Raw genomic sequence first — 115,343 nt, forward strand, 5'->3', positions numbered from 1 at the left:
AGGCGCGCGCTATCCAAGTACGCTCTTTGCAGGCTCAGCAAGTGCCGCTGAAAATTGTATGATCGATAGGCAATACCGAGGGCGACCTCGGGGCGGTCCAGCGCTTTTAGTCTGGTACTGGCCTGAACCTGATCCCCGCGCACGTAGTCTATTCTCGCCAGCAGGTAATCCCGATAATCCCTGTCGTTGCGGGTGAGCGCTTCCTCGTCCAGTAACGCTAAAACGGTGGAGGCGGTCATCCAGTCCAGCTGTCGCAGTGCCTCATCAGCCTCAGCAAATTGTGGGTGGAATTGCGACGGCGGCAGCTGCACATTTGTTTCGCTAGTCTGATTCTTAAATGTGCTTTGAGTGGTGGAGGTGCCGGCACTCTTGTCTTGTGGCGGCACAGAACCGCAGCCCTGAAGCAGCAGGGCTATTAATGCCAGGGCGGCCGGGTGAAGAAACTGGGATTGTTTTACTGTCATGCTATGCTGCGTCGCTCAATAAGGTGTGATTCACCATCGGGGTGAGATGCACAGTATAAGGGGAAAACGTGGAGACCGGGCTGTATATTGTGGCCACGCCCATTGGCAATCTGGGAGACATGAGCTCTCGCGCCGTCGAGGTTTTATCCGGGGTTGATCTTATCGCCGCTGAGGACACCAGACACAGTCAACGCCTGTTGCAGCACTACAGTATCGATAACCCATTAATGGCTTATCACGACCACAGTGACCAGCGAGCCCAACAGCGAATTGAAAGTACGCTGGCCCAGGGAGGGAGCGTCGCCCTGATCTCGGATGCGGGAACTCCACTGATATCAGACCCCGGCTACAGATTGGTTCGCGATATGCAGTCCATGGGGTATGCGGTGCGCCCTGTGCCCGGACCCAGTGCAGTGATTGCGGCTCTGAGCGTCTGTGGTCTGCCGACCGACAGCTTTCGTTTTGAAGGTTTCCTGCCCGCCAAGGCGGGCACTCGAGCCAACCAGTTGCAGGATCTGCAAAGCGAGCACGCTACCCTGGTGTTCTATGAAGCCCCTCACCGCATCGTTGCGACTCTCGCTGCCATGTCCGAGGTGTTTGGGCCCGATAGAGAGGTGGTCCTGGCGCGCGAAATTACCAAAACATTCGAAACTGTGCGCAGAGGCACTCTTGAGCAGTTGCTCACTTTTGTGGCAAACGATGCGAATCAGCAGAAGGGTGAAATTGTGCTGGTGGTCGCGGGCAAGCCTCGTGGCGAGGTCGAGCTGGATGAAGCGACACAGCGGTTATTGCGAAGGCTGGCGCAAGAGTTGCCGGCTAAAAAGGCATCGGCGATTGTAGCGGACTGCACCGGGCTGAAAAAAAAGGATCTCTATAATTATTTGCTGTCGGTAAAAGGCGATTGAGTCACTTCGCCAGTGCTGTTAGTCTTGCCGCCGAGTCGGTCAGACGATCGCTTTCCGGTATTTACCGGGGGGAGGAAAGTCCGGGCTCCATAGGGCAGGGTGCCAGGTAACGCCTGGGGGGTGCGAGCCCACGGAAAGTGCAGCAGAAAGTAAACCGCCTTTGCGGTTCTTGTTTTCAAGACCAAAAAGGTAAGGGTGAAATGGTGCGGTAAGAGCGCACCGCGCGGCTGGCAACAGGCGCGGCGATGGTAAACCCCACCCGGAGCAAGACCAAATAGGAATCCTATAGCCGTGGCCCACGGTGGATTCGGGTAGGTCGCTTCAGGCAGCTGGTGACAGCTGTCGCAGATGAATGGTCGTCCACGACAGAACCCGGCTTATCGACTGACTCACCCTATCAGGCCCCTCAACCTTACGGTTGAGGGGCTTTTTTATGCCGTTTTGGACTATAGAGATCGGTTTTAAATAAAAAATCGGCATGTAACTTAAAGTAAAACCTTAGAACTTGGTCTTAGAGGGCTGTTTTGGTGAGCTATTTGCCTCAATTCAGTTCGGCTTTTCCTGCAAAAAAGTCTCGTAACGGCCTGAATTTATTGCGTTTTTTCCTACTTGTCCTTGTTGACGATCTGCTGTTGTGCGCCTATAGTGTCGAAAAGTGGATATAAGTGGGTAAAACTGTCTTTTTGTGGAAGATGAAGACAGGTGAGTGGGGGAATCTAACGTGTTTCGTGGTGTACAGCACATAAATATGGACGCGAAAGGGCGGCTGGCTATGCCAGCACGCCAGCGTGAGCCATTGCTGTCCCGGTGTGATGGCCAGATTGTTGTCACCATAGATACCCAGTCCAAATGCCTCGCGGTGTATCCCCTGCCCGAGTGGGAGCGCATTGAGAAAGATATCCAGGGGTTGCCCGCCCTGAATCCCTCGGTCAAGCGCTTTCAGCGCCTGGTGCTGGGGTATGCCACGGATATTGAATTAGATAGCAGCGGCAGAATGTTGTTGCCTCAATCACAGCGCGAATACGCGCAGCTGGATAAAAGGCTGGTTCTGGTAGGGCAGGGCAATAAGCTTGAGATCTGGTCTGAAGCCCTTTGGATGGCCGAGCAGGAACAAGCGCTGGAGGACTCTGGTCCCGACGCTGTGCTGCCCGACGAACTTCTCTCTCTCAAGCTGTAGGTGGCCAACATGCACCAGACAGTATTACTACGAGAGGCAGTTGAAGCTCTGGTAACGGCGCCCAGTGGTGCTTATGTCGATGGTACCTTTGGTCGCGGCGGTCACAGTCGTTTTCTTCTGGATCAGCTTGATGACAACGGCCATCTTCTTGGTGTGGACAAAGACCCTGTTGCCTGTGAATGCGCGGCCCAGCTTTCGTCCGCTGACAGTCGCTTTAGTTTTTACCATGGTTCCTTTGCCGATCTCCCGCAGCAGTTGCAACTGATGGATATTGACGCGTTCGATGGCATTTTGCTCGATTTGGGTGTCTCCAGTCCGCAGTTGGATGAGGCAGATCGGGGCTTTAGTTTTATGAGTGATGGTCCACTGGATATGCGCATGGATATCTCCTCTGGGGAAACGGCTGCGCAATGGCTGTCCTACGCCGACACGACCGCAATCGCTGAGGTGCTTAAGGAGTATGGCGAGGAGCGTTTTGCCAAGCGTATCGCTGCTGCCATCGTGAAGGCGCGCGAAGTTGAGCCACTGACCACAACTGCACAGCTGGCTAAAGTAGTGAGCGAAGCCAATCCTCGCTGGGAGAGGCACAAGCATCCCGCCACCCGTGCCTTTCAGGCAATTCGCATCAAGGTCAATCGTGAGCTGGAGGATCTGGGTGATCTGTTGGCTTGTTCCCTGGATATGTTGAAAGTCGGCGGTCGCCTGGTAGTTATCAGTTTTCACTCGTTGGAAGATCGCATGGTGAAGCGCTATATGCGCGATATGGCTCGAGGAGAGCAGCTGCCTGCGGGTGTGCCCGTCACAGATGCGGCGCTTAACCGCCGGATGAAGCTGGTGGGCAAGGCGACCAAGGCTTCTGATGCAGAAGTGGATGAAAACGTGCGTTCTCGCAGTGCGGTCATGCGAGTGGCGGAGAAAATCGCATGACTGCCAGGGTCGCAGGAAAAACGATGGTCACGGCCGCGATTGGTGCTGGCGATCCCGCGCAAGGTCGCGCGCTACTGTGGCTGAATGTTGCCGCGTTGCTGCTGGTGCTGTTGTCTTGTTTTGCGGTGATTCATTCCACCCATGCAACGCGCGAGCTTTACACTCAATTGCAGGTGTTGGAATCCCGGCAGTGGCATCTACAGGAAGACTATGGGCGTTTATTACTGGAAGAAAGCACCTGGGCATCACACTACCGGGTAGAAAAGGTGGCCCGCACTGAATTGGGTATGGCGGAGCCGGACCTGGCGCACTACAAGGTGGTGCGGCGATGAAGGCTGTGTCCAGAAAGACGCAACCGAAGAAAACAGCGCTCTGGCGCCTTTATCTTGTCGTGGGTCTGCTGCTCTCGATGCTCTCACTGCTAATCGGTCGTGTGCTTTCTCTGCAGATCCTGGAGACCGAGCGGGGCTATGCGTTTTTGCAAAACCAGGGTGAAGCACGGTCCCTGCGTAGTGCAGAAATCCCCGCCTATCGTGGTGTGATTACCGACAGACGGGGAGAGCCTCTTGCTGTAAGTACGCCCGTCGTCTCCATCTGGGCGGATCCGAGTCGATTGGCCAATAGTGAGAGGGTGCCTGAGTTAGCGCAGTCACTGGGTATGGAGCTGGATGAGCTCAAGGCCAAGTTGGTGCGCTATGAAGGCAAGCGCTTCATGTACCTGCAGCGGCATCGTGTGCCTCACGAGGCTCGGGAGATTCTCGGCAAGCGTTTTCCCGGCGTTTATGGCGAGCGTGAGTACCGTCGTTTTTATCCGGCCGGAGAAGTGGCTGCGCAGTTGGTGGGATTCACCAACGTCGATGACGAGGGTATTGCCGGCGTTGAGCTTGCCTATGACGAGTGGCTTCAAGGCGCGCCCGGTAAAAAGAGATACATCAAGGATCTGCGGGGCAAAATGGTCAGGGATATCGGCGTGGTAAAGCCCGCCAGCCCGGGCAAGGATTTGCGCCTCAGTATTGACCTGCGGCTTCAGCAGTTGCAGCACCGCGAGTTACGCAAGGCTGTCACCGCAGCAAATGCCGAATCCGGCAGTGTCGTCACCCTGGATGCACAAACCGGTGAAATTCTCGCCATGGTCAACTATCCGGTATACAACCCCAATAGTCGCAAGAATATGAAAGCGGCCAATATGCGCAACCGGGCGATTACTGATACGTACGAACCGGGTTCAACCATGAAGACCATGACGCTGGTGGCGGCGCTGGAAAGCGGACGGTACACCACTACTACCATGATCGACACCGCCCCCGGCTGGATCAGGGTCGGTCCGAAAACCTATAAAGATCCTCGCAATTACGGCGAGGTTACGCTGTCCCGCGTGATTGAAAAATCCAGCCAGGTAGGCGTGACCAAAATGGCGGTTGAGCTGGGTCATGAGCCAATATGGGAAGTATTCCAACGCTTTGGGATTGGCGAACCCATGGGCACCGGCTTCCCCGGTGAAAGCAGCGGCGTGCTGCCCAGTCGTCCACGCTGGTACTCCACGGAAAAAATTTCCCTCGCTTTTGGTTACGGTATTACCACGACGCCTTTGCAGTTGGCGCGGGCTTACACAGTTTTCGCCGCAGGTGGACTGCAGCGCCCCGTTTCTTTGTTAGCGCTGGATGATGGCGAGTTACCTCCTGCCGAGCGTGTTATTTCCGAAGATGTTGCCGAGCAGGTGCTAGGTGTGTTGCATGCGGTAACCGGAGAGCATGGCACGGCGCGCAAGGCCAGGGTCGGCGGCTTTCAGGTCGGAGGCAAGACCGGCACCGTGCGCAAGGTAGGCCCAGGCGGTTATATCGAGGATTCTCACGTGGCTTTGTTTGCCGGTCTTGCGCCGGTCAATGACCCGCGTGTGGTCACGGTAGTGGTGATCAATGACCCGCAGGGAGAAAATTATGGTGGCGGTGCGGTAGCAGCGCCCGTGTTCTCCGCAGTGACCCGTGGCGCTTTGCGTTTACTGGGTGTCACGCCCTCTGAGTTTCCCCAGGAGCTTGCAGTGAATCGCTCACAGCTGGGAGGTGCAGCCTGATGACATCTCTGTCGCTGGCAGGTGTTCTTGATATGCCGTCGTGCCCGTCTGCCGAAACCATGATCAGCGGTGTGCAGTTGGACAGTCGCCGGGTGAAGATCGGGGATTTGTTCCTGGCGGTACCGGGTGAGATACACGATGGCCGCCAATTTATCGAGCAAGCGGTGGCCAGTGGTGCCGTCGCCATTGTCGCCGAGCCACCGGTGGCCGGCTTTGTCGAAGCGCTTCAAGTTCCTCTGGTGGAGATGCCAGAACTGCAGCAGGAGTCCGGTTTCATTGCATCTCGTTTTCATAAAGAGCCAAGTGTGAGCCTGCACATGATAGGCGTGACCGGCACTAACGGTAAAACCACCACCAGTCGTCTGGTGGCCCAGTTGATTCGTTTGCAGGGTAAATCCTGTGGAGTGATTGGTACGCTGGGTGCGAGCCTGGGTGAAGATGTGGCGCAAGGCGGCAACACGACTCCTGATGCGGTGTCTTTACAGCAGCAGTTAGCAGACTGGCGTGACCAGGGTGTCTATGCGGCGAGCATGGAAGTTTCCTCGCATGCCATGGTGCAGGGTCGGGTGAACGGGGTGGGTTTTGAGACCGCTGTCTTTACCAACTTGTCTCATGATCACCTGGACTATCACGGCAGCATGGAAGCTTATGGCCGCGCAAAATTAGCGTTGTTTGCGAACGAGGGCCTGAAGCATGCCCTGGTGAATCTGGACGATGAGTTTGGCGCCCGGGTTTGCGATGTTGTCGAACCGGGTGTTCAGCTCATCACCTACTCAGTGTCCAATCCGCAAGCAGATGTATTCGTTGAGCAGGCGGATTTTAGTGCCGGCCGGGTGACAGGTGTGTTGCGCACGCCTTGGGGAACAGGTGAGTTTGTGAGTCCGCTGCCTGGCGATTTCAATCTGGCTAATCTCGCAGCGGCAGTGAGCGCCGTTACTCTGGCAGGCGAACCGCTGGCCGAAGTTCTCAAAAATGTATCTCGTCTGCGTTCTGTGCCGGGTCGTATGCAGTCCCTGCCTAATACGCTGGGACTGCAAGTCATTATTGATTACGCCCACACCCCAGATGCCTTGGAGCAGGTGCTCACCGCGCTAAGGCGCCATGTCGACGGTCAATTGGTAGTGGTGTTTGGGTGTGGTGGCGACAGAGATCGTGAGAAGCGCCAGGTAATGGGCCGAGTCGCCTGTGCGATTGCCGATAAGGTGTTGGTGACCAGTGACAACCCGCGTGGTGAAGACCCTGCGGCGATTCTAGCCGACATTGAGGTGGGCTGCAGTGGCCAGTATCTGTTGGAGGTAGACCGTTCCACTGCAATTCAACGCGCCGTCAACGAGGCGGGCGCTGGTGACTGCGTGGTAATAGCCGGCAAGGGACATGAAGATTACCAGGTGGTAGATGGCGAGTATCTTCATTTTAGTGACGAGGAGCAGGCCCTTGCAGCGTTGGCAGTGAGGGCGGGTAAATGATGCGCCCTATGCGCCTTTCTGAATTGCAGGAACCTCTCCAGGGGCGCATTACCGGAGAGGATGTTTGCTTTACCAATGTCTTTACCGATAGTCGTCAGATTGCGAAGAACGGTTTGTTTGTGGCTTTGGTCGGCGAAAACTTTGATGGCAACGACTATGTTGAAGCGGTTGCAGAAAACGGTGCGGTAGCAGCGCTGGTGAGTTGTTCCAGTTCGTCCGCTTTGCCACAGCTGTGCGTAGGGGACACCCAGACAGCGCTGGGCCGTTTAGGCGCTTTCAATCGCGACTTGTACACCGGTCCATTAGTTGCAATCACCGGAAGCTCCGGTAAAACCACTGCCAAAAATCTTATCAATGGCGTGCTTTCCCAGCGCGGCGCTACGCTGGCCACCAACGGAAATTTCAATAACGAAGTGGGTGTGCCACTCACTTTGTTACGCCTGAGCCAGGAGCATGAGTTTGCTGTGGTTGAAATGGGCGCGGCGCGTCAGGGCGATATCAGTTGGCTGTGTGAGCTTGGTCGGCCTTCTGTTGCGGTATTGCTCAACGCAATGCCTGCGCACATGGAGAGCTTCGGCAGTTTGGAAACCATTGCCCGAACAAAGGGAGAAATTTTCGATGCTCTTGCTGCTGGCGATGTTGCAGTAGTTAATGCTGACCAGCCCTGGGCAGAAGACTGGAAGGCGCGAGCCGGAGCGGCAACGATTCTCGATTTTTCGTTGAACGGTGATGCCGCAGTCGTGGCCACACAAATTGAGTCTCACGGCATTGCGGGTAGTTCATTTGTGGCGGTCACGCCAAAGGGGAGTGTTGACGTTTCCCTACGGCTTCCAGGCGAGCACAACATAGCTAACGCTCTGGCTGCCATCGCCGTAGGCCTTGCCTGTGAGTTGGCTCTGGCTGAAATCGCGGCCGGCCTTGAGTCGGTTGCACCGGTAGCAGGTCGGCTGTCAGTGCAGGTTGCCGCATCAGGAGCGCTGGTGATAGACGATTGCTACAACGCTAATCCGGGTTCGGCGCTAGCCGCCATCGATACGCTGGCTGCGAGTGAAGGCCAGGGGACACTGGTCATGGGCGCAATGCTGGAGCTGGGCGAAAATAGCATTGAGCTGCATCGGCAGCTTGGCGTCCATGCACGGGAAGCAGGCCTGGCTCAATTCTGGGGTGTGGGTGCTGAGCTCAAAGTTGCCGTGGATGCATTCGGTGAGCGTGGTCGCTGGTTTGAACACTGTTATCAAGCGGTCGTGGCCGCCTCGGCGTCGTTTTCACAGGGCGACACTGTCTTGATTAAAGGTTCCCGTGGTGCGCGCATGGAAAGGGTATTGCAAGCCTTGGTCCCCGATCAAACGGAACGGGAGAGCTGACGATGTTGTTGTTGCTAGCGGAATACCTGGCCCAGTATCAAAATGCATTTACTGTTTTCCAGTACCTGACCCTGCGCGGCATCCTCGCTGCAGGTACGGCACTTGCGATTTCCCTCCTGGTGGGTCCCACCATGATTCGCAAGCTGAGCTATCACCAGGTTGGGCAGGCGGTGCGCGATGACGGTCCGCAAAGTCATTTAAGTAAAGCGGGTACACCGACCATGGGCGGCGCGCTGATCCTGGTCGCTATCGCGATTGCGACGCTGCTTTGGGCTGACTTGAGTAATCCGTATGTATGGGTTGTATTGCTTGTCACTGGCGTCTTCGGCGCAGTTGGATGGGTAGATGATTATCGCAAAGTCGTGGAAAAGGACTCCAGAGGCTTGCCCGCTCGTTGGAAATACCTCTGGCAGTCAATAGCAGGCCTGGCAGCTGCCCTTTACCTTTACCTGGCGTTTGACACGCCAGTGACCACGGAACTCTACGTTCCATTTTTGAAAGACTTTTCGCTGACGATGGGGCCGTTGTTCGTAGTGCTGGCTTACTTTGTGATTGTCGGTTCAAGTAATGCGGTAAATCTCACCGACGGGCTGGATGGTCTTGCGATTCTGCCGACCGTCATGGTGGGTGGCGCGCTGGGTATCATTGCCTACCTTACCGGTCACGTCGACTTTGCTCGTTACCTGCAAATCCCCTACGTAGCAGGCAGTGGCGAGCTGGCGGTGTTCTGCGGCGCTATTGCCGGCGCAGGCCTCGGCTTCCTCTGGTTTAACACTTACCCCGCCCAGGTCTTTATGGGTGATGTAGGCGCCCTGGCGTTGGGTGCGGCACTGGGAACGGTAGCGGTGATCACCCGTCACGAAATTGTCTTTTTCATTATGGGCGGCATCTTTGTGCTGGAAACTGTTTCGGTGATCCTGCAGGTGGCCTCGTTCAAGCTCACTGGTAAACGCATATTTCGTATGGCGCCAATTCATCATCACTATGAATTGAAGGGTTGGCCCGAGCCGCGGGTCATTGTGCGCTTTTGGATTATTACTGTGATGTTGGTCCTGTTCGGGCTGGCGACGTTAAAGCTGCGCTAGGGCTGAGGGAGTGATACAGGCAGTGGCATTGGATTTAATAGCAAGCAGTGAACATCGGGTAGTCGTCGGCCTTGGCGTCACCGGTTTGTCCTGCGCGCGCCACCTGTATCGATTGGGCGTTAGCTTCTCGGTTGTCGATACTCGCAGCCAGCCGCCGGGACTGGAACAGCTGCGCCAGGAAATGCCTGAAGTGGCTGTTTATGCTGGCGAATACCCCGATGAACTGATTGCTTCGGCCACTGAGCTGATTGTAAGTCCCGGTATTGCAATCGATGAGCCGGTGGTGGCGGATGCAGCGTTAGCAGGCGTTAAGGTGGTCGGGGACATTGATCTGTTTGTCCGCGAAGCGAAAGCGCCGATCGTTGGCATCACTGGTTCTAACGCCAAGTCTACGGTGACAGAGCTGGTTGGTGATATGGCTCGCCGCGCCAAATTGAATGTTGGTGTAGGCGGCAACCTGGGAACTCCGGCGCTGGATCTTTTGGACGATGAGCGGCAGCTCTATGTGCTCGAGCTTTCCAGTTTCCAGTTGGAAAGGGCGGGGAAATTGGGCCTGGCAGTGGCCGTTGTTTTAAACCTCAGTGCTGATCACCTGGACAGGCATGGCAATATGCCGCGCTACCATCAGGCCAAACACAGAATATTTATGGGCTGTTCTACAGCGGTCGCTCACAGTGACGATCCGCTGACCGTTCCACTGTTGGAAGATTCAGTTCCAGTAGTGGGTTGGCGACTGGGCGAGCCAGCGCTTAATGGTTTTGGCTTGCGACGGGATCAGGGCGTTGAGTGCCTGAGTCATGGCTTCGAACTGTTGATGCCCGTCACTGAGCTTGCCATGGAGGGTCGTCACAACGTGGCCAATGCGCTGGCGGCGTTGGCGCTGGGCCATGCCGCTGGGCTGCCATTGGACGCCATGCTCGATTCCCTGCGTCACTTTGCAGGACTGCCGCACCGCTGTGAACGAGTTGCGGTTATTGAGGCCGTGTGCTTCGTCAATGATTCCAAGGGTACCAATATTGGCGCTACGAATGCAGCGCTTACCGGGATTGGTGGCGAACGCAATATTGTGCTGATCGCCGGGGGCCAGGGTAAAGGGGCCGACTTCAGGGAACTGCGCGGCACCGTTCAAAAGCGTTGCAAGCACGTAGTGTTGATTGGAGAAGATGCGCCGAAAATCGAAGCAGCGCTGGCCGATGTCGTTGAGGTGACGCGAGTTGACACCATGGAGCAGGCCGTGGCTCTGGCGGCAGAACGGGCCTCGGCTGGAGATATTGTATTGCTCTCGCCTGCCTGTGCCAGCTTCGATATGTTTTCTGGTTACGTGGCAAGAGGCGAGTCTTTTGTGGACTCCGTCGGCAGGCTTGGGGGCGATCAATGAATCGAGCCGTGCCCACTCCAGCCGCACTAATGCCAGATCCAGGCATTATCGTGCTTGGCGTGTCACTGGTGCTGGTCGGTTTGATTGCGATTAGCTCCGCGTCTATCGAATACGCGCAGATCAATTACAACAGCACCAGTTTTCACACCAAGCGCCACTTGATCTACATGGTCGTCGCCGGGATTGCCTCGATTGCAGTGTACCGAATTCCCCTGGAGTTCTGGGAGGAGACGGGCTGGATATGGTTGTTCGCAGCGCTGGGCCTGTTAATTCTTGTACTGATTCCGGGAGTTGGTCGTGAGGTTAATGGCAGCCAGCGCTGGCTACCCCTGGGTCCTTTTACCCTGCAGCCGTCTGAGTTTGCCAAGCTGGCAATGATTGTTTACCTGGCCGGTTACATGGTGCGCAGGGAACATGAGGTTCGTCACCAGTGGCAGGGTTTTCTCAAGCCCATGGCCGTGCTGTTCGCCGCCACCTTGTTGCTGATGGTGGAGCCCGATTTCGGGGCTACGGTTATCGTCGCTGGCAGTGCCTTTGGCATGTTGTTCCTTGCCGGGGTAAAGCTCGGCCACTTCCTGGTGGTGCTTGCAGGTGCGCTCGGTGCGCTGTTGGTATTGGTTGTCAGCGAACCCTATAGGGTGAAGCGTTTGACGGCGTATACAGACCCTTGGGCTGATCCTTACGACACTGGCTTTCAGCTAACCCAGTCGTTGATCGCCTTTGGTAGAGGCGAGTGGTTTGGCGTTGGCCTGGGTAACAGTGTGCAGAAGTTGTTTTATCTGCCCGAGGCCCATACTGATTTTGTGTTCTCCATCTGGGCCGAGGAAACCGGTTTTATCGGCGCCCTGACGGTCATTTTGCTGTACGCCGCCCTGATTGGTCGAGTGCTATGGGTGGGCCGCGCAGCACAACTGGCGAATTATCCGTTCGGCGCTTACCTCTGCTATGGCATTGCCCTGGTTTTTTCAGGCCAGGCCTTTGTCAATATGGGCGTGAGTTCAGGCTTGCTCCCTACCAAAGGCTTAACCCTTCCTTTCGTCAGCTACGGTGGCACCAGTCTGATTATCTGCTGTGTCATGTTAGCTTTGGTATTGCGCGTTGATTGTCAGGTGCGCTTATCGGGGGGGCGATCATGAGCAGCGGCCTCAAGGGCAAAGTGCTGGTGATGGCCGGTGGCACTGGAGGTCATGTTTACCCAGCCCTGGCCGTCGCAAGTGAGTTGCGCGTGCGAGGTTACCTGATTGAGTGGGTAGGCACCCGACGGGGGCTGGAGCATCGTGTTGTGCCCGCTGCTGGCTTCCCCATTCATTATCTTTCTGTGCGAGGCGTTCGTGGCAAAGGGGTTATAGATCGCCTGATGGGACTGCTGTTTCTGGCGTGGTCTTCTCTGCAGGCCTTATGGATGATGCTGCGCAGTCGACCGAACTGTGTCGTTGGTATGGGTGGCTACGTGGCGGGTCCTGCGGGAGTTGCCGCGTGGTTGTTTCGCCGTCCGCTGTTAATACACGAACAGAATGCGGTGGCGGGTACCACCAATCGGCTGCTGGCTCCAATGGCTAAGTCTGTGATTGCCGGCTTCCCGGGTGCTTTTCGAGATGATATTGAATTTGAAGTGATTGGAAACCCGGTGAGGGAAGCGCTGGTAGAGGCTGCAGCAGCGCAGTACAACTACAACGGCGAGCGTCCGCTGCGTTTGCTGGTGTTGGGGGGAAGCCTGGGCGCCAAACCAATAAACGATGCATTGCCAGGTGTGGTTCGCCGCTTGTTGCGCGGACGCCGAGTCGACCCGACTGAAGTTTGGCATCAAACCGGCGATGCCCATGCACAGACTGTGATCAAAAGTTATGGCGATTTGATTAGCGATACGGTGCGTGTTGTGCCCTTTATCGAGGATATGGCCGCAGCATACGCCTGGGCGGACGTGGTGATTTGTCGGGCGGGAGCACTGACAGTTTCTGAACTTGCGGTGATGGGGCGGCCTTCCGTGCTCGTGCCGTTACCCCACGCGATCGATGACCATCAGACGGCTAACGCCCACTCCCTGGCTGATCGCGGTGGCGCCATCCTGTTGCCGCAGAGCGACATGACTGAAGACGCTTTGATTATCGCGTTGCGCGCCTACATGGACCACCCCGAGCGTTTGCGCACCATGGCAGAGGCGGCTCGAAAAGCCGCGGCTCCCGAGGCTACACAGCAAGTGGCCGATGAAGTGGAGGCGCTGATCGATGCCGCTCGATAAGAACGTTTACACAGTCCCCGAAATGCGCCGCATTCGCCGCATTCACATGATTGGTGTGGGCGGCACGGGCATGAGTGGCATTGCCGAGGTATTGGTTAATCTGGGGTATCAGGTGGCCGGTTCCGATTTGAGGGAGAGTCCGGTCACTGAGCGCCTGCGTGACAGAGGTGTTGAAGTGTTCATCGGACATCGCGCCGCAAATGTGGGTACTGCTGATGTGGTAGTGAGTTCCAGCGCCGTCGATGAAAGCAACGCGGAGGTGGTCGCCGCAAGAGAAGCCCGCATACCGGTCGTGCCTCGCGCAGAAATGCTCGCGGAACTGATGCGCTATCGCCATGGTATTGCGGTAGCCGGCACACATGGCAAGACCACTACCACCAGCCTGATTGCCAATGTCTTTGGCGAAGCTGGTTTGGACCCAACCTTTGTGATCGGTGGCCTGGTGAACAGTGTTGGCAGCAATGCGCAACTCGGTGCCAGTCGATTCCTGATTGCTGAGGCCGATGAAAGTGATGCCTCGTTTCTTCATCTGCAGCCCATGGTTACCGTGGTAACGAATATCGAAGCTGATCATATGGACACCTATGGCGGTGACTTCGCGGTTTTGCGCAGAACTTTCCTCGAGTTTTTGCACAATCTGCCCTTTTACGGTGTGGCGGTACTTTGCATTGATGACCCGGTTATAAGAGAGCTGCTTCCCGAGGTTAGTCGGCAGGTGGTTACCTACGGATTTGCAGATGATGCCGATTTTCGGATCAGCAATATGCAGCGCGACGGCTTGACCACCGGATTTACTATTAACCGTCCTTCTGGCGAGCCACTGCCAGTCACCCTGAATATGCCGGGTCTGCATAACGTGCTCAACGCTGCTGCAACGGTGGCTGTGGCTTGCGATGAAGGCTTGGAGGACGAAGCGATTCAGTCAGGATTGGCGGGCTTTGCCGGCGTGGGACGACGCTTTACCCGCATGGGTGAGCTGAATTTGCCTGGCGGCACTGCCTTGTTGGTCGATGACTATGGCCATCATCCCACCGAGGTGCGCGCCACGCTGGATTCGGCACGGCAGGCCTGGCCGGAGCAACGGGTTGTGATGGTTTATCAGCCCCATCGCTACTCCCGGACCCGTGACCTGTATGACGATTTTGTATCGGTACTTTCGCGCTGCGATGTGTTGATTTTGTTGGAGGTCTTCGCGGCGGGGGAGGAAGTCGTTCCCGGTGCTGACAGTCGCAGCCTGGCTCGCAGCATTCGTCAACGCGGGCAGCTGGAGCCGATTTTTGTAGAAAACATCGAAGATGTGCCACAAATACTTTGCTCGGTAGTAGAGCAGGGTGATGTTGTTGTTACCCAGGGAGCGGGCAATATTGGCGCACTGTCCAAAGAGCTTGCCGCGATGAGCTTTGAGCAGGGAGCACGGTCATGAGTGGGCAAGACCTGAAGCGCATGACGATCGCGGTTTTGCTGGGCGGCACCTCTGCAGAGCGAGACGTATCCCTGCTAAGCGGACGAACCGTCTCTGATGCTTTGCGTGGGCTAAATTATTCTGTGCGCGATGTGGACCCGGCCGATGAAGATTGGGTCGCACAGCTGCAGGGAGTGGATTATGCCTTTAACGCCCTGCATGGTCCCGGTGGAGAAGACGGCACGATACAAGGTGCACTGGAAGCCCTGGGGATTCGCTATACCGGTTCAGGTGTACTGGGTTCTGCCCTGGCGATGGACAAGCGGCGTAGTAAGCAGCTGTGGCAGGGCATAGGCATTGCAACTGGCGGCTTTGAAATGCTGGACGCCGATACCGACTGGCAGGCGGTGATTGACCGCCTCGGTAAGGTGTTTGTAAAGCCTGCCTGCGAAGGTTCATCCATTGGCATGGCACCGGCAAGCGATGCAGAGTCGCTGCGCACGGCTTATGAAGGTGCCGCGGCCTACAGCGGTGGAGTGATGGCAGAAAAGTTCATTAATGGTCCCGAGTACACGGTCGCCATATTGGGCGATGAGGCATTGCCTTCTATCCGCATGGTGACGGACAACGAGTTTTACGATTACGACGCCAAGTACCTGTCTGACGATACCAGCTACCACTGCCCCAGCGGCTTGAATGCGAGCGAGGAGGCACAAGTGGGGGCAATGGCCCTCGCGGCTTTCCGCTCTCTGGGCTGCGCAGGTTGGGGAAGAGTCGACACCATGCGTGACAGTGATGGACGCTTCTTCGTGCTGGAAGTGAACACCATTCCCGGTATGACCTCGCACAGTCTGGTGCCCATGGCGGCGCGACAGGCAGGTATGGAAGTGCCCGCATTGGTGGAACGGATACTGACACTGGCGTCGGAGGCGAAGCACTGATGGGTCTTGCAATCAAGCTGCCTCAATTACGCTCCCGGCCACAAAAACCCGGGACTGAGCAGCGGACGCGTCGGCCAGACCAGCGGCCCGAACGCAAGCCTAAATCGAGGCAGCCTGCAGCGGAGCAAACGCGCAGGACTCGCAGTGCCCCGGCCAAAGGGGCAACACGCAAGACGACGGCCCCGGCCAAACGGCCGTCTATTCGCTTTAACTGGCTGAATCGCATTTTGATTCTGGTTGCCACAGGGGTGGTGACAGTAGCGGTTCTGCAGGCCTATATCACTCTGCAAAGCATTCCAGTGGAGCGTATCTCGGTGACTGGTGAGCTTGAGCACACCCAGACGACCGCGGTTCAGGACATGGTTTATCCCGCATTGACCGGCGGCTTCCTGGGCGCTGATCTGGCCCAGGTGCAGAAGCAATTAGAGGTCTTACCCTGGATTCACGAAGCCACGGTCCGGCGAGTATGGCCCAACGCTCTGGAAATACATGTAGTAGAGCAGTTGCCTATCGCCAGATGGGGTGACATCGGTTTCCTGAATCACGAGGGCGAGGTGTTTCGCCCCAGTCAAAGGGATGCGTGGCAGGCCCTGCCTACATTAACTGGCCCGGAGAACACAGCGCCAACCCTGATGCGCACCTATCAGCGGTTGGTGGATTCGTTGGCCCCTCTGGGGCTGCGCTTGAGTCAGCTGTCAGTCGATGATCGCGGTGAAATAGCGGCTGTACTGGCGGGTGGTCAACGCATTGCCATTGGTAGGGACGATTTTCTGGAGCGAATGAAGCGGTTCAAAACCGTATTCAGGTCAGAGTTGGCGGCCCGGATGACGCAGGTGTCCAGTATAGATTTGCGCTATGAGCGCGGAGTGGCGGTGTCTTTCAAGACCGCCGTAGAAGTATCGGAAACAAACAGCAATAACAAGAAGGCGTAAAGGGAGACACTGCCATGGGCAGCGCGCAGGACAAGAAAATGATCGTTGGACTCGACATAGGTACCTCCAAGGTGGTGGCGATTGTCGGCGAGGTCGGCATGGATGGTGAGATCGAGGTGGTGGGTATTGGGTCCAATCCGTCCAAGGGCATGAAGAAAGGGGTGGTCGTTAATATCGAATCCACCGTGCAGTCGATTCAGCGGGCAGTGGAAGAAGCTGAGCTGATGGCCGGGTGCCAGATTCACTCCGTTTACGTGGGGATTGCCGGCAGCCATATTCGCAGCCTTAACTCCCATGGCATCGTTGCCATTAAGGATAAGGAGGTGTTCGGGCACGACCTGGAGCGAGTGATTGATGCGGCCCAGGCCGTGGCAATTCCTGCTGACCAGAAAGTGCTGCACATTCTGCCCCAGGAATATGTGATCGATAACCAGGAGGGCATTAAGGAGCCGCTGGGAATGTCCGGCGTGCGCCTGGAGGCCAAAGTGCATCTGGTGACCTGCGCCGTCAATGCGTCGCAGAACATCGAGAAGTGTATTCGCCGCTGTGGTCTTGAGGTAGAAGAAACGATTCTCGAGCAGCTGGCTTCCAGCTATTCCATTCTCACCGAAGACGAGCGGGAACTGGGTGTTTGCCTGGTTGATATTGGAGGCGGTACTACTGATATCGCTATCTTTACCGAGGGCTCTATTCGCCATACTGGGGTGATTCCCATTGCGGGAGACCAGGTGACTAATGATATTGCCATGGCCCTGCGCACACCCACTCAGCACGCTGAAGAAATCAAGATCAAGTACGCCTGTGCCCTGACCCAGCTCGCGGGAGCTGATGAAACCATCAAGGTGCCCAGCGTGGGTGACCGTCCGCCCCGGGATCTGTCGCGGCAATCGCTTGCAGAAGTGGTGGAGCCTAGATACGACGAGTTGTTCACCCTGGTGCAGGCTGAGCTGCGTCGTTCCGGCTATGAGGACATGGTACCGGCGGGCATCGTGCTGACCGGGGGCACTTCCAAGATGGAAGGCGTCGTGGAATTGGCAGAAGAGATATTTCATATGCCGGTGCGGGTGGGTTATCCGCAATCGGTACAGGGGCTAAACGACATTGTGCGCAACCCGATCTACGCCACCAGCGTGGGCCTGTTGCAGTACGGCGTAGACCACATGGAAGAGGGGGGCGCAGGCTCCGTTCGCAACAGTGGTTCAGCTGAGAGTTGGATCAGCCGGGCGAAAGCCTGGATTTCAAGCAATTTTTAAGCGGTAAACCGCCGTGTGAAGACGCGGCATTTTAATAAAAGGGGAAGAACCATGTTTGAGCTAATCGACAACGTACCAACCAATGCGGTGATCAAGGTGATCGGCATAGGCGGAGGCGGCGGCAACGCTGTGAAGCATATGATCGATCACTCGGTCGAAGGCGTAGATTTTATCTGCGCCAACACCGATGCCCAGGCCCTTTCGGATATTGAGTCCAGAACAGTGCTGCAACTGGGCGGCGACATCACCAAAGGCCTGGGAGCAGGCGCCAACCCTGAAATCGGTCGCGCGGCGGCTATGGAGGATCGCGATCGCATCGCCGAGTCCCTGCACGGGGCTGACATGGTGTTTATCACTGCTGGTATGGGTGGCGGCACCGGCACCGGCGGCGCGCCCGTCGTTGCCGAAGTTGCTCGCGAAATGGGCATTTTGACGGTAGCCGTGGTGACTCGTCCTTTCCCCTTCGAGGGTAAGAAACGGCTGAAAATTGCCCATGAAGGTGTAGGAGAACTGCAGCAGCACGTGGATTCTTTGATCACTATTCCCAATGAAAAATTGCTGGAAGTGCTAGGTAAAAATACCAGTCTCCTCGATGCATTTAAGGAGGCAAATGATGTATTGTTGGGCGCTGTTCAGGGGATCGCTGACCTGATTATCCGCCCCGGTATGATTAACGTGGACTTCGCCGATGTGCGAACCGTTATGTCGGAAATGGGTATGGCGATGATGGGCACTGGTAGCTCCAAGGGCGAAAATCGCGCTCGCGAAGCGGCAGAGAGAGCCATAAACAGCCCCTTGTTGGACGACATTGATTTACAGGGTGCTCGCGGAATTCTGGTTAACATCACCGCTGGCCTCGATCTCGCGCTGGGCGAATTCGCCGAAGTGGGCGATACCATCGAGGAATTTGCATCCGAAGAAGCAACAGTTGTAGTCGGTACGGTTATCGATCCTGATATGACCGAGGAGCTTAAAGTGACCGTTGTTGCCACCGGGCTGGGCACTGAGGCGGCGAGAACACCGCTGCAGGTAGTAGACAGCGCACCCAAGCCGGCAGTGGCTTCCACCGAAGCCGATGAGGCGCCCGACTACCGGGATCTGGATCGCCCCGCGGTGCAGCGCAGACAGCGCGCCGCAGGTGGCCAATCTACAGCTGTTGCAGCGGACGCAGACGAGGAGTATTTTGACATTCCTGCGTTTTTGCGTCGGCAGGCTGATTAGCAGGTCGCAACCTGGAGGTGTTCCGGAGCGACCTGGCAGCCGTTAGACAGCAATAGGCTACGGTTAGGGTAATTATGATTCGACAACGTACGTTGAGAAATGCGATCAAGGCGACTGGCGTCGGATTGCATACGGGTGAGAAGGTCTACCTGACTTTAGCACCCGCGCCGGTGAACACCGGTATTGTGTTTCGCAGAGTAGACCTGAATCCGGTGGTGGAAATCCCGGGTCGGGCCGACAACGTTGCCGATACCACTCTCTCCACCGGTCTTCTCGCTAATGGCGAAAAGGTTTCCACGGTAGAACATCTGATGGCGGCTTTGGCTGGCCTGGGTATTGATAATGCCTATGTCGATGTCAGTTCGCCGGAAGTGCCGATTATGGACGGCAGTGCGGGTCCGTTTGTGTTCCTTATACAGTCCGCTGGTATTGAGGAGCAAAACGCACCCAAGAAGTTTATTCGCATTAAACGCAAGGTCACAGTCGAGGATGGCGACAAGGTAGCCAGCTTCCTCCCCTTTGATGGCTTCAAAGTCTCTTTTACCATCGATTTTGACCACCCCGTTTTTCGCGATCGCACTGCCCACGCCGATATCGATTTCTCAACCACCTCCTTTGTGAAAGAAATCAGTCGAGCCCGCACCTTTGGCTTTATGCATGAAATCGAATACCTCCGCTCCAAGGGCCTTGCCCGGGGCGGCAGCGTAGACAATGCTATCGTGGTCGATGAATACCGCATCCTCAACCAGGACGGCCTGCGCTACGACGATGAATTCGTGCGCCACAAAGTGCTGGACGCCATTGGTGACCTGTACCTGCTTGGTAACAGCTTAATTGGTGAGTTTCGTGCTTATAAGTCAGGTCATGCCCTCAACAATGCATCCCTGCGCGCCTTAATTGCCCAGCCCGATGCCTGGGAGGTCGTGACTTTTGAAGATGAGGCCACAGCCCCTATTTGTTACTCATTGAGCCCTGCTGCCGCCATTTAGGCTCAATTCTCGCCGATACCCCCAAATTGGGCATCAGTTCACACCCCGGGTTTCAATTCATAGCGTCAGAGGGGGTTTTGTGGCATAGTCGCCGACCGATTTGCCTCGATTTCGTCTAAATGAAAGTCATTCTCATTAGTCGCAAGCACGGTGGGTCTCGCTCCGTTGAACTGGGGCGTTGGTCCCGTGCGCTGCTCTCCCTTTGCTGCCTGGGTTTACCCTTGGGCATGATTGCGGGCGGCTTTATGCTGGGGCAGGAAAACGAAGCCAATTCCATGCGGGGCATGGCGTTGGATGGCTTGCAGGACGAGCTGGAGCAGCAACAGAAAGAGCTAGCAGCCCTGCAAACCCAGGCTGAGCTTAAAATGCAGGCTATGACCCTGAGCCTGGCGCGGCTGCAGGCGCGAATGACCCGTCTCGACGCGCTGGGCCAGCACTTGACCGCTATGGCCGACCTAGAAGAGGGCGAGTTTGATTTTAGTCAGCCGCCTGCCATTGGTGGTCCCATTGGTGCTGAGTTCAATGTTGAGTACGACACGGGTGACCTGAGCGCGGAGCTGGGCTTGTTCCAGGCGCAATTGTCAGACCGCGAGCAGCAGTTGGAGATTCTTGAGTCTCTGCTAGCCAATCGTAAACTGGAAGAACAGAGCTGGCTTTCAGGCCGGCCTGTAGAGAAGGGCTGGATTTCTTCTCATTATGGCAAGCGCAACGACCCCTTTACCGGTAAGCCTGCTTTTCACCACGGTATCGATTTCGCTGGTAAGGAAGGCACCAATGTTATTGCCGTTGCCTCTGGCGTAGTCACCTACACGGGCAGTAAGTCCGGCTATGGCGAAATGGTGGAAATTTCCCACGGTGACGGCTTTGTCACTCGCTACTCTCATAATAAGGAAGCGTTGGTTAAATCCGGCGATGTCGTTCGCAAGGGCGAGGCCATCGCTCTGATGGGATCTACTGGCCGTTCCACTGGCGCTCACGTACATTACGAAGTCTATAAACACGGCCGTTCGGTCGACCCCTCGAGCTACGTTCGACGCACCAGTCGCTGACGCTCCATTGACAACTTTTTAATCTGCTCCCGCCCATCTGTGTCAGTTGTGCGGTCTGAATCCTATTTATGACAAGTTGAAAGCTGATGATTAGCAATTTTCTGAAAATGATTTTTGGTTCCCGTAATGATCGGGAACTGAAGCGTATGGGTAAGGTAGTCAAGCGAGTGAATGCCCTGACCGATGAGATCACGGCACTGAGCGATGCTGAACTGGCTGCCAAGACTGACGAGTTCAAACAGCGCCTGGCAGACGGCCAGAAGCTCGATGACATTCTGCCCGAAGCGTTTGCCGTAGTTCGGGAAGCGGGCGATCGGGCACTGGGGTTGCGCCACTTTGATGTGCAGCTCATTGGCGGTATGGCTCTGCACGAGGGCAAGATTGCAGAGATGCGCACCGGTGAGGGTAAGACCCTGGTAGCAACGCTGCCTGCTTATCTCAATGCGCTGACCGGCAATGGCGTACATTTGATCACTGTGAATGATTATCTTGCTAATCGCGACGCCCATTGGATGGGACCCTTGTACGAGTTCCTGGGCGTGTCGGTGGGTGTCATTCGTTCTGGTCAAGCGCCTGAACAAAAAGCCGCTGCCTATAGCGCAGACATCATTTATGGCACCAACAACGAATTTGGTTTCGATTATCTGCGTGACAACATGGCCTTTACCATGGAAGACCGCATGCAGGGTCAGTTAGCTTTCGCCATTGTGGATGAAGTGGACTCTATCCTGATTGACGAGGCCCGCACGCCGCTGGTGATTTCTGGTGCCTCCGAGGACAGTTCAGAGCTGTATAAAAAAATCAATCGCCTGATTCCTTCTCTCAAGCCAGATCTTGAAGACGAAGCGGGACACTACACTGTCGATGAGAAGCAGCGGCAGGTGGAGCTGACCGAATCGGGTCATGAGTTCATCGAAGAGATGATGATTCGCGAGAAGTTGCTGGAAGAGGGCGATAGCCTTTACGCGGCAACTAACCTCAACTTGCTGCACCATGTGAATTCGGGGCTTCGGGCCCACGTGCTGTTCCAGCGCGATGTGGAATACATTGTTCAAGATGGCCAGGTAGTGCTGATTGACGAGCACACTGGTCGTACCATGGCTGGGCGGCGTTTGTCCGAAGGTTTGCATCAAGCCATTGAGGCAAAAGAGGGCGTTAATATTCAAAGTGAGAGCCAGACATTGGCTTCCACCACCTTCCAGAATTACTTCAGGATTTACGGCAAGCTCGCTGGTATGACGGGTACCGCTGATACAGAGGCTTTCGAATTCCGCCAGATTTACGGACTGGAAGTGCTGGTGCTGCCTACTAACGTAAAGCAAAAGCGCAACGACATGAACGACTTGGTCTATTTAAGCCGGGAGGAAAAGTTTGGTGCCATTGTTGCTGATGTTAAAGAATGTATGGAGAACCAGGCGCCAGTGCTGGTGGGTACTGCATCGGTCGAAACTTCGGAGGAATTATCCGCGCGTTTCCGTGAGGCCAAAATCCAACACAAGGTGTTGAATGCCAAGTACCACGAACAGGAAGCTGAAATTATTGCTCAGGCGGGCCGGCCAGGGGTCGTTACCATTGCCACCAATATGGCTGGTCGAGGCACTGACATTGTTCTGGGTGGCAATCTGGAGGCGGAGATCACTGCCGCAGGTGAAATCAGTGAAGGTCGCAAGGCTGAATTGACCGAAGCCTGGGGACAGCGCCATTCGCAAGTTCTGGAAGCGGGCGGTTTACACATCCTGGGTACTGAGCGCCACGAGTCTCGTCGTATCGATAATCAGTTGCGTGGCCGTGCAGGTCGCCAGGGTGACCCTGGTGTCTCCCGTTTTTATCTGTCTCTTGAAGACAACTTGATGCGTATTTTTGCCTCCGATAGGGTGAAAAACTTCATGCAGGCCCTTGGTATGGAAAAGGGCGAGGCTATTGAACACCGCATGGTGACTAACGCGATTGAGAAAGCTCAACGCAAGGTTGAGGGACGCAACTTTGATATTCGCAAGCAGTTGCTGGAATACGATGACGTGGCCAACGACCAGCGTCAGATTATTTACCAGCAGCGCAATGATTTATTGGGCGAAGCAGATATCTCTGAAACCATCACCGCCATTCGCGCCGATGTGGTAAATGAGGCTGTCGACAGCTATATCCCACCCATGAGCGTGGAAGAACAATGGGATTTGCCAGGGCTGGAAAAAGCGCTGGAGACTGAGTTTGCAGTGCCACTGCCCGTGCAGCAGTGGCTGGAAGAGGACGACAAACTCCATGAAGAGGCTCTGCGCGAGCGCATTGCTAGCGACGTTCAGGCGGCCTACGATCAAAAGAGCGAGGACGTTGGCCCTGACATGCGCAAGATCGAGAAGCAGATCATGCTTCAGGTTTTGGATACTCTGTGGAAAGAGCACCTGGCCACTATGGACCACCTGCGTCAGGGTATTCATTTGCGAGCTTATGCCCAGAAGAACCCCAAGCAGGAATACAAGCGTGAATCCTTTGCCCTGTTCGAGGAACTACTTAGCAGTTTGAAAATGGAAGTGGTTCGCTTCCTCAGCCATGTGCAGATTCAGCGCCAGGATGAGGCCGCGCTTATTGAGCAACAGCGGCGTAATGCAGCTGATCGAGAGAAGCTGGCATTTCAGCATGCGGAAGCATCAGGGATGCCTCCCGAGACTGTCGAAGGCCAACCCGCTGAGCAAGCGCCTATGCCAGAGACTTATGTTCGCGATCAGCCCAAAGTAGGCCGCAACGACCCATGCCCTTGTGGCAGCGGTAAGAAATACAAACAATGCCACGGCAAGCTCTCCTAGAGGCTTGATGCGATGGCTGTAGGCAACGACAAGCTCCCTGACTTGCTGCCGGTTTCGGGGGTCAGGCTCGCGACCGTATCGGCGGGCATCAAGAGCTCCGGACGCAAGGATCTGGTGTTAATGGAGCTGGCTGCAGCAAGCCGTTGTGTGGGGGTGTTCACTCAAAATGCGTTTTGCGCTGCACCGGTTACCGTCGCTAAAGATCATCTGCAGCTCTCAGATAATCAGCCCGGCTACCTGATCGTTAACACCGGTAACGCTAACGCTGGAACAGGCGAGCAGGGTATTGTCGATGCTCGCAGCTGCTGTGCTGCAGTTGCTCAAATTGCAAATACAGAGGCATCACAGGTGCTGCCTTTTTCTACAGGCGTAATTGGTGAGCCGTTGCCAGTAGAGTTGATTGCTGACGCTATTCCCGCTGCCGTTGCAGGTTTGGCAGATTCCGGTTGGGCTGATGCCGCCGAAGGGATTCTCACTACAGACACGCGGCCCAAGGGTCTTAGCGTTCAATTCAGTTGTGATGGTCAGGATTACGTGGTGACAGGTATCGCTAAAGGTGCCGGAATGATTCGCCCTAATATGGCGACGATGCTGGGTTATGTTGCGACGGACGCAGCAGTCGAAATCGCCATACTCCAGAAAATTTTGTCTGAAGCCACAGCCATGTCGTTCAATCGAGTCACCGTAGACGGCGATACATCGACTAACGACGCCTGTGTATTGGTCGCGACCGGTGCGGCGTGTAATGAGTTTCTGGCGAACGCCGATCAGCCTCTCTATCGAGCGCTGGCCGACGCAGTGCAGGAAGTGTGCGTCTCGCTCGCCCAGGGGCTGGTTCGTGACGGAGAGGGTGCCAGCAAGTTCGTCACCGTAGAGATTAATGGCGGAGTGAACGAGCAGGAATGTCTTGACGTTGCGTTCACTATTGCCCACTCACCGCTGGTGAAAACTGCACTGTTTGCATCTGACCCTAACTGGGGACGATTATTGGCTGCTATTGGCCGTGCTGGACTGGCAGACTTGAATGTAGATCGTGTCGGACTTTATTTGAACGATGTACTGATCGCAGAAAACGGCTGCCGCGCTGTGTCTTACACAGAAGCTCAAGGCGTCAAAGCTATGGCGCCCGAGAATATCGTCATTCGGGTAGAACTCAATCGCGGCGAAGCAACTGCCAGCGTATGGACCACTGACTTTTCCTACGACTACGTGAAAATCAACGCAGAATACCGCACCTGATATGCAAGTCGTGCATGTTGCTGTTGGTGTGATTCTGGATGCAGGAAAAAATATTCTTCTAACCCGTCGACATGATCATTTGCACCAGGGCGGTCTCTGGGAGTTCCCTGGAGGAAAGGTCGAGCAGGGCGAAAGTTTAGATGCCGCCCTCGCCCGTGAATTGCATGAGGAGCTGGCGATCAAACCAGTGAAAACCTCGCCCCTGATAGAAATTCATCATGACTACCCGGACAAATCAGTGTTTCTCGATGTACATGTGGTGTGGGAGTACAGCGGCGAAGCGCGGGGGGTCGAGGGGCAGCCCATGGCGTGGGTGTCTGCTGCTGAATTGTCGGACTATGATTTTCCGGAAGCGAACAAACCCATTGTTGCAGCGATCGTGCTTGAGCTTACATAGGTGTTGTTGAGTTCAGGTTGACGTTCAGGAGCTTTTAATTTCGAGCGGAGCGCTTGCTCTAACCTTCTCCGGGCATGACTGCGAATGACTCAGGTGCCCAGCTCTGCCCTCGCCAAAAACTGTACATGCAGTGCTTCCACCACTGACTCCAGTCGCTCAAGCGACCCTGAATTGTCGATCACAATATCAGCCATTTCTAAGCGTTCGGCGCGCTTCATCTGTGCCGCCATAATCCTTTTCACCTGCCCCTCGTCATTATCATCCCGTGCCATGGTGCGTTCCAGTTGAACGTCTTCAGGAACATCAACTACAGCGACGAGTTCTACCAGCTCCCGCTGACTGGTTTCGAGTAACAAGGGCGAGGCAAATATAGCGTAAGGCGAGGTGACTGCCTCCAGTTGGTCGACGATTTCCTGGCCGATCAAAGGATGTGTTAATTGCTCTAGCCAACTTCGCTCGGCGTCGTTAGAGAATACTCTTTGTCGCAGAGCAGCCCTGTCCAGTGAGCCGTCCGCCAGAAGAATATCCGCGCCAAAGTGATTTGCTATCGCAGCGAGAGCAGGGCGCCCTGGCTCAACCACCACGCGTGCAGCAATGTCTGCGTCAACGACTGTAATTCCCCGGTCCTCAAACTTGCGCGTGACGGCTGATTTGCCGCTACCAATACCGCCGGTGATACCGACTACCAATGACATATCAGTTGAGCCCCGCCGATTTCAGGTAGGCCTCGATGATGAGGTCCCCCCACAACAATGAAATCCATCCGGCGGCGGCCAGGTATGGCCCGAACGGAATGGGTATTTCCTTGCCGCGATTTTTAAGGATCATCAGCCCTATGCCTACAACAGCCCCCACCAGAGATGATAGTAAAATAATTAGTGGCAGTGCCTGCCATCCCATCCAGGCTCCCAGCGCGGCCAACAGCTTAAAGTCGCCATAACCCATGCCTTCCTTGCCGGTGATGAGTTTAAAAACCCAGTAAACGCTCCAAAGAATCAGGTAGCCGGCCATCGCCCCGATCACCGCATCGCCCAGGGTCACGTAGGTGCCATTAAGGTTGAACAGAAGCCCCAGCCACAGCAATGGCAGGGTAATGTCATCTGGCAGCAGTTGGTGATCTACATCGATCATGGCCAGCGCAACCAGAGACCAGGTTAAAAACATCGCGCCAAGTAGTGCCCAAGATGCCGGGAAATACCAAGCCAGCGCCAACGTCAGTAGACCCGTAATAAGTTCCACCGTGGGATAACGCAGGGAGATTGAAATGCTGCAGTTAGCGCATTTTCCTCCAAGGAGCAGATAGCTTAGCACCGGAATGTTCTGCCAAGCCTTGATCGGCGCCTTGCAATTGGGACAGTGCGAGTTGGGCACTGCCAGCGTCAGTGTTTGGTCTTGCTTTTCCCCCTCAAGGTCGAGCAATTCGCAGCAATCACTGCGCCACCGTGACTCCATCATGATGGGTAGGCGGTGAATTACTACATTGAGAAAACTGCCGACCACCAGCCCCAGAGAGAGTAAGGCAAGGTAAAGCAACCAACTGTTCTGGTTGAGTGCGTCTAACATGGAAGCTGTCCCGTCGCTTAGATTACAGATCCCAGCATAAATATTGGCAGGTACATTGCGATCAGCAGGCCACCTACCAATACACCGAGAATGGACATGATCAATGGTTCAAGCAGCGCACTGAGATTATCGACCGCATCGTCTACCGCTTGTTCATAGTGATCAGCGACCTTGCCCAGCATATCGTCAAGCGCGCCAGATTCCTCACCAATGGAGACCATCTGCATTAGCATATTAGGGAACAGCCCTGTGGCTTTGATAGAGTTATACAGCGTTGTTCCTGTGGTCACGTCGTCTTTGATTTGTCTGATTCCTTTCTGGTATACAGAGTTACCAGCGGCTCCTGCGGTTGATTCCAGGGCATCCACCAGAGGTACACCGGCGGCGAAGGTCGTGGCCAGCGTACGGGAGAAGCGTGCGATTACTGCATCGTGCACAATGCCACCTACAATGGGTGTTTTAAGCCACATCTTGTCTAAAAATTCCGAAAACTTGACTGATCTAAATTTGGCTTCCCGGAGTGCAAAGCCTATGGCGGTCATGGCAATTAGCATGATGAACCACCACTCCTGAACCCATTCGGAAAGATGCATGACAAATAGGGTAAATGCGGGTAAATCTGAGCCAAAATTTTGGAAGGTTTGGGCAAAGACTGGAATGACTTTAATCAGTAGGATCAGGGTTACGACAACGGCCACACAGACCACGGCAATCGGATAAGTCATTGCCTTGCGAATTTTGGCTTTGAGTGCCTCTGTTTTTTCTTTATAAGTTGCTACCCGATCCAGCATTACTTCGAGAGTACCCGATTCTTCGCCGGATGCGATCAAGCTGCAGAACAATTCGTCGAAATGCCTGGGATGTTTCGCTAATGAAGGGGCCAGCCCTGTACCTGATGCAACATCGTTCATGATTTCGACGATTAGCGTTTTCATGCGAGGCTTTTCTACACCGTCTGCAACGATCTCAAAGCTTTGCACCAGAGGTACACCGGCTTTCATCATAGTGGCGAGTTGACGCGTAAATATAGCAATATCTGCCGCTTTAATTGCTTTGCCCTGGCCTGAGCCAAAAAGAGGCTTAGGCTTCTTTTTAACGGACTTGGGCTTGATGCCCTGGCGACGTAATTGAGCCTTGGCCATTGCACTGCTGACCGCCGAAATTTCTCCTTTACTGCTGCGGCCGTTCTTATCGGTACCGCTCCAGGTAAAAACGTCACTTCCTGTTGCTGTTGCCATAGTGCTTACCGCCCCTTTCGTATTTCCATATTTCTTATTCAGTCAACCGTTATGCGGTTGGCCTCTTCCAATGTGGTCACTCCCTGTGCCACCTTCTCCAGCGCCGATCTGCGAAGAGTACTAAATCCTTCCTCGGTTGCGGCCTCTTGGATTTGCAGGGAATTGCCTTCTTCCATAATCAGTGTGGCAATTTTCGGGGTTATCCTGACAACCTCGTAGATACCCACGCGGCCCTTGTAACCTTCGTTACAGGCATTGCAGCCTACTGCATGGGTTATGGTCGCGTCCGCTAATTGCTCTTCAGTGAATCCCTCGTTTAGCAGCGTTTCGTGAGGAATTTCAGCGGGTACCGCGCACTCTTTACACAACCGTCGCGCGAGGCGCTGAGCAATAATTAGGTCGACCGAAGTGGCAAGGTTGAATGCGGGCACCCCCATGTTGAGCATTCGAGTGACGGTTTCTGCAGCGCTGTTAGTGTGAAGAGTCGATAGCACAAGGTGGCCCGTTTGAGCAGCCTTGATCGCAATTTCCGCTGTTTCCAGATCTCGAATTTCACCGACCATGATGATATCGGGGTCCTGGCGAAGGAATGAGCGCAGCGCCTCGGCGAAGTTAAGACCGACTTTGGCGTTTACATGAACCTGGTTTATTCCTGTCAGATTAATTTCAACCGGGTCTTCCGCTGTTGAAATATTGCGTTCGGGCGTATTGAGAATATTAAGGCCTGTGTAGAGTGAGACAGTCTTACCGGAACCCGTGGGGCCGGTGACCAGAATCATGCCCTGGGGTTGGTCCAGTGCTTTGAGATACAGCTCTTTTTGATCCGGTTCATAACCTAACGCGTCAATGCCTAGTTGCGCGCTGGTCGGGTCCAGAATACGCAGTACGATTTTTTCCCCAAACAATGTTGGTAGCGTGTTCACACGAAAATCAATAGCTCGATTGCGAGATAGCTTCATCTGGATGCGGCCATCCTGCGGCATTCGACGCTCGGAGATGTCCATTTGCGACATCACTTTAAGGCGAGCTGCCAGGCGACTGGAAAGATTGCGAGGAGGCTTTACCATTTCTCGCAAGATGCCATCGGTACGAAAGCGGACTCGGTAATCGTTCTCATAGGGTTCGAAATGAATATCTGAGGCGCCTTGCTTAATTGCGTCAATTAAGACTTTATTGACGAAGCGAACTATGGGGGTCTCGTCGACCGCATCGTTTCCCTCGTCAGCATCTGTGCCTCCACCACTGGATACATCGATATTATCGAGGTCGTCTGCTTCCAGATCACCAAGCCCATCACTCAGACTGTCCTGGGTTTCGACCCAGGCTTCGATCATCTTGGAGAGTGCTCTTTCCTCGAGCAAGACCGCATCAGTGTTGATGCCCGTGTGAAATTTTATTTCATCCAAAGCGGCCAGGTTGGTGGGATCAGACACGGCGATGAAGAGTCGGTTACCTCTGCGGTAAAGTGGAAGAGCATGATGCTTTAACACCAGGTCCACCTCTACGAGGTCAGCGGGCATGGTAGAACGATCAAAGCAGGTCGTATCGAGTTGCGGTACGCCAAACTCCTGGGCAGCAACTGCTGCGAGCTGCCTACTGTCGACATTTTTCTTCTCGACGAGGTATGTCACCAGCGGTAGTTGCTCCATGGAAGCTTCGCGCTGAGCATTAGAGGCCTCGTCGGCAGAAATTAGCCCCTCGGCGACCAAGCGGCCTGCCAGGCCACTGAGTTGTCCGATTCCTTTGTCATTCATCTGTGCTACATCCCCAAACGAGGTAAAATGCAAGCTAGTTTACTTCAAGCAGCCTTCGCCAGTATAAGCTTTGCCAGCGGACGCTCATAGCATTCAATGACTCTCAAAGTTAGAAAAGTCAACATTCTATGCAATTGCGCAGCTACGGGCTATTTTTGAGTGAACCAATCACGCCAGATCTGACAAAAATTGTCAGTAACAGCCTAATTCGGCTAATGATCTGTGGCGGTTTAGTTTGAAAAACACTGCTACGAAAATATGTAACTCGTTGAATTTAAAGATTAATAAGATTTTTTGAACTGAAGTTGAAGAACATTGGCTTGTTAAATGCATACTGACGACTAAGCCTAAAGGATTAAAAGTTACTCACGGCTGTCTCAAAAAGCACAATTTATCTCTCAACGGAGTAGGGAAATATGAACATTCAAAAGACAACTCAAAAGGGTTTTACCCTTATAGAACTGATGATCGTGATCGCGATCGTTGGTATTTTGGCTGCCATCGCGCTGCCTGCTTATCAAGATTACATCGTGCGTGCGAAGATGTCGGAACCGACTGCGGCACTGGCGGAAGCTAAAACGACGGTCGCAGAATATTACGCAGCCAATGCGGCATTAGCCCCAGCTCCCGGCGACGCTTATGGACTCAACACCGCGGTGCGGAATACTGCTGTTCTGAAAAATATTGATATTAATGCAAATGACGATACTCCAATTATTTATGCTGTTGTGTACGGCTCTACCTGGGGAGCTGACGGTAGTACGTTTGCATTTCAACTGTCAGGAACAACCAACGACGACGGCACAATGACGTGGGTGTGCGAGCCTGGTGATGCGGCTGATCCTGGAACAACAGCTCCTGTTCCAACAAAGTATCTTCCCGCTAACTGCCGTGGCTAGGCAAGTGACTATGGCATAAGTTCGATGCCGTATCTTGAAGCCCGGTTAGCCGGGCTTTTTGTTATCTGACTTTTCACGATATAGTCCTTGAAGTGTATCGCGAGCGCTCTGTATAACTCCTGCATGCTGATAAATACCAATCGTCTTTTGTTTTTAGCCGGTATGCTTACTACGCTGGCTTATTGGCCGGGGCTTCTTGGTCCATTTTTTTTCGATGATTTGCACAACCTCACTGAAAACCAAACCCTCGTCAATCTAGATCTAACCGAGGCTGATAGTTGGCGCACGGCCGCATACAGCTCAACTGCTGGCATGTTTTACAGGCCGCTCAGTATGATCACTTTTGCAGTGAATCTGTCGTTTGCTGGGGAGTTTACTCCGTTTTCACTCAAGGCAACCAACCTTGCTTTCCACCTTCTGACAGCGTTTTGTGTTTATTTTTTCTGTAACTTGGTGCTGCGCAGCCCGGCGCTTGCTTGCAGTAGGCTCTGCGGGTCTGATCGAAAGTTTATTGCCATTCTTGCAGCCGCTATATGGGCTTTACACCCTCTCCATGTGTCGACTGTACTTTATGCTGTCCAGAGAATGGCCCAACTCTCCACGTTAGGGGTATTGGCTGGGCTAATTGTCTTTTTGCGCTATCGCTTGAAGTGGGCAGAATCAGGGTGCACTGGGGGCGAACTCCTCGCGACGGCGCTATGGTTGATCATCATCGCGGTCATGGCTGTATTGTCTAAAGAAAACGGGGCAATACTGATCTGGCTGATTCCCCTGCTGGAGTTGACGCTATTCAAGGGGCAGTGGGGCAGTAAATCGTACCGTTCGTTGGAAGTATCGGCCGGGTTAGTTTTTCTCGCGCCATTGGTGGTAATTACAATTGCTTTGCTGGTGGAGCCCGCTTCAATAGGGGCAGAATTTGGGGGCAGAGAGTTTACCTTGGATGAGCGCCTCTTAACGCAGTCGCGTATCCTTTGGCAGTATCTTGGGTGGTTAAGTTGGCCTGATATCCGAAACATGGGCTTTCATCATGATGACATCATCCTTTCCTCTGGTTTACTGAGCCCCATAACCACCATGGGCAGTCTAATTGCCTGGCTTTGTGCGATCGTTGCTGCGTGGCTCTTTCGGCATCGCTCACCCATGTTTCTCTTTGGGCTGCTGTTTTATTTGGTATCTCACAGCATCGAGTCGAGCTTCCTACCATTGGAAATGGTTTTCGAACACCGCAATTACCTTCCCAGTGTAGGGGTAATAATTGCATTCTCATTCAGTTTTTGGGTGTTTTTCAAGCGACTAACACCCGAGCGAGTCGGCTTTGTTGCGTTGTTATTGACGCTAGGCTTGTTTGCGCTCTGCTCCATGAGGTCGATGGTCTGGTCAGACTTCCAGTCACTCGCATACTTCAATGTTCAAAATCATCCGAACTCTCCGAGGGCAAACTTTGTATTCGGCCAGGTGTTATCTGCCGAGTCAAATGCTTTGTATGCGGCCGCTCCGGAATCCGATCAATCAAAAGTGGGAATCATATCTGCGAGAACTCACTTTGTAAGAACGCATGAACTCTCTCCCAGGGACTTTGCGCCTTTGGTAATGCTCCATCAGATAGATGGGCAGTTTTTCCCAGAATTACCTGAACGTAAAAACTGGCTTCCACGGCTGTTAGATGTGGCGAAATCGCGCCCTTTGCAGGCCTCAGACAGAGCCTCTCTAGATGCGCTGGTTGATTATTCGCTCAATGGGCCTGGCGCGGACGATATTGAACAAGTTGATCGATTGCTTGAAGTTTTGTTGAGGCGTTATCCCAGTGGTTCAAGCTTGGTTCTGATGCGTTATGAATTGCTCGGTAGCATTGGAGAGGACTCAGAGAGACGACGTGTAGAACTGCTTTCCAGTTATTTAAAGCAGTTTCCGCATAGTGTAGCGGTTCAGCTCGCGGCCGCTCAACATCGGCATGCCTCAAACATGGGAGAAGCTTATATTCAATTAGGAGAAGGACTGAAGCAGGACAAGAAGCGCAGGTATCTATCTTTCCTTAAGGGAACCTTCGAGTAATGACCAATTTGTATACCGGCGCCAGTGCTAAAAATAAACGAGTATCTATGCTTTGGTCTGTTTGTTTTGTGGGTTTTATGGCTCTAACAGTTTGGGTATATCTGCCAGGCATTCAAGGCCCAGTGCTGCTCGATGATCATTCCAGCGTCACCAAAATTGGAGATTTAACCGACAGTCCTGAGCTTGCAGTTGATTACATATTTGGAGATCGTTCGGGTGTCATGGGGCGTTCGGTCAGTATGGCCACTTTTGTTCTTGAACGCATGGTTTCTGACCGTGGGATGCCTCTCTCCAAGTCGGTAAACGTAGCTCTTCATTTATTTAATGGTAGCTTGATTATTGCGCTATTGTGGCAGTTGTTCAGGTTTGCCGGCTTTTCTGGCTTTCATTGGCTGTCGCTGATCTTAGGTGCCCTCTGGCTGTTGCACCCGCTTTTAATAAGTACGGTGCTGTATGCAGTCCAAAGGATGGCAATGCTTGCCACTACCTTTATGTTGCTCGGTTGCCTAAGTTACGTTTCATGGCGATTAAAACTAATAGAAGGAAAGTTTTCCTGGTGGCGCCTCGGATTGCTGCCGGTGTTTTTGCTGCTCGGGCTTTTCTCTAAAGAAAATGCGATCCTGTTGATTCCAGTCGTGCTTCTTCTCGAGGTTCTTTGGTTTCAGTTCGCCGGTCCTGACGGCAAAATCATCCCAGTTCTGCGTAATCTTTCGTGCTCTTTGATTGTCATCGGGCTTCTCGGTGCGGTGACAGCTGTTTTGCTCCGCTGGGAGTGGTGGCAGGCGAAATTTAGATGGCGACCATTTACTTTGGAGGAGCGGCTACTGACGGAAAGTCGGATTCTTTGGGATTACGTTGCACAGTGGTACATACCAGACGTGTCAACTATGGGCGTATACCACGATGATATTTTGCTTTCTCGATCGTTCTTCGAACCAATCTCCACATTGTATTCTTCTGTTGCCTGGTTGTTGGTAGTCATTTTTTGTCTGGCGCTCTGTTTTACCCGCTTGGGCCGCTATCTCGCTTTTGCCATCCTTGTTTACCTCGTGGGGCACTCGATAGAATCGACAATTTGGCCGTTAGAGCTTTATTTCGAGCACAGAAATTATTTTCCCTCCCTGGGCCTTTTACTGATTCTGGGCGTGCTTGTAGGTCTTGTTGCTAGAAAAGAGCCAAAAGTTGGCCCTCCTCTAACTGTCGGCTTGGCTTTCTTTGCCATTATGCTTTGTATGCAAACCAGCTCACAGGTGACCATATGGTCTAGTCGGCCATTATTCGTACTTGCAAATGTTAATGGGCATCCCAACTCACCCAGAGCCAACATCGACATGGCTGTGCAATTAGCACGATTTGGAAATTCTAATACGGCGCACGAATATTCCAAGAGAGCGTTTGAGGCCTCGAGTGTAGAGAGAAAAGGAGAGTACTTGCTGAGGAACGTATCACTGAGCTGTATTGCAGGAGAAGCTGTTGATCGTCGTCAGGTCGATCAGATTGGCGGTTTAGGTGAATACCGCCCATTTGATTCAGGCACAAAACTGCTTATTTTTGCAAGGTTGGTGCAAAATGGATTCTGCAAAATAGACGATGCTATGTATACCGCCGATCATTTAGAGCGCTTGTTCTTCGGCGACGATAGTAAGTACACGACGTCAGCGAAAAACTATTCCAATCTGGCGGTCTTGGAGAACGCGCTGGGTAGGTACGAAAATGCACTAATTTATATCCAGAAGTACTTGGAGAAAGCCCCCAATAACTCGCGCGGGCTGCTTATGGAGCTGCATTTCGCGGTATCCCTAGAAAAGGAAGATATCGCCGAAAAGGCAATTCAGAAGCTGAACGAGCTAATGGATCAGGGTAAGCTGTCGGTTCAAGAGCAACAAACATTGGCAATGTATGTAAGGAGTTAACTTTGGATTTTAGTATTATCCTGCCAGCTAAAGATGAGGAGCAGGGCCTAGCTGTTACCCTCCCATCTCTTAAAAAAAAATATCCACGCGCTGAGATTATCGTTGTTGATGATGGATCCAGTGATGGAACTCTAGTTATCTGTGAGCAGCATGATGTAGTGGTGGTTAGTCATCCTTACAGTAAAGGCAATGGCGCGGCCATAAAATCCGGAGCGAGAGCCGCAACGACCGAATACCTTGTTTTTATGGACGCAGATGGGCAGCACGATCCCCGCGATGTCGAGAGGCTTGTAGCCAAGTTGGAGGAGGGCTATGACCTGGTGGTTGGTGCTCGAAGCGGGCGTCATTCTCAGGCCAGTTTCGCTCGCTGGAGTGCAAACAACTTCTACAACAAGTTAGCGAGTTGGATGGTTAACAGAAGGATCGATGATCTGACATCTGGTTTTCGTGCGGTTGATCGTAAAAAATTCCTAAGTTTCCTCTACCTATTACCGAACGGCTTTAGCTATCCTACAACATCTACGATGGCGTTTTTTCGGGCAGGCTATTCGGTGGGTTTTGTTCCAATTGACGTTGCTCAACGTCTTGGAAAGAGCCATGTTAGTCTGTTACGAGACGGTGTCCGGTTTTTCTTGATCATCTTCAAAATAGGCACGCTATATTCCCCGCTCAAGGTATACTTTCCAACTGCTTTTTTTATGGCGGGGCTAGGAATAGCAAATTATGTCGTGGCGAATTTGAGTGCTGGCACGCTCCGCTTCACGAATATGAGCACCTTGTTGATCCTTACTGGAATGATAATTTTTCTCATCGGTCTTCTGTCCGAACAAATAACCAACTTGCAATATAAGGACTCGAAAGACGAATAAAGACTTTTTCGTTTGATTGTTGGCTTTCGCCCAACGGCATGAGGAGACTCGTAATCCTAAACTGCAGGTTGTAATTTTAGTATCTTTCCTTGCTGAGTGGTGTGGCCTCACGCGATAAGCTGCCATAGTTGAGGCAACCTAGACGGAACTAGCACAAGGCAGTGGAAAATAGAAGAAAAACGCTAGTCATTAATAAAAAATTCAGTACTAGTATGGCTTGCTGGCGTTATCGCTCACTGTCCTTGTGGCAAATGTCTTCATTCTGATTGCTATCCTTTTACCCAATTCAACTTCGATTTCTATCGGTGCCGGTCAGGCCCTGGGTATTGGCTTGTTTGAGCTGCTGCTAATTTCGGCAGTTTGGTACGCCAGTATTCGCTTCAGCCTGAAAGTTGCCCGCCCGGTTTATGTCTTCAACCTTCAAATTCAATCGTTTTGTGCCGGCGATTTGGGCTCGAGAGTGAGGCTCAGAAAAAGCGATCTATTTCAGAGTGAAGCTGCCTAAATAAACCGCAGCCTGGCATTGTTAGCAGACCATATTAAACGGATTGATATAGCGGCACAGAGCGTGCTCGACGGATCAGAAGAGGCGGGTCGTGAGAACTTTCTGGCTGAGCTGCGCGGTTTCAGAGAAGTGGAGGACTGATCGATGTTTGTCAGCAATGACGCCAAAGATAAACTAAGAGATTCACCCCCCTAGTCCGGTTTCACCCTGATAGAGCTCATGGCCTTGGTTGCAATTGTCAGCATTCTCGCTGTCATAGCGCTTCCTGCCTATCTCGATTACGTTACACGTTCAAAAGTTAGCGAAGGCTTGGTGTTTGTCTCTGAGGCAAAAACAACTATCGCTGAGTATTACCACACGAATAGGGAGTTCCCACTAGACAATGAGACTGCGGGTCTCACTCAGGCATCAAGCTATGGCCGCTATGACTTTATAAGAAGTCTGAGTGTTGGGCCTGGTGACGGTATCATTACAGTCACATTCAAGCTGCAGGGAACCCAAGGCGACGATAAAGATTTGCAGCTAATTCCGGATACCTCCGGAGTGGAAGTTGTATGGGAGTGCAAAGCACCTGACACGCCAAGAGGGATAGGCAGTAATTTTGTGCCACCCAATTGTCGCGGATGATAATGCCCTTCCCAGAATTTTTTATACGTAATAGCCTAAGCTCGAGCAGATTTAGCGGGCCTTCGCCTCCCTCCTACGCGCATGCAAAACCGGCTCCGTATATCCACTCGGCTGCTCTATCCCCAGAAACACCAGATCACAAGCCGCCTGAAACGCCACATTGTCACCAAAGTTAGGCGCCATATTGTTGTAGGCTGGGTCGCCTGCGTTCTGGTCGTCCACAACAACCGCCATCCGTTCCAGCGTTTCCCTAACCTGCTCTTCAGAGCAAACGCCATGCCGTAGCCAGTTAGCCAGGTGTTGGCTGGAAATGCGCAGCGTTGCCCGATCCTCCATCAACCCTACATGGTTGATATCGGGAACCTTGGAGCAGCCGACACCCTGGTCAATCCAGCGAACCACATAGCCGAGGATGCCCTGAGCATTGTTGTCTAATTCGCGCTGTATATCCTCAGCTGAAAGGCCTTCCGCGCCTTTCAGGGGAATGTTGATGATGTCGTCAACGGAGGCAGGAGTTCGGCCTTTCAGTTCTTTCTGTCGCTCAGCCACATTGACTTTGTGGTAGTGCATGGCGTGCAGGGTGGCTGCGGTGGGCGAGGGAACCCAGGCGGTGCTGGCGCCGGCCATGGGGTGGCCTATCTTGGTTTTGATCATTTCACCCATCAGGTCAGGCATGGCCCACATGCCCTTACCAATCTGTGCTTTGCCGATCAAGCCACAGGCCAGTCCTTTGTCGACGTTCCAGTCTTCGTAGGCGTTAATCCAGGGCTCCTGCTTCATTGCGCCCTTGGGCGTCATCGCGCCGGCTTCCATGCTGGTGTGAATTTCGTCTCCGGTGCGGTCCAGGAATCCGGTGTTGATGAATACCAGGCGATCTTTGGCGACGCGAATGCACTGCTTTAAATTTATCGTGGTGCGGCGCTCTTCATCCATAATGCCGACCTTGAGGGTGTTGCGGGCCATGCCCAGACCATCCTCGATGCGATCGAACAGTTTGCAGGTAAAGGCGACTTCATCGGGGCCGTGCATCTTGGGCTTTACGATGTACACACTGCCTTTGCGGGAGTTGCGCGGCGCGCTGTCGTCTTTCTTGAGGTCGTGCAGGGCGATCATGGCGGTGAACATGCCGTCCATAATGCCTTCGGGGATTTCATTGCCTTGTGCATCGAGAATGGCTTCGTTGGTCATCAGGTGACCCACGTTACGCACGAACAGCAGGCTTCGGCCAGGCAAGGTCAAGGTGGAGCCATCGGTGGCGGTGAATTGACGATCGGGGTTCAGAGTTCGGGTGAGGCTTTTGCCGCCTTTCTGAAACGCTTCTGTGAGATCACCGCGCATCAGGCCAAGCCAGTTGCTGTAAACGACCACTTTGTCTTCGGCGTCAACGGCAGCGACAGAGTCTTCGCAATCCTGGATCGTGGTCAGAGCGGATTCCAGACACACATCTTTAACGCCGGCTTTGTCGGTGGCGCCAATCGGAGTGCTCGGATCGATCTGAATTTCGATGTGCAAACCGTTGTGGTGCAGCAGCACGCCGGAAGGGGCGTCGGCATTGCCGGTAAACGCAACGAGTTGCTCCGGGTCCGCAAGTGCACTGATAACCCCATGATTTAGCTCTACCTGCAGCTTGCCATCGGCTATGGTGTAAGCCACGGCCTGCGTGTGGTCGCTGCTAGTGAGGGGGCAGTGTTCGTTAAGAAAGTCACGAGCATAGGCAATGACCTTGTCGCCGCGAACCGGATTGTAAGCGCCAGCGCGTTCTGCGCCGCTTTCTTCTGAGATTACGTCGGTGCCGTAAAGCGCATCGTAGAGGCTGCCCCAGCGGGCGTTGGCTGCGTTCAGCGCAAAGCGCGCGTTCATCACCGGTACGACTAGCTGTGGGCCTGCGAGAGTAGCTACTTCCGGATCCACGTTTTCTGTGGTGATAGAGAAATCGCCTCCCTCAGGCAACAGGTAGCCAATTTCCTGCAGAAATGCCTTGTAGGCCGCCTTGTCATAGTCTGCGCCGGAGTTGGCGCAATGCCATTGGTCAATCTTCGCCTGTAGATCCTCGCGAACCTGCAGTAATGCACGATTCTCTGGCGCCAACTCGGTGATCACCGATTCCAGGGCCTGCCAGAAATCGGCAGGTGCAATACCGGTGCCGGGGGCGATGTCGTTTTCTAGCAATTGATGGAGAACGGAAGCTACTTGCAGGCCACCCTGCTGGATACGATCTGTCATGGTGTTGTCCTTGTGATTTCGCCGGTGCAATGGATGTGCCCGATAATGGATGCGATCTTAGGAGTCGGAGTTAAATTTAGCTAATTTATCGTTTCTATCGTGGGCATTCTCAGGGTGAATTTCATATTGTGGGTTCCTGACCATCAAGTTCTCTTGCCGTATCGGCAATCAGCTTGCGCAGCCAGCGATTGGCCGGGTTGTGCTGGAGCAAAGGGCTCCAGGCCATTTTCAGTTCCAGCGGGGGTATGTCCAGGGGCGGATCGCGCAAGACAACTCGTGGGTTGTCGCGTTTGAGGAGCGCCGCGCGGGTGGGCAAGGTGACGATCAGGTCGTTCTGTTCGGCCAGCGTCATTGCCGCCTGGTAGTGACGGGTAAAAACGCGAATTTGGCGCTTTTTCCCCAGCTTGTTGATGGCCAGATCTACCCAACCCAAGCGCTGGACATCATCCGGGTTAACGCCGACGCCCACACCCATGCCGGTTTTACTCACCCAAACGTGATCGCCTGCGAGGTAGTTATCCAGGGTGAAATTTTCCAGCATCGGGTGATCAACGTTGAGGATGCAGGAAAAAGTATCGTCCCACAGGTGGATTTGGTGAAAGGACTGGGGCATGGAGTCAAAGCGGTTAATGACCATGTCTACTTTGCCGCGTTCCACGTCCAGGAAGCTCACGTCTGACGGGGTCATAATGTCCAGAGTGATACCGGGCGCGAGATCGCGAAGCTTGGCGAGCACCGCCGGAAACAGGGTGGCTTCGCCGTAGTCACTGGCCATGATTCGAAATACGCGCTGTGCCTGATCGGGCTCAAAATCACTACGCGGCTGCACAGCCTTGTCGATTTTGCTGAGTACTTCCCGTACAACGGGTTCCAGCTCAAGCGCGCGTTCAGTGGGGGTCATGCCGTCACTGGTGCGAACCAGCAGGGGGTCGTCAAACAGCTCACGTAAACGCCTTAGTCCGTTGCTCATGGCAGGCTGGCTGAGGCTGAGTTGGTTGGCCGCCTGGGTGACGTTGCGTTCGCGCAATAGAGCATCCAGGTAAACCAGCAGGTTCAGGTCGATTCGATTGACGTTCACGTCTTCTCCGTATTCACTTTGTGAATGATGAAAATACTGTCTATAGCTTTGGGGAATTATACCTATAGGGATAAAATTGCCAACGGTTTTGAGACAGCCGTTTCCTTATTGCCTTACCTGTACTACCTTCGCCACCGACATTTAGATCATTTCAGGAGTTACCATGGGCACATATCGCGCACCCATAGAAGATATGAACTTTCTTATTGACGAGGTTCTGGATGCCGAAAACGCACTGGGGACTCTCCCGGATTTTGCCGACTACGGAGTGGGCTCAGAACTGACCACGGTTTTACTGGATGAGGCTGCAAAGCTGGCGGGTGATGAACTGGCGCCGCTGCGCCGGGTGGGTGACGAGCAGCCTGCGATTTGCACCGATGGCGCAGTGACTACTCCGCCCGGGTATGATGCGGCCCTGCGGCAATTGGCAGAGGGCGGTTGGATCGGTATTTCATCGGACCCCAGGTATGGCGGCCAGGGTTTACCGGAGATTTACAACACGGTCGGTCACGAAATGTGGAACGGTGCCAATATGGCTCTCGGGCTGGCCCCCATGTTGAGCAGTGGTGCGGCGCTGGCCATTCATGCCCATGGCACAGAAGCGCAAAAGCAGACCTACCTGGAGAAAATGAACACCGGACAGTGGATGGGCACCATGAACCTGACTGAGTCAGGTGCAGGGTCTGACCTGGGTGTGATGAAGGCCAAAGCAGTGCCAGAAGGCGACCACTACCGCATCAGCGGCCAAAAAATCTACATCACCTGGGGAGATCACCAGTCCACAGAGAATATTATCCACCTGGTGTTGGCCAAACTGCCCGATGCCCCGGAGGGCAGTCGCGGCATTTCATTGTTTATTGTCCCCAAGTTCCTGGTCAATGACGACGGCAGTCTGGGTGAGCGCAACGATGTTTATCCGGTATCTTGCGAGCATAAGCTGGGCATTCACGGCAGTCCCACCTGTGTCATGGCCTTTGGCGATGACGAGGGTGCTATCGGCTATTTACTGGGTGAAGAAAATCGAGGCCTGGCCTGCATGTTCACTATGATGAACGAGGCGCGTCATAAGGTGGGTGTGCAGGCGCTTGGTGCGTCCGAGGGCTCCCTGCAGAAAGCGGCTGCCTATGCTCGCGACCGAGTACAAGGCGGTGTCCCTATTATCGAGCACCCCGATGTAAAGCGCATGCTATTGACTATGAAATCCTTGTGCGAAGCCATGCGCGGGTTGGCTTACACCGAAGCCGTTACTATGGATTTGGCCCATCGCGGCCCCCAGGAAGATCGCCCGCTTCAGCAGTCCCGTATCGACCTGATGATTCCCGTCATCAAGGGTTGGCTTTCCGAAGTGGCGCAGGAAGTAACCTCACTGGGCTTGCAGGTTCACGGTGGTATGGGTTTTGTGGAAGAAACTGGCGCAGCACAGTATTTGCGCGATGTGCGGATTACTCCGATTTATGAAGGCACTAACGGCATTCAGGCGGCGGACCTTGTGTCTCGCAAGTTAGGTCGAGATGGCGGCGCTACAATGGAAGAGATGATGACCGAGGTGAACGCTACGATCACCCGCCTGCAGGCAGCCGGCGATGCTCGCCTGACGGGAATCGCCGAGTCCCTTACACGAGCCATGGCAGATCAGGAAAACGCCACCCGTATTGTGTTGGCAGAGCTCAAGGAGGACCCCAATGTTGCCCTGGGCGCTTCCTTCGAATATATGATGCAGACAGGCTACTTGTTTGGAGGCTGGCACTTGGGTCGATCAGCCCTTGTTGCTTTTGATCGCCTGAAGAGCGGCAGTGATAACCCCTTTTACGAAGCTAAAATTGCTACTGCCCAGTATTATGGTGAGCAAATTCTTCCTCGCTGTGCGGCTCATGCTGGTGCGGTTGCCGGTGCTCGCGGGGCGCTGCAGTCGTTCCAGCAGGAGTGGATCTGATCATGGTGCGTATCAGTACCCCTGATCTCACCGACCAGTGTCCCGCGGCGCGGGCCATTGAACTACAGTTCAACAATTACGGTGCGGTCAGGCAGTTCGCTGGCCCAGCGGTGACGATTAAATGTCACGAGGATAATTCACTGGTGAAAGAACTGGTCGAAGAGGCAGGAAAAGGGCGAGTCATTGTTGTTGATGGAGGCGGTTCACTGCGCCGGGCCTTACTGGGTGACATGCTTGCTGAGAAGGCAGCAAAAAATGGTTGGGCTGGGCTGGTGATCAATGGTGTGATTCGCGACGTGGACGAGATTGGCAGAACAGAACTGGGCGTGCAGGCGTTGGGTACTACACCTCTCAAAACAGAGAAATTAGGCGTGGGACAGCGCGATGTCCCTGTTTCTATTGGTGGTGTGACAGTAAATCCCGGAGAGTATATATACGCCGACAACAACGGCGTCATTGTCAGCGAAACGGCGCTGCTATAGCAGCCTCATTGAAAGATCCAATGCCTTGCAGTTTTTCGTGAGAGCGCCAATCGAAATGTAGTCGACTCCGGTTTCTGCAATAGGACGCAAGGTTTCGTCGGTCACGTTGCCAGATGCCTCAAGCTCGGCCCGTGCCCCGGTTGCAGCAACGGCGGCGCGCATATCTTCAAGTGAAAAATTATCGAGCATGATTCTATCTGCACCGGCGGCGAGCCCTTGCTCTAGTTCATTCAGGCTTTCCACTTCCACTTCTACGGATTTACCGGGAGCATTCTCCCGTGCGGCCAGAACAGCATGAACGATCCCGCCACAAGCGTTGATATGGTTTTCCTTGATCAGGAATGCATCGTAAAGGCCCACGCGATGGTTGTGGCACCCTCCGCAGTGAACCGCGTATTTCTGAGCGATGCGCAGGCCGGGTATGGTCTTGCGGGTGTCCAGTAGCTTGACTCCGGTGCCTTCAACGAGCGAGGCATAGTAGTTGCAAATACTTGCCGTTCCCGACAGTAGCTGGAGAAAGTTCAAGGCTGCCCGTTCTGCTGTCAACAGCCCGCGTGCGGGTCCGGAAACAGTGAATAAGCTGTCGTTTGCCGACAAGCGATCGCCATCATGCGCCAGCCATTCCAGCGAGATCGACGAGTCCACTTCGGCGAAGACTGCATCTACCCAGGCCTGACCACACATTACTCCGGCCTCTCTGGTGATCACCAAGCCATCGGAGCGGGCGTCCGCGGGAATCAATTGTGCGGTGATATCGCCATCGCCAATGTCCTCAGAGAGTGCAGCCAGAATGTTTTCACGTATCTGCTGTGGCGTTGGCGTGACCTTGTGGCTTGTTGTCATGGCTGCTTTGCGCTTCCAAAAAATAGGCGCTGATTGTATCAGGGCTGCCAAATGCTCGCGACAGTTTGCCCGTTGAGAGGGCTGATAGACTCCCTTATGATGGAGCAATGGGGGATGCCAATAATAAGTACACCGTGATAGCAGGCTGGTTAACTAACGCCAGGCGGGTTCCTTCAGATAATTTTGAACCCCGCCCTTCCGGTTTTCAGCCTGAACTGCTGGTTATCCACAATATTTCACTGCCGCCTGGGCAGTTCGGTGGCGACTGCATAGAGCGTTTTTTTTGCAATTGCCTAGATTGGGATGAACATCCTTTTTTTGAGGAAATTCGTGATATGAAGGTATCGTCCCACCTCCTTATCCAGCGAGGCGGTGAGGTTCTGCAATTTGTCAGTTTTGATGATCGGGCCTGGCATGCCGGAGTTTCACAGTATCAGGGTAGAGACAACTGCAACGACTTCAGCATAGGCATTGAGTTGGAGGGCGCTGATGAGCTGCCTTATACCGATTTGCAATACCAAAGCTTGCAGGCGATAAGTCGTGCCCTGTTTGCTACTTACCCCGGCCTGTGCGCTCAGCGCGTCGCTGGTCACTGTGATATTGCTCCCGGCCGTAAAACAGACCCGGGACCTGCGTTCGACTGGCAGCGTTACTTGCAGCCATTGACTGTCAATGACAAAAAGGAGTTTGGTGCATGACTTTTCTCGCCCTGATTATTGCTTTGGTTTTGGAGCGTTTGTCTCCGCTGGAGGATTGGCTGGATGGAGGCGGCTGGTTTGATCGATGGCAGGGGCAACTCGCATCCCTGGGTTTGGGTGGCGGTCTGCAGGCGGTGTTTAGTGTAGGAGTCCCTGTGGTTCTTGCACATCTGGTACTCAATGCACTGCAGCCTCTTCTTTTCGGCCTGGCTTGGATGGCAGCGGCGGTGTTATTGCTGCTTTACAGTTTTGGACGCAGCAACCTTGGAGCGTTTCAAGAACGGTATCGTAGCCAGTGTCGTCGAGAGGACTTTCAAGGGGCGTGGTTGGCGACCTCTTCTGAATTTAAGTGGTTCGAACCAAAGGAGCAACTGGACGCGATATTGATTCATAAGCGTATTCAACAAGGTTTCCTATATGAGAACTATCAGCGCTGGTTTGCTGTTTTATTCTACTTTCTTTTGCTCGGACCACTTGGAGCCCTCGCTTATCGGTTGCTGTATATGACCTGTGAGGGCGAAGCCTCCCGGCAGCATATATTGTTTTACGTCGACTGGGTTCCAGTGCGTTTGTTGGCTGCGGCTTTCACGCTGACGGGTAACTTTGTTGCCAGTGCCGACGAGTTATGGGATGGCTTGCGAGCGCCGGGAATGTCCTCTTCCGAGGTTTTGTTTACCGTTGCCATGGCGGCCACCGGGCAGGATAGGGTGCCGGACGAGGAGGGCGGACTCAGCGGGCAGCGAGCCGCCACCGAAAACGAGATGTTTGCCGCGCTAGTAAGGCGCGCGAGTGTGTGTTGGGTTGCGGTGATAGCGGGCCTGGTTGTGATGTTCTAGTCCGTCGGTTCTCCCCAAGGGGCCAAACAGGCAGAATTTCCGGTAGCTGCTAAGCTCAGGGAAGGACAGCTCATAAAGCGGCCCAGGTCGCTGCCAAGCCCATGCCTGACGACTACAGCGAAATGACGCTGCCGACGTTGCGTGATGCCATCGCTGAGTCGGTTGCGTCTCCTGGTCTGCAGTGCACGATAATCTTTCATCCCTGCGTGGAACGCATCGGGCAATCTGCGTTGCTGAGCTGCGCGCAAAAAGAGCATATCCTCGGTCGTCAGGCCCCGTTATTTTGCGCAAACTCTGGTACCAAGCCCTTACCGTTGGAAGATCCGTACATCAGTCGGCATGCGCTGGCAGTCACTGTCGAGGATGATGGAATCACCCTGTGCCGCTCTGCTGCTGCCAGCCGCTGTCGGGTTGCGGGGGAGGAGCTACTACAGGCTGAACTTTTTATAGGCAATGCGCGGCTTGCGGCAGGCGTGCCATTGGCTTTGTCGCATACGGTGGTGCTTATGCTGCGCCGAACATCTGTCCTTAAGTCGCCTGGCCCTGCTGCGCTTGATAGATCGCTGCTGGGAAGCAGTGCTGTTATGGATCGATTGCGAGAGGAGGTCATGCGCGCCGCCTACAGCGATTCGGATGTCCTGATAATGGGTGAAACCGGCGTGGGTAAAGAACTGGTTGCTCAAGCCATCCACTGCAATAGTCGTCGGTCCGACGAACCGTTGGTGAGTGTCAACATGGCAGCGGTTCCAGCCGGGCTTGCCAGCGCTGTATTGTTTGGCAATACCAAAGGCGCGTTCACCGGTGCAGACAAGGCCCGCGCCGGATACTTTCAGGAAGCCCAGGGAGGAAGTCTGTTTCTGGACGAAGTCGGGGATACACCTGAAGAGGTTCAGCCGCTGTTACTTCGCGCGCTACAGCAACGCGAGATACAGGTTGTTGGCGGCAGTGCGCGCAAGGTAGATGTGCGTGTGATTTCCGCTACAGATGCTGAAATTGATGGAGCGTCGTGTAATTTTAAGTCAGCACTGCGGCACAGGCTGGCCGCGATTGAACTACGGTTACCGGCGTTAGCGGAGCATTCAGAAGACATTGGTGAGCTTCTCATGCACTTCCTTTCCAGGGCATGCGAGCGCGAGGGGCGCAAGGACTTGCTGCCTGCTGCCCACAGTGGCGCTCATTGCTTGGCCCGATGGGCTGACTTGTTTCACCGCTTCAGCTGTTATCACTGGCCGGGCAATATCAGGCAGTTGGAAAATTTCGCCGGACAAGTGGTGGTTGCCAGCGATACTCAATTGCGTATCCCTGCACCCATAATTGCAGAAATCGATGTGAAAAAATCAGCGGTTGGGGCCTTTGGCGAGAAGGGCCCCAGGGTTTCAGCTAAACCGCGCAAGCCAATGGACATCACGGAAGTAGATTTTGTGAAAGCCATGGAGCACAGCCTGTTTGAAGTTGCGGCGGTAGCTGATGAACTGGGTGTCAGTCGTCAGTCAATCTACCGTCGAATTGATGCGTCAGCCAGATTCCGACGGGCTTCGGAAATTCCCATGCAGGATATTCAAACAACACTGGCCAGTTGCGGTGGCAGTCTGGGGAAGGCGGCGTTCAATCTGGAGGTTTCCGCTTCCGCGCTGCGCCAGCGACTGCGCTCCTTGGGGACTCCCGCATGATCAATTTCCGTGTCTGATAATAGTATCGGGCCTTACCATATTGTGCGCCTGATAAAAAGCGGCGGTCAGGGTCAGGTTTACCTCGGTTATGATGGCCGTCTGCAACGTCAGGTGGCTATTAAAATTCATCAGTTGCCGGAGTTACGGGCGGCGCGCAAGCAAGCGCTTGCCGAGGCTCGTAAGGCTTCTCGAATTAACTGTCCCCGCGTTGTACAGGTCTACGATTTAATAGAATCCAGCGATCACCTGGCGATTGTGATGGAGTATGTTCCTGGCTGTGACCTGGAAGAATTACTCAGGCGATGCCGCCTTGAAGTGGCCAGTGCTCTGACGGTTGCCACTGATATCGCGGTGGCGCTTGCTTCTGCGCGTCAGCAGAAAGTCGTTCATGGAGACCTCACTGCAGCCAACGTGCTGGTGAATCGACAGGGCCGGGTAAAGTTGACGGACTTTGGTATTGCTCGTGCGGTGGATGACTCAGGCTTGCCACTTGCAGGTAGCTATAGCGCTTTGACGCCAGAACATCTGCAGGGCGGGCCACTGGATGTGCGCACCGACCTGTTTGCTCTGGGTTGCCTGTTGTTTCGGATGCTAACCGGCGAACAGGCATTTTTCCGGGATGGCCGCTTGGACACACAACTGTTGCTCGCGGAGCACAGGCCGGTATTAACAACCCGCCTCGTCCTTGAGGCAGGTGTTCCCCCTGAGTTAGATGCGCTGGTCAGCCACCTGTTGCAGAAGAGTCCGGTGAATCGGCCCGACAATACCCATACTGTTCGACGCGAGTTACGCAAAGCTCAGCAACAGTTGCCGCTGGCTCAGTGTGATAGTTTGCAGCGACAAGCCAGGCCCTACTTTCGCCAGGAGTCTCCAGAAGACATTCCTTTGGAGATTCCTGTGCAACTGAGGGAGCGGGGTAAGTCTGCTCTTAAGGGCTCCTGGCCTAGAAGCACCGGCAAATGGTTAAAAGCTTTGCGTCCGTCCACTCGGATTGCAATGGGCGCCAGTGCTCTCGTTGCGCTGGTAATCGTGACTGTGTTGGCGATGCAGGTTTATCCAACCCGGGTCCATTTTGAAGCACCGGCCTTGAGTCTGGGGCACCACAGGGAAATACCTAAACCCATTGACCAGCAGTGGCTAATGGACAAAGTGGTTAGCGCGGCTGAAGCGGAACTTGGTTCTATGCAGGTGAGTGGAGCGGTTCGTCCCAGGGCTTATTATGCAGAGCTTGCTGCTGCTGAGCCGGAGCTCGTTCTTAGCGTCAGTCTGCGCTGTAGCGAGGCACTTTGCCTGTATTCGATTTCAGGTGCGCGAGGCGAGGAGTTTGACTATCGCCAGGTCGCCATCGCGCCAAACCTCCCTGAGGAGGTTTGGGCCGGTCTCATCGTCCAGAGCACGCGCTCGTTGCTCGAGTGATTTTTAAAGTTGCCATGCAACGCTGGCGGCGAGAAGCATCTGAGAGCCAAAATAAAGCGGTGTACCCCAAAGACCATTCATTCGGTCAGCGCTGACAAATTGGCGCCTGGCGACAGCCAGATCAGAAAAAGCAAAGCCCCAGGCGCCACACAAAATCAGCAGCGACCCTGCGTTCCCCCAGGTGCCACCTGCGAATACCAGCATAGCGGCGATAACAATGATATAGGCGGGAACCGCCGCTCGCATAAGTCCCTGTAAATACGGTCTCAACCAAAATAAAACCAGCACGATCAGGGCCAGTGCCGGTAGACAGGCGATCGCTATAGCCATGGTGTTCAAAGGCAGTTGGGTAAATGCGACGGCATAAAGCAGATGACCACAGAGGAATGCAACAAGCCCTGCTAGAAAGGCAGCTTCCGCTTCAAACATCAGCAACACATCTCCAGCGGCGCAAAGTACCAGTCCGAAGAGCAGCCACTGTCCGTAGTTCGACTGGGGCGCGTCGAGTAAGACCGCTAGCCAGATAAACGCAGACGCTGCCAGCGGTTTGAGGGCGAATCGGCCTCCCTTGAAATCCTGAAAATCGCTGGCTACCAAGCCGCTCACGCTAAGCAGTGAGAGCAGCAGGACGGGGGCAAGGGTAGCAAGAGATGTGGGTTCAGAGGCCAAGAGCGAGTACCTTGTTAAATACGTTTTTGTTGTGCGGGAGGTCCAGGCTATATTTCTGAGCCGTTCGCAGCAGATAACCTGTGATGAAGTCAATTTCTGTGCTGCGTCCTGCTGCCACGTCTTGCAGCATCGAGGACCGATTATTAGCTGTTCCCGCAATAACAGCCGCCACGTCTTCGTGCAGCGTGGCTGCAGTAGTATCAAACCCTGCTGCAAGGCTGACCTCAGCAATTTCATCACAAAGGTTGCCAACTTCCTGTTTGAGTTGTTTGCGCCTGGCCAGCTCTCCATTAAGGCATTGGTGAATGGCAGTCAGCGGGTTTATTGCGCAATTAATAGCCATCTTGTGCCATAGGGCGGTGGTAATGTCGTCATCCCACTGGCAGTCCAGAGATGTTTTCCTCCAATCTTCATGCCAGCTGGGCAGAGGTAAGCCTTCGGCACTGCCAATACGCGTAATGCCGCGTCCCGCGTGGCGTATGTGCAGAGTGTCGAGCCGGTAAGCGCCCTCGGTACTGGTGGCATAGTAGATTGGGTTATCGGGCATAAAGGCCTTAACTGCAGCGGCATAGCCCATACCGTTGGTGGCAAACAGGATGGACGCCTGCTTGCCAATGCGTGGGGCAATGCTTTTCACCGCGTCTACCGCGTCCTGTGCCTTGGTGGTTATTAACAGATGGTTGATCTCGCCGGTGGACGCGGCATGGTCAAGTTGCACCGTCAGCTCATTGCTAGAGTTTTCCGAATCTACTGTGAGTGAGCTGGAACTCGCCTCTGGCCGGTGGCGCAGAAGCAGAGTGACGCGGCAGCCAGCCTCAACCAGCTGCGAAGCGAATAGGCAGCCCATGGCGCCCGCGCCCAGTATGTGCCAGTGATTGCTGTTCAAAATGCTGACCTGAATCCTTGCGTTGTAAATTGGCCGTGGGCCATTACCATAGGAGTTCCTGAAAGTGCTTACAGTTGAGGAATTGCACTATGCCATCATTTGATGTGGTTTCGGAAGTAGACCTGCACCAGTTGACCAATGCAGTAGACCAGGCGGGTCGTATTATTGCCAATCGCTTTGATTTCAAGGGCGTTGACGCGAGCTTTGAGCGAGATGAGCGCCTGGTGTTGATGACCGCGGAGGCCGAGTTTCAGGTTGCCCAAATGGAAGATATGTTGCGCAGCGCGCTTATCAAGTGTGACATTGACCCAGGAGCAATGGATTGTGGTGAGCCGATTACCACCGGCAAACAGGTTAAGCAATCTGTGCAATTGCGTCACGGTCTGGACAGTGATCAGTGTCGATCAGTGATCAAGAAAATCAAGGAAGCAAAATTGAAAGTGCAAGCCCAGGTGCAGGGTGAGCAGGTTCGCGTGACAGGTAAAAAACGCGATGATCTGCAGCAGGTAATGGCTATTTTGAGAGAGGGTGACTTGGGGTCGCCATTGCAGTTCAATAATTTTCGCGATTAAGCCAGCTTGTCTTCAACTCGCGGCAATCGAGCCTCCAGTACAGCGGGCGCGAGCTCCGTCGTTGCTTGTTCAAGATGCCAAAGTAACTCTATATAGCGATAAATCGTCGCAAATAAGTGAAGTTGGCCAGTCTCCTTCTGGTCGGGTTTTCGCTGCAGGTAATAAAACAAGAATCGTTCAATTTGCCCCTTATCGTATTGCTGCCCCTCGCATGCAACTGCCAGGTCGAACCAGGGACTGCCCATGGCAACATACTCCCAGTCGAGGGCAAACAGTTTCCCTTTACTGACGATCAGGTTGGCCGGCAGCAGATCGTTGTGGCACAGCGAAGCAGGGTTGTTATTGATTTCGCTTCGGTTCAACCGCTTAGCAATCGCCCTGCGGATGGCCTCGGGCGGCAATGGCTTTGCGGTGCGTCCAAGTTGATTCTCGTATTGCTTGATTCTGTTGCCAAGGTCCAGCTTGAGGTGTCTTGCCGGCAGATGGTGAATACCGCGGCAAAGCTGCGCCAGGTCGGCAGGCGTTGGCACTTGCTTGGCATCCGCGGTGAAATAGGCGCACACCATAGCGCCAAGCTCCGGGTTGAAATAGCAGGGCGTCGGTGCCAGTGCGACATTACCGGCTGACTGTTGGGCGAGATATTCCACATTTCTGTTGATCCCGTGTCGAGCAGGGTTTACACCATCAATGCGCACTACATAGTGCCGACTGGCCGAGCTAACCAGGAAGTTATGGTTGCTGAGACCTCCACTCAATGGGCGATCCAGATGAGGCGCTGCTTGCAGCGGCGGCTCGCAGCGCCAGTGCTGCCATTGGGCCAGGGTCTGCTCGAGTTTCAGTTTTACAGCCGCATAGCTATCGAGGGGTTTCACTCGGAAATTTCTAGCTCACCGGGGATAAACTTGCATACCAGTACCTGTTTGCCGAAGCGTTCTGTACTGGCTCGGAGGCATTGGTCGACGAGTTCAATGACAGTAGCCCAATCACCGCAAACCTGAGTGCTCATAGCGTTGGAGACCAGTGTCACTCCAGATTTTTTGGCAGCATCTTCAATAAACGTTCTGATGATGGGAATGTAATTTTCCTGCAGCGGGTACAGGCTCATTTCAGCGGTTAATTTCACGCGAGTAATCTCCCTGGAGGGTGTTGTTCCCACCGACGCTTTAGCGCCAGCCGGGTGAACGGATAACAGTTAACGGTTGCGGCGTTGCATACAGATTGTAGGAAGCATACACTGGAAAGCATATAAAATTTCCTCCGGAAAAGGATTATTCTGGCTGATAAGCGAGATTGACGATGGCGGAAGAAAAAAGTTACAGCGGCGTGCAACGCGAGGAGATCGAGGGTGCACCACCAGCTGCGTGCGACGCGGAGTTGCTCGAACTTCGTCTCGCAGAACGTATTAGCGTCAATCGCTACCTGTATCAACAAACCCAGCAATTGGAACGCATGCTGCTGGACGCTAAAGACCTGCAATGCCTGCTGGAAGTTTTGCTGGTCAGTTTTCCCAGGCACTTTTCCTTTCGCGCTGCCGAACTCTGGCTGTATGACCCTGAAGATGTACTCGCTGGCCTGATTGTTGGTGGCGAGCGCTATGGTCACTACCTGCAACTGCAGCAAGATGCATTCGAGATTCAGGAGCTCTATTCCCTCGAGCCGGGAATTGAAATTATCGACGTTACGGACTCCAGGATGTTCGAGGTACTCAAGTCCGAGCATGGCATTGATTATGTTCTGTTACTGCCACTGATAGAGTCCGGTCGCCTGATCGGCAGTTTGCATCTGGGTTTACAGGAAGACAGTCTGGCTTTCGGAGACGCGGAAAGCGACCTGCTCGCCCACCTGGCTATGATGATTTCGCGCTGCTTTGCCATGTCGGTGACGCATCAGCAGATATCCCTGCTGACGATGCTGGATCCCCTGACCCAAATCAGCAACCTGCGTGGATTTGAGCGCGATATCGCTCGCGAAATCGCCCGGGCACGACGGGCGGATCAGCCTGTAACGGTGCTGATGATCGATATTGATGAGTACGAAGACTTGCACGAACATTACGGTGAGGTGCGAGGTCATTTTGTGCTGAAAAAAGTGGCCGAGCGCATTTCCTCAACTTTGAGAGCTACGGACATGATGGCGCGTCTCTCTCGTTCACGCATGGCTGTTTTGATCCCCGGAATTGGTGAATCCGTGGGAAGCGACATTGCCGAGCGTATGCGCCGTGACATTGAGGAGTTCGCGATTGACGATGGCCGTGGCGCCGTATTACAGGTTACTGTCAGCTTAGGCAGGGTAACCTGGGACCCCAAAGCTTACCCAGCGGTGGATATGGTCCAGTTGGCCAAACAAATGGAGGCAGCCGGGCGAAAAGCACTTGACGATGCACACGTCAAAGGCGGTAATCGACACGTACTTTCACGACTTGCCACCCTACTGGTATAAGGATGCACCTTGGCGAAAAAACTGGAAAATCTTTTTGAGAAAAACCGCGCCTGGGCGGACTCGGTAAAAACAGACGACCCTCAGTTCTTTGAAAAGCTCGCTGCTCAGCAACACCCAGAGTATTTATGGATAGGCTGCTCCGACAGCAGGGTACCTGCAAACCAAATTGTAGGCCTGCTGCCTGGCGAAGTATTCGTTCATCGGAATGTGGCTAATATTGTCGTGCACACTGACTTCAATTGCCTCACGGTGTTGCAGTATGCCGTAGAGGTGCTGAAAGTGAAGCACGTTATTGTGGTCGGGCATTTTGGCTGCGGCGGTATAAAGGCTGCCTATGAAAGTGCTGACAATGGGCTTGCCGACAACTGGTTGCGTCATATCAAGGACGTACAGTTTCGTTATCAGGATGAGCTGGATGCCATCAGCGACAAGGAAGAACGCCTTGCCAGACTGTGTGAATTAAACGTTCAGACTCAGGTCGCCAACGTCTGTCATACGACGATTGCTCAGGGGGCATGGGCCAGGGGGCAGGAATTGTCGGTACATGGCTGGGTCTACAGCCTCCGCGACGGCCTGCTCCAAGACCTGGATTGCTCGGTCAGCAGCTCTGCGCAAATAGCCGAGGCGTACCGCGTTATCAGCTAACCGGTATTAATCGCCCGTGGCTATGATGGCTGCGGATAAAGAGGCGATTCAGTGAACTATGCCCATCTACTGTCTCCCGGCGCCATCGATAGAGAGCGCCATTTGCTGTCCCCGTGTTGTCGCCAGCAGAATCTCAGGAGCGGCACTTGACCCCGAAACGAATTGCCCGCTTGCGTGAGGTCTTGAATCGGCGACAGCCAGATCTCACGGTGGTTACTGATTTTGTTCACAAGCAGCGTAATCTTTCTGCCATCGTTCGCAATTGTGATGCAGTGGGAATACAGCGTATGCACGCAGTGATTGGGACAGAAGACTACAAGACATTTCGCGGTACCGCGATGGGTTCGCACCATTGGGTAGATGTTGACACGCACCAAAATCCAGCGGCGGTCTTGGATGCTTTAAAAGCAAGTGGTTACCAGTTGGTTGCCGCCCACTTTGATGAGCAGGCCACTGATTATCGGCTAGTCGATTACACCCTGCCCACCGGGATTTTGCTGGGCGCTGAGCGTCGCGGTGTCAGTGCGATAGCGCTTGAGCGGGTGGATCGCTGTATTACGATTCCCATGGTGGGTATGGTGGAGTCGTACAATGTGTCGGTGGCGGCAGGCATTATTTTGGCGGAAGCTCAGCGTCAGAGAGAGGCGGCGGGCATGTATGCGCAATGCAGGCTTGAAGCGTCCAGCTGGGAACGACTGTTTTTCGAGTGGGGCCATCCCCGGGTGCGGGATTTTTGCAGGGAGCGTGGTTTGAGTTATCCTCCGTTAGATGCAGAAGGTGAGATCGATAACCCTTCTGGTTGGTATGCCGATGTGCGTGAAGGAAGGGCGCCGATGGAGGACAAAAACAATGACTAACCTGTTTCTACTGTTGCTGGCAATTTTTGGTGGTATTGCTGTGTTATCGTTGGTGTTGCAGCGGTTTGCCAGTCCGATGGAGCCAGACAAAGTCAATCGGATCAGTCGCTGGATATATCCATTGGTGGGTCTGGCACTGGTGCTGGCGACCGCCAGATATTTGTTGCAGGGCTAACGGGCGAAAATCTTCAGGTTTGGCTAATTTTTGCGGGAAAATTTCGCAGCTCACCGCGGTTTTAACTTTGACCGCTGACCCCTATAATCAACCCTACACCTTAATTCCGGGCATTGGCTCGGTCAGTTTATTTCCTCTAACCAAGTGAGTGCCAATTGCCAGCTCAGTGGCTTAATAGTTCCAGCGATTTCGGGACGCGATTAAACAACTCGCTGGAGTCCATTGCACGTTTCGTGACCGAGCCGGCCATCGCTCGCCGCCTGCGGCAGTTGATTATGCTGCTGTTGTGCCTGTGGTTGGCATTATCTGTGGTTAAACTATTCTGGACGCTGTATCCCTCGGCGGATGTCACTCCACTTGAAACCCTGGATGTGGTTAACCCGGTAAGCCAGATTCCTACAGGTGCTGCGCCTGCGCCTGTGGACATTGCGCAGTTGCAATCCCGACACCTGTTTGGCGAGGTCAGTGCAGATGCTCCGGCAGCGCCTGTTTTAGAAGAGTTAACAGCAGTCCAGGAGTCTCGAGACGGTATTGAAAAGGGCGCCCGGGAAACGCGATTACAATTGGTTTTGCGCGGTGTTATGGCGTCAACACAAGACGGTTTGGGCCACGCCATTATCGAGTTCAAAAAAAAGCAGGCTGTCTATGCCGTTGAAGATGAGTTGCCGGTGGGTAGTAAAGTCGTCTTAGCCAAAGTGATGCGGCGCCAGGTGGTGCTTGATAATGGTGGTACCTATGAGTTGCTGACCTTGTCGGAGGAAAATGAGCTGGACACCTTGATTCAGCCTTCGCCAAAGGACCGGGTCGCGGTCAACCGCGGAGCCCCCGCTGTTGTCGACAAGCGCAAGGATCGGGGAGCTGCCCAGTTGGCCCAGGAATATCGGGATCGCCTTTATCAGAATCCACAGTCTCTGGCGGAGGTTGTTTCGGTGAATGCGGTGCGTCAGAACGGAGATTTGCTGGGTTATCGTATTTCACCGGGAAAAGACAGGGCGCAGTTTTCTCAATTGGGGTTTAAATCCGGGGACTTGGTGACCGGCGTCAATGGAATCGACCTCAATGATCCTGCCAATACCATGCGGCTATACCAGACCATGCGTACCGCCAGTGAGGCGGTATTTGACCTTCAGCGCGGAGAAGAATCGGTTTCTCTGAGCGTCAGCCTGCAGTCGAGCCAATAGAACGTGATTAAAGCAAACACAAAGATAGGACGACCATACGTGAACTCAACCCTGCGCCGGATTCGCTTTGCACTTCTTGCCCTGCTGCTCAGCCTGGCTTTGCCTTCGGGTCATCTGCTGGCACAGGATTTTACGGTCAACCTGAAAGAGACAGATATTCAGGAACTGATCAAATTCGTCGCAGAAGTCACAGGCACCACAATCGTGGTGGACCCGGCGGTGAAGGGCAAGGTCAAAGTGGTGTCCAGCAAGCCGGTCTCCAAGGATGAACTGTACGATTTGTTCCTCTCCATTCTGGAAGTGCATGGCTACACTGCTGTGCGCTCGGGCGGAGTGGTGCGGGTAATTCAGAGTAAGGATGCGCGTTCATCACCCGTTTCAGTGGCCGATGACGGCCCTCGCGGTAGCGATGAGTATATGACTCAGGTTATCAGGCTGGATAATATTTCAGCGGCCAAGTTGATTCCCGTGTTGCGCCCACTGGTGCCGCAGCAGGCGCATATGGCAGCTTATGCACCCAGTAACGCCATTATCATTTCTGACGTATCTGCCAATATTGATCGCATAAAAGACATTATCCAGCGTATGGACCGTTCAGCGGTGCAAAAAACTGACATTATCAAGTTGCGCTATGCCGTAGCAGACGATGTCGTAGCCATGCTCGACAAGCTGAATAAGTCCGAGGCCAAGCAGAGTGGCGGCGCAGAGCCTGAAGTACTGCTTGTCGCAGACAGCCGCACCAATAGCGTGCTGGTCAGTGGCGATGAGATGGAGCGGGCGCGCATGAGCCAGCTGATCAAGCACCTGGATACCCCCCTTGAGCAAAGCGGCAATGTCCGGGTGGTTTACCTTGAATACGCGGATGCTAAAGAGATCGCCGAGGTACTGACCCGGGTAATGCAGAATATCAATAGCCTGGAAAACGCCGATGGCAAGGCGCAGCGCAGCAACGCCAAGACGGCGACAATTGAAGCTGATGAAGGCACTAATTCCCTGATAATTACTGCCGAAACAGACGAAATGGCAGCCATTGAGTCAGTGATTCACCGCCTCGACATTCGACGAGCGCAGGTACTGGTAGAAGCCATTATCGTGGAAATGACATTTAGCGAGGGCCAGGACCTTGGGCTGCAGTGGTTGTTTGCTAATACTGATAGTGGCTTTTACGGCAGTAATATCAATTCACCCAGCCAGGCGCAGCAGCTTGCAGGGGCGCTTAATCCCGACAATGGCGATGAAGCCACTCCGTCTAATGACATTGAATTTGATGTAGGTGCGCTTGCCGGTGCCCTGGCTAGTACGCCGGGGCTCTCGCTGGGCTGGGGCTCGGTTGATGATGACCTCACCATGACGGTCATCCTCAATGCGCTGAAGACGCAGGGCAATGCCAATATTCTCTCAACGCCAAGTCTGCTGACACTGGACAACCAGGAAGCCTTTATCACCGTTGGCCAGAACGTGCCGTTTATTACTGGCTCTTATACCAACTCGGGAAGTTCTGATGGCGCCTCCAACCCATTTCAAACAATTGAGCGGCAAAATGTTGGTATTACCCTTGCAGTGACGCCCCATATCAATGAGGGAGACTCGGTAGTCCTTGAAATTGAGCAGGAAGTGTCTAACGTCATTATCGGTGCTTCGCAGATATCAGAAGCAGCGGACATTATTACCAGCGAGAGAAAAATTCAAACCAAGGTTCTGGCTCAGGACAGCAAGGTCGTGGTGCTGGGAGGCTTGATTGAGGACAATGTGCAGGACGGTCAGCAAAAAGTTCCGATTCTGGGCGATATCCCCTTTCTTGGCCGGCTTTTCCGCACTGACAGTGTTGATGTCAGCAAGACCAACCTGCTTATTTTCATTCGCCCGACGATTATTCGTGACAACGCGCAACTAGACGGCGCCACGGCTGACAAGTATCGCTATATACGCGATCAACAACTGTTGCGTCGCGAGCAGGGCCTGATGTTCCTCGATGACGGCAATCTGCCGGTATTGCCTGAATGGGAAGAGCAGATTCAGCAATTGGAGGAGATCAAGGAGGCGTCCAGCATTGCGGAACCTGAGGCCAAGTAATGTCTGAGCCAGATATTGCAAAGGAACCGGTATCTCTGTCGCAGTCGCCGGGTCACCGCAGCCTGCCGTTCAACTTTGCCCAGCAGCAGGGTGTATTGCTGGTAGACAGCAGCGATGGTCCTCATGTGCTCACTCACGGACAACCCGCTGTGCAGGTGTTAACCGAATTGCGACGTTTCCTGGGTGAGTCTTATACCACCGAGTGCGTGGATAGCGATGAATTTCAGCGCCGTCTGACAGTGGCTTACCAGCGAGACAATAATGAGGCCGTGCAAATGGCAGAGGACATCGGCGCTGATGTCGACCTGTCGCGGCTGGCCGATGAGATTCCCGAGTCTGGCGACCTGATGGACGCGGCGGACGATGCGCCGATTATTCGTCTGATTAACGCGATACTGTCCCAGGCCGTGCGCGAGGAAGCTTCGGACGTGCATATCGAAACATTCGAGGACCGCCTTAGCGTGCGCTATCGTATCGACGGTGTGCTGGCCGAGGTGTTGTCTCCCAAGCGCGCTCTGGCGCCCCTGCTGGTTTCCCGGCTGAAGGTGATGGCCAAGCTCGATATCGCTGAAAAACGAGTGCCCCAGGACGGACGTATTTCCGTACGTATCGCTGGCCACGCGGTGGATATCCGTATGTCGACCATTCCTTCGGCACATGGTGAACGTGTGGTGCTGCGGCTGTTGGACACTTCCGCTGGGCAGTTGAAACTGGAACAGCTCAACATGAACGAGCAAGTGCTGGAGGCATACCGTCGTCACCTGCACAGTCCCCATGGAATTATATTGGTGACGGGTCCTACTGGCTCGGGCAAGACCACAACGCTTTATGCCGGACTTAGTCACATCAACGAAAGCTCTCGAAATATCATGACCATTGAGGACCCGGTGGAATACATGCTGCCCGGCGTGGGCCAAACCCAGGTCAATACCAAAGTAGACATGACCTTTGCCCGGGGATTGCGCGCTATATTACGCCAGGACCCTGACGTGGTGATGGTTGGCGAGATACGTGATCTGGAGACGGGTGAAGTCGCTGTTCAGGCCTCGCTCACCGGTCACCTGGTTTTGTCTACCCTGCACACCAACACAGCCATTGGCGCAATCACCCGGCTTAAAGATATGGGTATTGAACCGTTCCTGGTGTGCTCCAGTTTGTTGGCGGTGATGTCCCAGCGTCTCGTCCGTCTACTCTGTACCGCATGCCGCGAGGCTGCACCTGCAACCAAAGCGGAGCGCGAAGTGCTTGCGCTGGAAACCGAGAAGGAAGTGCAGTTGTTCCACCCCCGTGGTTGCGACAAGTGTAATTACACGGGATATCGTGGCCGTACTGGTATTTATGAAATGATTGAGGTGGATGACAAGCTGCGGGGCATGATCTACGAAAACGCCAGCGAGCAGGAAATGCTGGCGCACGCGCGTCAGGCTTACCCCTCCATGCAAGCGGACGGACGCAGACGCATTCTGACGGGCGAAACCAGTTTAGCGGAGGTCATGCGAGTGACCTCGGTGGCTTGAGGCCGTTAAAACACTATGACTGCCTATCGTTATCGTGCGCTCAACACTGACGGAAAACTCACCAAGGGTTTCCTTGAAGGAGACTCTGAGCGCCAGGTAAGGGGACAGCTTCGCGCCCGTAGTCTGCGACCGGTCGAAGTGATAGAAGCCAATCGACCGGCAGCCAGTAACTCTGGATGGAGCCTGCAGTTTTTCCAGCCGCGGATTTCTGCTGGAGACCTGGCCATGCTGACTCGCCAGCTTTCAACTCTGGTGTTGTCCAGTTTGCCGTTGGATGAAGCGCTGCAGGCTGCGGCTCAGCAGAGCCGTAGTTCGAGGATCAAGGGGATGCTACTGCAGGTTCGCTCGCGGGTTTCAGAGGGTTATACCCTCGCCTATGCGATGGCCGAATTTCCGCTGGTCTTCAATGAAATGTACCGTGCTATGGTTGCCGCGGGAGAACATTCCGGACACCTGGGTCCGGTTCTGGAGCAGTTGGCTGACTATACGGAACAGCGTCAGTACACCAGCCAGAAATTGAAGATGGCAATGATTTACCCCTTCATCCTGGTCGGTGTGGCCATCGCTGTGGTGGTAGCGTTAATGATTTTTGTGGTCCCCGAGCTGATTGGTATATTCGCTCACTCCAGTCGGGAATTGCCCTTGCTGACCAGAGCGCTAATTGTCTCCAGCGATTTTTTTCGCGAATGGGGCATTTGGTTGTTGCTGGGTATCATTGTATTGGTGGTTTTGGCGCGGCAGCTGTTACGCAGTGAGTCCAGGCGTCGCCGGTGGCATCAATTACAATTAAAAATCCCGGGCTGGACACGATTGGTCACGGCCATCGATACTGCCCGCTTTGCCTCCACGCTGAGTATTCTTATGGCCAGTGGTGTACCTCTGCTTGATGCATTGCGCATTGCGGGGCAGGTACTGACCAATCTGGTGTTGCGCGAGGACAGCAAGGCGGTAGCAGAACTAGTGCAAGAGGGCAGTAGTCTCAACAGGGCACTGCAGCAAAGCGGTCGTTTTCCGCCGATGATGGTGCATATGGTAGCCAGCGGAGAGGCCAGCGGTGAGTTGGAAACCATGCTGGCTCGCTCTGCAGATAACCAGGAGCGGGAACTGGAAATGACTCTTGGAACGATGATGGCCTTGTTTGAGCCGTTGATGGTGGTAGTCATGGGTGGAATGGTTTTGATGATTGTGCTCGCCATTCTGCTGCCGATTTTTGATTTGAATACTATGGTGAAGTAACGATATGAAAGCGTTAAGAAACGGTGGATTTTCGCTGGTCGAAATCCTGGTGGTTCTGGTGATTATGGGGCTCCTGATCAGTGTGGTCGCACCTACGGTACTTAATCGGGCTGACGAGGCGCGAGTACAGAAGGTTTATGCAGACTTTAAGGCAATTGAAACGTCACTGAAGATTTATCGATTGGACAACTACGTTTACCCCACTACGGAACAGGGTCTGGAAGCTCTGGTAGAGGCCAGTTCTCTGGACCCGGAGCCACGCAACTTCAAAAAAGGCGGCTACCTGTCCGAACTGCCCCTGGATCCTTGGGGGCGCCCATATTTGTATTTGAGTCCCGGTGAAAACGGGGAGGTCGATATCTACAGCCTGGGCGCCGATGGCTTATCCGGCGGAGAGGACCAGAACGCCGACATCGGCAACTGGAAATCTGAGGACTGATCATCGTGAAAAGTCTCCGGCAGTGCGGCTTCAGTCTGCTGGAACTGTTGGTGACTCTGTTCGTTGTGGTACTGGTAACATCGCTGGTGACCTTGAATGTTGGATCAGGTGACCGGGACGTTTTAGCCCGCGCGAGCATCGAGGGTTTAGCGAAGAGCGCTAATTATGCGCTGGATGAAGCCCAGTTTTCGGGGATGAACTACGGTTTGCTGCTGCAGATGGAAGATGAGGCTGGCCAGTGGCGTTACCATTATGATTGGCTGGAACGGACTCCGACCGGATGGCAAGCCCCGACTGCCGGCAAAGATGTGTTTTCTCCCGGTGATTTACCCTCAGGCATTGAGTTGGAGTTGGAACTCGATGGTGTTGTTCAGGAGCGGGAAACGCTGGTGATCACTACCCAGAATCCTCAGCCCCAAATTATTCTCTATGCCAGCGGCGAGACCCTGCCTGGCGCCCTCGATATGCGTGCCAGCGATAATGGCGAGCTGCTATGGCGCATCGAGTGGAATTTGCTGGGAGACTTCAGGGCTTTGCAAGGCGGTGAACCCACCGAAGAAGGTTTCCAATGACCGGTCTGCACAGGAAACATGGCTTCACCCTGGTAGAGGTGATGGTTGCTCTGGCCGTTGTTGCCCTCGCGCTGCCGGCATTGATGTTTGCGTTACAGCAGCAGGTGGATGCAACTGGCTATTTGCGCGATAAGTCGATTGCACACAATGTTGCGGCCAATAAATTAACAGAGGTTCGGATTCTGGCGTTTGCCCGCGGTGATTTGTTGAAAGGCAAGGAATCCGGTGTCGTTACTATGGGTGAACGCGAGTGGTACTGGTGGATGGAGAGCAAGCTGACGGAAGTGCCTCTGTTTTACCGTTTGCAAATCGACGTGGCGCTGGACGAAGAAGATGTTAATGCGCCGCTGCATAGTCTGGTGGCGTTCCTGCCAGCAGATCTTGAAACCGATATTGAAGTAGCGCCGGGCAATGAATAGATCAGCCAGCAACGGCGGCTTCACGCTGGTGGAAGTACTGATCGCGCTGGCGATTACTGCCTTCGTGTCGGCGATAGCCTATACCAGCCTCAGCACTGTAATAAGCGGTGTAGAGAGTAGTCAGGCTACGGCGGAGCGCGTGTATCAGCTCAACCGCGCCTGGATGATGATCTCCCGGGATCTGGAGCAGTTTGTCGCCCGTCCCGTCCGTGATGAGTTCGGCGAACTGGAGCCTGCTCTTCAGGGCGGGATCGCTGCGCGCTTCCCGCTGAGTTTTACCCGGGGAGGCTGGCACAATCCGGTGGGCCATGCCCGATCTGAATTGCAGCGAGTCAACTACCGGGTTGAGGAAGAAACCCTGTGGCGCGATAGCTACCCTGTGCTAGACCGTGCGGGAGAAACGAAAACGCAGGCAGTCGCTTTATTAGAAGGAGTACAAGAGCTGCGGGTGCTGTTTCTGGGTGGCCCAGGGAGCGTGGACACAGTGGGCAGTAGCTCTGAGCTCGATAGTCGAAGTTGGCCAGAAAATTGGGTGCTTGATACCAGCCAGCCGGGCGCTGCTCTCAATCCACCGTTGGCTGTGGAGTTAACATTACAATTGAGTGACTGGGGCGAAATGAGGCGGATCTATGCGTTACCGCCACTCTAGCTTGCCATCTAATGAGCGCGGTGCTGCACTGGTAATGGCGCTGTTGATCTTTGCGCTGAGTGCAGCATTGATCGTGGCGATGAAAAGTGATTTTGAGCGCGTCTACCAGCGCGGTGCCAATGTGTTTCTTGCAGAGCAGTCCCGCGCGTATCTGCGTGGAGCCGAAGGCCTGGCAAGCCTGGCGTTGCTGGCTGACTATGACGTAGACAAAAAGGCAGATCAGGCAAAAGACAGCCTGGATGAAATCTGGGCCAGAGAGGAAGTGCCTTATCCACTGGATGAAGGGGGTTGGCTGTCGGGAAAACTGGAAGATTTACAGGGCCGCTTCAATCTTAACCACCTGGCAGAGCGCGCTGAGACCGGGCAGGGTGATAATCGCCTTACCGCCGCTCAGGCCCAATTTGTTCGCTTGCTCATGGCGGTCACGCAGGAGCAACTGGCGGAAGGTGAAGCTATAGCGATTACTCAGTCGATCGGCGATTGGCTGGATACCGATGCACAGCCTCGGCTGCAAGGTGCTGAGGACGATTACTATGCGGGGATGACACCGCCTTATCGCGCGTCTAATCGGCCTATGCTAAGTGTGACAGAGCTGCGTGCGGTAAAAGGCCTGAGCCCGGAATTATTCCAGTTGCTGGAGCCTTGGGTGACCGTTTGGCCCCAGCAGCCGGGTGTTATGAATATTCATACAGCGCCGGCAATGGTATTACGCTCCATCGGCGCAGATGATAGCCTCAGGCCTCTGAGTGAGGCTGAAGGTTTGGCTTTGGAAAGTTACCGCTGTCAGTCCGGGTTTGCTGACCTGGAGGATTTTCTGAATCAGCCATCATTGGCCAGTAACAAAGACAATATGCCCAAGATGCGTGACCTTTTGGGCGAACAAAGCGAATATTTCCAGCTGCGTGCAAGAGTGGAAGTTGCCGGCAGGAACCAGCGCTTGTACAGTGTGCTGCAGCGAAAAAATCGTCAGGTTAGCGTTCTTTCCAGAACCACCGACGGCAAAATTTTTATACCTGGATCCGAGAGAGAAGAGACTTGCGAGAGATCGCCATAATTCGTTCGATTGAGGGACGGCTTGCCTGGTATCCGCCCGGATCCAGTGACGGCCCCCAATGGCTTGACCAGGAGTCTGGCCAGGCGAGTCTGCGAGGTATTATTGCTCAACGCAAATTAATGCCTGTATTTGCAGTGCCTGGCGAGGATACGCGGCTACTGCGTTTGCAAATTGCCGCTGAAGAACGCCGTCATCTGGCCACTTCCCTGCCCTTTATGCTGGAGGAGGAGTTAAGCCAGGATATCGATGAGGTGCATTTCGCGACCTGTGCGCTGGACAGGCTGGATTTTGCTGTCGCGGTCTGCAGCAAAGAGAACATGAATGCTTATCAGTCCTCATTAGCATCTTACCCCGGCGTGACTCAATGGTTACCTGAGCCTTTGCTGCTTCCCTGGCAGGAAGATGAATGGTGTCTGGTGTTGGAGGGTGACCGAGCTATCGTGCGAACAGGTGCTTGTGAAGGTTTTTCGGTAGAGCGGGAAATGTTGTCGCTGATGCTGCATGCGCTAACCCTAGAGGGCGCGGCTCCAACCGCAATTATTATGTATGGTCAGGACCAGGAGGCCGATGCTGCCTTGGTCGATGAGACTTTGCGCGACAGGGTTCAGTGGCGTCAGGGTGATTTGTATGCCGCTATGCTAATTGCAGAGTCACCAGACCCCGCCCTGAATTTGCGCCAGGGCGAATGGGCCGTGCGCCTGCCGCTGGCGCGCTGGTGGCAGCACTGGCGCGCTGCAGCTGTTTTGTTCGGTGTTGCGGTTCTGGTTCATCTGTTCGCAACCTGGTCGGACTATCGACACCTGAAGCAGGAGAACCTGGCACTGCGCGGTGCTGTGCAATCGAGTTATCGACAGGCGTTTCCCAAGGGCGCGGTAGTGGATGCTGAAAAGCAGCTGCGCAGGCAACTGCAAACCATGACCGGCTCCTCCGAAGCCAGTGGATTCGTCAGCCTGATGGCACGGGTGGGTGAAGTCGTTGCGACGGCGGATGGCAGCATCGTTAGCATTAATTACAACGATAAGTCGGGGGAGATGCGGCTTAATCTGCTGGCCGCAGACTATGAGGCTGTTGAACGCATTCGCACCGGAATAGCCGAGAGAGGCCTGCAGGCGACGCTGGAAAACAGTAGCGCTCAAGGTGAGCGGGTTCGCGCCAGAATGCGCGTAGGAGACCGTTCATGAAACAATGGTTTATGGGACTCACCCAACGCGAGCAGTTGAGCCTGTTCATTATGGGTTTGGCCGTTGCGCTTTACCTGGCGTTCGTTATTTTTATCGCGCCCTTGTCGCAGGCTCGCGATCGTATGGTTGTGCAGAATCGCGGTGTAGCGGAATCGCTACAGCGAGTGGAAGTGCTGGTGTCGCAAATATTGTACTTACGTGAGACTGGCAACGGCAGTTCCACCAATCTAAACCTGACCAGCCTTGTTAACCGGTCGACCTCAAGCTATCAGCTGCAGGTAAATCGACTGCAACCCAATAGTCGCGGAGAGCTGCAGGTTCGCCTGGAAAACGCGGTATTTGATGATCTTATTGCCTGGCTGTACCAGGTTGAATACAAAGAGGGCCTGCGAGTGCTGGAAACCTCTATCACTCCGGCTGGAACTGTTGGCAGGGTTAATGCCACCGTAAGACTGGCCCAGCGATGAGCCGGTCGAAGCTCATTCCCAGCTTACTGCTGGGCCTGTTTTTTTTGCTAATTCTATTGGCCAGCGCGCCCGCCCGCCTTTTGTTGGCTATAGTGCCGTCGGAGCAGCTCATTCTTCAGGGACTCAGCGGTAGCTTATGGGAGGGCACGGCAAGTCGCGTGCTGGTGAAGAGTGGCAGCGGGTGGCTTCATCTTGGAGCCAGCAGTTGGAGTCTCAGCCCCCTATCGCTCGTGGTCCTCGCCCCCCGCGTTGAAATTAGTAGTCATTGGGGGCGTCAAACCCTCAATGCTGTGGCAACTCTGCACTCGCGCAACGACATCGAATTTAGCGATGTTGACCTGTTGCTTGATGCTGCCCTGTTGCAGCATTATCTTCCGGTCGGACTAGTGGGAGATATCGCCATGCAGTTTGAGGAAATCACTATTCGCAACCAATACCCTGAGAGCGCTACAGGGCGAATCGTCTGGCAGAATGGTGGTTGGATGTCACCCCAGGGAAGTCGCCAGTTGGGGAGTTATGCGGTCGATGTTCAACCCTTGGCCAGCGGTGGTCTCGCCGGAGAGGTCATCAGCCTTGCCGGAGATCTTCAGGCCAATGGTCCGATTATACTGGATCAGGAAAATTACAGCGTCGACGTACAGTTATCGGGATCTGGGCTTGATGACCCACAACTGCGACAGGCATTGCAGTTATTAGCGATTCCTGAGGGTGATACTTATCGGGTCAGACTCAAGGGCAGCCTTTAGTCGCTGGTTCAGTAGATCAGGCGGAGCAAGGTCGCAGCGATAGGCTGTCCTGTCTTATAATTCAGCAATTCAACAACTATGGAATAAATGAATGAGTAACGATGATTTCAAGAAATACGAGTGTGTAATTTGCGGCTTCATCTATGATGAAGCCGAGGGCTTGCCTGCTGATGGTATTGCTCCCGGCACACGCTGGGAAGATGTCCCTGAGGATTGGGAATGTCCCGACTGTGGTATCTCCAAGTCTGATTTCGATCTCTACGAAGAGTAAAACCCTCGGGGGCGAACGCCGCTTCGCCCTCTGTTCTCAAGCACTGCTTCCGGTGTAGATTTCGGTTACACTTGCCGCCAAATTTGCACCGGAATATATTCTATGAATGCTATTGCTGATCGCCTGAAAGCTGTTCGCGCCCGAATGGCGGAAGTCGGCTGTGATGCCCTGATTGTGCCTCGGGCTGACGAATACCTCGGCGAGTACATCCCCGCTCACAATGAACGCATGCTGTGGATTTCCGGTTTCACCGGCTCAGCGGGAGCAGTAGTAATTCTGCAAGACCGCGCGGCGATATTTGTCGATGGTCGCTACACCGTTCAGGTACGTAACGAGGTTGATTCCCAGCTCTTTGAGTATTGCCATTTAATCAAGGAACCTCATGCGCAATGGATTGCTGACCAGCTTAGCGACGGCGCTCGCGTGCTTTGCGACCCCCGAATGCATAGTTTGAACTGGTACCGAAGCACTCAGTCGACGCTGGCAGCGGCTGGATTAAATCTGCTTGCAGACACTGACAATGTGATCGACCACTGCTGGTCAGGCCGGCCTGAACCGAAGATTGGGCCAGCACTATTGTTGGAGGAGGCCTTTACCGGCAGCTCTTCGGCTGCAAAGCGTCGGCGTATCGCTGCCGATGTGGCCGCCAAGGGTGCCGATGCAGCATTGATATTTGCGCCAGACTCGGTGAGTTGGCTGTTGAATGTACGCGGAACGGATATTCCCTGTCTGCCCATACTGCAGAGCTTTGCTTTGCTCGACACGAAGGGTGACGTCACGGTATTTGTCGATGCCGGTCGTATCCCTGAGGGGTTTGCCGCCCACGTTGGAGAGGGCGTGCGAATATTGGCCGAAAGCGCCGCGCAGGAAATTTTGCTTAGCTATTCAGGCCAACGTCTGTTGGCCGATCCCGATAGTGCGAATGCCTGGACTCAGCTGACTTTGGAGGCCGGCGGTGCTCAACTGGTATCCGCTCCAGACCCTGTTTTACTGCCCAAGGCCGCTAAAAATGCGGTAGAAGTCGAAGGCGCGCGGCAAGCACATCGCAGGGATGCAGTAGCCGAAGTTCGTTTTCTGGCCTGGCTGGATGCGGAAGTGGACCGCGGCATACTGCACGACGAAGCGGCTCTGGCAGACAAACTGGGCGCATTCAGGGAGGAAGGTGATCAGTATCATGGTCCGTCCTTCGATACGATTTCTGCTGCCGGGGGCAACGCTGCTATGTGCCACTACAATCACTTGAACGTGGCCACTCCCGGACAGTTGACGATGAATAGCGTGTACCTGGTCGATAGCGGCGGACAGTATACGGACGGCACTACGGATATCACGCGAACGGTAGCAATCGGTGATCCAGGAGAGGATATTCGTCGCATGTTTACCCTGGTGCTCAAAGGCCATATCGCTCTTGATCAAGCTCGCTTTCCCGCAGGAACCACAGGCACTCAGCTGGATGCTCTGGCCAGGCAGTTTCTGTGGCGAGAGGGCTTCGACTACGATCATGGGACCGGCCATGGTGTTGGGGCATTCCTCAGCGTGCATGAAGCGCCTCAGCGCATAGGCAAAGCCCATAATCCTTTTGCCTTACTACCGGGAATGATCGTTAGCAACGAACCGGGGTACTACCGTGACAACTGCTTTGGTATTCGTTGCGAAAACCTAGTGGTTGTTCGCGAGGCTCAAGCCGCTGGTGAGACTCTCGTTTACGAATTTGAAGCACTCACTTTGGTGCCCTTTGATCGACGGTTGCTGGACCGTTCCATACTGACTGCAGATGAGTGCGCGTGGATAGACAACTATCATGCCCTCGTGGCGACACAGATTGCGCCTCTGCTGCAGGGCTCAGCCAAAGTCTGGCTGGAACAGGCTACTCTACCGCTGTAGACTGAGCCGACACATAACAATAATTGGAGACATAGACCATGGCTGGACCTGCTGGCGAACATTGGTCATCTCGGTTTGCATTTTTGATGGCATCGGTGGGCTTCGCTGTCGGCCTCGGCAACATCTGGCGTTTTCCCTATGTAACGGGTGAGAACGGTGGCGCAGCGTTCGTTATTATTTATCTCGCCTGCGCCTTTGGTATTGGTGTTCCTATATTAATGGCCGAGCTGCTGATCGGTCGGCGTGGTAAGGGCAGTCCGCCCAACGCCATGGCAGTGGTAGCCGGTGAAACCCATCGCTCCCGTCATTGGAAAGTTGTTGGTGGAATGGGCCTACTGGCCGCCTACACTATTGAAATCGTTTATGCCGGCGTGGTCGGGTGGGTGCTGTGGTACTTGTACAAGGCGATTACCACGGGGTTTGTGGGCGTCGATGCGCAGATAGCCGAAGCGACCTTTAACGGAGTACTGGCGGACAACGTGGGCATGTTGTTCTGGACGCTCGTTGGTTTAGCGATAACGGGTTATATTATTTATTCGGGGGTAAAAGACGGTATCGAGCGCGCGGTGCGAATTATGATGCCCGCCATGTTTTTATTGCTGCTGGGACTTGCCACCTACAACTATTTTGCCGGCGGCTTCGGTGAGGCGATTCGCTGGTTGTTTACGCCTGATTTTAGCAAGATTGGTCCGGCAACTGTGTTGGCTGCCATAGGGCAGGCATTCTTCTCTATCGGTGTGGCGATGGGCGGAATGATGACGTACGGTTCTTACCTGCCGCGCTCAATTTCTATTACCCAGTCGGTGCTGATTATCGTTGTCGCCGATACGCTGGTGGCACTGCTGGCAGGCCTGGTTATTTTTCCGGCGGTATTTAACTACGGTCTGAACCCCGCTGCCGGTGCTGGTCTGATTTTCCAGACCTTGCCTGTGGCCTTTGCCCAAATGCCCGGAGGTTATGGTTTCAGTATTCTGTTCTTTATCATGTTGTCGGTGGCAGGAATTACTTCCATGGTGGGCCTGGTGGAGTCAGTGAATTCATGGGTGGAAGAACGTTTTAGTATTTCTCGTCATAAGAGTGCGATGATTGTCGTGGGTTCAATTGCGGTGCTCAGCATCATTAGTTTGATGTCTTACAATGTGATTGGCGGCGTATCTATGGGCGGTCGCAATTTCAACGACATCATGGACTACTTCTCTAATCAGATTCTGCTGCCACTGGGTGGGCTATTGATTGCTGTCTTTGCAGGTTGGGTTATCACTAAAGAAATTTCTGCTGATGAGTTGGGTATCAAAAACGGCGTGGGTCACCAGCTATGGTATTTCCTGATTCGTTTTGTGGTGCCACCTGCATTATTGGTAATTTTCGTGATGGGTATCAGCGAGTAGAGTCACTTCGATCGCTGACCGCATGGCGGGAAACGCTTATAGAACGGGAGAAAAGAGTCGCGCTACTGCCATTCCCAGGGTGAACCAGGCAGGCTTGTTGGCAATTTCTTCTTTGACTACCAGTCTGCTGCGATCAAAATCCCGTTCCAGCATCGACTCCACCTTTCTGGCGAAAAACAAGTCGTGCACGAGTAAAGTGATTTCAAAGTTGAGGCGAAAAGAGCGATTGTCAAAGTTAGCGGTACCTACTCCTGCCAGTTGATCGTCCATCAGCAAGACTTTCTGGTGCATGAACCCGCCCTGGTAGCGATATACCTTTACGCCGCAGGCAATCAACTCATTGGTGAAAGACCAGTTCGCCATCGCCACAACCGGGCCGTCCGGTTCATCGGGAATTATTACTCTGACATCTACGCCGCGCAGGGCTGCGAGTTGCAGTGCAGCGACAATGCCGCGGTCAGGCACGAAGTATGGGCTGGCAATCCAGATACGACGCTGGGCGGCGACGATAGTCTGGTGAAACATGAGTCCCGCTTCTTCGTATTCGCTGGCCGGGTCGGAAGGAAATACCAGTACAGTGCTTTCTCCTGGTGCGGTTCTTGAGACGCTCCAGTCGACCTCGAGCTGTTTGTTTGTCGCCCAGAGCCAGTCAGTCGCGAAAGCTTGCTCAGTGCCTAGCACTGCCGGGCCTTCGACCTTGGCGTGGGTGTCTCGCCAGTGGCCTACTTTTTTGTCCAGTCCCAGATATTCATCGCCGACATTGTGACCGCCAACCCAGGCCTGCCTGCCATCGACAACAACAATTTTTCGGTGGTTGCGAAAATTCAATTGAAAGCGATTGCGCCTTCCCTGGGTTGTATTGAATGGCTCCGCTTCTACGCCGGCCAATAATAGCTGTTTGCGAAGCTTGGAGCGGTGAAATTGGCGACTGCCGATTTCATCGTAAAGCAGGTAAACAGAGACTCCGCTCTTAGCCTTATCCGCCAGAATGCGACACAATTTTCGGCTCAGTTCGTCGTCGCGAATAATATAAAACTGAAAAAGGATGTATTGCGTTGCTTGCTCCATACCTTTCTCAATGCTGGCAAAGGTAGCATCGCCATCAACCAATAGCTCGATCTTGTTGCCGGCTGTGGCGGGCATTCGAGCAAGATTGAACAAGCTAGTGTAGAGCGGAGTATCACTGCCAATGGGGATCACATGTTCTTCAATACTGCTGTTGGTACGCAGGATAAGACGCTGGGCTTCCCGCTCTATTTCATCTCTTTTCTCAAGGTAACCGGCAAAGCGATTGCGGCCAAAAATCAGGTACAGCGGAAGACTGAGCATGGGAAAACTGAGAAGAGATATTGTCCAGGCGATAGCACCTTGGGAAGTGCGACCATTGAGTATGGCTTCCACTGCGCAAACCAGGGCTGCAACGTATATCAGCACCACGCTAAGCGTGACTATTTGCGCAAGCAGTGTGAACTCCATAACTTACTCCAACAGGGTGTTTCGCAAAGTGGTGATACCCGTATCATCAAGGCCCAGTGCCTGGTGTATGTAGTTGTCGAAGCTGCCATATTGTTCGTCGATAGTATCAAAGGCAGCTTGCAGCCAGGCTTCTTCTACCCCCAGTAAAATGGCGATCTTGTCAGCGGCCTCTTTCCCCTGGAGCAGGCGCACCAGACTCAGCTCTTGTTGGCGGGCGGCGATGGCGTAGTCGCGACTTAGCATATAGTCGCTCATGATAACGTCGTCGGGCACTCCGAGTATTCGCAGTAAAATTGCAGCGGCGAAACCCGTGCGATCTTTTCCAGCGCTACAGTGCCATACGATAGGCTGTCCCTTGGCTTTGAGCACTTCCTGAATGAATTGGCTGAACTGGGGGGTGAATGTTTTGGCGAACTCACGGTTGGCTTCGATCATAAACGCAGTGGGCTCGAAGTCAGAAAAATCGCCGCTGTCGAATCGTGCGATGATTTCTTCACCGACACTATTGTCTCCTCCGTCCATGATAGGAATCTCGACGATTTTGAACTTAGACGATTTGGCAAACTGATTGGGTTCTTCTTCTTTTTCAGCAAGCGAACGAAAGTCGATCAAGGCTTTAAGGGTGAGACCGTCCAGAACTTTCTGGTCTGCCCGGCTAGTCTCAGCGAAATTGCCAGAGCGATAAAGCTTACCCCACCTGATCTTTCTGCCTTGCGTGGTGGCGTATCCGCCAAGGTCGCGAAAATTGCTTATTCCCTCAAAATTCAGCACCCGATGAGCTTCCCGCTGTTCAGCGGGAAGCCGCGACGGGATAACAACCGGTTCTGATGGAATGAACTGGATGACGGTTATCGATAGTGCAAGGACGGCAAATGCCGACCAGAACAATTTCTTCTTATTCACGGTTTCTCCGACTTGGTCCCGCGTGTTCAATGGGGATGAGCATAGCATTGCGCGAATCGACGCGCATTGCGGGCAGTATGCCATTCGCTACTGCCCAACGGGGTTATCCCCTATACTGGATCAGGTGACTGTGCTTGATGAACATTACGGAGATCTCGGTGCTTGTCTGGTTATTATTGACCGGGACAGCCAGCTCGTTCTTGAGTGTCTTGGAACCCTGCCTTTTGCTGTGCCGGATGGCGTCAAGGGTCGGGGTTGGCATGATGTGCTAGGAATTCCTGCCGATAGTTCAGCGGTGGTTAGTCAATTTATTGTCGCAGGTATCGCTGCAGCCTTGCCACCAGTAATCGTGGGAGCCGGCGCAGATGGCGATTTTTTAATGGGCGGCATGACCATGCCACAGCAGTGGCATGGCAAAAACGCCGCGCTATTATTTTTGCGACCTTTGACCACCCCCTGGGGGCTTGAGGCCGAGATTGACGTGGTCGCTGGTGATATTGTCGCGGTGGTGGGGGTTGATCACCTTGAGTTCAGTCCTGCCTGGGGCGTGCCTGAGATCGAGAGCCTGATGATGGAACTCCGCTGCGGACTGCGGCAAATACTCAGGGAGCAAGACTGGCTGGGTTTGCCTGAGGGCAGCACTATTCCTGTCGTACTGCGAGGTCTGGAGCCTGATACAGCCCTGAATGTTTGTCGTGCCTTGTCTTCTCACCTGCATCAGTTTCTTGCCGGATGTGACGCCGGTGCTCAGTACGCCAGAACCTGTATAGGCCTGTCGCAGCGGCTGCAGGGCCAGACTTCACTGAGTGCGCTGGTTGCTGCCAATGCTGCTTTGTTGCAGGCGCAGGCGGGTAGCGTCGAGCAGATACGCTATGCCAGCCCATGGGATCCACTGGGCCAGGCTGCTCGTTCATTAAACGCCACTGGCGCCTTTCGAGATGCATTGCGCGATGAGCGGCACTGCCGATACCTCGATGCACTTACCGCCCTGCCGCAGTCCCCCAGGCGCCTGTCCGACTACTGTGCTCGAGTGTTGGAGGCTACCCTCGAACAGGAAGGGCTTGCTGCCGCAGTGCTCTTAAAACAGGGCCTCCATCATGAGCTGCTCTGTCTTTCGGCGGCAGTGCGTAGCCAGACAGATATTGAATCAGGTTCAGTTGAACGGTTGCCGCGCGCATTGCAGGTTGCTGTCCGCGCCCTGGATGCAGCAGCGCTGGCGTCTTCTCCAATGACCTCCAGCAATGGGGTTCTCACCCTGGCACTGCGAACAAGTGCAGGTATGCAAGGGGCTTTATTGCTATTGCAAGCAGATGAATCGGTTTCGCCTTTTCGGCCTGGCCCTGCAGCGCTGCAGCTAATAGCGACCGCCCTTGCGAACACTGATGCGCCTGCCAAACCGTCTGTGGAGGAAGTGGGGTCTCACTTGCTTACTCCCCGAGAAATGGAGAAGGGCATTGAAGGCTATGTGCTGGATAACATGGAGGGCGCTATCGATCAGGCGGTTTTTTTGGCAAAGGTTGATATGCCAGTTGCCATTATCGGTGAGCAGGGCACGGGGAAAATGTATGTAGCCCAGGTTATTCACGCTGAGAGTGGAGGTGCACCGGAGGCACTAGTGCGCCTGGATTGCCGTGCGTTTCGTAATCGCAATGAGGCATGGACTCGGATTAGTCGCGAACTGGAACAAGGTCAAGGCAGGTTGCTGGTATTCAAGTCGCCGCAGCTGTTACACCGGGAAACCCAGAGTCGACTGGCCAGGCAGTTGGCATCAAGAATCTCCAGTGATGACGGGGGCAGCCACTACCTGGCTGCCAATCGCTACTTGGCGCTGTTCCCTGAGGATTTAGAGGCACTGGTGGCCCAGGGTGTTTTGGATGAGCGTTTGGCCAGCGTGTTTGCGGGTTACCCCATTATTGTGCCGCCCTTGAGGGAGCGTCCACGGGCGGTCTTGCGTTGGGCACATAAAATACTGGAACAGGAGAGTACGCTGGCTGATCGACGCGTGTCGGGGTATACCCCCGATGCCGAGCAGGCGCTCTTGCAGCATGGCTGGGCCGGCAACATCAGTGAGATGCGCTCGGTCATCACCGCGGCGCTGGAGCGTGCCGACAAAGAGTGGATTACACCAGTGGACTTGGGTTTGTTCATTGGGATCTCGGCTGACGGCAAGGCCGCCGCCGCTAAGGAACGTCCGTTCCTGGCGCGACATGAAGAGGAAGAGTTGGCTGAGTCGTACTATGCCCCTACGCTTCTGGAAGAACTGCGCATGACCTTGGGACAATCGCTTGCGGCTTCTCTTGCGACGGACACCCTGCACCCACTGGGGGCGTGGCTAGATGATGAGATTATTGAAGCTGCTCTGGACCGCTGTGGCGGTGATCCCCGGGGCGCAGCGGAGTATTTGGGCACCCGTAGCCGTAATATTGGCCGCTGGATGCCCAAGGTCAGGCAAAGTGAGCAACAGCGCGAAGCAAGTCTCCTCTGGCAGGAGAGTCGCCGATTGATCCGCGAGTGGGTGGCGGGGTCATCACCTCAGGAGGAGGCCCCGCAGCAATTGGCGCAGGATTTACTCATGGCGCTGTTAATGCAGCAAGGCGGTGACTTAAATGTTGCCGATAGAGCCCGGGTGATGGGCGTTTCAACACCGACCTATCAAAAGCGGGTTAAACAGCTGCTACAGAGCGTTTAGAGAGGATAAATAAACATGGCGGAACACCGTAAAAGCCTGGACGACTGTGCCAGGGAGTACGCTGAAATGTCACAGGATAAGCTGCCCTCCAGTCTTGGGTTTTCAGCCCGTCTCAACATGCTCTGGGACTTGGCGGGGGTCGCCCCCAGTCAGTTTGAGGGCAGGGTGCTTGGCGTTATGGCCATTAATACACAGTGGCGGGAAACGGAGATTAGAAAGTGGTTGCAAAAAGACGTACTACCTCCCCGCAGCGATCTTCGCAATATGGTTATTTTTCTGGTCGCGCAACTAGGTGAGGGCCAAAGTGTTGAGCGCTGGGAGGCATTTTTGATTTATGGCGCGCCGGTGGTCTCCTCACCGGTGAATCACGCGATGTACCGCGAGGATCAGGCTCGCCGTGAAATTGCCTCGCTGATTTTTGCCAAGTTGGCTGATGAGTACGGGATTCCGCCTTCCGCCTATGACGCTGACAAGGCTTTCCAGCGCTGTTTGGGCTTGATGCACAAGTTCAATATCTATGAAATGCAGGACTTTCAGCCGGGCCACCTGGAGCCCTTCAAGAATTGTATGTTTCCGAGCGAGTAGCGTCCTTTTCTCTAGTTGGTAGTGATCTTCCGTAATTTCTGGAGCATTGCCCTTATTTTCGCCGCCATATTGCCCCTTGCGGCCCATAGGGGCGCTCGGCAAGGCGATTCCCTCCGTTTTCTGCACAAATCTCCAGTTTATAGTTGCCGGTAGATTTCGCCGCCTGAAATACTGTCGGAGCTATAACCCATGTGAAAACTCACACTACTGACACGAAGTGAGGGCAGTAATGAACGAACAAACCGAAGAGATGGACATCAGCGGCGTAAAAATCGCCATTGTAGATGATGCCAAGACGATTCGTATGATGATGTCCCACACCCTGAGAGGCATGGGCTGTGAGGTCGAGTGTGCAGAGGACGGTTACAAAGCCCTGGGTATGCTGCGTCGCTTCAAGCCAGACCTGATCTTCCTGGATATTACTATGCCGGAACTGGACGGATACCAGACCTGTACGTTGATCCGCAATGCGGAAGACACCCGGGACACGCCGGTGGTGATGCTCTCCTCATCAGATGGAATTTTTGATATCGCCAAGGGGCAAGCTCGTGGTGCAACAGCCCATGTCACTAAAATTCCCCCTGAGAGCGTTTTGCGTCAATTGATCTTTAACCACACCAAGCAGCGTCGCGCTGCCTGATCGCATGGCTCCTTCGGCTATACAGTCCCTGGATGCTCTCGAGCAACGCTTTCGTGAGGATGCGGTGGAGGCCCCAGTGCAAGATCTGGAGCGAATGGAGTGGGTGGGCACCTGCCTGAGTATTGCTGGTGTCCCGTTGCTAATAGGTGAAGGTGAGCTTGAGGAAATTATTGAAACACCCAATGTGATGGCTATTCCCGGTACCAAACCCTGGGTTCAGGGTGTGGGCTCGCACATGGGCGGGCTTATTCCCATCATCAGCGGTGATGTTTTTTTCCGCAAACGACCTTACAGCGGCCGCGTGCGAGATTACTGCATGGTATTGCGCCGCCCTGGCTTTTATTTCGGTATTACCCTGAGCGGATTAGAGCGGGATATGAAGTTTTTGGTGGAAACTCGTGACATGACAGTGACCACCGATCCCGATTTTGCCGAATACACAATGGGCGGTTTTCCCGACCAGGATCGCGTGCTGGCGGTGCTTGATATCGATAAATTGATTGCGGACAGCGACTTATCTAACGCTGCTGCTAATGACCCTGATTCACCCGAGGAACGGACCAATGATTAAGACAGAAAAAATTGGAGCCAACAAAATGCGCGCCTTGTTAATGGGGCTGGGTATTCTGGCCTGTCTGGGAGGAGTGGCCTACAGCTTTTTCATCATACAACAAGAGTCAGGGCACGAAAGTCACTACGGCACCGCCACTGATGAGTTGGCTAGCCTGGCTCGTCAGGTTGCTATAAGCGTCCAGGCGACAGAGCAAGGCGACGAGCAGACTTTTATCGAGCTCGCTGACCAGGAGGCTCAGTTCGAGGCGCAATTAGCGCTTATTGATGCGCCTGAGCTTAATGACGAAATTAGCATCGTTGATCTGAATTGGCAGCCGGTCAAGCGTGCGTCGCAGACACTGTTGGAAGCAGCTCCACGTATTGTGTTTGTTCGCGGTGTTGCTACCGAGCTGGAAAAAAATATGAAACCCATGCAGCGCGAGCTGTCATCGGTTGTCACCGTGTTACAGCGCCAGCGAGTCTCTCCAGAAACGCTGGTGGCAGCGCAAAAGGCGCCCTGGATGTTGGAGCGTATGGCTCGTAATATCGACCGCATCCTGGTTGGCAATGCTGATAGTCAGGTCGCTGCCGACCAGTTCACCACAGATGCAGCCGACTTCTTCCGGATTATCGAGGGCTTGACCCGAGGTGATGAGCTGCTTGGAATTAACAAGGTAAACAACACCTCCGCGATTGAGGCGTTGAGTAACGCGTTTCGTTTGTTTTCGGGTGTTTCAACTTCGGTAGACCGCATCGCAGGCGCCTCGACAGAGTTGCGCCAGGCGGCATCTGCCCGTAAAACCATCGCCGAAAATAGTGTTCCGCTTATTGATGCAATCGCCAGCCTCCAGCCAGCTATTGCCAGTTTAGCGGTAGGGCGTCTTTACGACACGAGGAACCTGATCATTCTTTTCGTAGCGCCGGGTTTACTCGCTGTCGCGCTACTGGTGACCATGGTATTGGGTCAGCGCCGAAGAGATTCTTATACTGCAAAAGGAGTTGCCGAAATTAATGGCGCTCTGGCGCATATTTCCAAAGGAGACCTCACGGTTACGGTCGCAGAAACCAACTCTGTGACCAGTGGTGTTGCTCAGGGTCTTAATGCCGCGACCCAGAATCAGTGTCAACTGGTTCGAGAAATACGCGCGCCTTTTGAAACTTCGGTCAGGGAAATTAGCAGTATTGGAGAAAGTGCACGCGCCCAGGTTGATAAAGGACGTGAGCTCACTCGTTCTGTCGTTGACTCGACTGAAACGGCCACTGAAATGGTGCGTACCAGTGAAGAGATTAAAGCTTCCACCGCGGAGGCCGCTGAGACTTCCGATAGCAACTGTCAGAAAGTTGCTCAGGGTTACGAACTGACCAAGGATATGTCCAAGGCTTCGGTGGATGTGCGTGAGTCTGTTCAGGAAACATCAAAGTCTGCCAAGCGACAGGGTGAACTTATTCAGTCAGTAACTGCGGCTGCCGAATATATTCAGGCGCTCAACACCAAAATATCAGTGGTCGCGATTAATACGCGTATTGAGGCCGAGAAAGCCGGTGAGTATGGCAGGCCGTTCCTGGGTATTGCTGAATCCATCGCTGACCTTCTGCGAGAGGCTGAAGAAGAGGGTCGAAAAATTATTTCGGAGGTACGCATGTTGCAAAACATGTCTGCGGATAACCTGGCCAGTATGGAGAATACGGTGGGTACGGTTGTTACCATCCTCGAGTATATCGACCGACTGGATAGTTCGCTGGAGGAAATTAACTCGGGCTCCGATGCGATCAGCGACATCATCAGGAATGTAGATGACGCTGCTGGCAAGTCGGCGGTTAACGCCTTGCATATGAGTAGTTCAATGGCAGAAATCAGCGAACGGAATCTTGAAATCACTGAACTGAATGAAGTCGCGCAAAAGGGCGTGAATTCGCTTCAGCAATCGATGCGCAGTGCTGCCAGCAATCTTGGTCAATTCCGTATCGATAACGATTCAGCCTATCAGGCTGCAAGCGGTGTTGATGTTGAGGGCCTGGATAACATCCGTGCCGCCAACCAGGGCTACCGCGAAAAAGAAATGAGTGCTCTGGATATTGCACAGCAAAAGAAACGGGCTTCAGTATAAGAATTAGCAAAAAGCCGCGCGGGTCTATGCCGCGTCTTTGCGCATACTAAAACCGGAGGTTTAGTAGTGGCCATTAAAACTGATATCGTCGCCCTCAAGTGGGTGGTAGGCCTGATGAACAAGCAAGCAGAGAATGCCGAAGCTTCGCTTGTCGAATACAGCAACGATACAAGCCAAAAAAAGCCTCTGCTGCAGTGTATGTGGGCAGTTCACCAGATTACATCCACGCTCAGGGCGCTGGGTATGGGCAAGGGTGAAATGCTGACGCTGGAGATGGAACGCAGTCTGAACTATCTCTACAAAGACAAGGTCGTCGGTGAACGTCAAAAACTGACCATGGGTGGACTGATGCAAGCGCTTAAAGTGTTGCCAGCCTATCTAGCTCACGCCGAAAACGCGCGAGCAGACACTGGCCATGGACTGGAACAGCACGTCAATGATTTGCGACGCTGGATAGGCGAGAGGCCCAGGCCCGCAGCTTTCTTCTTCCAAATGAATATTCCTGAGGGCCGCGGCATCACTGTGGATGGCACACCAGAAGATTCTGAGGAAGTGCGAGAGCGGGCGAATGTGATGCTCACGCTGTACCTTGAAATGGCCAAGATGGCCCTGCGTCGTAAAAATGTTGGCGAGAGCATGAAAACCGTCGCTCGTATTTCACGTCGCATGCAGACAATGTTCTCTGGTACTGAGCCAGAGCGCTTCTGGTTCACAATGGTGGGTATTTGTGAAGGTATGGCCGGTGGCCTGATTGTTCCTGACGAATGTATCGCGCAGATATTCAAGTCCGGCGCATTCATGATCAAGTATGCCCGCGAAAATGGAGTAGAAGTCGATGAGTCAGTTGACTACGACAACCTGCAGCAGCAGATGTTGTTTTACATTGCCAGTTGCCAAGCCAAGCCTGTGCATATTGCCCGGATTCGCCAAGTCTTTTCAATTAATGACAACACGCTCGAAGAGGCTAATCGTGGTCTGATTCACATGGATGCGTTGGTGACAGCGCTCAGTTCAGCCCTGGAGCGGCTGAATGGAGTTGAAAATTATCTTAGCTCCCTAGACCTCACCGAGGCTGCGCGTTCTGCAGATATTGAGTTGGACCCCAAGACTTTAGATGGCATAGAAGCCACCCAGTATCGACTGGAAGCGGCGGGACAGATGGCCCATGCAGATTCCTTGCGTTCGGTGCAGGATCGTCTGACAAAACTGTTTGGTGGTGTTTACAACGAGTCGCCTTCCCAGATAAACCAGGCAATCAACGATATAATCCGCGGTATCGTAGGTGTGAAGCTTGATATCGAGCATAAGCTGGAGCACGGGCTTTGCAGTTCATTTTCCAGCCGTGAATTTGAGCTCAGAGAAAGTGTGGTTACGGCGACTTTTAACCATATGGGCCTGGTTGAAAACTACATGCACCAGATTCTTCGTCGCAAGGAATTGGCGAGCGCCCTGGCACGAAAACCCAATGACCCGCAGTCAACGCTGCGGCTGACAGTGGCGCTTAATCGCCATCTCAATAAAACTGATCAAGGGTATGAGGCGCTGCGGCAGTCAGTGCGCGATGCAGATGCTGGTGAGCCGGATCTTGATTTACTGTTTATTCAAGCCAAGGAATTTCTCAATGAGCAGGAAACCATATCCGATCGCAAAGCGATCGATATGTCCCTGCAGCTACTGGCGGAAATTTCCGGTGCCTTGGGCTTTGCCGGCATGGAGCGGGAGGCTCAGATTATCGAGCGTTGTCAGCTCTGGCTGGCAGCAGCCAGCAAAGGCGGTGCAGTCAGGGAGGACGATGCTTTCCGCTGTTTCGCAGAGGCTTTTGCTCAATTAGAGCTTCACCTACAGCGATCAATTGCCGATCCGCTGGACGATACTTCCCATATGTTGGCGATCGCAGAGCAGCGCGCTGCCCAACTGGATGACCATGCAGCGGGATTATCAGACGGTGCCGAAGTCGTCACTACCAGTTGGACTGAACCTAAAAATTACGTTGAAGACGCTGAGGTTCCCGCTGAATTTCGAGAAGTCTTTATAGAAGAGTCTGAGGAAATTGTTCAGGAAATCAGCCGTCTCACTCCACTGTGGTTGCAGCAACGAGAAGATCAGGAAATGTTGCGTGAGATTCGTCGCCACTTTCATACTTTTAAAGGCAATGGCCGCGCCGTAGGTGCCAATATTCTGGGTGAGTTGGGTTGGTCTGTACAGGATATGCTGGACCGGGTTCTGGATGGGGATTTAAAAGTATCGCCTGCGATTGAGTTCCTTCTCAAAGAAGTAGTCGCTGCACTGCCTAATCTGGTGATGTCCTACAAGGAAGAAAACGCTTGGGATCCCAGTCATGTTCGGCTGTTAACTGATCGTGCATTTCGCCTCGCTGAGAGTGGCCAGGAAGATATCGCCGAGGGTTTATCCCAGGTTGAAAAAAATGTACACGGAGGTGCGGACGACGCACCCGTCTCCGAAACGCTGGGACAGTAGGGGTCTGGCTAAACAATGAAAATGGAGAATCAACGTGCAATCTGACAACGAAAACGCCTTGGTAGCTGATTCCGCTGTTGACACCACTATCGAAAGCTCCAAGGAGCGCACACTTCAATGGTTGATGGAGTTGGATAGGGATGAGCCGGAAGAGAGCCTGTTCGTGGTCGACAGCAAACAGACCGCTGACTTGAGTTTGAGTGCTTTTGAAGCAGAGGTTGCTGCCAGACCAATGACCCGAGGACGTATCGGTGCTGATGATCTGGATACATACATCGGCGAAGAAATTGTGCTTTCAGAAACGGGCGGCAATGACATTTACACCAACAGTGCCGTTGAAGAAAATGCTGATATCGAAGAAGACGCCTTTGAAGGTCTGATGGCCATCGAGTTCTCCCGTGTGTCCAATGAGGAAGCTGAGGGATTGGCGGAGAATGTGCAGGATGGTAGCGATATTCTGGGTCTGGAAGATGACGACGATATCGGTGACTCTTATCTCGTGGTCAAACGGGTGAAGAAGCCCGCGGAGCCTGCCGAGGAAAGTGAGCCACCCGCGCAAGTTCAGGATCCTGTGATTGAGGAGATTGTTGCAGCGCCCCCGCCCGCGGATGTTGCTGACTACTTGCACAGTAACGAGCTTCCTCATGACGACAAGGACTTTGATGACTTCCTGGCGGCCGGACATGATTTGGCGATTAGTGAAGAGGATTTTGAAGGTCTTAGTCTCGAAGCCATTAATGATCAGTTCGCAGCAGATGCGAACATAGACAGCGACCTGGATTTGCATGCAGATTTTGTTGCCATGGATGATTTTGGCGGAAATGTGATGGCCGTGATCACGCCCTGTCTCTCTGGCTTAATGGAAGAGCTTAATGCTTTGATTGCGGCCAGATTGGCGGTCATGGGACGCGATGGCGATCAGGTTCTGGCGGATGTGTCGGTGGCGGCCGACACTGAAACGGCCCAGCTTGCACTGCAGCAAGGTTATGAGCCTCTCTCACACATTTGTACGCAAGTACCCGAGGCGCTGGCAGAGCTGGATGTCTCGCAGCGCGATGCAATTTTGCTGCGCCTGACTGATGCCAGTAACGGTGAGACTTGTAATCGTTTGTTGCTTGAGGGCGCCCTAGAGGTTTCTCCGGTGCAACTGGCAGAGCCAGAGTTAACCCAGGTGCCAAACGCCGAGCTTGAGAGTGAGAGCTTTGTTTATGCTCCAGAGGCGGAGCTTCTCGCAGAGGATTGGGCTCCTGCCACTGATGAATACGAGGCCATTTTCGACCAACTTGGTGATACTGACTTTGACCTGGACTTTGATGCATCTGCTGGCGATGGTCCAATAGACATGGCAGAGGCTGTTGAAGAAATTCTTGCAGAAGAGTTCGTTGCAGATGATGAACAGACGCTGGAGTTGTTCGAAGAGAACCTGTTTGAGGCCGAGCTCAGTGCGGCAAAGGATGAACTGGCTCCCGTGTCTCCTGAAGACATTGATAATGTATTCAGCGATCTGGGTGTGGAGACTGAGACTGCAGGAGAAGTGTGTGGCGTAGAGTTTGAAGAGTTTGCTGAAGCTACCCCGGAAGCTGTAGAGCATACTGCGCCTCAGTTCGATGAGCTGCCTGGCGTCGCTGCACTGTCAAGCGATGCAACCGAAGACATGTCCTGGTGTATTCCTGAGGGAATCAAGTTTAGCTACAGCAGTCCTGGCGGAAGCGAAATCTTCGCGGAATTTCTGGACGCCTTTATTGAAGAGGGCTCGTCGGAGCTGGAAAAGCTTGAAGACGCGATAAGCGCCTGGGAAGCTGAGGTTGCATCTGATGCCGCTTATACTCAGGTCACCCGGATCCTGCACACGATCAAAGGTATTGCCAAGGGCGTTGGGCTGCATTACTACGGCACTTTGATTCATAATTTTGAAACATTGCTAGAATCTGTGGCTCGTCCAGCCGCAGAGCAAGAGCAGGGATATTTCCGTGTGGTAAACGCCTGGCTGGACGCGGCCGTTCGCGGCATGGATTTTGTGCAGGGCAATCGCCAGGATATTCTCAGCGAATTTCCCGGTGGCATGGCTGCAGCGGCTGCAAACGAAAAACAAACTGCGACCGCCGAAGTGGTTGTGCCAACTGCTGAGGATGCAACGCCAGAACCGGCGCTGCAGTCTGATCCTGAGCAGGCAAGAAAGGCGGCAGCTGATTCTCTTCGCAAGAAAGAAGACAAAAAATTGGCGGACGAAGGTGCACGTGCCCTGGCTGCACAGCAGTCTGTGCGCATTACCTCCGAGAAACTGGACCTGTTGTTGAATTTGACTAATCAGGCCCAGCAGTTGGGTGTTCGCACGGCGCAGAGCACAACTCGTAATAAGCGCGCGTCTGCTGAGTTGCAGGGTCGTTTGTCTTCCGTACGTGCGCACATCGCTGACATAGCAGACCGCGCGCTTTTTAATGTTACGGCTCGCGGCAGTGCCCATTCTGCAGAGCTGGACGCCCTGGAAATGGATCAGTACACCGAGCTTCAGGAAGCGGCTAATATTTTGCGCGAGGGAGTGGAAGATCTGGCTGATCTTATTGAACTGGCCAGTCGGCATAATTCGCAGGCCGAGGCGTTGCTGAAGCAACAGGCCACTGTTATTGGCTCAATAGGCTCTTCTATTCGTGCCGCCAGAGTCATTCCAGTGTCGCGTTTGATGCCTGGTCTAAGACGATTAGTGCGCACCGTAAGTAATGACCTGGGTAAAGAGGTGGCTTTCCGCGTCAGCAACGAGGTTGGCACTCTGGATCGCGATGACTACGCTCGCTGCCAAACGATTCTCGAACACATGGTGCGCAATGGGTTGGATCACGGTATCGAGTCCTCCGCAGATCGTAAGGCGCAGGGAAAACCTTCTGTAGGCCAGATTACTGTTGATGTGCGTATGTCCGGCGCTGACTCGGTCATTGTGTTGTCGGACGATGGCCGTGGGATCAATCCCGAGGCTATGCGCGAGTCGGCTGTTCGCAAAGGACTGGAAGTCGACGCCTATGCGCTCAGTGACGAAGAGGCTTTGAAACTCGTATTCCACAAAGGCTTTTCCACGGCCGCCGCTCTCAGTCAAATTTCAGGACGCGGTGTAGGCATGGATATCGTGCTCAGTGAACTGCAACAGATGGGTGGTGATATTCAGATCGAGTCTGAGGTGGGCAAGGGCACGTCCTTCCATATCCGGATTCCCTCTAATGTGACGGTGAACGGTGCTTTGTTGGTCACCGCCGGAGACAACTCTTATGCGATACCCCTCGGTGGGCTGGTGTCGGTGGATGAAGTGCCCGTTGAAACATTTTTTGCCGCTGTAGAGAGTGGCGAAAAGTTGCAGATGTCGGGTGTGGCCTGTGAGCCTGCATATTTAGGTACGCTTTGTAACAGTGGTAACTTGCCTGAGCGTTCAACCTGGCGTAACACCTTGCCGGTGATTATCGCAGGCTCTGAAGCTCGATACATGGCTATCGCCATTGATGACGTAGAGGAAGCCCTGGAGCTTGTTATTCGCTCGCTGGGGGCCCAGTTTGCATCCGTGCCCGGCGTTGCCGGGGCCGCGACCACTGCTGATGGTGAAGCGGTGGTTGCGCTTGACCTGAACGTATTGGTCAGTTGCTTTGAGGAAGGGCAGGGCACGGCAGTGCCAGCCGATCAACCAGAGGAAGAAAAATTCCTGGCCCTGGTGGTGGACGACTCGCGAACGCAACGCATGGTTGCCACCAGTCAACTGGAAACCGTCGGGATTGAAACAGCCACGGCGGAGAACGGGGCGGTCGCTATCGATTGGCTTAATACCACCGAGCATCTGCCCGATGTGATTTTGCTGGATGTTGAAATGCCTGTGAAAGATGGTATCCAGACCCTGCGCGAAATTCGTAAGTCAGCCCGTTACAGTCATATTCCGGTAATCATGATTACCTCTCGTACCGGTGTGAAACACCGCACCCTGGCGGAAGAGGCTGGATGTAATGGATACATGGGTAAGCCTTTTAATTTCCGCATGTTGATCGGTCAGATCAATGAGTTGACGGGACACCGTCTTGAGTTGGGCTGAGGTGATTCTGTGAGCGAGAAAAAACAGCGAATGTGTGTGCTGTTGCCCTGTGCATCTAACAGGCGGTGGGCCGTCCCACAGAGTTGCCTCGCAGAAATACTGACTCTGCCTGCTCAGGGTGAAACCGCCCCTGCTTGCGTTCAGTGGCGCGGTTTGAGTATCCCCGTGATGGATTTTGGGGCCCAGGGCAAGCTGCCGTTCCGGGACGCGCAAAATGGTACCGGCCTGATCGCGGTTATTCTGGGTGTGCGCGGCTCCGGTTGCGACTACTGGGGTTTGGCGCTGCGCGGCAGTGGGCTGACCGTGAGGCATATTGACGAAAGCGAATGCCAGGATAAGCCAGAGGCTGTGCAGGAGCGCTCTCTGGCGGCATTTGAGCTTGACGGACAAACTTATCAAGTGCCGGACTTGCCCGCATTGCAGGGTTTGGCGACAGAAATGGATTCTGCGGCCTCCGCCTGAGAGGTCGCTGCAGTGGAGTAATAGCATTGGAATTGGATAATGTGGTTGCACAGATTGAAGATGCGTTCGGCGATACCCCACCGTTTACGTCAGCAGACCTGGCTTCGAGTGACCGGGATGTGTTGTTGCGGGTGTTTGGTGACGAGGGTTACCAGGTGTATTTACAGGATCAGGTCAATCGGCAGATTATTCGTGATTACCTGACCAATGCCATGATGCTTGGATTTTTACCTGAGCAAGAGCTGTTTGCGATTCAGGCCATGTTGGGTAGTCAGGAGTCCAGGGCATCACTGTCCCTGCACATGCTAATGAACTCCGTCGAACAAGCCTCCGAACTGGTCGCTAATGGAGGGCCGCCGCCGCTGACACCGTTGGAGCCTGATCCGGGTTCTCCACCTCATATCCGCTTAATACAGAGTTAACGCTTAAAATTCTGGCATCAAAATCTTTAAAAAACCAAAAATTCGCGTTTTTGTGTAAAAAAATGGCCAATAAATGCCATTTCTGACTAATTGCCTAAAATTTTGGCCAAATTCACATTGCTCTCTTTCCCTTTCCGTCCTATAACTTTGGTAACACGTGGGCAGGAGCCTGTGTGCGGTGGATGCGGCCAGTGTACCTGGACAAGGCCACCTTCGAGGGATTGGACAATAATATGCAGGGAGTCAGCCATGTTGACGATTACACCTACAGCAGCACTGAACGGAAGCCCCGATCGCGAACTGGAAGTGTTCGCAGTCATTGAAGGCAAGAAAGTTTTCCTTCCGGAAGATGCCAACTACATCATGCAGGACCGCCGCGGGCTTTGGTATTACAGCTCACGGAAGCCGCGCCCTAAAGAGGGTGATTGGACGCCAAACAAAACCAGCATTTCCTGCAAAAGCGATGGCGGTTATGTGCGAGCGCTGAAAACGGAAACGGTCCAGCCCTGGCTGGATACCTGCCAGCGCACTGTGCGCATGGTGACCGGCAGCTCCTCAGCAGAGCGTCGTCCAGCCGATATTTAGATTCAGCTATATGGCGACATCGCGGTCAATTTCGGTCCGTGATGACGCCAGCCATAGGTCAAGCTGATTGACCTCTGACGCCAGAATAGCCGTAAATTGCCGTTCCAGTTCCCGGTAGGCTTCTTGCCATGGACCCAGGTGCATTAGCATGTTGCAGCGTTGGCGCAGCGGCATGCTGTCTGGCAATTCAAGAGGATTCATTTGTTGATTGCGAAAACCGCAATTGAGCACTGTGGCAATCACTTCATTGTTTCGATTGTCACGCAACTCCCCTTCAAATTTCCTCAGGTGCATGCTGAGACGTTCCCGCGCCGGGAATTGCCGGTCGCAAATACAGTTGTGTACCCAGATTGGCAGCTCTAACGCTAGCTGCGCCTTCAGTGCTGGGCGATCCTGCTGTTGACAGGGTCGCGGACCTGCAGGCGGCAGTGCTCGGCTCATCGTGAGGTCTGACCGGTTGCGAAAACCCAGTGGTGCGAAAGAGTCCATGCGTGCCCCCACCAGAGCCACGTGCGTCATTTGAAATTCAGACATATGTTTGTACGTGCCAATCAGGAATACCCGACAATTCAAGCACAGGCCTGTTTATCCGCTCTACAAAAAATGGGCAATAAGTGCAGTCAGCTGACTTGGGGTTTTGCGCTTGATAACACATACTGTACGGGCGCGCGATGCGCTGAATCGTCTGGGGTGAGTGAGAAAGCGTGACCATAGCCGGAAGAATAAACGCAATGGTGGTCGCCATTGTAATCACCATGAGTATGCTGGTCAGTGGCTTTGCGAGTGTGCGCGAGTACCGCCTGGAGCGTGATCGCTTGCTGGAGTTGCTCACCGATGAAGTGGTACGCCGCCCTGATCTTTCCCTGTATCTTTATTTCGACAATGACCAGGCGCTGCGCAGCACCCTGCTAAGCCTGGTGAGTCCATCACCCGTGCAGTACGGCATTGTTTACAGAGCCCAAGGTGGTCTTGTCATGCGCGTCCCTGATGACCCTGGGCTAGGTGTTCCGGACATACCGACGTTGCGAGAGGGCCTGTCTGCTGCTGATAACGGTCTCAGGAGTCTGGACGGGCAAGGTGAGTCGGTCAGTAGCGGACTACCGGGCGCATTGATGGGCGCTGATCGTTACTTTCACTTAACGCTGCCGATCACCTCCGCTGTTAATCCGCTCAGCGAGAAAGTGAGCCAGGAAGCGTTTTTACTTGCCGCAACCAGGCCTGAAGCCGAAAAAATTCGCCACGTAATTGGCTATCTGCACCTGGCTGTGAACCAGCGCGGCTTGTTATTAGAGGTTCTTCCTGGCATCGCTTGGGTGGTGGCGGCATGCGTTACTTTTGCCGTGCTGTGCCTGATGCTCAGTCTATCCCTGACCCGACGAATTACCTCGCCAATTTCGCGTTTGGCCAAGCTCGCTGACGGCATCGCCTCTGGCAAGCTGGAGGAACCAGTAAAAGTCACTGGAGGGGGTGAGGTCGAGGAGATTGCGGCCATTCTCAATGGGGTGATAACGGGCATAAGTAATTACAAAAAAGAAATGGATGTAGATCACCAACTGTTAAGTATGAAGGTGGAAGAGCGCACATCACAATTGTCCAAGCGAAACCAGGAGCTCAATACAGCTGTAAAGCAAGTCACTCGAACAAAAAACCGTTTGCGAAAAATGGCTTATTACGACGCACTCACCTCTTTGCCTAATCGACGTTTATTTACCGAGCAGTTGTCGCTACTGCTAAAGCTCGCGCAGCGTAATAAGCAAACCCTCGCTTTGCTGTTTCTGGATCTGGACAACTTCAAACGGATTAATGATTCTCTGGGCCACAGCGCGGGAGACCTTTTGTTGCGCGAAGTGGGTCAACGACTTTCAAAGTGCGTTCGAGACAGTGACGTAGTGGCGCACTATGCTGATCCTACAGCGGAGATTGATGTGTCACGCCTTGGCGGCGATGAATTCACAGTGGTGCTCAATGATTTGGATGCACCTGAGTCGGTCGGGGTGGTGGCAGAGCGTTTAATACTGGCACTTTCTGAGCCGATGTTAATAGATGGTCATGAACTGGTGATTACACCCAGTATCGGCATTGCTATAGCACCGGAGCATGCTAATGAAGTTGAAGGCCTGCTGAGATGTTCTGACACTGCCATGTACCACGCCAAGGCCTCCGGCAAGAGTACTTATTTGGTGTATGAATCCAGCATGGAGGAGGCGGGACTTGATCGTCTCACCCTCGAAAATGATTTACGCAAGGCGATGGACAATGATGAGCTGGTGCTTTTTTACCAGCCCCAGGTGGACACCCGCAGCGGCAAGGTCATGGGCGCCGAAGCCCTGCTGCGCTGGATGCACCCGGAGCAGGGGTTGATTCCACCCTTTAAATTTATTCCTCTGGCGGAAGAAATGGGTTTAATCGGGGAGATGGGAGATTGGGTTATTCGCGAGGCCTGCAAGCAGGTACAAACCTTTGCCAAGAAAGGAGTTTCTCTGCCCAAGGTTGCGGTGAACGTATCCGCGTTGCAGTTCACATCCAGTTTCACCCGGCGTGTGAAATCCATACTGGAGGAGTTGGCTGTAGATCCTGCGACCCTGGAACTCGAACTCACCGAGGGTGTGGTAATGGGAGACACCAATGCTTCGGTACAGGCCCTGGCCGAGCTAAAGGATCTCGGGGTGAGCCTGTCTATTGATGACTTTGGTACCGGCTACTCCTCCCTTAGTTACTTGAGCCGATTTCCTCTGGATGAGTTGAAAATTGACCGCAGCTTCGTCATCGAAGCTAACAACAGTGAACAGGGTGCGAGCCTGGTGCGAGCGATAATCGCGATGGCCCAGAGCCTGGGTTTGGAGCTGGTGGCAGAGGGCGTGGAAACGGATGAGCAGTATGAGTTTATGACCACAGCGGGAGCGCATGTTATTCAGGGCTATATGTTCAGCCAGCCAGTGCCGGCAGAAAAATTAGAGCCTTTATTGGCGCCCTGGCATTTTCAGCAGCAGATTGCCCAACTGGAATCTCGCATCCATCGCTAGGCCGCAGGGAGTTCTGCAATTAACCCCAATAAGCCTTCATCGACTGTACTTTACCTTCAGCGTTGAACTCGAACACATCAATGGGCGAAATATCTACGCCCTCCATCAATACCTTGAATGGGAAGGCAGCTGCATTGCCAGCACAGCGCACATCGCCTGACAGGGCGATTTTGGCACCGGTGGCAAAAGCCACTTCATAAAAGCCGACAATAGCCTCAATACCTACGTAGGGCTCGCTGCCGACCGGGTCTTCCACCACTGCATCGTCGGCGTAGATTTCGCGGATCAGGTTCATGTCCGCACCACTAAACGCATCCATGTACTTGTTGACTGCCGCGATTTTTTGCTCGTTGTCCATAGCGTTGTCCTGTTAGTAGCCACACAGCGTGGCATAGCGATTCTTGTGAAATCCGGTATCGCCGAAAATTTGCATAGCTACCCGGGCGCGTTTGAGGAAAAAACCAATTTCCAACTCATCGGTAACGCCAATACCACCGTGCATCTGCACCGCCTCGTTAGTGGCTAACTTAGACAGCTCGTTGAGCTTGGCTTTGGCCAGGCTGGCGAGTAAAGGCAGTTGTTCTGGAGCTTCATCTACCGAAAATAGGGCCTGCAAGATGACCGAGCGACACAGTTCAATGTCTGCTTGCATCTGCGCTGCGCGATGCTGAAGTGCCTGAAAACTGCCGATCAAGGCACCGAACTGTTCTCTTTGCTTGAGGTATGCGACCGTGCGATCAAAGGCTTCCAGAGAAAGTCCCATCATTTCTGCAGCCAGTGCTACACGGCCTCGATCCAGTACCGGATCCAGGATCTGCCATCCCTCATTGAGCTCGCCGACCAGGGCATCGGAGTTCACACTCACTGCGTCTAGGGTAATGTTTGCAGCATTACGACTATCAACCATGGTCGTGCGTTGCACGCTGACACCGCTAGCACTGCGATCAACTAGGAACAAACTAATCCCGTCGGTAGACTTTTTGTCGCCGGAAGTGCGGGCAACGACTATAATTTTGTCGGCACTGTGACCGTCCAGAACTAGGGTTTTTTGGCCAGAAATAAGGTACTTGCCATCGCTATAGGTCGCGGTTGTCGCAATGTGAGTCGGGCGATGATGATGTGTTTCTTCGAGCGCCAGCGCGAGGGTAAGTTTGCCGCTGGCAATTGCTGGCAGCATAGTTTCCTTTTGCTCATCGCTGCCTCCCAATAGCAGAGTTGATGCGCCGACAACTGCGGAGGCAAAAATAGGAGAAGCAAGCAAAGTGCGTCCGGTTTCTTCCATAATCAGTCCGAGGCCGGTAAAACCAAAATCAAGGCCGCCATACTGTTCGGGCAAAATAATGCTGGCCCAACCAAGCTCTGCCATGTTTTGCCAAACCTCAGGGTCGTAGCCCAGTGCGCTGCGCTCGTCGCGGAGTTTGCGCAGTGACTCTACCGGCGCATTGTCAGCCAAAAAGTCGTGAGCGCTGTCACGCAGTAAGCGTTGTTCTTCTGTGAGTACCAGAGCCATACTTTTCTCCTATGACTGGGGCAGTTGCAGAACGTTCTTGGCGATAACGTTCAGCTGAATTTCGGAAGTGCCACCGGCAATCGTCATTATCTTGGACATGGCCCACAGGCGCAGGGTGTCGATTTCGGATTTTGAAAAACCATCGCCTTCCCAGCCCAGGCCCTGGCTACCCATGATGGCCAGTAGTAGCTCGCTTTTAGTCACTTCCGCTTCAGTGCCCACATACTTCATGACCATTGGCGCTGCACTGCGGACACCTGCGATCTTTTCTTCAAAGGTGCGAAAGTGGGTGAGTCCGATGGCATGCATGTTCATGTCGTAGTCAACCAGGTCAGAGCGCAATTGTGAGTCGGCTATTTTTCCGTGCTCGAAATCCAGATACTCGCGTGCAGCGGCATTGGGAACAATAACTTCGCGCGGGGAGTCACTGCCGATCTCTGACATTAACTTGCGCTCATGCACCAACAATTCCTTGGCAACACTCCAGCCCTTGTTGAGTTCGCCGACCAGGTTTTCCTTGGGTACTTTCACATTGTCAAAAAAGGTCTGGCAAAATTCCGACTCCCCACTGATCAAACCGATAGGGGTAGTGCTAATGCCAGGGTCGTCCATGTCAATGAGTAAAAAGCTGATCCCCTCCTGTTTCTTGGCATCAGGATCAGTGCGCACCAGGCAAAAAATCCAATCGCATTTGTCCGCCGCAGTGGTCCAGATTTTGCTGCCGTTGACCAGGAAGTGGTCGCCTTTGTCTTCGGCTCTACACTGCAAACTGGCCAGGTCAGAGCCAGAGCCTGGCTCCGAGTAGCCCTGTGCCCAGCGCGCTTTGCCGTCAATGATCGCTCTGATGTGTTGCTGCTTTTGGGCTTCGTTGCCAAATTCCAATAGTGCTGGGCCCAGCATCCAGATGCCGAGTCCGTAAAGTGGAGTGCGGGCACGAATAGCCCTCATCTCCTCCTTGATGATCTTGCTGTGCTGTGCAGTGAGGTCTCCACCACCATATTGCGTGGGCCATTCGGGGCCAATCCAGCCTTGATCGCGCATGCGTTCAAACCACAGCTTTGCATCTTCGCTGGGGAACTCGGCATTGCGACCACCGTAGTATTGTTCCTCGGGGGTCATTGGTTGGCGCTGCGACTGTGGGCAGTTTTCTTCCAGCCACTGGCGCGCTTCACTGCGAAACTGCTCTAGGTCCTGCAAGCTTTCTCTCCTGACGGGGGCGTTCATAGACTCTCCGCAATGATGGGACGGCGGATGGCAATTCGCTAGTTTACGCCCGCAGCCCTTCCTCTTTGAAGTGGTCTCAGGGTACTCGTGCACCATCGCTTGGCAATGGCTTAATAAGTCAGCCCGAATGACAATATGAGACAGTCCTTAGCGCTCAATCTATCGGTGTTTGCGGGTATAGTGCGCCATACCGGTAAAGTTGACGCTTAACGCGTCGCCGGGCACATTAAATTCATTATCAACAGGGAGTTAGGCATGCAGCGTCTGACGGGAAAAGTGGTTCTGGTAACAGGCGCCGGCAGTGGAATTGGACGCGCTAGTGCACAGCGAGCTGCTGCCGAGGGGGCAGCTGTATGTTGTCTGGACATAGATGGGACGGCTGCAGAAAATGCAGCCCAGGCAATTAACCGGTCCGGCGGACAGGCGATATCGGGGGCATGTGATGTCGGTGACGAAGCTGCAGTCCAGACTTGTGTAGCGGACTGCGTCGCGCAACTCGGTCACCTTGATGCGCTGGTTAACATGGCGGGGGTTCTGCGTTTTGATGATACCGAGCAATTGAGTCGTGACAGCTGGCAGCGGGTGATCGATGTCAATCTCACCGGCACCATGCTTTTAAATCGTGAGGTGCTGCCCCATCTGGTGAAATCAGGTGGCAGCATTGTCAATGCGGCGTCCACGGCCTCACTGGCGGGTTTGCCCTGCGGGGTGGCTTATTCCGCCAGTAAGGGCGGCGTGTTGGCGATGACTCGCAGCATCGCTGTCGAATACGCCAAGCGCGGTGTGCGAGCCAACTGCGTCTGCCCTGGCGATATCAAGACAGATATGACCAAGGGCATCGAATTCCCTGATTCAATGGACTTCACCCTTATGTCGCGCATTTCCTCACTCAGCGGACCCAAAGACGCGGAAGTAGTGGCGGGGGTAATCGCCATGCTGATATCTGCCGATGGTGCCCACATTACTGGAGAAGATATTCGAGTCGATGGCGGCACCTTGTCCTGATTACTGCGACTCAGTTAACTCCACTTCAAAGTTAAGCGTTTCGTCTTTACGGAGGGTTTTGATGGTGACCTTGTCGCCGGGTTCGTAATTTTCCAGTATGGACAGGTAGTCGTCACTGCTCCGAACTTCCTTGTCTTCGATATGGGTGATAACGTCCCCCAGCTCGATTTCCCGGCTGCCAATTTGACGCGCCCCCTGTAGGCCGGCTTTTGCCGCAGGGAGTCCTGGATAGACGTGCACGATAGGCACGCCTTCAATGCCGTAACGGCGAATCCAGCGATCGCTTGCTAATTCGACGCCAATGATGGGATGCAGGACCTTGCCATAGGAAATAAGTTGCGGAATAACGTCCTTGATGATGTTGACCGGAATGGCGAAGCCAATGCCAGCGCTGGCTCCACTGGGGCTGTAAATGGCGGTATTTACCCCTACCAGTTGCCCCAGCGAATTAAGTAAAGGTCCACCCGAATTCCCCGGGTTAATCGCCGCATCAGTTTGGATAACGCCTCGAATGGTGCGCCCGCTGGGTGCTTGAATCTCACGCCCCAAAGCGCTGACCACTCCGGTGGTTAGAGTGGTATCGAGTCCGAAGGGGTTGCCAATTGCGAGTACTTTACGTCCGACCGAGAGCTCGGACGAATCACCCAGGGGCAAACTCTTCAGGTCTTCGGGAGGGTTCTCTATTCGCAGCACCGCCAGGTCTTTTTCCGGGGCAACTCCCACTACCTGGGCATTAAATTCGCGCTGGTCGCCCAGGGTTACGATGAGTCGATGCGCCCCGGATATCACATGAAAATTAGTGACGATGAGCCCACTATCATTCCAGACGAATCCGGTGCCAGAGCCCCGGGGAATTTCCTGAACGTTAAGGGAAAACAGGCTGCGGCGCAGTGCGGTATTCGTCACATAGACGACTGAGGGGCTGGCTCGACTAAAAATCTCAGTTGAGTTTTTTTCATCTTCTGTAGCGAAAGTCAGGTAGTCGGTTTCCTCTGCTGTCAGGGGCAGGGAGGCGCAGAGTAGGCAGCTCAGCAAAAACAAGGTGTGACGCACGAGCTATTCCTGCTGTTGGTACATAGCGATAAACTGACGAATTCGCGCTGCGTTGGCACCCAGGTCGCTGACACCGACGCGAGACACTGAACGAATGTCCATCAGTGTGCCGCTTGCGTTGGTGCGCAGGCGAATAACAATGTCGTCTTTGAATCCCATGATCGCCGTGCTGTCGACCGCTTCTATGAACCCATCATTGAGGTCTTCACGGTAGATTTCCCAGCCCAGTTGATTGGCGTTGGCCATCGCCTTCTCGAACACCACTTCAATTGAATCGGTCAACACTACGGTCTGCAGATCCGGGTAGGCCGCCAGTTGTGCATCAATGGTTTCGGGATCTAGCGCCAGGCTGTTGCTGTCGTTACCCCTGAGCTTGACCGCCGCGCTGAAAGCAGGGGGGTCCAGCGTGTCGGTAGTGATATCGTGAATAGCTGGATTATCACCGCCCCCTCCCAGCAGGGAGAGCAGCAATACGGTGCCCGGCACTGTAAACAGCGCTCTCAGGCGAACGTCTCTGCGCCACTGGGCAAATCGTGGAAGAAATGAAACCAGCACTGCCAGTAATAGAATCACGACAGAGCCAAGGCAGCTCAGGGCATACAGTAGCAGGCCCTGCTCCCACGCACCGGCGCGCACGGTGAGAACCGCCAATGGTATTGTCACAAAAAAGCAGATCGCCAGATAACCAATCCAGTTAATCAGGCCCGGTTTACTCGTTGTACCCGTCATTAGAGACTCCAGTGTTGTCGATATCGGTATAAGAATACTACCGCCAAGCCACTCTGGCGATCCAGTCCGTTGAGACTCTCGCGCGCTTTTGTTTTACTGGAGCCGGAACCCATTATTTCAAGGGCAGGCGCGCATGGAAAAATTGATCTATCCCCTGTGGAAACCAGAGCGTGTTGATAGCGACGCGTTTCGCGATGACCTATTGCTCAAGGCGCAGGCTTGGACTGCGTTTGCGGGGGTGCGAGGGTTGCGCGTCTCGGTCGCTGATACGGCCGTTGCAGCAGGTGAACAAAGGCGTATGGCAGCGATGAAGCCGCTCCCGGATGGCCTGCTTTCGGTTTGGCTGGATGCGGCTATAGCCGAGCGAGCAACGATAGAGGCAGCGTTGGATAAAGTGGTGTCCAGGTTTCATTGCTATCTTGTTACAGAGGCAGAACCTATTCGCAATAGCCTGCATCCGGCTGCGCCTGGTGAGCGAGTGCACGGCATGTGCCATGTTGTGTTTCTGCAGCGGCCGCCGCGCCTTACCGAGGATGAATGGCTGGCGATCTGGCAGGGCAGCCACACCCGAGTGGCTATTGATACCCAGTCGACCTTCGGTTACCGGCAGAACGTGATAGTGCGAGGTTTGAGTTACGCCGCTCCACCTCTGCATGCGATGATCGAGGAAAACTTTCCAGAGCAAGCCATGGCGTCTCACTATGCTTTTTACAACGTGGAAGAAGGCGATGACGAGGGCATGGCAAAAAACGCTGGCGCTATGATGGAGAGTGTCAGCCGCTTTATCGACTTCGATCGTATCGATGTCATACCGATGAGCGAATACCTGTTTAAAAGCCCCGCTTGATCAGGCGCATTGTAGTGCCCTGATGCGATCTTCCAGTGGCGGGTGGGAACGACGTAGCCCGGCGACGCCTTGTTTCAGCTGCTCGCTAATCCCAAAGGCAGTGAGTTCCCCCGGTAAATCCTGAGGTAAACCCTGCTCTTCGCGCAGGCGTTGCAGTGCGGCGATCATATGTGCGTTGCCCGCCAGTTGCCCGCCAGCGGCATCTGCCCGGTACTCCCGCCACCGGGAAAACCAGAACACAATCATGCTTGCCAGGAATCCCAGTACCAGTTCAGCCACAATGGTGACCACGAAATAGCCAATGCCATAACCTCTTTCGGTTTTGAAAACCACCCTGTCGACGGTATGGCCGATAATTCTGGCGAGGAACATGACGAAGGTATTGACCACTCCCTGAATCAGGGTGAGAGTTATCATATCGCCATTGGCGACGTGGCCTATTTCGTGTGCCATAACCGCCCTGGCTTCTTCGGGGCGGAATCGTTGCAGTAGTCCCGCACTTACCGCTACCAAAGCGTTGTTGCGGTTCCATCCAGTGGCAAAAGCGTTGGCCGCCTGTGACGGAAAAATGCCGACCTCGGGCATGCCGATACCCGATTGTTCTGCCAGTTCACGCACCGTGTCCAGCAACCACTGCTCCTCGCGGCTTTGAGGCGTTTCGATAATGTGTATGCCGGTGCCTCGCTTGGCCATCCACTTAGAGAGGAATAGAGAAATAAGAGAACCTCCGAAGCCAAACAAAGCGCAGAAGATCAGCAGTCCTTGCAAGTTCAGGTCCACCCCATTGGCGGCAAGTATGCCGTCCAAGCCAAGCAGGTTGAAAATGATGCTGACGAGCACCAGCACCGCCATATTGGTTCCCAAAAACAGCAAAATACGCATGGATCAGGAGACTCCGTCAGGGCTCAAGTGGGCCAGTTCGTTGGCATCTGCTGGCAGCGGTTCTTCGGTCGACTCAGGTTCTTCTTCAAAACAGGGAAGGGGGATCTGACTGGGCTCTATCACCGGGTTGCCGCGCTCATCAAGCTCAGCTGCAACAGCCTCCCCGCGTAACTCAATATCCTTGGTAGAAAGTTCAAACAGCGTGTTGATGGCCTCATCCTCGTGTTTGGCCCGCAGCACTGTTTTTGGATCGCCTCCGCTCACCCACTGTTTGCTCTTGGCCCAGTAGTGTCCATGTTGATTGCGGATAACAAAAACGTTGGTCATTGCGTGTAATGTCCTTGCAGGTAAGTTGGCGGCAAGCTTAAGCGCTGCCCTGCGGTAATGCCAGAGATCTCCGCAGGCTCAGCCCACAAGTAAGTCTTTGGCCTGATTGATTTTAGCGGCCAGGTAGTCATTGCCACCGCGGTCCGGGTGTAGCTTCTGCATCAGGGTTCTGTGTGCAGCAATAATATCGTCCTTTTCAGCGGCGTCATCCAGACCGAGCACTGCCAGTGCTTCTTTGCGGCTCATGCCAGAGCTGGTGTTCGCTGACGCTTGCTGCGCGCCAAATTCGGTTTCACCGGGAAAGCGCTGCTGTAGATAACTGTCCAACAACTGCACAGAGTCAGCGTCTTCCTGTTGGCAATAAGCCAATAACTGCTCCAGTTGCTGGCGCTCCATGTCTGCCAGGTGCCAGCCCTGATATTGCCCCTTCAGTACTTCACCCGATAGTGCGCCACTGTCGTGATCCAGCTGCATGGAAAGAATGGCGCTGGCCACGGTTGAGTGCTGACCGGCACTCGGTGAACTTCGACCGAATTTAGAGGCCAGCATGGGGAAAAAACGCAACAGCGTGGGCGCCAATTGTCTAAAGGCGACTAGAAGTGCGGTTAGCGCGACCCCAATCCAGTGCATTTTGCCCGCAAGGGCTAAAATGATGACAGCGACTACCGCAATGCCCAGGCCTAATTTGATGTACTCCCCACGCCGTTTATGCGGCGGCGCAGCCTGGGCGCGCTTGAACAGGATAAAAAGTGCGAAGGCGATAGCCGCCAGCAGGATTATTCGAGGCACAGGTCTCTCAGTGTTTTAGTTGCTTAAGTAGCAGTTTAGCACCCTCAGTGCCCTGCTGTTCAAGTGCCGTGAGGCCGCCTGAGGCAAAACCGGCAACCGCTCCCAGCAGCGAGGCCAGGGTACTAGAGCTGTTGCTGTCGAAGCTGGCCCAGGCGCCTTTGCTCAGGCTGGCCATGCTGGTAAAGCAGTGTTTGGCGTCGGCTAGCTGGCCCTCCTGAAAGATGAACAAAGGCAGTTTGAGCATGCCACATTGCCCTGCCAACTGGCACAGCGTATCCGCGTTTTCTTCCAATGCATCGCCGATGAATACCAGGGCTTTCAGGGAATTTTTTTGGTGTTCTGAGAGGGCGTGACGCAAGAGTCGTTCTATCTGGGTGTGGCCCCCTTCGCAGGAAACCTGGGACATTTGTCGTGCCAGTTTTTCGGAATCGGTGGTCCATTGAGCCGCTTTAAAGTCAGCAAATCCGCGAAAATAGCACAGCTGCACGCACAGGGTGTTGTCTTGCTGAGCAGCCACAAACATTTCCCGTTGCAGATGACTTGCCTGATCCCAGGTGGGTTGTCGGCTTGCAGTGGCGTCAATGGCGAATATCAGGCGGGGCTGCTGCTCGCGGACAGTGGCGATGTTCTTGCTCTTGCGCAGGAAGCTGTCTATTTCAGTACGCGAAGAGCGTCGGGAGGGGAGTCGTGCCATGTTTTTAGCTGCGCCCCTGGGCGCGTGCACTCAGCGGTTAGACTGGAGTTTACCTTTGCGGGTTAATTCTTCCAGGTAGTGCCTGCGCGCGGTGAGTTCTTCAATGGCGGCGGCCAGTTGAGTGTCGGTGACCTTCGCTTCACGCTGCTCGTTCACCAGCTGCCAAAGCTTGCGGCTGCAGAGCTCACTGGCATTAAATTCATTACTTTGTGTAGTCATTTTTCTCTCTATTTTTTTACACCCGGTAGCTGATTAAGTCTGGGCCAAACGTCTCGTCGGTGGACGATTTTGGCTTTATCCATGTATATGACAGGGATGTGACGGGGTCTAGCCGGCGGGTCCGGCGACTTGAATTTTGTGCCGGTAAGGGTGTCTACTCTATCTCAATCAACCAATAATGCAAATCTGTCTTAATTCTGGAGCTGAAATGACCCTTTTCGATATTCGTAAAAAGCGCGCAATCCCTACCACTGAAACTGCTTTGCCCGGGAGACCAGAGGCCATGCCGGTGCCTGCCAGTCATTATGTGAACGGTAACACCTTGGCAGGCCCCTTCCCGGAAGGTCTACAATATGCCGTCTTCGGTATGGGCTGTTTCTGGGGTGTGGAGCGAATGTTCTGGCAACTGCCGGGCGTATACTCCACCGCTGCCGGCTATGCCGCCGGAGTCACGCCCAATCCTACTTATCAGGAGGTGTGCAGCGGCAGGACCGGTCATAACGAAGTAGTACAAGTGGTTTATGACCCGGCGAAGATAAGCTATCAGCAGCTGCTCCAGACCTTTTGGGAAGGACATAACCCTACTCAGGGTATGCGTCAGGGCAACGATATGGGCACGCAATATCGTTCGGGAATCTATACCTTCTCGGACGAACAACTCGAGCTGGCGCAAAACTCAAAGCTCGAATTTCAGGGCGCGGTCTCCAAGGCTGGATACGGCGAGATTACTACCGAAATTTTGCCAGCCCCCGAATTTTACTACGCCGAAGACTACCACCAGCAATACCTTGCGAAAAACGTGAACGGGTACTGCGGGCTTGGAGGAATCGGGGTCAGCTGTCCGGCTGGCGTGATCTGATTAGAAGTCGCTGTCGAATTCATCGAGCCTCGGCTCGCTCTGCGATGCTGCATCAGACGCGTCGCAGTGCCCCTTGTGGTGGCGGTTGCATCCACAGTCTTCCATGATTTTCGCAACGCCGAACATCATTAAAGGTACTTACTGGCAAGCGTTATCGATTGAGTAAATAAGAAGTTGAGAACTGGGAGTTTGGATTCAAGCTGGATTTTTTGGATAGACGCTTAAGAATCAACAGCGCTATCTTCAATATGGATTACACAAACCGCCAGTTGCAGAACCGGCCTGTGGTTGGCAGATGAACAGTTCGAGCTGAGTGGTCGTATTGGCTGGGTTTCGCCAGAGGGCAAGTGGACCGGGGGGCTTTATGGCACCAACCTAACTGATGAGGACTATTTTATTGGTGGGACTGCGCTGGTGGAATCATCGGGTATTGGCGGCTTTGTGCCGGTGGCACCGCGCATGTACGGGTTGGAATTGCAGTACAACTTTTAAGGCTTCGCTAAAACAGCCTGCCAATTAAGCTGGTGACCGCATTCTCCACCCGGAGGATGCGAGGCCCCAGGCTCACTGTCTGACAGCCAGCACTTTCCAGCTTTTCAATCTCGTAAGGTATGAAACCACCCTCTGGCCCGATAAAAAGTAGCGTTGGCATTGCGACGCCGCGCGGACAGCGCGGGTAGTCGCCAGGGTGGGCAAGTAAAGCCTGTTTGCCAGGCACGAGAACAGGTAGTTCGTCCTCTACGAAAGGCTTGAATCGTTTGTGTAGGTGAACGGCTGGCAGGCAAGTGTCGCGGGATTGCTCCAGGCCCTGTAACAGGTATTGCTCGATGACCTCTGGTTGCAGAACCGGCGTCTGCCAGAAGCTCTTTTCTACTCGATAACTATTGATCAAGTGTAACTCTTCCACCCCAAACTCTGCTGTTGAGCGCAAAATTCTGCGCAGCATTTTTGGTCTGGGTAGCGCCACGACAAGCGTTAGAGGCAGCTTGGCAGGCGCTTGTTGATCCAGCACCGGCTCCAGTACTGCTGCAGTTTTATCGATGCTGATGATGGTTGCGTTGCCCATGCCGCCATTGATCTCACCGACCCGCACGGTATCTCCGCTGTCTTTGCCATGAACAGCCAGCAAATGCTCGAGCCTGGCGCCAGTTATTTGCAGTTGACCGTTTTCGTTGCGGTCTTTGGCGGAGAACAGGAGCAGGTTCAATGGCCTTAACCTGCCCAGAGGTCGTATTCGTTGGCTGCGGTTACTTCAGCTTCAACCAGGTCACCCGGATTAAGGTCAGTGACTCCATCGAGGAACACCTTGCCATCTATCTCTGGCGCGTCTGCTGCTGAGCGCCCGATCGCTCCCTCGCTATCCACTTCGTCGATTAATATCTCGATCGTGGAGCCCAACTTTTGTTGCAGCTTGGCAGTACTAATTTCTTGCTGTAGTGCCATGAAACGCTCCCAGCGCTCCTGCTTTAGTTCTTCGGGCACGTGATTCGGGAGGTCGTTGGCCCTGGCTCCCTTCACTGGAGAGTACTGGAAACAGCCTACTCGATCTAACTGGGCTTCGTCGATGAAGTCCAGCAGGATGTCAAAGTCCTTATCGGTCTCGCCGGGAAAGCCCACGATGAAGGTACTGCGCAAAGTGATATCAGGACAGACCGACCGCCAGGCTTGAATGCGTTCCAGCGACTTTTCGGCTGCGGCGGGGCGCTTCATGCGTTTGAGCACGTCGGGGCTGCCGTGTTGTAAAGGAACATCGAGATAGGGAAGTATCTTGCCCTCGGCCATGAGTGGAATGACCTTGTCCACGTGCGGATAGGGATACACGTAATGAAGCCTGACCCAGACACCAAAATCAGCGAGGGCTTCGCACAGCTGTTGCATATGGGTTTTCAGCGGTCTTCCGTTCCAGAACCCGGTGCGAAATTTAGTATCGATGCCATAGGCACTGGTGTCCTGTGAAATCACCAGTAGCTCCCTCACGCCAGCGCGCACCAGTCTTTCTGCCTCTTCCATGACATCGCCGATAGGGCGACTTACCAGATCACCCCTCATGTCTGGAATGATGCAGAAACTGCAGCGATGGTTGCAGCCCTCGGATATTTTCAGATAGGCATAATGACGGGGTGTCAGCTTTATGCCCTGAGGGGGCACCAGATCGGTGTAGGGATCGTGGTGTGGGTTTGGGGGCACGTATTCGTGCACAGCGCCGACTACTTCTTCATAGGCGGCCGGGCCACTCACGGCAAGTACCTTGGGGTGTAACTCCATGATCGAATTGGCATCATCGCCCTTGCCCATGCAGCCAGTAACAATCACTTTGCCGTTTTCGCTTATTGCTTCGCCAATAGCGTCCAACGACTCCTGCTTGGCGCTGTCGATAAAACCACAGGTGTTCACCACCACGACTTCGGCGTCCTGGTAGCTGGGTACGATGTCGTAACCGTCCATCTTGAGCTGGGTGAGAATGCGTTCTGAATCCACCAGGGCTTTGGGGCAGCCCAGGCTGATAAAGCCCACCTTTTGCTTGTCCGGATTGTTCATGGGAGCGTGTGCCCAGTTGCGAGAAGGGGCGCATTGTAACGCAGCACTCGGGCAAGATGCCAAGCGAACAGAGGCACCCTGGCGGGTGCCCTGATTTAGCTCAGGTTGGCGATCTCTTCGCCCAGTACCTGCAGAAATCGAGCACCGACTGCACCATCGATCACCCGGTGATCGCAGGCGAGGGTGGCGCTGATTCGCGTGGCAATGCCAATTTCCCCATCCTTCACCACCGGCTTTTGTTCCGCTTTACCAAGCGCAAGAATTGCACCCATAGGGGGATTAATAATGGCGGTGAAGCTGCTGACTCCAAACATGCCCAGGTTCGAGACAGTGAAACTGCCGTCACTGAGATCTTCTCGCGTCAGCTTGCCGTCTTTGGCTTTCTGGGCCAGAGCTGCCGTTGCCTGAGCAATTTCTGCAGCAGACAGGTTTTGAGCCGCGCGAATGGTCGCGGGGTATAGGCCGTCATCGGTTGCGATGGCAACGGATACGTTAGCGTCGCTGAATTGGTGAATAGCGTTATCAATCATATTGATATTAAGTTTTGGTTCGCGCATTAATGCCTTGGAGACGCAGCTGACGATGAGGTCATTCACTGAAATGCGTGTATCGTCCGAGGCGTTGTGTGATGCCCGGTGCGCGAGCAGTCCGTCCAGGTCGTATTCGACGGTCAGGTAGTAGTGGGGTATTTGCTGCTTTGCTTCGGTGAGGCGCTTGGCAATTGTCTGGCGTGTCGCAGACAGGGGAATGACTTCAACATTAGCGGCGGTGCCGCCCGCATCGCCTGCGCTGGCAGCAGCGCGAACATCATCTTCGGTGATGCGTCCGCGACGCCCGGTACCGGTAACCCCATTCAGGTCGACTTCGAGCTCCTGGGCGAGTTTGCGTACCGCGGGGGTCGATCGCGTTGCTGCATCGCCACCCGGCGCCGCAGCAGGGGCACTGGCCTCTGCTGGTTTAGCTTCTGCAGACCCACTTTCAGCGGCGCCCGAAAAGTCAGCAATAAACGCGTCGATGGCGGCATCATCAATGGCAGCATCAGCGATGATGCCCAACAAGGCGCCCACCGGATGAGCGTCGCCTTCTTCGGCGACGATACGGCGTAATACCCCATCAACCGGCGATTCCCAGACGTTTACGATCTTGTCAGATTCCATTTCAAGGATTTCTTCACCTTTGGTGACGCTATCGCCCACCGCTTTGTTCCAGACATTCACGGTGCCTTCGATCATTTCAATGCCCCACTTGGGCACTGCAATGGCGTAAATCTCGCTCATGCCATGGTCCCCTTGATTGCGGCGATGATTTTGCTCGAGTCTGGTATGTAGGAAGCTTCCAACTCAGGAGAGAACGGGGTAGGGCTGTGCGGCGCACAAACCTGCTTGATCGGACCCTTGAGCGAGCTAAATGCTTTGTCTGCGGCAAGCGCGGCGATATCGGCAGTTAGGCCGCAGCGAGGTGGTGCCTCGTCCACTACCACCAGTCTGCCGGTGGCCTCGACACTCTCAAGAATTGCGTTGGTGTCCAGCGGCGAACTGGTGCGTGGATCAATGAGGTCGCAGCTGATGCCTTCGGCTTCCAGTGCGTCGATCGCCTGGGCAGCCTTGGGTACCATCTGGCCGAAGGCAACGACGGTGCAGTCGTCGCCCTCACGCAAAAAGGAGGCTTCTCCAAAGGGAATGGTATACATCTCGTCGGGGACCTCGCAGGCCTCTTGGTAAAGTACCTTAGGTTCGAAGAACAGTACCGGGTCATCGTCCTGAATGGCCTGAAGCATCAAACCTTTGGCGTCGTAGGCGTTGGAAGGAATAACGACCTTCAGTCCGGGAAAGGAAGTCATCACCTGGTACATAGACTGACTATGCTGACCCGCGGCGCTAAAGCCACCGCCGGCGGCAAAGCGAATCACCGCAGGACAGCGGCTTTTGCCACCAAACATGTAGCGAAACTTACCCATTTGGTTGACGATCTGGTCCATGCAAACGCCAATAAAATCGGCGAACATGATTTCAGCGACAGGCCTCATGCCCATGAGTGCGGCACCCGAGGCTGCGCCCACGATCGCCGACTCGGAAATGGGGGTATCGATACAGCGGTCTGGTCCAAAGGCCTGGTAGAGGCCTGATGTAACGCCAAATACGCCGCCCACGGTGCCGGTTTCACCCGGCGCACCGTTGCAGCCGGCTACATCTTCACCAATGACGAATACTGAGTCGTCGGCTGCCATCGCCTGGTGCAGGGCTTCGTTGATGGCATCTCGCATTGTTTTCTCGGCCATGATTATTCTCCCGGTTTCAGCTGGCTGCGCCATAGTTGATGTAAACGTCAGCAGTTACCTGCTCTGGTGTTGGTCGTGCAGCAGCCTTGGCATCGACAACGGACTGCTCGATGACAGCCATTACCTCGGCATCGACTGCGTCCAGCTCTTCTGCTGATATCTCACCGGTATCCGCCATGCGAGCGCGGAAATTTTTCAGGCAATCAGAGTTCTCTCGCAAGTCCTCTAATTCACCCTCGGCGCGATAGTATTGTGGGTCGCCGACAAAGTGACCGTGGAATCGTCCTGTCTCCGCGAAAACTCCGGCGGGGCCTTTGCCTGAGCGGGCGTGTTCGATGGCTTTGCCTGCAGCCTCATAAACGGAGAAAAAATCAGCACCGTCCGCTACAAATACCGGAAATCCAAACGCTTCAGTACGGGCTTTTAAATCGTCACAACCGACGGCATAACTGATGTTGGTGTGTTCCGAGTAATAGTTGTTTTCGATAACAAATACGGCAGGAACTTTGAGCACGACCGCGAGATTCATAGCTTCGAAGCAGGTGCCCTGGTTGACAGAACCATCGCCAGAGAACGAAATGGCGACCTTGCCATTTTTGCGGATCTTGGCGGCCAGTGCTGCGCCCACAGAAATGGGAGGCCCGCCGGCAACGATTCCGTTTGCGCCCAGGATGCCTTTGTCGACATCGGCAACGTGCATGCTGCCGCCCTTGCCTTTACAAAGGCCTTCAGAGGAGCCCCAGAGTTCTTTCATCATCCCCGGTACGTCCGCGCCTTTGGCGATACAGTGCCCGTGTCCCCTATGGGTGCTGATGATGGCGTCTTCATCGGAGAGATGCTCACAAATGCCGACGGCATTGGCTTCCTGTCCAGTGTAAAGATGGGTGAAGCCAGCGATCTGGCCGTTCATGATTTCGGTGTGAGCGCGCTCTTCAAATTCGCGGATGGTTTTCATCATGCGATATGCGCGCAGCAGGTCCTCTTTGTCCAGGCTCATGCTGATCTCCTCATTGGATCGTGTAAGTTGGCTTGTTATTTGTATGCGTTGGAACCGGGCGCTTATAGCGTATTCATTGCCCAGCGGATGCCACGGCGCAATAACTCGTAGTACTCCGTGGTTTTCCAGGCACCGAACTCGGGCTCTGGATATTCTTCAATATGGGGCTGCATATCGTACTTGCCGCGACAGTGCCCCAGGGTTAAATAAAGTACTTCGCCGTCACCGTAGGGGCGAAGATACATACAGGACCGGGGCTCATCGCTGGTCCACTGATCGTGTACAAAGGATTCGGTGACACCGTTCCAATGGGTGTGCAACAGCATAGTTTGCTCACCGTGATGTTCGCTCAGGTAGAGTTCGTCATCCACAGTAAAGGTTGAGATGTCCTTGACCAGTGGATGGTCGGGCGCACTCACTTCCACATCATAAGGTTGTATAGGCGGGTGGGAGAGAAACTGGCTACCTAACATATCCATGAATGCGTCATTCTCACGCGGACAATCAACGCTGCCATCCTCCAGGAAACGCAGAATGGAATTGGTGCCGTGCAGTGCAAACCAGCGACCACCAGCTTGCATGTATTCGCACAGCTTTTCGGTCTCCGCAGCGCTGGGCATGACGTCGCAGGTGTACGTGATGACAAAATCTGCCGCGCAAATAGTTTCAATGTCTGAATAGTCAGCGCCTACTGATACTTTCAGGCGCGGCTGGTCTGCCAGGAGTTTCAGTATCTCCAGGCGGGCATAGTCGATATTGTGATACTTGCCGCCGGCTACGAAGTAGACGTCTAATCTGTCGCTTTTTCCCATCGTTATTATGTCGTCCCGCACAAAGGTTGAGTTTGATGTATCGAAGGCCTGGATATTGGACTCTGCAGGAGCGACCAACCGGTTCTCGAACAAATGACATTTATTAGGTGTGAAAGAAAACTATCATGGCCCTTGAATTAAAACAAACACAATTGACTGTTTTTTTTGCCCCATGATTCCTAGCGCAAAACTTGTGCAGTCTGATGCGGGTTCCTAAACTGATGGTCTTTAGCCTGGAGTGAGTCAATGAGCGTATCGATCGTGACACAGGGGCGCATCACTGTGATCACCCTGAGTCGCCCGCAAGTACGAAACGCGGTAGACGGGCCAACCGCTAGCGCTCTGGCAGAGGCGTTTCACGCTTTTGATCGGGATGAGGGTAGTGATGTGGCGGTATTTTACGGCGCGAACGGCACGTTCTGTGCGGGTGCCGACCTTAAAGCCGTTGCGGCCCAGGAGGGCATTAATCCCCTTTCGGAGCTTGGAAATGGCCCTATGGGGCCTTCGCGTATGTTACTTGGCAAGCCGGTAATTGCTGCAATTTCCGGCCATGCGGTCGCCGGTGGTTTGGAGTTGGCGCTGTGGTGTGACTTGAGAGTGGTGGAGCAAAATGCGGTGATGGGAGTGTTCTGCCGACGCTGGGGTGTCCCGTTGATAGATGGGGGAACGGTGCGCTTGCCCCGGTTGATCGGTCATAGTCGGGCCATGGATTTGATCCTCACCGGACGCCCGGTTTCTGCCGAGGAGGCGCTGTCCATGGGTTTGGCCAACCGGGTTGTTCCAGACGGGGGTGCACTGCAGGCTGCTCTATCATTGGCAGGGCAATTAGTGGGCTTTCCCCAGAATTGCCTGCGCTCTGATCGACTCAGCGCCTGCGAGCAATGGGACCTGCCCTACCCGGAGGCAATGGCGAACGAGTTCAGCCGCGGCGTGCAGGTCATCGATTCAAAGGAGACAGTGACAGGCGCAACGAGGTTTGCGTCTGGCAAGGGCAGGCATGGAAATTTCGAGGATATATAAGTTCAATCCGGGGAGTAGTGACGTTGCGTGATGATTTGTTAATAGAGGCCGACGACCTGCTGGCTGAGCGGGACGCGGTCATTGTTGACTGCAGGTTCTCGCTTGCAGACCCACTTGAAGGCAGCAGGCTCTACCAGACCGGTCATATCCCGGGGGCGCACTACCTGGATCTGAATCAGGATTTGTCGTCTCCGGTGCAGCAGCAGGGTGGTCGCCACCCTCTGCCTGACCCGCTGTTGCTGGCGGAGCGCCTGGCAGTTTGCGGGATCGGACCCACGACAAGCGTAATAGCTTACGATGACACCCGCTTGGCCTATGCCTCAAGGTTGTGGTGGCTGATGCGCAGTTTGGGTTACTGTCAGCCGAAGCTACTGAATGGCGGCTACCGAGCCTGGTTGGAAGCGGGCGGTGTGCCAGCAGTAGGTGAAATTGCTGTGAGCAAGGTTGCCACTGGCGGAGTTAGTCTGACAGGCTTTTGTGATATTGATGGTCTGCGTGCCCTGCAATCCGAGGGCTGCACGCTGGTGGATTCTCGAGAGGAGCGACGTTATCGGGGGTTGGAAGAGCCTATTGACCCCGTGGCTGGACATATCCCCGGCGCGGTCAATCATCCCTGGCAAAGTGTCACCGATCAGCAGGGCAGGGTTTTATCTGAGCAGGAGCTACGTGTTCATTGGGGGGAGAGCCTTAAAGCAGAGTCATTGGTTATTTATTGCGGTTCCGGTGTCACCGCCTGTGTGAACCTGTTTTCCCTCGCTTTGTTGGGCAGGGATGACCCTGTTCTCTATGCGGGTAGCTGGAGCGATTGGTGCAGCCGTTTGTAAGCCGCTTCAGTTTGCAATATTCGGACTAGGCCACAGGCCATCCCTACGTTAAAATGCGCGCCCTTTAATCGAACCGGGCCGAACTATGCTTGAGATCAACCCCCAGATTCAAACGTTGAAAGACATCGAGGCACGTACCGACGTGCTTAGGGGGTATCTTTGACTTCGCTAATCGCAAGGAACGCCTCGCAGAAGTAGAGCTGGAGCTGGCAGAGCCCAGTGTTTGGGACGACCCGAGCCGCGCTCAGGAATTGGGCCGTGAGCGCTCGTCACTGGAAACTATCGTCCTCACCATTGAAAAGTTGGAAGGTGGTGCGACGGACGCTGCTGACTTACTTGAGATGGCTGCCGCAGAAGACGACCAGGATACGTTAACAGAAGTTATCTCTGAAATTGATGCCCTTGTCGCTCAGCTGGAACGACTGGAATTTCGCCGGATGTTCGATGGCGAAATGGATGCCAATAATGCGTTCCTTGATATTCAGTCTGGTTCAGGTGGTACTGAGGCACAGGACTGGGCCGAAATGATGCTCCGCATGTACCTCCGCTGGGGCGAGGCGAAGGGCTTCAAAACTCAGCTCATGGAGGCATCCGCAGGCGACGTGGCAGGCATCAAGAGCGCGACGATCAAGTTTGAGGGCGAGTACGCGTTTGGTTGGCTGCGCACGGAGACAGGTGTCCACCGCCTGGTCCGCAAGTCACCTTTTGATTCCGGTAATCGCCGACATACCTCGTTTTCTTCGGTCTTTGTGTCTCCGGAAATCGATGACAATATCGACATTGAGATTAACCCCGCTGACCTCCGGGTTGATACGTATCGCGCATCTGGTGCTGGTGGGCAGCACGTTAACAAGACCGACTCTGCCGTACGCCTTACCCATAACCCTACTGGCATTGCAGTGCAGTGCCAGACCGAGCGTTCTCAGCACCAGAACAGGGACAACGCAATGAAGCTGTTGCGGGCGAAGCTTTATGAGATGGAAATGCTCAAACGAAATGAAGAGAAGCAGGCCATGGAAGATGGCAAGGCAGACATTGGGTGGGGCAGCCAGATTCGTTCTTACGTGCTCGATGATGCCCGCATCAAGGATTTGCGCACTGGCGTAGAAACAAGAAATACCCAGGCTGTGCTCGACGGCAGCCTGGATCAGTTTATAGAGGCTTCGCTAAAAAGCGGGCTTTAACCTACCAGACCTTTTTCCCGCCTGCACTGAGATGAAGGCGGGCAAGTGTTGAGAGTAAAAGAGTATGAGTGAGCAGAACAAGGCACCCGAAGCGCAGGATGAGAACAAGCTGATTGCAGAGCGTCGCGCCAAACTGGACGCTATTCGCGAGAAGCGCAATGCGTTCCCCAATGATTTTCGTCGCAACGGCGAGGCCCACCAGCTGCAACAAGAGTACGGTGAGTCCTCCAAGGAAGAACTGGAGACGGCAGATAAGCACTTCTCGGTGGCCGGTCGACTGATTCGCAATCGCGGCTCCTTTTTATTGATCCAGGACGGCTCTGATCAGATTCAGCTGTATGTCAATCGCAAGGGTTTGGATGAGGAAACTCTCGCCGAGATAAAATCCTGGGACCTGGGTGATATTGTTGCCGCCAGTGGTCCTCTGCATAAGTCTGGCAAAGGTGATCTGTATATCAATATGGAGCAGGCGCGGCTGTTAACCAAAGCGCTCAGGCCGCTGCCCGACAAGTATCATGGGCTCTCGGATCAGGAGATGCGTTACCGTCAACGATATGTGGACCTGATCGTTAACGAGGAGTCGCGCAATGTGTTTCGCACTCGCTCGCGCATTATCGCGTTCATTCGAGACTATATGATGGAGCGGGGATTCATGGAGGTAGAAACGCCCATGATGCAGGTGATTCCCGGCGGAGCTGCGGCCAAGCCCTTTGTCACTCATCACAACGCGCTGGACCAGGATATGTACTTACGTATTGCGCCCGAGCTGTACTTAAAGCGCCTTACCGTGGGCGGTTTCGAACGCGTGTTCGAGATCAATCGCAGTTTTCGCAATGAAGGTTTGTCTACCCGACACAATCCGGAATTTACCATGCTCGAGTACTACTGGGCTTACGGTGCCTTTGAGGATGCGATGGACCTGACTGAAGATATGTTGCGCAAGCTGACCCAGGAAGTGATTGGCAGTACCACCGTGGAGTACCAGGGAGGCAGCTACGACTTCTCCCAGCCTTTTGTTCGGTTGTCGGTGTTTGATGCCATCTTGCAATACAACGCAGACATCAGCGCAGAGGATCTTGCTGATGAGGGCAAGGCAAGAGATATCGCCAAGGGGCTGGGCATTGCATTAAAGGAGAGCTGGGGGCTCGGTAAGGTGCAGATCGAAATATTTGAGAAGACCGTAGAGCACTTGCTGGACCAGCCAACCTTTATTACCCGTTATCCAACCGAGGTCTCGCCCCTGTCCCGGCGTAACGACGACGATCCGTTTGTCACCGACCGCTTTGAATTTTTTATTGGCGGTCGCGAGTTGGCCAATGGCTTCTCCGAGTTGAATGACCCCGAAGATCAGGCGGAGCGTTTTCTGGCACAGGTCGCAGAGAAGGATGCCGGTGACGATGAGGCTATGCATTACGACGCCGATTATATTCGTGCGCTGGAGTATGGACTTCCGCCTACCGTGGGTGAGGGCATTGGTATTGATCGCCTGGTCATGTTTCTTACCGACTCAGCTTCTATTCGCGATGTGCTTTTATTTCCTCACATGCGACCGGAATAGAGCCGCTGGGGTGCGAATGGCACGTTGAATAGGCTACACTCTCTTTTTTTGCCGAGATGAGGAAGGACTTTTTGTTCTCACGCTCCCTTTCGTTGACGGGTATTGCCTCAATATTGATGATTCTGCAGGCTTGTGGGCAAACCCCCGAAAAGCCAGCGGTGCCTGCTTCTGAACAGGTGCCCGAGATCACGCTGAACCTGCCTGCAGACGCGGGATGCACCTGCGTAGAGCCGGTAGTGCGCGACTACACATTTCTTGATAAGGGCTTTGCCGCGCTCGCCGACGGTGACTACGAGGGCGCGATAGAGTATTTCGAGCGCTATCGACGGCTGGACTCTTCGGCCGAGGCCAATTGGGAGGCGGGTATTGCCGTCACCTTCATAAAGTCGCTGGAGGAGAGTCCGTTCTTTGATCCCCGTGGCGCCCGCAGGAGTTATCGCGACCTCTATACCCAGAACTGGCAATCCATGGAAGTTCACCAGCAAACGCTACTTCTGCAGCAAGCGCTAGAAAACTTCAGGCTCATGCATCGCCGGCAAGTCGATGTGGAGCGCAGTAACGCTGTTTTGAAGGAGGATCTCGAGAAACGCGATGAAGCGATTAAGCGACTTCGAGAGTTAACTCTGGGTCAGAAGGGAGCAGCACAGTAAAAGTAGAGCCGTTACCGGGCTGACTTTCCACGCGGATGGTTCCCCCCATCAATTGACAGTAATCCCTACAAATCGCCAGTCCCAGACCCGTGCCTCCATAATTGGCGCTGGTGGAAGCATCCGCCTGTACGAAAGCCTCAAACACCTGATTTTGTTGGTCCTCATTCATCCCGATTCCGGTATCGCGGACAGCAATTTCGACCCAGCCGGGACGCTCCTCAGGCTCGGTGGCAAGTACAGTAATGTACCCGGCATTGGTGAACTTACAGGCGTTGCTCAGCAGGTTAGTGAATATCTGTCGAAACTTGGCAGCGTCATTATAGAGAGTCGGCAGCGACTCAAAATCAGGTTTTTCCAGTTGATTGTTGCGTTCCCGCAATTGCGGGGTGATAGAGTCACATGCCTGCTCCAGGAGTTCACCGGGCTGGAATGTTTCGCAGTGCAGCGCCATTTTGCCGGTTTCTATCTTGGACAAGTCCAGAATGTCGTTAATCAGGGTGAGTAGTTGCCTGCCCGAGCGAATAATCTTATCAAGGTCTTGTTGGAATTGAGGTCTGTCGACCTCTCGTTCATCCGATAGCTCATCGTGCAGCATTTCCGAATAGCCAATAATGGCGTTCAGGGGCGTTCGTAATTCATGGGATACATTGGCAAGAAACATGCTCTTGGCTGCACTGGCATCGTCAGCGGCGTCCCTGGCTTTGCTTACGTCGTACATAGCGTTACGCAACTTGTCTGACATTTCATTAAATGCGTTAGCCAGATCCCCCAGTTCGCCACTGTCGTCGATATTCTCTATTCGGTAGCTCAAATCGCCGCTGCCGATTCGCTCGGTGCCTCGTTTGAGGTGCTTGAGTGAGTGATTGGTGTAGCGGACGAGGAAAAAGCCCAGCATAGCGGTCAGGAAAATAGACGCGATAAAGCCAATAACGGTAATGCGGTCGGTTAGTACAATGGTGCGATCGATAATGTTGGCCCGCTGTGTGGCGATGAAAGCCTGGCGCTGTTCAAGCTCCTTCAGGCGCTGACTGGCTGCAACGTAGGGCACAGGATCATCGACCGTAGAGAGGTAATCGGGGTTGTTGTAGTTTTGATAAAAGCGCGACCATTCCTCTAGCAGAATGTTACTGCTTTCATCCAGCCGGTCGTAGTGTAAGCGCGTGACATCGTGGCTTAACTTGCCTAACTGTTGAATGCGCAAGCGAATGTCATCAATTTGTTCCCAGGCCTGTTTGGTCTCTTCGTCATCCAGCTGATCGCCCGCATTGGTGCGAATGGTGGACAGCACCAAAATGGTTTTTCGCTGGTCGTTGAGTAGCCCCTCGACCTCGGTGGATAAGCGGGCAGCGGTGACCGAGTTGCGGTAAGCCTCCATGCTTTCGTTTCGGGCAAAACTGCCCCAAAAGTGAGTGCCCACGTTGATCGCGAATAAAATCAGGATGGTGATCAGTGACAGCGTTAATCGGCGGCGTAAACTCATGGGTGTTTTGGGAGGTCCTTAACAGTTGCCGGTCAGTTTTTCTATTTTGATCAGTAATCCCGGAAAATCCACCGGCTTGGTGGCGTAATCGTCACATCCGGCCTCCAGCGCGTTCAGCCGATCTGCATCTGAGGCATGCGCGGTCAGGGCTATTATCGGAATGTGCTTGATCGTGTCATCTGCACGAGCCTGGCGGCAGGCGGTCCATCCATCCAGAATTGGCAGGTTCATATCCATCAACACCACCGCCGGCTTTTCGCTGCGCATCAGGTCCAGTGCTTGCTGGCCGTCTGCAGCGGAAACCACCTTCTTGCCGGCCCGAACCAGTCGACGAATGAGCATATCCCGATTCAGTTCATTGTCTTCTACCAGCAGGATTGTTCCCGTCATCGGTCACTCTCCAGTATTTGGTGAACCTGTAGTAACTCGTCTATGCCCTTGACCTTGAGTTCACGGCTGTCGCCGGTGCGATACTGATTGTTCAGGGATTGCAGGGTGCTGTCGGCGATCAGGATTTCGCCGCCAGCGGTGACATCTTCAATGCGCGAGGTCACGTTCATGGCGTGGCCGACGAATCCGTATTTGCTGCGACGCTCTGAACCGATATTGCCGGCGATAACGTCGCCGGTATTAAGTGCAATACCAGTGGTGATTTCCGGTAGCCCATCTTCCCGGTTAAGTCGGTTTATTTCTTCCATTGCGGCCTGCATTTCCAATGCGCACTGCGTTGCCCGGTCTGCGTCGTCGTCGCGGTATTGCGGCGCGCCGAATACGGCGAGGATGGCATCCCCGATAAATTCATCAATGGTCCCGTGATAGGCCATGATGATGTCTGTCATGGCGGCCAGGTAGCGATTGATCAAGGAAACTACCTGGGCAGGCTCCAGCTGTTCGCTGAGGGAGGTAAACCCACGAATATCAGACATCATTATGGTGACCCGTCGCAGGTCGCCCCCCAGTTCAAGGCCTTCGGGACGTTCGAGAATATCAGTCACAATTTCGTCAGACAGGTAGCGACCAAAGGTGGCGCGAATAAACTTCTCATTGCGCTCAAGCTGCTGTCGATAGAGTTGTTCCCGGTCGTGCCAGCGCTTGCGCTCGATACCGGCTTTAATCCGCGCCTGCAGCAACACTGGATTGAACGGTTTGAACAGGTAGTCGTCAGCTCCAGCTTCGATACATTCAATAATGCCATCCATGTCCTGGCGCCCCGAGATGATGATGACCGGTGTCGCTCTCCACTCCGGATGTTCTTTAATTCGCCGCAACACCTCTCTGCCGTCCATGTCTGGCATCACTAAATCCAGCAGGACCACGTCGACATCTGCCTGATCCAGGCTGCGCAGAGCTTCTTCACCGCCCGCAGCGGTGACGACGATGTGTCCTGAACGGGACAGGTAGCGCGCCACCAGCTCCCGGTTTTCCTGCAGGTCGTCCACCGCCAGTATAAAGCCGGGTTCGGTGGTGATAGTGCGCTGAGTTGCCGACGCGGGTTCCGAGGTGTCACCGCCACTGTTAGCCGCCTGAATGCCTTTAAGTAGCCGGGTTAGTGCGGAGTCCAGTTCGGCGTGCTCGGTGGCGAGGTCTTCCCTGAGCATTTCTGCATAACCGCGAATAGCCGACAGCACATTCATCAAGTCATGGCGATTGGGTGCTGACTGCTGCAACATTTCGTCCAGCTTTGCCGAGCCGTCGAACAGGTGAACGAAATCCTCACGTTGGCTATCGGCCAGTTGATCTTCGAGCGGATTGTAGAGCTCGCGCAGCTCTGCCATTGCACGCAATAGCAGGTCGCTCCAAAGAGTGGTGCTTTGGCTTGAACTGGTGGTCACAGCGCGAAGACTTCCTTTTTATTTACCATGGCTGAGTATAACGAGGTCATTGGCGTTGTGGTAATTGGGTTTTCATCCGTCTGTAGAGTAGAGCAGCTGCGATTTTTGCTGACATAAGGTGCGTTTTTGCGAAACTTTAGGTTACTATTATCCATATAGCTACAGGGAACAAAGCTAACAGGGGATCAGGTACATCAATGTTGCAGCAAGTTGAAATATTTCAGGGTCTTTCTCAGGAAGAGCTCGAAGCGCTGGCGGCGAGCAGTAGCAGCCGTTCCTTTCCCAAGAATACGGTAGTTATTCATGAGAATGACCCAGCGGATTCGTTGTTTATTATTGAGAGCGGCAAGGTAAAGGTTTACTGCTCAGATAAAAACGGCAAGGAATTCATTATGAATACTCAGGGGGCCGGCGACTATTTTGGAGAGCTTGCCCTGCTCGATGACTCCACCCGCTCGGCTTCTGTTCGCACAGTTGAGAAATCGAGCTTCTGCATTGTCTATAAAGAGGATTTTAACCGGGTCCTCGATCAGCACCCCAATATTGGTCGCCAGCTGGTAAAAAATCTGTCCCAGCGCGTGCGTAAGTTGACTGCCGATGTGAAGAGCCTGGCCTTGCAGGATGTCTATGGCCGAGTGGCCAATGTGTTAATGGACTTATCCGAGGAGCGCGGCGATGGCACGCTGTATATTCCCGAAAAGCTGACCCAGCAAGACATCGCGGATCGCGTTGGGGCGTCTAGAGAGATGGTGGCACGCATTCTCAAAGACCTAACCATTGGCGAGTACATCCGCTTTGAGGGACGCCACATCATTATTAATACCCGG

General features: G+C 54.0%; 107 protein-coding genes, 1 other RNA gene and 1 pseudogene (2 of these 109 only partly in view). 75 read left to right on the top strand and 34 right to left on the bottom strand.

All coding sequences use genetic code 11. From position 1 onward, the window contains the following. A protein-coding gene (locus EYC87_RS01155) for a penicillin-binding protein activator (RefSeq protein ID WP_279251239.1) crosses the window boundary here: on the bottom strand, nt 1–464 show its start. Its footprint begins 1,333 nt before the window's first position; the window shows 464 of its 1,797 coding nt (coding positions 1–464); its start codon is at nt 462–464; the stop codon falls past the left edge of the window. 68 nt (nt 465–532) lie between these two features. Here EYC87_RS01155 and rsmI point away from each other — a divergent pair, with 68 nt between their 5' ends. From rsmI to mutT, 22 genes are all read left to right on the top strand, one after another. Next, nucleotides 533–1,369: a 16S rRNA (cytidine(1402)-2'-O)-methyltransferase gene (rsmI, locus tag EYC87_RS01160; protein ID WP_279251240.1), complete on the top strand. Its 837-nt coding sequence runs from the start codon at nt 533–535 to the stop codon at nt 1,367–1,369. Between the two features lie 31 nt (nt 1,370–1,400). Further along, nucleotides 1,401–1,765, top strand: an RNA gene (gene rnpB / locus EYC87_RS01165) — RNase P RNA component class A. A gap of 325 nt (nt 1,766–2,090) precedes the next feature. Beyond that, entirely contained in the window at nt 2,091–2,546 is a 456-nt protein-coding gene (gene mraZ / locus EYC87_RS01170) for a division/cell wall cluster transcriptional repressor MraZ (protein WP_040539635.1), read from the top strand. A gap of 9 nt (nt 2,547–2,555) precedes the next feature. Continuing rightward, the gene (gene rsmH, locus EYC87_RS01175) at nt 2,556–3,473 is read left to right on the top strand and encodes a 16S rRNA (cytosine(1402)-N(4))-methyltransferase RsmH (protein WP_279251241.1); all 918 of its coding nucleotides are present in this window, start codon (nt 2,556–2,558) and stop codon (nt 3,471–3,473) included. Continuing rightward, nucleotides 3,470–3,805 carry a cell division protein FtsL gene (ftsL, locus tag EYC87_RS01180; protein ID WP_007227142.1) on the top strand — a complete coding sequence of 112 codons (336 nt, stop codon included), beginning with the start codon at nt 3,470–3,472 and terminating at the stop codon, nt 3,803–3,805. Before rsmH ends, ftsL begins: the two co-directional genes overlap by 4 nt. Further along, nucleotides 3,802–5,544, top strand: coding sequence for a peptidoglycan D,D-transpeptidase FtsI family protein (locus EYC87_RS01185; protein WP_279251242.1), 1,743 nt, complete (start codon nt 3,802–3,804; stop codon nt 5,542–5,544). The genes ftsL and EYC87_RS01185 overlap by 4 nt, the downstream gene beginning before the upstream one ends. Continuing rightward, complete coding sequence (locus EYC87_RS01190) at nt 5,544–7,010, top strand: UDP-N-acetylmuramoyl-L-alanyl-D-glutamate--2,6-diaminopimelate ligase (RefSeq protein WP_279251243.1); 1,467 nt, start codon at nt 5,544–5,546, stop codon at nt 7,008–7,010. Before EYC87_RS01185 ends, EYC87_RS01190 begins: the two co-directional genes overlap by 1 nt. Continuing rightward, complete coding sequence (locus EYC87_RS01195; protein WP_279251244.1) at nt 7,007–8,374, top strand: UDP-N-acetylmuramoyl-tripeptide--D-alanyl-D-alanine ligase; 1,368 nt, start codon at nt 7,007–7,009, stop codon at nt 8,372–8,374. The genes EYC87_RS01190 and EYC87_RS01195 overlap by 4 nt, the downstream gene beginning before the upstream one ends. 2 nt (nt 8,375–8,376) lie before the next feature. Next, nucleotides 8,377–9,459, top strand: a complete 1,083-nt coding sequence (mraY, locus tag EYC87_RS01200; RefSeq protein WP_007227227.1) for a phospho-N-acetylmuramoyl-pentapeptide-transferase — start codon at nt 8,377–8,379, stop codon at nt 9,457–9,459. 22 nt (nt 9,460–9,481) lie between these two features. Then, on the top strand, nt 9,482–10,837 hold the full coding sequence (gene murD, locus EYC87_RS01205; protein WP_341474964.1) for a UDP-N-acetylmuramoyl-L-alanine--D-glutamate ligase: 1,356 nt from the start codon (nt 9,482–9,484) through the stop codon (nt 10,835–10,837). Continuing rightward, a complete protein-coding gene (ftsW, locus tag EYC87_RS01210) occupies nt 10,834–11,973 on the top strand; it encodes a putative lipid II flippase FtsW (protein ID WP_279251245.1) in 1,140 nt (379 codons plus the stop codon). The genes murD and ftsW overlap by 4 nt, the downstream gene beginning before the upstream one ends. Next, entirely contained in the window at nt 11,970–13,076 is a 1,107-nt protein-coding gene (gene murG / locus EYC87_RS01215) for an undecaprenyldiphospho-muramoylpentapeptide beta-N-acetylglucosaminyltransferase (RefSeq protein WP_279251246.1), read from the top strand. Before ftsW ends, murG begins: the two co-directional genes overlap by 4 nt. Then, nucleotides 13,063–14,499, top strand: coding sequence for a UDP-N-acetylmuramate--L-alanine ligase (gene murC, locus EYC87_RS01220; protein WP_279251247.1), 1,437 nt, complete (start codon nt 13,063–13,065; stop codon nt 14,497–14,499). Before murG ends, murC begins: the two co-directional genes overlap by 14 nt. Continuing rightward, nucleotides 14,496–15,419: a D-alanine--D-alanine ligase gene (locus tag EYC87_RS01225; protein ID WP_279251248.1), complete on the top strand. Its 924-nt coding sequence runs from the start codon at nt 14,496–14,498 to the stop codon at nt 15,417–15,419. The genes murC and EYC87_RS01225 overlap by 4 nt, the downstream gene beginning before the upstream one ends. Next, complete coding sequence (locus EYC87_RS01230) at nt 15,419–16,351, top strand: cell division protein FtsQ/DivIB (RefSeq protein ID WP_279251249.1); 933 nt, start codon at nt 15,419–15,421, stop codon at nt 16,349–16,351. The genes EYC87_RS01225 and EYC87_RS01230 overlap by 1 nt, the downstream gene beginning before the upstream one ends. Before the next feature lie 14 nt (nt 16,352–16,365). Beyond that, entirely contained in the window at nt 16,366–17,604 is a 1,239-nt protein-coding gene (ftsA, locus tag EYC87_RS01235) for a cell division protein FtsA (RefSeq protein WP_007227211.1), read from the top strand. Nucleotides 17,605–17,655: 51 nt separating this feature from the next. Continuing rightward, the gene (gene ftsZ / locus EYC87_RS01240; protein ID WP_279251250.1) at nt 17,656–18,825 is read left to right on the top strand and encodes a cell division protein FtsZ; all 1,170 of its coding nucleotides are present in this window, start codon (nt 17,656–17,658) and stop codon (nt 18,823–18,825) included. Nucleotides 18,826–18,899: 74 nt separating this feature from the next. Next, complete coding sequence (gene lpxC / locus EYC87_RS01245) at nt 18,900–19,814, top strand: UDP-3-O-acyl-N-acetylglucosamine deacetylase (protein WP_007227424.1); 915 nt, start codon at nt 18,900–18,902, stop codon at nt 19,812–19,814. A gap of 119 nt (nt 19,815–19,933) precedes the next feature. Continuing rightward, complete coding sequence (locus EYC87_RS01250; RefSeq protein WP_279251251.1) at nt 19,934–20,863, top strand: peptidoglycan DD-metalloendopeptidase family protein; 930 nt, start codon at nt 19,934–19,936, stop codon at nt 20,861–20,863. 86 nt (nt 20,864–20,949) lie between these two features. Continuing rightward, on the top strand, nt 20,950–23,664 hold the full coding sequence (gene secA / locus EYC87_RS01255) for a preprotein translocase subunit SecA (protein ID WP_007227358.1): 2,715 nt from the start codon (nt 20,950–20,952) through the stop codon (nt 23,662–23,664). A 12-nt stretch (nt 23,665–23,676) separates the two neighbouring features. Continuing rightward, nucleotides 23,677–24,903, top strand: coding sequence for a bifunctional glutamate N-acetyltransferase/amino-acid acetyltransferase ArgJ (argJ, locus tag EYC87_RS01260; protein WP_279251252.1), 1,227 nt, complete (start codon nt 23,677–23,679; stop codon nt 24,901–24,903). 1 nt (nt 24,904) lies between these two features. After that, nucleotides 24,905–25,300, top strand: coding sequence for an 8-oxo-dGTP diphosphatase MutT (gene mutT / locus EYC87_RS01265; protein ID WP_279251253.1), 396 nt, complete (start codon nt 24,905–24,907; stop codon nt 25,298–25,300). A gap of 89 nt (nt 25,301–25,389) precedes the next feature. On the opposite strand, the gene coaE is transcribed toward mutT, so the two are convergent. From coaE to pilB, 4 genes are read right to left on the bottom strand one after another with little or no spacing between them, the layout of a single operon-like run. Continuing rightward, nucleotides 25,390–25,995: a dephospho-CoA kinase gene (coaE, locus tag EYC87_RS01270; RefSeq protein WP_279251254.1), complete on the bottom strand. Its 606-nt coding sequence runs from the start codon at nt 25,993–25,995 to the stop codon at nt 25,390–25,392. Between the two features lies 1 nt (nt 25,996). Continuing rightward, a complete protein-coding gene (locus EYC87_RS01275; protein WP_279251255.1) occupies nt 25,997–26,863 on the bottom strand; it encodes a prepilin peptidase in 867 nt (288 codons plus the stop codon). 17 nt (nt 26,864–26,880) lie between these two features. Then, complete coding sequence (locus EYC87_RS01280) at nt 26,881–28,101, bottom strand: type II secretion system F family protein (protein WP_279251256.1); 1,221 nt, start codon at nt 28,099–28,101, stop codon at nt 26,881–26,883. A 38-nt stretch (nt 28,102–28,139) separates the two neighbouring features. Next, a complete protein-coding gene (gene pilB, locus EYC87_RS01285) occupies nt 28,140–29,855 on the bottom strand; it encodes a type IV-A pilus assembly ATPase PilB (RefSeq protein ID WP_279251257.1) in 1,716 nt (571 codons plus the stop codon). Between the two features lie 416 nt (nt 29,856–30,271). Here pilB and EYC87_RS01290 point away from each other — a divergent pair, with 416 nt between their 5' ends. From EYC87_RS01290 to EYC87_RS01310, 6 genes and pseudogenes are all read left to right on the top strand, one after another. Further along, a complete protein-coding gene (locus tag EYC87_RS01290) occupies nt 30,272–30,754 on the top strand; it encodes a pilin (protein ID WP_279251258.1) in 483 nt (160 codons plus the stop codon). 123 nt (nt 30,755–30,877) lie between these two features. Next, nucleotides 30,878–32,806, top strand: a complete 1,929-nt coding sequence (locus EYC87_RS01295) for a hypothetical protein (protein ID WP_279251259.1) — start codon at nt 30,878–30,880, stop codon at nt 32,804–32,806. Then, nucleotides 32,806–34,719, top strand: a complete 1,914-nt coding sequence (locus EYC87_RS01300; protein ID WP_279251260.1) for a tetratricopeptide repeat protein — start codon at nt 32,806–32,808, stop codon at nt 34,717–34,719. Before EYC87_RS01295 ends, EYC87_RS01300 begins: the two co-directional genes overlap by 1 nt. Nucleotides 34,720–34,721: 2 nt before the next feature. Continuing rightward, on the top strand, nt 34,722–35,588 hold the full coding sequence (locus EYC87_RS01305; protein ID WP_279251261.1) for a glycosyltransferase family 2 protein: 867 nt from the start codon (nt 34,722–34,724) through the stop codon (nt 35,586–35,588). A 706-nt stretch (nt 35,589–36,294) separates the two neighbouring features. Further along, nucleotides 36,295–36,351: pseudogene (locus EYC87_RS19415) on the top strand (hypothetical protein); the annotation flags it as partial. After that, nucleotides 36,349–36,720 (top strand): pilin, encoded by a 372-nt coding sequence (locus EYC87_RS01310; RefSeq protein WP_341474984.1) that lies wholly within the window; start codon nt 36,349–36,351, stop codon nt 36,718–36,720. The pseudogene EYC87_RS19415 and the gene EYC87_RS01310, both read left to right, overlap by 3 nt. Before the next feature lie 51 nt (nt 36,721–36,771). On the opposite strand, the gene EYC87_RS01315 is transcribed toward EYC87_RS01310, so the two are convergent. Then, a complete protein-coding gene (locus EYC87_RS01315) occupies nt 36,772–38,943 on the bottom strand; it encodes a malate synthase G (protein ID WP_279251263.1) in 2,172 nt (723 codons plus the stop codon). Nucleotides 38,944–39,064: 121 nt separating this feature from the next. Continuing rightward, nucleotides 39,065–40,021, bottom strand: a complete 957-nt coding sequence (locus EYC87_RS01320; RefSeq protein ID WP_279251264.1) for a LysR family transcriptional regulator — start codon at nt 40,019–40,021, stop codon at nt 39,065–39,067. A 163-nt stretch (nt 40,022–40,184) separates the two neighbouring features. On the opposite strand from EYC87_RS01320, the gene EYC87_RS01325 reads away from it, so the two are divergent. Together EYC87_RS01325 and rraA are read left to right on the top strand one after the other, a co-directional pair. Then, entirely contained in the window at nt 40,185–41,954 is a 1,770-nt protein-coding gene (locus EYC87_RS01325; protein ID WP_279251265.1) for an acyl-CoA dehydrogenase, read from the top strand. Between the two features lie 2 nt (nt 41,955–41,956). Next, nucleotides 41,957–42,436, top strand: a complete 480-nt coding sequence (rraA, locus tag EYC87_RS01330; RefSeq protein ID WP_279251266.1) for a ribonuclease E activity regulator RraA — start codon at nt 41,957–41,959, stop codon at nt 42,434–42,436. On the opposite strand, the gene nadC is transcribed toward rraA, so the two are convergent. Then, nucleotides 42,431–43,279 carry a carboxylating nicotinate-nucleotide diphosphorylase gene (gene nadC / locus EYC87_RS01335; protein WP_279251267.1) on the bottom strand — a complete coding sequence of 283 codons (849 nt, stop codon included), beginning with the start codon at nt 43,277–43,279 and terminating at the stop codon, nt 42,431–42,433. The genes rraA and nadC overlap by 6 nt on opposite strands. 107 nt (nt 43,280–43,386) lie before the next feature. On the opposite strand from nadC, the gene ampD reads away from it, so the two are divergent. The 4 genes from ampD (at nt 43,387) to EYC87_RS01355 (ending at nt 47,899) form a co-directional block, all read left to right on the top strand. Next, nucleotides 43,387–43,977: a 1,6-anhydro-N-acetylmuramyl-L-alanine amidase AmpD gene (gene ampD, locus EYC87_RS01340; RefSeq protein WP_279251268.1), complete on the top strand. Its 591-nt coding sequence runs from the start codon at nt 43,387–43,389 to the stop codon at nt 43,975–43,977. Then, nucleotides 43,974–44,813, top strand: coding sequence for a regulatory signaling modulator protein AmpE (gene ampE, locus EYC87_RS01345; protein ID WP_279251269.1), 840 nt, complete (start codon nt 43,974–43,976; stop codon nt 44,811–44,813). The genes ampD and ampE overlap by 4 nt, the downstream gene beginning before the upstream one ends. A 101-nt stretch (nt 44,814–44,914) precedes the next feature. Continuing rightward, nucleotides 44,915–46,483: a sigma 54-interacting transcriptional regulator gene (locus tag EYC87_RS01350; protein WP_279251270.1), complete on the top strand. Its 1,569-nt coding sequence runs from the start codon at nt 44,915–44,917 to the stop codon at nt 46,481–46,483. A gap of 9 nt (nt 46,484–46,492) precedes the next feature. Then, on the top strand, nt 46,493–47,899 hold the full coding sequence (locus EYC87_RS01355) for a serine/threonine-protein kinase (RefSeq protein WP_279251271.1): 1,407 nt from the start codon (nt 46,493–46,495) through the stop codon (nt 47,897–47,899). A 3-nt stretch (nt 47,900–47,902) separates the two neighbouring features. On the opposite strand, the gene EYC87_RS01360 is transcribed toward EYC87_RS01355, so the two are convergent. Both EYC87_RS01360 and EYC87_RS01365 read right to left on the bottom strand, forming a co-directional pair. Then, complete coding sequence (locus tag EYC87_RS01360) at nt 47,903–48,568, bottom strand: lysoplasmalogenase (protein ID WP_279251272.1); 666 nt, start codon at nt 48,566–48,568, stop codon at nt 47,903–47,905. Next, nucleotides 48,558–49,454: a ketopantoate reductase family protein gene (locus EYC87_RS01365; RefSeq protein ID WP_279251273.1), complete on the bottom strand. Its 897-nt coding sequence runs from the start codon at nt 49,452–49,454 to the stop codon at nt 48,558–48,560. The genes EYC87_RS01360 and EYC87_RS01365 overlap by 11 nt, the downstream gene beginning before the upstream one ends. 89 nt (nt 49,455–49,543) lie before the next feature. On the opposite strand from EYC87_RS01365, the gene EYC87_RS01370 reads away from it, so the two are divergent. Continuing rightward, the gene (locus tag EYC87_RS01370) at nt 49,544–50,026 is read left to right on the top strand and encodes a YajQ family cyclic di-GMP-binding protein (protein ID WP_279251274.1); all 483 of its coding nucleotides are present in this window, start codon (nt 49,544–49,546) and stop codon (nt 50,024–50,026) included. Here EYC87_RS01370 and EYC87_RS01375 read toward each other — a convergent pair. Next, nucleotides 50,023–50,898, bottom strand: coding sequence for a choline/ethanolamine kinase family protein (locus EYC87_RS01375; RefSeq protein ID WP_279251275.1), 876 nt, complete (start codon nt 50,896–50,898; stop codon nt 50,023–50,025). The genes EYC87_RS01370 and EYC87_RS01375 overlap by 4 nt on opposite strands. Beyond that, a complete protein-coding gene (locus EYC87_RS01380) occupies nt 50,895–51,149 on the bottom strand; it encodes a YkoF family thiamine/hydroxymethylpyrimidine-binding protein (protein ID WP_279251276.1) in 255 nt (84 codons plus the stop codon). Before EYC87_RS01380 ends, EYC87_RS01375 begins: the two co-directional genes overlap by 4 nt. A gap of 173 nt (nt 51,150–51,322) precedes the next feature. Here EYC87_RS01380 and EYC87_RS01385 point away from each other — a divergent pair, with 173 nt between their 5' ends. The 19 genes from EYC87_RS01385 (at nt 51,323) to EYC87_RS01475 (ending at nt 69,219) form a co-directional block, all read left to right on the top strand. After that, nucleotides 51,323–52,465, top strand: coding sequence for a GGDEF domain-containing protein (locus EYC87_RS01385; RefSeq protein ID WP_279251277.1), 1,143 nt, complete (start codon nt 51,323–51,325; stop codon nt 52,463–52,465). A gap of 9 nt (nt 52,466–52,474) precedes the next feature. Beyond that, entirely contained in the window at nt 52,475–53,110 is a 636-nt protein-coding gene (can, locus tag EYC87_RS01390) for a carbonate dehydratase (protein WP_279251278.1), read from the top strand. Between the two features lie 146 nt (nt 53,111–53,256). After that, complete coding sequence (trmH, locus tag EYC87_RS01395) at nt 53,257–53,967, top strand: tRNA (guanosine(18)-2'-O)-methyltransferase TrmH (protein ID WP_279251279.1); 711 nt, start codon at nt 53,257–53,259, stop codon at nt 53,965–53,967. After that, the gene (locus tag EYC87_RS01400) at nt 53,960–54,142 is read left to right on the top strand and encodes a hypothetical protein (protein ID WP_279251280.1); all 183 of its coding nucleotides are present in this window, start codon (nt 53,960–53,962) and stop codon (nt 54,140–54,142) included. The genes trmH and EYC87_RS01400 overlap by 8 nt, the downstream gene beginning before the upstream one ends. Nucleotides 54,143–54,375: 233 nt before the next feature. Beyond that, the gene (gene gspC, locus EYC87_RS01405) at nt 54,376–55,323 is read left to right on the top strand and encodes a type II secretion system protein GspC (protein WP_279251281.1); all 948 of its coding nucleotides are present in this window, start codon (nt 54,376–54,378) and stop codon (nt 55,321–55,323) included. Nucleotides 55,324–55,362: 39 nt separating this feature from the next. Beyond that, on the top strand, nt 55,363–57,396 hold the full coding sequence (gene gspD, locus EYC87_RS01410; protein WP_279251282.1) for a type II secretion system secretin GspD: 2,034 nt from the start codon (nt 55,363–55,365) through the stop codon (nt 57,394–57,396). Further along, nucleotides 57,396–58,913, top strand: a complete 1,518-nt coding sequence (gene gspE / locus EYC87_RS01415; protein WP_279251283.1) for a type II secretion system ATPase GspE — start codon at nt 57,396–57,398, stop codon at nt 58,911–58,913. The genes gspD and gspE overlap by 1 nt, the downstream gene beginning before the upstream one ends. A gap of 15 nt (nt 58,914–58,928) precedes the next feature. After that, nucleotides 58,929–60,149: a type II secretion system inner membrane protein GspF gene (gene gspF, locus EYC87_RS01420; RefSeq protein ID WP_279251284.1), complete on the top strand. Its 1,221-nt coding sequence runs from the start codon at nt 58,929–58,931 to the stop codon at nt 60,147–60,149. Between the two features lie 4 nt (nt 60,150–60,153). After that, nucleotides 60,154–60,588 carry a type II secretion system major pseudopilin GspG gene (gene gspG, locus EYC87_RS01425; RefSeq protein ID WP_007227265.1) on the top strand — a complete coding sequence of 145 codons (435 nt, stop codon included), beginning with the start codon at nt 60,154–60,156 and terminating at the stop codon, nt 60,586–60,588. Nucleotides 60,589–60,593: 5 nt separating this feature from the next. Then, nucleotides 60,594–61,160, top strand: coding sequence for a GspH/FimT family pseudopilin (locus EYC87_RS01430; RefSeq protein ID WP_279251285.1), 567 nt, complete (start codon nt 60,594–60,596; stop codon nt 61,158–61,160). Beyond that, nucleotides 61,157–61,579 (top strand): type II secretion system minor pseudopilin GspI, encoded by a 423-nt coding sequence (gene gspI / locus EYC87_RS01435; RefSeq protein ID WP_279251286.1) that lies wholly within the window; start codon nt 61,157–61,159, stop codon nt 61,577–61,579. Before EYC87_RS01430 ends, gspI begins: the two co-directional genes overlap by 4 nt. Beyond that, nucleotides 61,572–62,228 (top strand): type II secretion system minor pseudopilin GspJ, encoded by a 657-nt coding sequence (gene gspJ, locus EYC87_RS01440; RefSeq protein ID WP_279251287.1) that lies wholly within the window; start codon nt 61,572–61,574, stop codon nt 62,226–62,228. The genes gspI and gspJ overlap by 8 nt, the downstream gene beginning before the upstream one ends. Continuing rightward, complete coding sequence (gspK, locus tag EYC87_RS01445) at nt 62,209–63,282, top strand: type II secretion system minor pseudopilin GspK (protein WP_279251288.1); 1,074 nt, start codon at nt 62,209–62,211, stop codon at nt 63,280–63,282. Before gspJ ends, gspK begins: the two co-directional genes overlap by 20 nt. Then, complete coding sequence (gene gspL, locus EYC87_RS01450) at nt 63,264–64,463, top strand: type II secretion system protein GspL (protein ID WP_279251289.1); 1,200 nt, start codon at nt 63,264–63,266, stop codon at nt 64,461–64,463. Before gspK ends, gspL begins: the two co-directional genes overlap by 19 nt. Continuing rightward, nucleotides 64,460–64,930 carry a type II secretion system protein GspM gene (gspM, locus tag EYC87_RS01455; protein ID WP_279251290.1) on the top strand — a complete coding sequence of 157 codons (471 nt, stop codon included), beginning with the start codon at nt 64,460–64,462 and terminating at the stop codon, nt 64,928–64,930. The genes gspL and gspM overlap by 4 nt, the downstream gene beginning before the upstream one ends. Further along, nucleotides 64,927–65,676, top strand: coding sequence for a type II secretion system protein N (gene gspN, locus EYC87_RS01460; protein ID WP_279251291.1), 750 nt, complete (start codon nt 64,927–64,929; stop codon nt 65,674–65,676). Before gspM ends, gspN begins: the two co-directional genes overlap by 4 nt. Before the next feature lie 91 nt (nt 65,677–65,767). Then, on the top strand, nt 65,768–65,947 hold the full coding sequence (locus EYC87_RS01465; protein ID WP_007227242.1) for a rubredoxin: 180 nt from the start codon (nt 65,768–65,770) through the stop codon (nt 65,945–65,947). Between the two features lie 102 nt (nt 65,948–66,049). Continuing rightward, complete coding sequence (locus EYC87_RS01470) at nt 66,050–67,831, top strand: aminopeptidase P family protein (RefSeq protein WP_279251292.1); 1,782 nt, start codon at nt 66,050–66,052, stop codon at nt 67,829–67,831. A gap of 38 nt (nt 67,832–67,869) precedes the next feature. Continuing rightward, nucleotides 67,870–69,219: a sodium-dependent transporter gene (locus EYC87_RS01475; protein ID WP_279251293.1), complete on the top strand. Its 1,350-nt coding sequence runs from the start codon at nt 67,870–67,872 to the stop codon at nt 69,217–69,219. A gap of 36 nt (nt 69,220–69,255) precedes the next feature. On the opposite strand, the gene cls is transcribed toward EYC87_RS01475, so the two are convergent. Continuing rightward, nucleotides 69,256–70,695, bottom strand: coding sequence for a cardiolipin synthase (cls, locus tag EYC87_RS01480; protein ID WP_279251294.1), 1,440 nt, complete (start codon nt 70,693–70,695; stop codon nt 69,256–69,258). Between the two features lie 3 nt (nt 70,696–70,698). Further along, nucleotides 70,699–71,598, bottom strand: a complete 900-nt coding sequence (locus tag EYC87_RS01485; RefSeq protein ID WP_279251295.1) for a tyrosine-protein phosphatase — start codon at nt 71,596–71,598, stop codon at nt 70,699–70,701. Between the two features lie 130 nt (nt 71,599–71,728). Here EYC87_RS01485 and EYC87_RS01490 point away from each other — a divergent pair, with 130 nt between their 5' ends. From EYC87_RS01490 to EYC87_RS01535, 10 genes are all read left to right on the top strand, one after another. Then, entirely contained in the window at nt 71,729–74,287 is a 2,559-nt protein-coding gene (locus EYC87_RS01490) for an AAA-type ATPase lid domain-containing protein (RefSeq protein ID WP_279251296.1), read from the top strand. 15 nt (nt 74,288–74,302) lie between these two features. Continuing rightward, nucleotides 74,303–74,872 carry a hypothetical protein gene (locus tag EYC87_RS01495; protein WP_279251297.1) on the top strand — a complete coding sequence of 190 codons (570 nt, stop codon included), beginning with the start codon at nt 74,303–74,305 and terminating at the stop codon, nt 74,870–74,872. 229 nt (nt 74,873–75,101) lie between these two features. Next, nucleotides 75,102–75,512 (top strand): response regulator, encoded by a 411-nt coding sequence (locus EYC87_RS01500; RefSeq protein ID WP_279251298.1) that lies wholly within the window; start codon nt 75,102–75,104, stop codon nt 75,510–75,512. 4 nt (nt 75,513–75,516) lie between these two features. Then, a complete protein-coding gene (locus EYC87_RS01505) occupies nt 75,517–76,083 on the top strand; it encodes a chemotaxis protein CheW (RefSeq protein ID WP_279251299.1) in 567 nt (188 codons plus the stop codon). After that, complete coding sequence (locus EYC87_RS01510) at nt 76,076–78,172, top strand: methyl-accepting chemotaxis protein (protein ID WP_279251300.1); 2,097 nt, start codon at nt 76,076–76,078, stop codon at nt 78,170–78,172. The genes EYC87_RS01505 and EYC87_RS01510 overlap by 8 nt, the downstream gene beginning before the upstream one ends. 66 nt (nt 78,173–78,238) lie before the next feature. Then, entirely contained in the window at nt 78,239–80,650 is a 2,412-nt protein-coding gene (locus EYC87_RS01515; protein WP_279251301.1) for a FimL-related protein, read from the top strand. Between the two features lie 34 nt (nt 80,651–80,684). Continuing rightward, nucleotides 80,685–84,713, top strand: a complete 4,029-nt coding sequence (locus EYC87_RS01520; RefSeq protein ID WP_279251302.1) for a response regulator — start codon at nt 80,685–80,687, stop codon at nt 84,711–84,713. Between the two features lie 9 nt (nt 84,714–84,722). Next, nucleotides 84,723–85,175 carry a CheW domain-containing protein gene (locus EYC87_RS01525; RefSeq protein WP_279251303.1) on the top strand — a complete coding sequence of 151 codons (453 nt, stop codon included), beginning with the start codon at nt 84,723–84,725 and terminating at the stop codon, nt 85,173–85,175. Between the two features lie 26 nt (nt 85,176–85,201). Beyond that, the gene (locus EYC87_RS01530; protein WP_279251304.1) at nt 85,202–85,597 is read left to right on the top strand and encodes a hypothetical protein; all 396 of its coding nucleotides are present in this window, start codon (nt 85,202–85,204) and stop codon (nt 85,595–85,597) included. Between the two features lie 249 nt (nt 85,598–85,846). Continuing rightward, complete coding sequence (locus tag EYC87_RS01535; protein ID WP_279251305.1) at nt 85,847–86,182, top strand: hypothetical protein; 336 nt, start codon at nt 85,847–85,849, stop codon at nt 86,180–86,182. Nucleotides 86,183–86,188: 6 nt separating this feature from the next. Here EYC87_RS01535 and EYC87_RS01540 read toward each other — a convergent pair whose 3' ends face one another. After that, nucleotides 86,189–86,716: a hypothetical protein gene (locus tag EYC87_RS01540; protein WP_279251306.1), complete on the bottom strand. Its 528-nt coding sequence runs from the start codon at nt 86,714–86,716 to the stop codon at nt 86,189–86,191. Nucleotides 86,717–86,886: 170 nt separating this feature from the next. Here EYC87_RS01540 and EYC87_RS01545 point away from each other — a divergent pair, with 170 nt between their 5' ends. After that, nucleotides 86,887–89,205, top strand: coding sequence for a putative bifunctional diguanylate cyclase/phosphodiesterase (locus EYC87_RS01545; protein ID WP_279251307.1), 2,319 nt, complete (start codon nt 86,887–86,889; stop codon nt 89,203–89,205). 19 nt (nt 89,206–89,224) lie between these two features. On the opposite strand, the gene EYC87_RS01550 is transcribed toward EYC87_RS01545, so the two are convergent. The 3 genes from EYC87_RS01550 to EYC87_RS01560 are packed head-to-tail and all read right to left on the bottom strand — an operon-like array spanning nt 89,225 to nt 91,939. Continuing rightward, nucleotides 89,225–89,563 (bottom strand): nuclear transport factor 2 family protein, encoded by a 339-nt coding sequence (locus tag EYC87_RS01550; protein ID WP_007227262.1) that lies wholly within the window; start codon nt 89,561–89,563, stop codon nt 89,225–89,227. Between the two features lie 12 nt (nt 89,564–89,575). Continuing rightward, the gene (locus EYC87_RS01555) at nt 89,576–90,715 is read right to left on the bottom strand and encodes an acyl-CoA dehydrogenase family protein (protein WP_279251308.1); all 1,140 of its coding nucleotides are present in this window, start codon (nt 90,713–90,715) and stop codon (nt 89,576–89,578) included. Nucleotides 90,716–90,724: 9 nt separating this feature from the next. Next, nucleotides 90,725–91,939: an acyl-CoA dehydrogenase family protein gene (locus EYC87_RS01560; protein ID WP_279251309.1), complete on the bottom strand. Its 1,215-nt coding sequence runs from the start codon at nt 91,937–91,939 to the stop codon at nt 90,725–90,727. Nucleotides 91,940–92,194: 255 nt separating this feature from the next. Here EYC87_RS01560 and EYC87_RS01565 point away from each other — a divergent pair, with 255 nt between their 5' ends. Continuing rightward, complete coding sequence (locus EYC87_RS01565) at nt 92,195–92,944, top strand: SDR family NAD(P)-dependent oxidoreductase (RefSeq protein WP_279251310.1); 750 nt, start codon at nt 92,195–92,197, stop codon at nt 92,942–92,944. Here the strand turns inward: EYC87_RS01565 and EYC87_RS01570 are convergent, their stop codons facing one another. After that, nucleotides 92,945–93,997 carry a S1C family serine protease gene (locus EYC87_RS01570; RefSeq protein ID WP_279251311.1) on the bottom strand — a complete coding sequence of 351 codons (1,053 nt, stop codon included), beginning with the start codon at nt 93,995–93,997 and terminating at the stop codon, nt 92,945–92,947. A gap of 3 nt (nt 93,998–94,000) precedes the next feature. After that, the gene (locus EYC87_RS01575; protein ID WP_279251312.1) at nt 94,001–94,726 is read right to left on the bottom strand and encodes a DUF1499 domain-containing protein; all 726 of its coding nucleotides are present in this window, start codon (nt 94,724–94,726) and stop codon (nt 94,001–94,003) included. Nucleotides 94,727–94,859: 133 nt separating this feature from the next. Between EYC87_RS01575 and EYC87_RS01580 the strand changes: the two genes are divergently transcribed. Next, the gene (locus EYC87_RS01580; protein WP_279251313.1) at nt 94,860–95,573 is read left to right on the top strand and encodes a hypothetical protein; all 714 of its coding nucleotides are present in this window, start codon (nt 94,860–94,862) and stop codon (nt 95,571–95,573) included. Here the strand turns inward: EYC87_RS01580 and htpX are convergent, their stop codons facing one another. The 5 genes from htpX to EYC87_RS01605 form a co-directional block, all read right to left on the bottom strand. After that, the gene (gene htpX, locus EYC87_RS01585; protein ID WP_279251314.1) at nt 95,574–96,455 is read right to left on the bottom strand and encodes a protease HtpX; all 882 of its coding nucleotides are present in this window, start codon (nt 96,453–96,455) and stop codon (nt 95,574–95,576) included. Nucleotides 96,456–96,458: 3 nt separating this feature from the next. Then, nucleotides 96,459–96,782, bottom strand: coding sequence for a hypothetical protein (locus EYC87_RS01590; RefSeq protein WP_007227389.1), 324 nt, complete (start codon nt 96,780–96,782; stop codon nt 96,459–96,461). Between the two features lie 78 nt (nt 96,783–96,860). Beyond that, nucleotides 96,861–97,571: a J domain-containing protein gene (locus tag EYC87_RS01595; protein WP_279251315.1), complete on the bottom strand. Its 711-nt coding sequence runs from the start codon at nt 97,569–97,571 to the stop codon at nt 96,861–96,863. A 7-nt stretch (nt 97,572–97,578) separates the two neighbouring features. Then, nucleotides 97,579–98,265 (bottom strand): VWA domain-containing protein, encoded by a 687-nt coding sequence (locus tag EYC87_RS01600; RefSeq protein ID WP_279251316.1) that lies wholly within the window; start codon nt 98,263–98,265, stop codon nt 97,579–97,581. A 30-nt stretch (nt 98,266–98,295) separates the two neighbouring features. Next, nucleotides 98,296–98,484, bottom strand: a complete 189-nt coding sequence (locus tag EYC87_RS01605; protein WP_279251317.1) for a hypothetical protein — start codon at nt 98,482–98,484, stop codon at nt 98,296–98,298. Nucleotides 98,485–98,692: 208 nt separating this feature from the next. Here EYC87_RS01605 and msrA point away from each other — a divergent pair, with 208 nt between their 5' ends. Both msrA and EYC87_RS01615 read left to right on the top strand, forming a co-directional pair. Next, nucleotides 98,693–99,343 carry a peptide-methionine (S)-S-oxide reductase MsrA gene (gene msrA / locus EYC87_RS01610; RefSeq protein WP_279251318.1) on the top strand — a complete coding sequence of 217 codons (651 nt, stop codon included), beginning with the start codon at nt 98,693–98,695 and terminating at the stop codon, nt 99,341–99,343. 288 nt (nt 99,344–99,631) lie between these two features. Then, nucleotides 99,632–99,835: a hypothetical protein gene (locus EYC87_RS01615; RefSeq protein ID WP_279251319.1), complete on the top strand. Its 204-nt coding sequence runs from the start codon at nt 99,632–99,634 to the stop codon at nt 99,833–99,835. A gap of 7 nt (nt 99,836–99,842) precedes the next feature. Here the strand turns inward: EYC87_RS01615 and EYC87_RS01620 are convergent, their stop codons facing one another. The 6 genes from EYC87_RS01620 to EYC87_RS01645 all read right to left on the bottom strand — a co-directional run bounded on the left by EYC87_RS01620 (nt 99,843) and on the right by EYC87_RS01645 (nt 105,968). After that, complete coding sequence (locus EYC87_RS01620) at nt 99,843–100,550, bottom strand: 16S rRNA (uracil(1498)-N(3))-methyltransferase (protein ID WP_279251320.1); 708 nt, start codon at nt 100,548–100,550, stop codon at nt 99,843–99,845. Nucleotides 100,551–100,555: 5 nt separating this feature from the next. Continuing rightward, the gene (gene rimO, locus EYC87_RS01625) at nt 100,556–101,881 is read right to left on the bottom strand and encodes a 30S ribosomal protein S12 methylthiotransferase RimO (RefSeq protein ID WP_279251321.1); all 1,326 of its coding nucleotides are present in this window, start codon (nt 101,879–101,881) and stop codon (nt 100,556–100,558) included. Nucleotides 101,882–101,976: 95 nt separating this feature from the next. Then, nucleotides 101,977–103,158, bottom strand: coding sequence for a dihydrolipoamide acetyltransferase family protein (locus EYC87_RS01630; RefSeq protein WP_279251322.1), 1,182 nt, complete (start codon nt 103,156–103,158; stop codon nt 101,977–101,979). Continuing rightward, entirely contained in the window at nt 103,155–104,159 is a 1,005-nt protein-coding gene (locus EYC87_RS01635; RefSeq protein ID WP_007227224.1) for an alpha-ketoacid dehydrogenase subunit beta, read from the bottom strand. Before EYC87_RS01635 ends, EYC87_RS01630 begins: the two co-directional genes overlap by 4 nt. A 16-nt stretch (nt 104,160–104,175) precedes the next feature. Continuing rightward, nucleotides 104,176–105,156 carry a thiamine pyrophosphate-dependent dehydrogenase E1 component subunit alpha gene (locus tag EYC87_RS01640; protein ID WP_279251323.1) on the bottom strand — a complete coding sequence of 327 codons (981 nt, stop codon included), beginning with the start codon at nt 105,154–105,156 and terminating at the stop codon, nt 104,176–104,178. 62 nt (nt 105,157–105,218) lie between these two features. Further along, nucleotides 105,219–105,968: a ThuA domain-containing protein gene (locus tag EYC87_RS01645; RefSeq protein WP_007227333.1), complete on the bottom strand. Its 750-nt coding sequence runs from the start codon at nt 105,966–105,968 to the stop codon at nt 105,219–105,221. 246 nt (nt 105,969–106,214) lie between these two features. On the opposite strand from EYC87_RS01645, the gene EYC87_RS01650 reads away from it, so the two are divergent. The 5 genes from EYC87_RS01650 (at nt 106,215) to EYC87_RS01670 (ending at nt 111,204) form a co-directional block, all read left to right on the top strand. Continuing rightward, a complete protein-coding gene (locus EYC87_RS01650; protein ID WP_279251324.1) occupies nt 106,215–106,988 on the top strand; it encodes a crotonase/enoyl-CoA hydratase family protein in 774 nt (257 codons plus the stop codon). A gap of 17 nt (nt 106,989–107,005) precedes the next feature. Beyond that, nucleotides 107,006–107,812 (top strand): sulfurtransferase, encoded by an 807-nt coding sequence (locus EYC87_RS01655; protein ID WP_279251325.1) that lies wholly within the window; start codon nt 107,006–107,008, stop codon nt 107,810–107,812. A gap of 85 nt (nt 107,813–107,897) precedes the next feature. Further along, a protein-coding gene (gene prfB, locus EYC87_RS01660; protein WP_279251326.1) for a peptide chain release factor 2 occupies nt 107,898–108,996 on the top strand; the annotation gives its coding sequence in 2 pieces (ribosomal slippage) (nt 107,898–107,972 and nt 107,974–108,996; 1,098 coding nt in all). Nucleotides 108,997–109,060: 64 nt separating this feature from the next. Then, nucleotides 109,061–110,554 carry a lysine--tRNA ligase gene (gene lysS / locus EYC87_RS01665; protein ID WP_279251327.1) on the top strand — a complete coding sequence of 498 codons (1,494 nt, stop codon included), beginning with the start codon at nt 109,061–109,063 and terminating at the stop codon, nt 110,552–110,554. Nucleotides 110,555–110,625: 71 nt separating this feature from the next. Beyond that, nucleotides 110,626–111,204, top strand: a complete 579-nt coding sequence (locus tag EYC87_RS01670) for a hypothetical protein (protein ID WP_279251328.1) — start codon at nt 110,626–110,628, stop codon at nt 111,202–111,204. On the opposite strand, the gene EYC87_RS01675 is transcribed toward EYC87_RS01670, so the two are convergent. From EYC87_RS01675 to EYC87_RS01685, 3 genes are read right to left on the bottom strand one after another with little or no spacing between them, the layout of a single operon-like run. After that, complete coding sequence (locus tag EYC87_RS01675; RefSeq protein WP_279251329.1) at nt 111,155–112,684, bottom strand: sensor histidine kinase; 1,530 nt, start codon at nt 112,682–112,684, stop codon at nt 111,155–111,157. The two genes, EYC87_RS01670 and EYC87_RS01675, sit on opposite strands and share 50 nt — an antisense overlap. Nucleotides 112,685–112,702: 18 nt before the next feature. Beyond that, nucleotides 112,703–113,074, bottom strand: coding sequence for a response regulator (locus EYC87_RS01680; RefSeq protein WP_279251330.1), 372 nt, complete (start codon nt 113,072–113,074; stop codon nt 112,703–112,705). After that, nucleotides 113,071–114,516, bottom strand: coding sequence for an adenylate/guanylate cyclase domain-containing protein (locus tag EYC87_RS01685; protein WP_279251331.1), 1,446 nt, complete (start codon nt 114,514–114,516; stop codon nt 113,071–113,073). Before EYC87_RS01685 ends, EYC87_RS01680 begins: the two co-directional genes overlap by 4 nt. Before the next feature lie 197 nt (nt 114,517–114,713). Here EYC87_RS01685 and EYC87_RS01690 point away from each other — a divergent pair, with 197 nt between their 5' ends. Next, nucleotides 114,714–115,343, top strand: partial view of a Crp/Fnr family transcriptional regulator gene (locus EYC87_RS01690; RefSeq protein ID WP_007227278.1) — the 5' portion only. Its footprint extends 18 nt past the window's final position; the window shows 630 of its 648 coding nt (coding positions 1–630); it begins with the start codon at nt 114,714–114,716; the stop codon falls past the right edge of the window.

The sequence above is a fragment of the Candidatus Seongchinamella marina genome (assembly GCF_026262685.1).
GTDB lineage: Bacteria > Pseudomonadota > Gammaproteobacteria > Pseudomonadales > Halieaceae > Halioglobus > Halioglobus marinus.

Excerpts from the sequence above, each read along its gene's own strand:
- EYC87_RS01550 (WP_007227262.1), bottom strand. The coding sequence starts at position 89,563 with ATGGACAACGAGCAAAAAATCGCGGCAGTCAACAAGTACATGGATGCG.
- EYC87_RS01295 (WP_279251259.1), top strand. The coding sequence starts at position 30,878 with ATGCTGATAAATACCAATCGTCTTTTGTTTTTAGCCGGTATGCTTACT.
- EYC87_RS01680 (WP_279251330.1), bottom strand. The coding sequence starts at position 113,074 with ATGACGGGAACAATCCTGCTGGTAGAAGACAATGAACTGAATCGGGAT.
- EYC87_RS01640 (WP_279251323.1), bottom strand. The coding sequence starts at position 105,156 with ATGAGCCTGGACAAAGAGGACCTGCTGCGCGCATATCGCATGATGAAA.
- coaE (WP_279251254.1), bottom strand. The coding sequence starts at position 25,995 with ATGTCATTGGTAGTCGGTATCACCGGCGGTATTGGTAGCGGCAAATCA.
- EYC87_RS01645 (WP_007227333.1), bottom strand. The coding sequence starts at position 105,968 with ATGGGAAAAAGCGACAGATTAGACGTCTACTTCGTAGCCGGCGGCAAG.
- mraY (WP_007227227.1), top strand. The coding sequence starts at position 8,377 with ATGTTGTTGTTGCTAGCGGAATACCTGGCCCAGTATCAAAATGCATTT.
- EYC87_RS01605 (WP_279251317.1), bottom strand. The coding sequence starts at position 98,484 with ATGACTACACAAAGTAATGAATTTAATGCCAGTGAGCTCTGCAGCCGC.
- EYC87_RS01300 (WP_279251260.1), top strand. The coding sequence starts at position 32,806 with ATGACCAATTTGTATACCGGCGCCAGTGCTAAAAATAAACGAGTATCT.
- ftsA (WP_007227211.1), top strand. The coding sequence starts at position 16,366 with ATGGGCAGCGCGCAGGACAAGAAAATGATCGTTGGACTCGACATAGGT.
- msrA (WP_279251318.1), top strand. The coding sequence starts at position 98,693 with ATGACCCTTTTCGATATTCGTAAAAAGCGCGCAATCCCTACCACTGAA.
- EYC87_RS01580 (WP_279251313.1), top strand. The coding sequence starts at position 94,860 with ATGGAAAAATTGATCTATCCCCTGTGGAAACCAGAGCGTGTTGATAGC.
- murG (WP_279251246.1), top strand. The coding sequence starts at position 11,970 with ATGAGCAGCGGCCTCAAGGGCAAAGTGCTGGTGATGGCCGGTGGCACT.
- EYC87_RS01400 (WP_279251280.1), top strand. The coding sequence starts at position 53,960 with ATGACTAACCTGTTTCTACTGTTGCTGGCAATTTTTGGTGGTATTGCT.
- nadC (WP_279251267.1), bottom strand. The coding sequence starts at position 43,279 with ATGACAACAAGCCACAAGGTCACGCCAACGCCACAGCAGATACGTGAA.
- gspK (WP_279251288.1), top strand. The coding sequence starts at position 62,209 with ATGCGTTACCGCCACTCTAGCTTGCCATCTAATGAGCGCGGTGCTGCA.
- gspI (WP_279251286.1), top strand. The coding sequence starts at position 61,157 with ATGACCGGTCTGCACAGGAAACATGGCTTCACCCTGGTAGAGGTGATG.
- EYC87_RS01470 (WP_279251292.1), top strand. The coding sequence starts at position 66,050 with ATGAATGCTATTGCTGATCGCCTGAAAGCTGTTCGCGCCCGAATGGCG.
- ampD (WP_279251268.1), top strand. The coding sequence starts at position 43,387 with ATGGGGGATGCCAATAATAAGTACACCGTGATAGCAGGCTGGTTAACT.
- EYC87_RS01650 (WP_279251324.1), top strand. The coding sequence starts at position 106,215 with ATGAGCGTATCGATCGTGACACAGGGGCGCATCACTGTGATCACCCTG.
- gspF (WP_279251284.1), top strand. The coding sequence starts at position 58,929 with ATGACTGCCTATCGTTATCGTGCGCTCAACACTGACGGAAAACTCACC.
- gspN (WP_279251291.1), top strand. The coding sequence starts at position 64,927 with ATGAGCCGGTCGAAGCTCATTCCCAGCTTACTGCTGGGCCTGTTTTTT.
- EYC87_RS01370 (WP_279251274.1), top strand. The coding sequence starts at position 49,544 with ATGCCATCATTTGATGTGGTTTCGGAAGTAGACCTGCACCAGTTGACC.
- lysS (WP_279251327.1), top strand. The coding sequence starts at position 109,061 with ATGAGTGAGCAGAACAAGGCACCCGAAGCGCAGGATGAGAACAAGCTG.
- EYC87_RS01185 (WP_279251242.1), top strand. The coding sequence starts at position 3,802 with ATGAAGGCTGTGTCCAGAAAGACGCAACCGAAGAAAACAGCGCTCTGG.
- EYC87_RS01190 (WP_279251243.1), top strand. The coding sequence starts at position 5,544 with ATGACATCTCTGTCGCTGGCAGGTGTTCTTGATATGCCGTCGTGCCCG.
- EYC87_RS01325 (WP_279251265.1), top strand. The coding sequence starts at position 40,185 with ATGGGCACATATCGCGCACCCATAGAAGATATGAACTTTCTTATTGAC.
- EYC87_RS01590 (WP_007227389.1), bottom strand. The coding sequence starts at position 96,782 with ATGACCAACGTTTTTGTTATCCGCAATCAACATGGACACTACTGGGCC.
- ampE (WP_279251269.1), top strand. The coding sequence starts at position 43,974 with ATGACTTTTCTCGCCCTGATTATTGCTTTGGTTTTGGAGCGTTTGTCT.
- EYC87_RS01555 (WP_279251308.1), bottom strand. The coding sequence starts at position 90,715 with ATGGCTCTGGTACTCACAGAAGAACAACGCTTACTGCGTGACAGCGCT.
- EYC87_RS01465 (WP_007227242.1), top strand. The coding sequence starts at position 65,768 with ATGAGTAACGATGATTTCAAGAAATACGAGTGTGTAATTTGCGGCTTC.
- mutT (WP_279251253.1), top strand. The coding sequence starts at position 24,905 with ATGCAAGTCGTGCATGTTGCTGTTGGTGTGATTCTGGATGCAGGAAAA.
- htpX (WP_279251314.1), bottom strand. The coding sequence starts at position 96,455 with ATGCGTATTTTGCTGTTTTTGGGAACCAATATGGCGGTGCTGGTGCTC.
- cls (WP_279251294.1), bottom strand. The coding sequence starts at position 70,695 with ATGGAGTTCACACTGCTTGCGCAAATAGTCACGCTTAGCGTGGTGCTG.
- EYC87_RS01575 (WP_279251312.1), bottom strand. The coding sequence starts at position 94,726 with ATGACGGGTACAACGAGTAAACCGGGCCTGATTAACTGGATTGGTTAT.
- EYC87_RS01565 (WP_279251310.1), top strand. The coding sequence starts at position 92,195 with ATGCAGCGTCTGACGGGAAAAGTGGTTCTGGTAACAGGCGCCGGCAGT.
- EYC87_RS01230 (WP_279251249.1), top strand. The coding sequence starts at position 15,419 with ATGGGTCTTGCAATCAAGCTGCCTCAATTACGCTCCCGGCCACAAAAA.
- EYC87_RS01535 (WP_279251305.1), top strand. The coding sequence starts at position 85,847 with ATGTTGACGATTACACCTACAGCAGCACTGAACGGAAGCCCCGATCGC.
- murC (WP_279251247.1), top strand. The coding sequence starts at position 13,063 with ATGCCGCTCGATAAGAACGTTTACACAGTCCCCGAAATGCGCCGCATT.
- EYC87_RS01600 (WP_279251316.1), bottom strand. The coding sequence starts at position 98,265 with ATGGCACGACTCCCCTCCCGACGCTCTTCGCGTACTGAAATAGACAGC.
- EYC87_RS01540 (WP_279251306.1), bottom strand. The coding sequence starts at position 86,716 with ATGTCTGAATTTCAAATGACGCACGTGGCTCTGGTGGGGGCACGCATG.
- EYC87_RS01225 (WP_279251248.1), top strand. The coding sequence starts at position 14,496 with ATGAGTGGGCAAGACCTGAAGCGCATGACGATCGCGGTTTTGCTGGGC.
- EYC87_RS01495 (WP_279251297.1), top strand. The coding sequence starts at position 74,303 with ATGGCGGAACACCGTAAAAGCCTGGACGACTGTGCCAGGGAGTACGCT.
- ftsL (WP_007227142.1), top strand. The coding sequence starts at position 3,470 with ATGACTGCCAGGGTCGCAGGAAAAACGATGGTCACGGCCGCGATTGGT.
- EYC87_RS01250 (WP_279251251.1), top strand. The coding sequence starts at position 19,934 with ATGAAAGTCATTCTCATTAGTCGCAAGCACGGTGGGTCTCGCTCCGTT.
- ftsZ (WP_279251250.1), top strand. The coding sequence starts at position 17,656 with ATGTTTGAGCTAATCGACAACGTACCAACCAATGCGGTGATCAAGGTG.
- gspG (WP_007227265.1), top strand. The coding sequence starts at position 60,154 with ATGAAAGCGTTAAGAAACGGTGGATTTTCGCTGGTCGAAATCCTGGTG.
- rraA (WP_279251266.1), top strand. The coding sequence starts at position 41,957 with ATGGTGCGTATCAGTACCCCTGATCTCACCGACCAGTGTCCCGCGGCG.
- pilB (WP_279251257.1), bottom strand. The coding sequence starts at position 29,855 with ATGAATGACAAAGGAATCGGACAACTCAGTGGCCTGGCAGGCCGCTTG.
- EYC87_RS01500 (WP_279251298.1), top strand. The coding sequence starts at position 75,102 with ATGAACGAACAAACCGAAGAGATGGACATCAGCGGCGTAAAAATCGCC.
- argJ (WP_279251252.1), top strand. The coding sequence starts at position 23,677 with ATGGCTGTAGGCAACGACAAGCTCCCTGACTTGCTGCCGGTTTCGGGG.
- EYC87_RS01280 (WP_279251256.1), bottom strand. The coding sequence starts at position 28,101 with ATGGCAACAGCAACAGGAAGTGACGTTTTTACCTGGAGCGGTACCGAT.
- EYC87_RS01505 (WP_279251299.1), top strand. The coding sequence starts at position 75,517 with ATGGCTCCTTCGGCTATACAGTCCCTGGATGCTCTCGAGCAACGCTTT.
- rimO (WP_279251321.1), bottom strand. The coding sequence starts at position 101,881 with ATGAACAATCCGGACAAGCAAAAGGTGGGCTTTATCAGCCTGGGCTGC.
- lpxC (WP_007227424.1), top strand. The coding sequence starts at position 18,900 with ATGATTCGACAACGTACGTTGAGAAATGCGATCAAGGCGACTGGCGTC.
- EYC87_RS01630 (WP_279251322.1), bottom strand. The coding sequence starts at position 103,158 with ATGAGCGAGATTTACGCCATTGCAGTGCCCAAGTGGGGCATTGAAATG.
- rsmH (WP_279251241.1), top strand. The coding sequence starts at position 2,556 with ATGCACCAGACAGTATTACTACGAGAGGCAGTTGAAGCTCTGGTAACG.
- EYC87_RS01675 (WP_279251329.1), bottom strand. The coding sequence starts at position 112,684 with ATGAGTTTACGCCGCCGATTAACGCTGTCACTGATCACCATCCTGATT.
- EYC87_RS01560 (WP_279251309.1), bottom strand. The coding sequence starts at position 91,939 with ATGAACGCCCCCGTCAGGAGAGAAAGCTTGCAGGACCTAGAGCAGTTT.
- ftsW (WP_279251245.1), top strand. The coding sequence starts at position 10,834 with ATGAATCGAGCCGTGCCCACTCCAGCCGCACTAATGCCAGATCCAGGC.
- gspM (WP_279251290.1), top strand. The coding sequence starts at position 64,460 with ATGAAACAATGGTTTATGGGACTCACCCAACGCGAGCAGTTGAGCCTG.
- gspE (WP_279251283.1), top strand. The coding sequence starts at position 57,396 with ATGTCTGAGCCAGATATTGCAAAGGAACCGGTATCTCTGTCGCAGTCG.
- EYC87_RS01475 (WP_279251293.1), top strand. The coding sequence starts at position 67,870 with ATGGCTGGACCTGCTGGCGAACATTGGTCATCTCGGTTTGCATTTTTG.
- gspJ (WP_279251287.1), top strand. The coding sequence starts at position 61,572 with ATGAATAGATCAGCCAGCAACGGCGGCTTCACGCTGGTGGAAGTACTG.
- EYC87_RS01315 (WP_279251263.1), bottom strand. The coding sequence starts at position 38,943 with ATGACAGATCGTATCCAGCAGGGTGGCCTGCAAGTAGCTTCCGTTCTC.
- EYC87_RS01290 (WP_279251258.1), top strand. The coding sequence starts at position 30,272 with ATGAACATTCAAAAGACAACTCAAAAGGGTTTTACCCTTATAGAACTG.
- secA (WP_007227358.1), top strand. The coding sequence starts at position 20,950 with ATGATTAGCAATTTTCTGAAAATGATTTTTGGTTCCCGTAATGATCGG.
- EYC87_RS01275 (WP_279251255.1), bottom strand. The coding sequence starts at position 26,863 with ATGTTAGACGCACTCAACCAGAACAGTTGGTTGCTTTACCTTGCCTTA.
- EYC87_RS01635 (WP_007227224.1), bottom strand. The coding sequence starts at position 104,159 with ATGGCCGAGAAAACAATGCGAGATGCCATCAACGAAGCCCTGCACCAG.
- EYC87_RS01510 (WP_279251300.1), top strand. The coding sequence starts at position 76,076 with ATGATTAAGACAGAAAAAATTGGAGCCAACAAAATGCGCGCCTTGTTA.
- EYC87_RS01195 (WP_279251244.1), top strand. The coding sequence starts at position 7,007 with ATGATGCGCCCTATGCGCCTTTCTGAATTGCAGGAACCTCTCCAGGGG.
- EYC87_RS01385 (WP_279251277.1), top strand. The coding sequence starts at position 51,323 with ATGGCGGAAGAAAAAAGTTACAGCGGCGTGCAACGCGAGGAGATCGAG.
- EYC87_RS01350 (WP_279251270.1), top strand. The coding sequence starts at position 44,915 with ATGCCTGACGACTACAGCGAAATGACGCTGCCGACGTTGCGTGATGCC.